At 59.7% G+C, this 108,947-nt stretch carries 74 protein-coding genes and 3 pseudogenes (1 of these 77 only partly in view); 24 read left to right on the top strand and 53 right to left on the bottom strand.

The features are described from left to right. The 35 genes from ACKVY0_RS00520 to ACKVY0_RS00690 all read right to left on the bottom strand — a co-directional run. On the bottom strand, positions 1 to 829 hold the 5' portion of the coding sequence (locus ACKVY0_RS00520) for a hypothetical protein (protein WP_409212821.1). 653 nt of this gene lie to the left of the window's left edge; the window shows 829 of its 1,482 coding nt (coding positions 1-829); its start codon is at positions 827 to 829; the stop codon falls past the left edge of the window. Beyond that, on the bottom strand, positions 823 to 3,384 hold the full coding sequence (locus ACKVY0_RS00525) for a c-type cytochrome (RefSeq protein WP_409212822.1): 2,562 nt from the start codon (positions 3,382 to 3,384) through the stop codon (positions 823 to 825). Before ACKVY0_RS00525 ends, ACKVY0_RS00520 begins: the two co-directional genes overlap by 7 nt. A gap of 119 nt (positions 3,385 to 3,503) precedes the next feature. Further along, entirely contained in the window at positions 3,504 to 5,630 is a 2,127-nt protein-coding gene (locus tag ACKVY0_RS00530) for a prolyl oligopeptidase family serine peptidase (RefSeq protein WP_409212823.1), read from the bottom strand. Positions 5,631 to 5,638: 8 nt separating this feature from the next. Next, complete coding sequence (locus tag ACKVY0_RS00535) at positions 5,639 to 7,279, bottom strand: sialate O-acetylesterase (RefSeq protein ID WP_409212824.1); 1,641 nt, start codon at positions 7,277 to 7,279, stop codon at positions 5,639 to 5,641. A 30-nt stretch (positions 7,280 to 7,309) separates the two neighbouring features. Then, positions 7,310 to 9,346: a DUF4832 domain-containing protein gene (locus ACKVY0_RS00540; protein WP_409212825.1), complete on the bottom strand. Its 2,037-nt coding sequence runs from the start codon at positions 9,344 to 9,346 to the stop codon at positions 7,310 to 7,312. 23 nt (positions 9,347 to 9,369) lie between these two features. After that, positions 9,370 to 11,538, bottom strand: coding sequence for a carbohydrate-binding family 6 protein (locus ACKVY0_RS00545; protein ID WP_409212826.1), 2,169 nt, complete (start codon positions 11,536 to 11,538; stop codon positions 9,370 to 9,372). A 32-nt stretch (positions 11,539 to 11,570) separates the two neighbouring features. Continuing rightward, on the bottom strand, positions 11,571 to 13,067 hold the full coding sequence (locus ACKVY0_RS00550) for an ankyrin repeat domain-containing protein (RefSeq protein ID WP_409212827.1): 1,497 nt from the start codon (positions 13,065 to 13,067) through the stop codon (positions 11,571 to 11,573). A gap of 144 nt (positions 13,068 to 13,211) precedes the next feature. Beyond that, entirely contained in the window at positions 13,212 to 14,576 is a 1,365-nt protein-coding gene (locus ACKVY0_RS00555) for a sulfatase (protein ID WP_409212828.1), read from the bottom strand. Positions 14,577 to 14,754: 178 nt separating this feature from the next. Further along, positions 14,755 to 16,017, bottom strand: coding sequence for a cellulase family glycosylhydrolase (locus tag ACKVY0_RS00560; RefSeq protein ID WP_409212829.1), 1,263 nt, complete (start codon positions 16,015 to 16,017; stop codon positions 14,755 to 14,757). A gap of 181 nt (positions 16,018 to 16,198) precedes the next feature. Further along, the gene (locus ACKVY0_RS00565; protein ID WP_409212830.1) at positions 16,199 to 17,725 is read right to left on the bottom strand and encodes a sulfatase; all 1,527 of its coding nucleotides are present in this window, start codon (positions 17,723 to 17,725) and stop codon (positions 16,199 to 16,201) included. Between the two features lie 96 nt (positions 17,726 to 17,821). Then, the gene (locus ACKVY0_RS00570; RefSeq protein ID WP_409212831.1) at positions 17,822 to 18,391 is read right to left on the bottom strand and encodes a hypothetical protein; all 570 of its coding nucleotides are present in this window, start codon (positions 18,389 to 18,391) and stop codon (positions 17,822 to 17,824) included. A 40-nt stretch (positions 18,392 to 18,431) separates the two neighbouring features. Next, positions 18,432 to 20,927: a DUF5060 domain-containing protein gene (locus ACKVY0_RS00575; RefSeq protein WP_409212832.1), complete on the bottom strand. Its 2,496-nt coding sequence runs from the start codon at positions 20,925 to 20,927 to the stop codon at positions 18,432 to 18,434. Continuing rightward, entirely contained in the window at positions 20,924 to 21,946 is a 1,023-nt protein-coding gene (locus ACKVY0_RS00580) for a Gfo/Idh/MocA family protein (RefSeq protein ID WP_409212833.1), read from the bottom strand. Before ACKVY0_RS00580 ends, ACKVY0_RS00575 begins: the two co-directional genes overlap by 4 nt. Next, positions 21,943 to 24,411, bottom strand: coding sequence for a DUF1592 domain-containing protein (locus tag ACKVY0_RS00585; protein WP_409212834.1), 2,469 nt, complete (start codon positions 24,409 to 24,411; stop codon positions 21,943 to 21,945). The genes ACKVY0_RS00580 and ACKVY0_RS00585 overlap by 4 nt, the downstream gene beginning before the upstream one ends. Before the next feature lie 66 nt (positions 24,412 to 24,477). Beyond that, positions 24,478 to 25,788, bottom strand: a complete 1,311-nt coding sequence (locus tag ACKVY0_RS00590) for a DUF1552 domain-containing protein (RefSeq protein ID WP_409212835.1) — start codon at positions 25,786 to 25,788, stop codon at positions 24,478 to 24,480. Between the two features lie 7 nt (positions 25,789 to 25,795). Beyond that, a complete protein-coding gene (locus ACKVY0_RS00595) occupies positions 25,796 to 26,746 on the bottom strand; it encodes a hypothetical protein (protein WP_409212836.1) in 951 nt (316 codons plus the stop codon). 8 nt (positions 26,747 to 26,754) lie between these two features. Then, positions 26,755 to 27,405 (bottom strand): sigma-70 family RNA polymerase sigma factor, encoded by a 651-nt coding sequence (locus tag ACKVY0_RS00600; protein WP_409212837.1) that lies wholly within the window; start codon positions 27,403 to 27,405, stop codon positions 26,755 to 26,757. Beyond that, the gene (locus ACKVY0_RS00605) at positions 27,381 to 29,321 is read right to left on the bottom strand and encodes a DUF5060 domain-containing protein (RefSeq protein ID WP_409212894.1); all 1,941 of its coding nucleotides are present in this window, start codon (positions 29,319 to 29,321) and stop codon (positions 27,381 to 27,383) included. The genes ACKVY0_RS00600 and ACKVY0_RS00605 overlap by 25 nt, the downstream gene beginning before the upstream one ends. 61 nt (positions 29,322 to 29,382) lie before the next feature. After that, positions 29,383 to 31,824 carry a DUF6288 domain-containing protein gene (locus ACKVY0_RS00610; RefSeq protein WP_409212838.1) on the bottom strand — a complete coding sequence of 814 codons (2,442 nt, stop codon included), beginning with the start codon at positions 31,822 to 31,824 and terminating at the stop codon, positions 29,383 to 29,385. Between the two features lie 40 nt (positions 31,825 to 31,864). After that, entirely contained in the window at positions 31,865 to 33,754 is a 1,890-nt protein-coding gene (locus ACKVY0_RS00615) for a hypothetical protein (protein ID WP_409212839.1), read from the bottom strand. A 7-nt stretch (positions 33,755 to 33,761) separates the two neighbouring features. Next, a complete protein-coding gene (locus ACKVY0_RS00620; RefSeq protein ID WP_409212840.1) occupies positions 33,762 to 36,161 on the bottom strand; it encodes a DUF6288 domain-containing protein in 2,400 nt (799 codons plus the stop codon). After that, positions 36,161 to 37,555: a GDSL-type esterase/lipase family protein gene (locus tag ACKVY0_RS00625; protein WP_409212841.1), complete on the bottom strand. Its 1,395-nt coding sequence runs from the start codon at positions 37,553 to 37,555 to the stop codon at positions 36,161 to 36,163. Before ACKVY0_RS00625 ends, ACKVY0_RS00620 begins: the two co-directional genes overlap by 1 nt. A gap of 38 nt (positions 37,556 to 37,593) precedes the next feature. Continuing rightward, positions 37,594 to 38,763, bottom strand: coding sequence for a sialate O-acetylesterase (locus tag ACKVY0_RS00630; RefSeq protein WP_409212842.1), 1,170 nt, complete (start codon positions 38,761 to 38,763; stop codon positions 37,594 to 37,596). A 35-nt stretch (positions 38,764 to 38,798) separates the two neighbouring features. After that, a complete protein-coding gene (locus tag ACKVY0_RS00635; RefSeq protein ID WP_409212843.1) occupies positions 38,799 to 39,821 on the bottom strand; it encodes a ThuA domain-containing protein in 1,023 nt (340 codons plus the stop codon). Positions 39,822 to 39,825: 4 nt separating this feature from the next. Then, on the bottom strand, positions 39,826 to 41,316 hold the full coding sequence (locus ACKVY0_RS00640; RefSeq protein ID WP_409212844.1) for a hypothetical protein: 1,491 nt from the start codon (positions 41,314 to 41,316) through the stop codon (positions 39,826 to 39,828). Next, complete coding sequence (locus ACKVY0_RS00645) at positions 41,310 to 43,955, bottom strand: hypothetical protein (protein WP_409212845.1); 2,646 nt, start codon at positions 43,953 to 43,955, stop codon at positions 41,310 to 41,312. The genes ACKVY0_RS00640 and ACKVY0_RS00645 overlap by 7 nt, the downstream gene beginning before the upstream one ends. 14 nt (positions 43,956 to 43,969) lie before the next feature. Continuing rightward, on the bottom strand, positions 43,970 to 45,214 hold the full coding sequence (locus ACKVY0_RS00650) for a sialate O-acetylesterase (RefSeq protein WP_409212846.1): 1,245 nt from the start codon (positions 45,212 to 45,214) through the stop codon (positions 43,970 to 43,972). A 17-nt stretch (positions 45,215 to 45,231) separates the two neighbouring features. Beyond that, a complete protein-coding gene (locus ACKVY0_RS00655) occupies positions 45,232 to 48,264 on the bottom strand; it encodes a DUF2341 domain-containing protein (protein WP_409212847.1) in 3,033 nt (1,010 codons plus the stop codon). A 43-nt stretch (positions 48,265 to 48,307) separates the two neighbouring features. Next, positions 48,308 to 50,467: a c-type cytochrome gene (locus ACKVY0_RS00660; protein WP_409212848.1), complete on the bottom strand. Its 2,160-nt coding sequence runs from the start codon at positions 50,465 to 50,467 to the stop codon at positions 48,308 to 48,310. A gap of 15 nt (positions 50,468 to 50,482) precedes the next feature. Beyond that, positions 50,483 to 51,712 carry a C39 family peptidase gene (locus tag ACKVY0_RS00665; protein WP_409212849.1) on the bottom strand — a complete coding sequence of 410 codons (1,230 nt, stop codon included), beginning with the start codon at positions 51,710 to 51,712 and terminating at the stop codon, positions 50,483 to 50,485. A gap of 122 nt (positions 51,713 to 51,834) precedes the next feature. Continuing rightward, entirely contained in the window at positions 51,835 to 53,091 is a 1,257-nt protein-coding gene (locus tag ACKVY0_RS00670) for a sialate O-acetylesterase (RefSeq protein ID WP_409212850.1), read from the bottom strand. Positions 53,092 to 53,099: 8 nt separating this feature from the next. After that, positions 53,100 to 54,020 carry an amidohydrolase family protein gene (locus tag ACKVY0_RS00675; RefSeq protein ID WP_409212851.1) on the bottom strand — a complete coding sequence of 307 codons (921 nt, stop codon included), beginning with the start codon at positions 54,018 to 54,020 and terminating at the stop codon, positions 53,100 to 53,102. Beyond that, positions 54,017 to 55,414 (bottom strand): DUF1552 domain-containing protein, encoded by a 1,398-nt coding sequence (locus ACKVY0_RS00680; protein ID WP_409212852.1) that lies wholly within the window; start codon positions 55,412 to 55,414, stop codon positions 54,017 to 54,019. The genes ACKVY0_RS00675 and ACKVY0_RS00680 overlap by 4 nt, the downstream gene beginning before the upstream one ends. Positions 55,415 to 55,428: 14 nt before the next feature. Then, a complete protein-coding gene (locus ACKVY0_RS00685) occupies positions 55,429 to 57,939 on the bottom strand; it encodes a DUF1588 domain-containing protein (RefSeq protein WP_409212853.1) in 2,511 nt (836 codons plus the stop codon). A 119-nt stretch (positions 57,940 to 58,058) separates the two neighbouring features. Continuing rightward, the gene (locus ACKVY0_RS00690) at positions 58,059 to 59,153 is read right to left on the bottom strand and encodes a sialate O-acetylesterase (RefSeq protein ID WP_409212854.1); all 1,095 of its coding nucleotides are present in this window, start codon (positions 59,151 to 59,153) and stop codon (positions 58,059 to 58,061) included. A gap of 117 nt (positions 59,154 to 59,270) precedes the next feature. Between ACKVY0_RS00690 and ACKVY0_RS00695 the strand changes: the two genes are divergently transcribed. From ACKVY0_RS00695 to ACKVY0_RS00705, 3 genes and pseudogenes are all read left to right on the top strand, one after another. Further along, positions 59,271 to 60,332, top strand: a complete 1,062-nt coding sequence (locus tag ACKVY0_RS00695) for a substrate-binding domain-containing protein (RefSeq protein ID WP_409212855.1) — start codon at positions 59,271 to 59,273, stop codon at positions 60,330 to 60,332. A gap of 90 nt (positions 60,333 to 60,422) precedes the next feature. After that, a pseudogene (locus ACKVY0_RS00700) lies at positions 60,423 to 60,605 on the top strand (glycosyl hydrolase); the annotation flags it as partial. 83 nt (positions 60,606 to 60,688) lie between these two features. Next, the gene (locus tag ACKVY0_RS00705; protein WP_409212856.1) at positions 60,689 to 61,933 is read left to right on the top strand and encodes a glycoside hydrolase family 2 TIM barrel-domain containing protein; all 1,245 of its coding nucleotides are present in this window, start codon (positions 60,689 to 60,691) and stop codon (positions 61,931 to 61,933) included. 9 nt (positions 61,934 to 61,942) lie between these two features. Here the strand turns inward: ACKVY0_RS00705 and ACKVY0_RS00710 are convergent, their stop codons facing one another. Together ACKVY0_RS00710 and ACKVY0_RS00715 are read right to left on the bottom strand one after the other, a co-directional pair. Further along, complete coding sequence (locus ACKVY0_RS00710; RefSeq protein WP_409212857.1) at positions 61,943 to 63,697, bottom strand: hypothetical protein; 1,755 nt, start codon at positions 63,695 to 63,697, stop codon at positions 61,943 to 61,945. Continuing rightward, positions 63,694 to 64,935, bottom strand: coding sequence for an NAD(P)/FAD-dependent oxidoreductase (locus tag ACKVY0_RS00715; RefSeq protein WP_409212858.1), 1,242 nt, complete (start codon positions 64,933 to 64,935; stop codon positions 63,694 to 63,696). The genes ACKVY0_RS00710 and ACKVY0_RS00715 overlap by 4 nt, the downstream gene beginning before the upstream one ends. Before the next feature lie 120 nt (positions 64,936 to 65,055). Between ACKVY0_RS00715 and ACKVY0_RS00720 the strand changes: the two genes are divergently transcribed. Beyond that, on the top strand, positions 65,056 to 65,847 hold the full coding sequence (locus tag ACKVY0_RS00720; RefSeq protein WP_409212859.1) for an SDR family oxidoreductase: 792 nt from the start codon (positions 65,056 to 65,058) through the stop codon (positions 65,845 to 65,847). A 55-nt stretch (positions 65,848 to 65,902) separates the two neighbouring features. On the opposite strand, the gene ACKVY0_RS00725 is transcribed toward ACKVY0_RS00720, so the two are convergent. The 3 genes from ACKVY0_RS00725 to ACKVY0_RS00735 form a co-directional block, all read right to left on the bottom strand. Then, on the bottom strand, positions 65,903 to 67,522 hold the full coding sequence (locus ACKVY0_RS00725) for a CTP synthase (protein ID WP_409212860.1): 1,620 nt from the start codon (positions 67,520 to 67,522) through the stop codon (positions 65,903 to 65,905). 34 nt (positions 67,523 to 67,556) lie between these two features. After that, positions 67,557 to 68,312 carry a 3-deoxy-manno-octulosonate cytidylyltransferase gene (kdsB, locus tag ACKVY0_RS00730; protein WP_409212861.1) on the bottom strand — a complete coding sequence of 252 codons (756 nt, stop codon included), beginning with the start codon at positions 68,310 to 68,312 and terminating at the stop codon, positions 67,557 to 67,559. A gap of 198 nt (positions 68,313 to 68,510) precedes the next feature. Next, complete coding sequence (locus ACKVY0_RS00735) at positions 68,511 to 68,792, bottom strand: SWIB/MDM2 domain-containing protein (protein WP_409212862.1); 282 nt, start codon at positions 68,790 to 68,792, stop codon at positions 68,511 to 68,513. Between the two features lie 190 nt (positions 68,793 to 68,982). Between ACKVY0_RS00735 and ACKVY0_RS00740 the strand changes: the two genes are divergently transcribed. Together ACKVY0_RS00740 and ACKVY0_RS00745 are read left to right on the top strand one after the other, a co-directional pair. Beyond that, a complete protein-coding gene (locus ACKVY0_RS00740) occupies positions 68,983 to 69,240 on the top strand; it encodes a hypothetical protein (protein WP_409212863.1) in 258 nt (85 codons plus the stop codon). 3 nt (positions 69,241 to 69,243) lie between these two features. Next, a pseudogene (locus ACKVY0_RS00745) lies at positions 69,244 to 69,399 on the top strand (HNH endonuclease); the annotation flags it as partial. Positions 69,400 to 69,444: 45 nt separating this feature from the next. On the opposite strand, the gene ACKVY0_RS00750 reads toward ACKVY0_RS00745, so the two are convergent. Next, positions 69,445 to 70,581, bottom strand: a complete 1,137-nt coding sequence (locus tag ACKVY0_RS00750; RefSeq protein WP_409212864.1) for a two-component system sensor histidine kinase NtrB — start codon at positions 70,579 to 70,581, stop codon at positions 69,445 to 69,447. 12 nt (positions 70,582 to 70,593) lie between these two features. Between ACKVY0_RS00750 and cutA the strand changes: the two genes are divergently transcribed. The 3 genes from cutA (at position 70,594) to ACKVY0_RS00765 (ending at position 72,921) form a co-directional block, all read left to right on the top strand. After that, complete coding sequence (gene cutA, locus ACKVY0_RS00755; RefSeq protein WP_409212865.1) at positions 70,594 to 70,926, top strand: divalent-cation tolerance protein CutA; 333 nt, start codon at positions 70,594 to 70,596, stop codon at positions 70,924 to 70,926. 253 nt (positions 70,927 to 71,179) lie between these two features. Next, positions 71,180 to 71,797 (top strand): M15 family metallopeptidase, encoded by a 618-nt coding sequence (locus ACKVY0_RS00760; RefSeq protein WP_409212866.1) that lies wholly within the window; start codon positions 71,180 to 71,182, stop codon positions 71,795 to 71,797. 32 nt (positions 71,798 to 71,829) lie between these two features. Then, complete coding sequence (locus tag ACKVY0_RS00765; protein ID WP_409212867.1) at positions 71,830 to 72,921, top strand: endonuclease/exonuclease/phosphatase family protein; 1,092 nt, start codon at positions 71,830 to 71,832, stop codon at positions 72,919 to 72,921. On the opposite strand, the gene ACKVY0_RS00770 is transcribed toward ACKVY0_RS00765, so the two are convergent. Then, complete coding sequence (locus ACKVY0_RS00770; protein WP_409212868.1) at positions 72,911 to 75,145, bottom strand: redoxin domain-containing protein; 2,235 nt, start codon at positions 75,143 to 75,145, stop codon at positions 72,911 to 72,913. The genes ACKVY0_RS00765 and ACKVY0_RS00770 overlap by 11 nt on opposite strands. A 160-nt stretch (positions 75,146 to 75,305) precedes the next feature. Further along, on the bottom strand, positions 75,306 to 76,169 hold the full coding sequence (locus tag ACKVY0_RS00775; protein ID WP_409212869.1) for a ThuA domain-containing protein: 864 nt from the start codon (positions 76,167 to 76,169) through the stop codon (positions 75,306 to 75,308). Positions 76,170 to 76,316: 147 nt separating this feature from the next. Here ACKVY0_RS00775 and aroE point away from each other — a divergent pair, with 147 nt between their 5' ends. From aroE to infC, 3 genes are all read left to right on the top strand, one after another. Then, positions 76,317 to 77,201, top strand: a complete 885-nt coding sequence (gene aroE, locus ACKVY0_RS00780; RefSeq protein WP_409212870.1) for a shikimate dehydrogenase — start codon at positions 76,317 to 76,319, stop codon at positions 77,199 to 77,201. A 13-nt stretch (positions 77,202 to 77,214) separates the two neighbouring features. After that, on the top strand, positions 77,215 to 77,493 hold the full coding sequence (locus ACKVY0_RS00785) for a hypothetical protein (RefSeq protein ID WP_409212871.1): 279 nt from the start codon (positions 77,215 to 77,217) through the stop codon (positions 77,491 to 77,493). Between the two features lie 332 nt (positions 77,494 to 77,825). After that, the gene (infC, locus tag ACKVY0_RS00790; protein WP_409212872.1) at positions 77,826 to 78,773 is read left to right on the top strand and encodes a translation initiation factor IF-3; all 948 of its coding nucleotides are present in this window, start codon (positions 77,826 to 77,828) and stop codon (positions 78,771 to 78,773) included. Positions 78,774 to 78,889: 116 nt separating this feature from the next. Here infC and rpe read toward each other — a convergent pair whose 3' ends face one another. Next, positions 78,890 to 79,567, bottom strand: coding sequence for a ribulose-phosphate 3-epimerase (rpe, locus tag ACKVY0_RS00795; protein ID WP_409212873.1), 678 nt, complete (start codon positions 79,565 to 79,567; stop codon positions 78,890 to 78,892). 69 nt (positions 79,568 to 79,636) lie between these two features. Here rpe and tadA point away from each other — a divergent pair, with 69 nt between their 5' ends. Next, entirely contained in the window at positions 79,637 to 80,188 is a 552-nt protein-coding gene (gene tadA / locus ACKVY0_RS00800) for a tRNA adenosine(34) deaminase TadA (RefSeq protein WP_409212874.1), read from the top strand. Positions 80,189 to 80,191: 3 nt separating this feature from the next. On the opposite strand, the gene ACKVY0_RS00805 is transcribed toward tadA, so the two are convergent. Next, on the bottom strand, positions 80,192 to 80,803 hold the full coding sequence (locus ACKVY0_RS00805) for a hypothetical protein (protein WP_409212875.1): 612 nt from the start codon (positions 80,801 to 80,803) through the stop codon (positions 80,192 to 80,194). A 371-nt stretch (positions 80,804 to 81,174) separates the two neighbouring features. Here ACKVY0_RS00805 and ruvA point away from each other — a divergent pair, with 371 nt between their 5' ends. Continuing rightward, positions 81,175 to 81,780 (top strand): Holliday junction branch migration protein RuvA, encoded by a 606-nt coding sequence (gene ruvA, locus ACKVY0_RS00810; RefSeq protein WP_409212876.1) that lies wholly within the window; start codon positions 81,175 to 81,177, stop codon positions 81,778 to 81,780. A 110-nt stretch (positions 81,781 to 81,890) separates the two neighbouring features. Here ruvA and ACKVY0_RS00815 read toward each other — a convergent pair whose 3' ends face one another. Further along, entirely contained in the window at positions 81,891 to 84,617 is a 2,727-nt protein-coding gene (locus ACKVY0_RS00815) for a DUF6797 domain-containing protein (protein ID WP_409212877.1), read from the bottom strand. A gap of 134 nt (positions 84,618 to 84,751) precedes the next feature. Continuing rightward, entirely contained in the window at positions 84,752 to 86,362 is a 1,611-nt protein-coding gene (serA, locus tag ACKVY0_RS00820; RefSeq protein ID WP_409212878.1) for a phosphoglycerate dehydrogenase, read from the bottom strand. Between the two features lie 143 nt (positions 86,363 to 86,505). Here serA and ACKVY0_RS00825 point away from each other — a divergent pair, with 143 nt between their 5' ends. The 3 genes from ACKVY0_RS00825 to ACKVY0_RS00835 all read left to right on the top strand — a co-directional run bounded on the left by ACKVY0_RS00825 (position 86,506) and on the right by ACKVY0_RS00835 (position 90,212). Next, complete coding sequence (locus ACKVY0_RS00825) at positions 86,506 to 87,711, top strand: hypothetical protein (RefSeq protein WP_409212879.1); 1,206 nt, start codon at positions 86,506 to 86,508, stop codon at positions 87,709 to 87,711. A gap of 348 nt (positions 87,712 to 88,059) precedes the next feature. After that, positions 88,060 to 89,358, top strand: coding sequence for a PQQ-binding-like beta-propeller repeat protein (locus ACKVY0_RS00830; RefSeq protein WP_409212880.1), 1,299 nt, complete (start codon positions 88,060 to 88,062; stop codon positions 89,356 to 89,358). A gap of 50 nt (positions 89,359 to 89,408) precedes the next feature. Further along, a complete protein-coding gene (locus ACKVY0_RS00835) occupies positions 89,409 to 90,212 on the top strand; it encodes a DUF4058 family protein (RefSeq protein ID WP_409212881.1) in 804 nt (267 codons plus the stop codon). 5 nt (positions 90,213 to 90,217) lie between these two features. Here the strand turns inward: ACKVY0_RS00835 and ACKVY0_RS00840 are convergent, their stop codons facing one another. After that, the gene (locus ACKVY0_RS00840; RefSeq protein WP_409212882.1) at positions 90,218 to 90,547 is read right to left on the bottom strand and encodes a DUF4339 domain-containing protein; all 330 of its coding nucleotides are present in this window, start codon (positions 90,545 to 90,547) and stop codon (positions 90,218 to 90,220) included. 173 nt (positions 90,548 to 90,720) lie between these two features. Between ACKVY0_RS00840 and gnd the strand changes: the two genes are divergently transcribed. Continuing rightward, positions 90,721 to 92,163, top strand: coding sequence for a decarboxylating NADP(+)-dependent phosphogluconate dehydrogenase (gene gnd / locus ACKVY0_RS00845; RefSeq protein WP_409212883.1), 1,443 nt, complete (start codon positions 90,721 to 90,723; stop codon positions 92,161 to 92,163). A gap of 123 nt (positions 92,164 to 92,286) precedes the next feature. After that, positions 92,287 to 93,117 (top strand): LamG-like jellyroll fold domain-containing protein, encoded by an 831-nt coding sequence (locus ACKVY0_RS00850; protein ID WP_409212884.1) that lies wholly within the window; start codon positions 92,287 to 92,289, stop codon positions 93,115 to 93,117. A gap of 11 nt (positions 93,118 to 93,128) precedes the next feature. On the opposite strand, the gene ACKVY0_RS00855 is transcribed toward ACKVY0_RS00850, so the two are convergent. Beyond that, positions 93,129 to 94,358, bottom strand: a complete 1,230-nt coding sequence (locus ACKVY0_RS00855) for a serine hydrolase domain-containing protein (protein WP_409212885.1) — start codon at positions 94,356 to 94,358, stop codon at positions 93,129 to 93,131. Positions 94,359 to 94,547: 189 nt separating this feature from the next. On the opposite strand from ACKVY0_RS00855, the gene ACKVY0_RS00860 reads away from it, so the two are divergent. The 3 genes and pseudogenes from ACKVY0_RS00860 to ACKVY0_RS00870 form a co-directional block, all read left to right on the top strand. Then, a complete protein-coding gene (locus ACKVY0_RS00860) occupies positions 94,548 to 95,510 on the top strand; it encodes a phosphoglycerate dehydrogenase (RefSeq protein WP_409212886.1) in 963 nt (320 codons plus the stop codon). A gap of 42 nt (positions 95,511 to 95,552) precedes the next feature. Next, on the top strand, positions 95,553 to 96,647 hold the full coding sequence (locus ACKVY0_RS00865; RefSeq protein ID WP_409212887.1) for a PfkB family carbohydrate kinase: 1,095 nt from the start codon (positions 95,553 to 95,555) through the stop codon (positions 96,645 to 96,647). Between the two features lie 1,701 nt (positions 96,648 to 98,348). Continuing rightward, positions 98,349 to 98,696: pseudogene (locus ACKVY0_RS00870) on the top strand (carboxynorspermidine decarboxylase); the annotation flags it as partial. A 6-nt stretch (positions 98,697 to 98,702) separates the two neighbouring features. On the opposite strand, the gene ACKVY0_RS00875 reads toward ACKVY0_RS00870, so the two are convergent. Further along, positions 98,703 to 99,302, bottom strand: a complete 600-nt coding sequence (locus tag ACKVY0_RS00875; RefSeq protein ID WP_409212888.1) for a TIGR00730 family Rossman fold protein — start codon at positions 99,300 to 99,302, stop codon at positions 98,703 to 98,705. A 113-nt stretch (positions 99,303 to 99,415) separates the two neighbouring features. On the opposite strand from ACKVY0_RS00875, the gene ACKVY0_RS00880 reads away from it, so the two are divergent. Next, positions 99,416 to 100,354, top strand: coding sequence for an amidohydrolase family protein (locus ACKVY0_RS00880; protein ID WP_409212889.1), 939 nt, complete (start codon positions 99,416 to 99,418; stop codon positions 100,352 to 100,354). 58 nt (positions 100,355 to 100,412) lie between these two features. Here ACKVY0_RS00880 and ACKVY0_RS00885 read toward each other — a convergent pair whose 3' ends face one another. Then, a complete protein-coding gene (locus ACKVY0_RS00885; RefSeq protein WP_409212890.1) occupies positions 100,413 to 100,982 on the bottom strand; it encodes a response regulator in 570 nt (189 codons plus the stop codon). Positions 100,983 to 101,407: 425 nt separating this feature from the next. Here ACKVY0_RS00885 and purB point away from each other — a divergent pair, with 425 nt between their 5' ends. Next, positions 101,408 to 102,835 carry an adenylosuccinate lyase gene (gene purB / locus ACKVY0_RS00890; RefSeq protein ID WP_409212891.1) on the top strand — a complete coding sequence of 476 codons (1,428 nt, stop codon included), beginning with the start codon at positions 101,408 to 101,410 and terminating at the stop codon, positions 102,833 to 102,835. A 2-nt stretch (positions 102,836 to 102,837) separates the two neighbouring features. Here purB and ACKVY0_RS00895 read toward each other — a convergent pair whose 3' ends face one another. Then, on the bottom strand, positions 102,838 to 104,868 hold the full coding sequence (locus ACKVY0_RS00895) for a DNA gyrase/topoisomerase IV subunit A (protein ID WP_409212892.1): 2,031 nt from the start codon (positions 104,866 to 104,868) through the stop codon (positions 102,838 to 102,840). 103 nt (positions 104,869 to 104,971) lie between these two features. Continuing rightward, on the bottom strand, positions 104,972 to 108,820 hold the full coding sequence (locus ACKVY0_RS00900; protein WP_409212893.1) for a beta strand repeat-containing protein: 3,849 nt from the start codon (positions 108,818 to 108,820) through the stop codon (positions 104,972 to 104,974). Between the last annotated feature and the right edge of the window lie 127 nt (positions 108,821 to 108,947).

Raw genomic sequence — 108,947 nt, forward strand, 5'->3', positions numbered from 1 at the left:
TATACGGAAAGCGCACCGCAGGCGGCACCAGCTCCTTCACACGCTTCCTTTCGATGTGGATGCGCGACTGACTGTTCGGCTTCACCGGCTCCTTCATGCCGGGCACAAAGGCATACCAATTGTAACTCGCCGGATGACCCATGAAGCCGCCTGGCTTCAAATGCTTGAGCGAGCAGCAGCCATTCCACGGCCCCTGGCTCTCGATGGCAAACATCGCGCCCTGTGCGTTCGCGGCGACACCGCCTGGACTGCGCAATCCACTGCACACCGGGATCATTTCACCTTTCGGCGTGACCTTCACCGCCCAACCGCGAAACAGGTTGTGCGATTCATAGGAACCACTCAGCCCCAGCGCCACCCAGATGTTGCCCTCGGGATCATGCTTCGAGGCAAAAGCGAACTCGTGACCTTCCGCGTAGCCCCAGTTGTTCGTCAGCGCGTCGTAGCGATCCGCCACGCCATCACCATCGACATCCAAGATGCGCGTGACTTCTCCAAACGACGTGGTGGTCATCGCTCCATCCTTCCAGGCCAGAGAAAAAATCTCATCCTGACCACTGGCGAACAAATGATACTCCGGCTGCGGCGGCGAATCGAAGGCCCCCTTGATGAAGTAGATGTCGCCACGCCGCGTGCCCACCGCCAGCCGTCCATCCGGCAGAATCTCCAAGCCACCGGGCCGCATCGGCACCGACGGCGGGATCGGCACATTCACGATGGGGTAATACTTCGCCTCCTCCGCAGCCGTGCCCCACATCTCGCCAAGCTCTTCGGCATGAAGAACGGACGTTAAAACCGCGAGGGCGATGATGGTTCGGTAAGCTACCATTGGTATTCGAGAGTGAGAGTGGAGCGGCCTTTCGGCAGCGTGAGGGGAATCAAGACTTCGCCATCACGGGTGATGCCTTGGTGCTTGCTGGTGAGGCGGAGTTGTAGTTCGTCGATCTTGAAATCGCGCTCCGTGGTCGTGCTTATCTTCTCTCCACAGGCAGCGCGGAAATAGAATGGCTGCGGTGCGGCTGGTGCATCAAACTGGAAGCTCCGTTTGAAATACGCTTTGCCGTCTTTGTCGCGGGCGTCTTCGAAGAACTCCTCCACGGCGATCACGCCATATTGATAGCGAAACGTTGGCCTCCGCAGGACATCAAGGTGGTAGCCGCGGAACTGGTAGCCGTGATCATGCGGGAAAGTGTAGTTGGCTTTGCCTTTCGACGGCCATTCGTCATCCAATGACTTCAAACGATGAAACGGAATGCCAGCCGGGAAGGCGATGCGGTCCGTGCCTATCGCGCGGAAGGAGCCGAGATCGACATTGGCGAAGTCGCCCTTCCAAAGCATACGCAGAGCCATCTCTTCAGAATCAAACGCGAGATTGATCCGCGCAGGATAGCCGACACCGATGCCGCGATACCCCGCCGTGCCGCGACCGCGACACATCTCCGCCACATCAGCCACGCGCAGCTCGTTCGACGTGCGTGCCAAGCCCAGCGGCTTCTTCGCCTGCGGCCCGCCTTCGAGATAGGTCCAAAGTGCCTCGATCTGCTGCGCGGTGTCACCGCCGAGGATGTTGGGACGCATGGACTGCCCACCCGGCCAATAAGTCGGCATGATCACCGTTGGATGAAAACGCTGCGGCTGCCGAAGGTAGAGGTGGAACCAACTCTTTTGCAGTCGCTCGGTCGTATGCACGATGTCGAGAGCACCTGCGGCTGACTTTTGCCCATTGAAGTCATGACAGGCGATGCAACTGAAGCCCGTGACGCCGATCATCTCGTAACCCGCGTTCTTCGACTCTTGGATGTTCGCGATCTTGGGGAACGTGACATCTTCGAGGTGATCGACTTTGCCAAACAAGTCCACCAAGTGTCCCACATTCGTCTCACCGAACTGCGGCATCGCCGCATCGAGGTAGTGGCGCTGCCGTTGTCCATTCAAGAGCACGGCAGCGATCCAAGATGGCGTGAGTTTGGCCCCCACATCCGTCAACGGCGGCGGCAGACGGCCTTGATCGCCCAGCGCCGGTGCGGTGCCGGTGAAGATACCATTTCGATCAGCAGCGATGCCACCGAGGCCGCTGCGCTCATGGCAAGCGATGCAGTTGAAGGTGGCGAGCGTCTTGTGCAGCCTCTCCTTGTCCGTGAGTTGCCGCGTTTCCATCTGCGGCAATGCCTTCGCGATCAAAGCACGTTGTCCGGCGCTCAGATCAAAACGTGGCCAAGTTCCGGCTGCATCACTTAGGCATCCGCGAGTGGCATCGAGCTTCCCAAAAGCGATGGAAGGAGCGGACTGCACGCCAACATCGTCATGGCACTTCGCGCAGCCGAGTTTGGCGAAGTGCTCGCGACCACGTGCAGCGAGCTCGGCGTTCACTTTGAGCGGTTCAAACGTTGGAATGGGCTCATTGGAGACAGAAAGCATCGACGACGGAATCGCCCCTCTCGCGAACTGCGGACCCTCCATCTCGAAAGTGAGCAATGGCTCACGCCCCGTGTGAAAATAGACCAACTCGATCTTCCGCCATCCAGCCGCGAGTTCCGCAGTGCCTTGCAGCTTCTTTATGCCGCGCCGGTCCTTTGGCTCTTCGTTGACGACCTCCCTGCCATCCAGATGCAGTGAGCCGCCGTTCATCTGAAGATGAAACGTGTAGCGCCCTGCATTGGCGATGTTGAGCCAGCCTTCGTATCGGATCGCTGCGTGGTGATGCAATTTACCGAAGTTCGACAAAGACAAATCCTTCACATGCCCAGCTCGCTCCGGCTCCACTTCCGCGCTGTCGAGTCCTTGCCAGACTTGGCCGCGATACATCGTGTAGCTGAGATTGCCGGGCACTCGCGTGTCACGCAGCAGGTAGTGCGCGATGCAGTCTAGCTCACGCCCTTGCAATCGCATGTCCGGCATCCGTCCCGAGGGCCGACTTGCATGAGGTTGTCGCAAAAAGCCCACCAAACTCTTGAAGCTGTATTTTTTCTCCAGCACACCGAGCGGCACCGAAGTTGGCTTCATCGTCTCAGTGCCCTTTGCATCGCGCGGTGAGTGACAAGCCGCACAGCCTCGCGAATGGAACAGTTTTGCCCCCAAACTCGCCGCCACCGCATCCGGCGGCTGCAAGGCAAAGTCGTTCTTCTTCAACGAGAGCAAGAAGTGCGTGATCTCCGTCGCAATTCGCCCTTTGTTCGCTGTTGGCATCACATCCGGCATCGTCGTGCCCGGCTTCGTGCCATGCGGATCACGAATGAACGCCTCGAGATAAGCAGGATTCACCCGAGAACCCACCTCAGCTAGTCGCGGTGCCTTCTTCGACTGTGCTGCAAACGCTGCCGCGCTCGCATGACATGCCACGCAGTTCATTTCCTCGATCAAGACCTGACCTTTGGTTTCATCCATGAGTTGGCTTGCTGAGTTGCCCGGAATGATCACCTCGGCTGATGCCATAACACTGGCGAACAGCAATGCCGCCAGTACTCGGCAGAGAAAGTCGTGGGAATGAGTTGGTGAATGGCTTGTCATTTCGAAAGGGGGCGGGGCTTCGTCATCCCGAGTTGATCAAAGAGAAAGGCCAAAACATCGGCTTTCTGCGCGATTTTTTCAGACAGCGCGGTGCCCATGCCGTGGCCGGAGGCGGAGCTGAGACGGACGAGGATCGGGTGGGCGGAGCTGGTGGCGGCTTGCAGGCGGGCGGTCATGCGGCGGGAGTGGGCGGGGTTCACGCGGCCATCGGTTTCGCCGGCGAGGAAGAACACAGCAGGATACGTTGTGCCATCGGTGACATTGTGGAAGGGCGAGTAGGCGTGCAGGGCGCGGAACTGCGCGGAGTCCTTCACCGTGCCGAATTCGGTGACGTTGAAGGTTCCGTTGGGGTCCAGCTCGACGCGCAGCATGTCATAGAGACCGACGTGGGCTACGACGGCGCGGGCAAGCCCCGGATGCTGAGTGAGGAAGGCTCCCATGAGCAGTCCGCCATTGCTACCGCCTTCGACGGCGAGTTTGTCGGACCGCGTGTGGCCTTGTTTGATGAGGTGCTCGGCGCAGGCGGCGAAATCATCGAAGACGTTTTGTTTCTTCGTCAGATTGCCCGCGAGATGCCATTCTTCGCCGTATTCGCCGCCGCCGCGAATGTTGGCGACGACGTAGATGCCATCGCGATCAAACCACAGGCGTTGCTCGAAATTGAACGCCGGCCTCATGCTGTGACCATAGCCGCCGTAGGCGTAGAGCAGCGCGGGATTGCTGCCGTCGAGCCGCGTGCCTTTGCGCCGCAGGATGTTGATGGGAACCTTGGTGCCGTCCTTGCTGATCGCGAACTCACGCACGGCCTCGATGTCGTTAAAATCGACGGGCGAGGTATTAAAGAGCGCGGTCTTCTTCACGGTCGTGTCGGCAGGATCGTAGAGCATGTAGGCGGCAGGCTCGACGTAGCTGGTCTGGCGAAACAGGATGCGATCTCCCACTTCAATGAGTCCGCCAACGCCCGTTGCAGCGGGCAATGGCACTTCGCGTGCGTTTTTCCCATCAAGATCAAATTGCCGAATGCGCGAGGGGCCACCGAGCAGATCCGAGACAAACAAAAACTTCGCGGTGGGAGTGATGCCCTCGATGACCGCTTCACTTTCCGGCACGATCACCTCGGCATCCGCCAAAGTGCCGTCGATGGCTAAACGCAGCGCCTTGCCACGCGGCGCGTCTTTGACCGAGCGCAGAAATAGGCTCGCCCCATCATGACTGAACGTGACCTCTTTGATGCCGTCCTCATGGCGCGTGATCTGTCGCCAAGCCGCGCCGTCCTTGATCGCGCGGAGGTGATGGGAAAACTCTCCGCCATCGCCATTGGCCACGCTTGCGAGCAGCCAACGTCCGTCATGCGAGGCGTGGAGTTCGATCTCGGCGATGCGTGGGAAATCACGGCCAGCCGAGTATTCATCGCTGCTCGTGGGCGTGCCGAGTTGGTGGAAATAGATCTGCTGGAAAAAGTTCAAGTCCGCCTCGGGCTTCTCGCCTTGGTGCGGATAGCGCGTGTAAAACACCGCGCTGCTATCAGGCGTCCACGCCACGCTGCCGCCGCCGGTCGGGTATTGCACGCGGGTGACTCGATCAGGCAGATGCTCGCCGCTCTCGGTGCGGTAAAAATGCAGCGTGCCATCCTCGCTGCCGTTCTCGGAGAGGCACACCGCGATCAGTTTTCCATCCGGTGACGGCACAAACCAATCCATCGCGACCTGGCCCTTTGGTTCGATCTCATTCGGATCGAGCACGACCTTCTCCGACGCCAAATCATCCGCCGAAGCGAGCGTGACGAGCAGCCGCTGCTGCTTCGGTGGTTGGAACTTCAGCGCAAACAGTCGCTCCGGCCTGGAAACGATGCCGCTGTGCGATGGCGTGTCTTTGGCATACAGCGCCGTGAGTTTCGCCTCCACCTCAGCCCGATCCGGTCGCGCATCCAGCCAAGCCCGCGAGTATTGATTCTGCACCTCCGTCCAAGCCTTCACTGCAGGCGAACCGGCCTCCTCCAGCCAGCGATAATCGTCCACGACCTTCACGCCGTGATATTCATCCGTGACGGGTTTCTTGTCAGTCGGTGGCGCAGCAGCAGCGATGGACATGGCGAGAGTGAGTGAGGAGATGAGAAGCTTCATGGCGCGGATCATGGGTGTTCGAGGTAACTTCGTGCGAGCAACTCGCCCAGCTTCAAAATGCCTGCGGTATCGAGCACGAGTTTTTCACGCTGCGGCGGCAGATCGAAGGCTCTGACGTGAATGAAGGCTGGATCAGCCATGGCGATGGCGGCGAGATCGGCGGTGCTGTCGATGTTGTGGAGTCCCTTCTCATCAGGCGGTGATTGCTGGCTGACATACCATTTCATCGATGGCATCGCCAAGTCCACGCGGCTCTGTGCAACCGTCGCTTGCAGCCATTTCGCGGCCTGTCTGCGATAAGGACCAAAAGCCATATCGTTCTCGCCGGCATGATAAAAGATACCCGCCAGTTCCACCGGATGACCTTTGTCCTTCAGTTCCTGGATCGCGCTTCGGACGAACGCGATGAAAGCAGGATAAACATGCATGTCCTTCGCGACGGTTCCCTCGGGCGTCCAATCGTTCATCTGCGTGCCGCTGTGCGTGAACTTGGCGATGGCGATGTTGCCCTTGCCTTGCAGCGCCCTGCCAAAGCTCAACTCCGGCCCAAAGGTGTCGTAAGGACCAGCGGGTCCGAGAGGCTCCCAGCCCTTCGAGACCTTGAAGCCCCCTCCGACGCTGTATTTGAAGGCGATCTGCGCATCATCACTCGCCGCCGCGCCGAGTTCTTGTTGGAAGGATCGTTCGCCCTCCATGTTGCGATGTCCGGCGAGGATGAAGAGCTTCACGGAACTGCCCTTGGCATAAGGCCAGACTTTGAGCGGACTGTCGGAGCCCGTTTTGATGCCAGTCGTGCGCAGATAGGCATTGGCGTAGTTCACGCCATGCTCGAGTTGGCCCAGCGTGCCGTAATGATAATGCAAACCCGCGTCACCACCGATCTCCACCGCGTCATGTGACGTGGGAATGTATTCCGTGAGCGGATCAGCGGCGGTGACGGCTTTCTGCGCTGTGCGGATCGCGAGCATGTTGTCGCGATTGTCCATGCCCCAGATGGTCTTGGTGCAAAGCTCGCCGATGTAGAACTTGAGCTTCGGAGCCTTCAGATCGCGACGCCAGCAGGCGATGAAGTTCTTCAAGTTCTGGGCGTAAATCGGCTTGAAGGCTTTGTCGAACATGTCGTTCTCGCCCTGATGCCACATGAAGCCTTCGACACGGTAGGCGATCTTCTTTCGATCCAACTCAGCGAGCGAGGCACGCACGTGATCGAGTGCGAGTGGGTAAAGTTTGAAGCCATCCGGCATGTCCGGGTTCCAGTCCTTGCCCAAGGTCGTGCCCCCCGAGGCCACCTTGATGATCGCAATCGGCGCTTCGATGTTTTGCGACACTCGCCGCGCAAAGCTCAGCTCCGGCCCAAAGTAATCGCCCGTCGGCTGCATGGCGATCCAGCCATCGGAGGTCTGCATTTGTTCACGACCGAGCTTGTAGGAAAACAGCACGTCCTTCTGCGGCTTGTCGAGATCAGCAAACGGCGGGAAGCGCTGGATGTCCGCCACCTTCGAATGCGTGCCGACCATGTTGGACTGGCCCGCGAAGATGAAGACGCGAAGGGTTTTGCTGTCGGCAGCGCGATCGGCAGCGTTCGTGGTTTCAGCGAGAAGTGCGGACAGCGAAGCCAGCAGCAGAACGGGGATGAAGGCGTATCTCATGATTTATGTTTGGTAGAGTGTCTGTGAACGTCATTCCACCCTTTTGAGCCGGGCATCCGTGAGGTCGAAGGTGCCTTTGGCATTTTTGGGGAGCTTGAAACGCAGGGTGGGCTCGTTTTTGAACATCGACTTCACTTCGAACTCGATGACGTGCTCCCGCCACTCGGTCGTGAGCGGAATCTGGGTCTCTTGGGTCATACCGTGCCAGCCGTCGCCCATTTCAAATTCGGCGGTTAGGCCGGGTGTGCCTCGGACGCGGCAGGTGAATCGGTAGCGGCCTTTGTTGAGTTTGTAGTCCTTGCCGAAGGTGTAGTCGAGGCGGGTGCGGTCGCCGAAGTCGCCGGTGATGCGGATCACTTGGCCACCTGTGGGGTCTTTTACGGGGCCGTCCATGCGGGTTTGTTTCTCCACGGTCTTGGTGGCCGCGTCGAGAGTCCAGTAGCGCCAGGGATTGATGAGTTCCTGTTTTGGATCTGGAGTCCACTGGGCCACGGCTTTCACCGCAGGGATGGAAGGCATTTTCACGGCCAGGAGTTTTTCAGGAACCTTGTAGCTCAGGCTGTCGTCGAAGGCGGGGCTATCGAAGGTGATGTTCGTCAAAGCGGCATCGTCAGGAGCTTGGCCGATGCCGATGAATCCAAAGGGATGCCAGCCACCGCGGAAGTAGTTCTCGGTCGCAAAGCGTGCGCTGGGCATCATACCGCCTTGGCGATCGAGAATGGCGAGCGCGAGGATGTAGCGGCCCGCTTTCAAGCCGCTGGGCAGTGTGGCTGTGCCGCTGCTGATATTTTGTTTTGCTGCGCTGCGGTAAGCGAATGCGGCGCTGTCCCAGTCCTCGCCCGGCAGCCATTTCCGAAGGTCCACACCGCTGAGCGGGGCAGACCACACGGGCTTTTTCGTCTCGGGATCGAGCAGCGCGACCGCCACGGGCCAGTCGAGGTAAAAAGGAGCGCTGCCAGTGTTTCGCACGGCCAGCTTCACCGTCAGTTTGCCATCAGGTTTGGCGGTCGGCGGGTAGCTGACGGAGTCGAGCACGAAGCGATAGCCAAAGGCTTTTTGCAGCTCTGCGGCACCTGCCAGCACGTCGCGGTTGGAGTCGTCGTAGTTATTGATCCAGCCGAGATAGCTCGCGTGGTAACGGCGGATCTTGTCGATCATGTAGCGCCGGTAGGCAGGCTCCTTCATCGTCTCGTCTGGCGTGCGGCCAAAGGTCTGCTTGGGTTTCGCGCTGTCCTTCTTCTGCTGCCAGTTGTATTCCACCTCACCTTCGATGGGACCACGTTTCCAGAGGTCGGGATACACATGCGTGGCCTGCCAGGGAAATTGATCCTGCGACCCAGCTTCTGGTTCGCGGTCGATGAAGGCAAAGGTGTCGTAGTAGATGCCGAATCCGGCCTGCATGAACTCCGGGTCCGTATGCCGGACCAGCACGGGCTTGTGCTTGAACGCCGCTTGAAAGGCTTCCGCGAGCCGTTGGCGCTGGTCTGCTGTGGGGGCAGGATTGTGATGCTCGCCAAAGTGGCCGATGAGGCCCATCTGCACCGCAAAGATGCGCGGATCATTGTCCCAGGCCTGTCCCAGCTTTGCCACGAGCGCCGCAAGCCTCGCCTGAAAAGCCGGGCTGTCGTAGTCGAAGGTTTGCATGTCAGCGGGCCAATGCTGCTGCGGGTCTTTCGCCGACCCCGCCTCACCATTCCAGTCGAGATACACACGCGGCACGAGCTTGACGTTTAGCTCCTCGAAGCGCTTGCCCTTGGTGGAGGTGATCTTGTTCGTGTGGGCAATGATGCGCTCCACGCTGTCATCCGCGCTGACCTCGATGTCGCTCCACTTGATGTATTGCCGCTCCACCAGCCCGTAACCATTCTTCTTGTAGTCACGGAAGCCTTTGAGCGGATTGTTGATCGCGCCTTGGAACTCGGGCGGGGTGACAGTTACCCAGCCGTCTTGGACAATAGGTTTGTCCTCGGCGAGCACGCTCTCCAGCGGAGAAAGCGAGGTAATCAATAGCAACGCAGCCAGCGGAGCGCGGCGCAGTGTGGTGAGTAGTTTGAAAATGAGCTTCATGGATCGATTCATCACTTTGCCCCCTACTTCCGCTTCTGCTGAGGCTCTGTGCCGGGCTTCCAGGTGCGGATGATTTCGATGTCTTCTGCGGCTTTAGTCGTCAGGGCGGGGATGTCTGCGGTGCCGACGCGATTGAGCAGTTGGGGGGTGTATTGGCGGTCGTAGATGGCGGCGTATTGCTTCCAGTGGGCGAGGGCGTTTTTGGCGTGTTTGAGGGCGGATGTTTGGGTGGCGGCATCGGCGCTGGCGTTGAACTCAGCGAGGTCGATGGCGCTGCGGATCTTGGCGGCGTAGTAGCGGCCTAGCAGCGCCTGCGCTTCGTAGTCGCCGAGCGTGAGCGCTAGTTCTTTGTCAGTGACGGCGGCTTGTGGGCGGAGTTCGGTGAGGAGTTTTAAGGTGGTGTCGGCATCGCGTTCGAGGGCGGTGGCGACTTCGGGTGGTGTTTGGGCGGTGATGGCTTTTTTGGCGCTGAGAGCTTTCCGCCACTCGGAGATGCTGAACACGTCCTCGCCGGGCATGGTCTTGCCTGCCATGAAATGGCGCACGGTGTAGTAGCCCTTGTATTGCTTGGGATGACTGAGGTTGGCCTCGGGATACCAATGCAGGTCGATTCCCCCCCAATTGAAACGGGTCACCTGTGGAATGATGCGCGAGGAGGACTGTGACGCGGCGAAGAGTTTCTCGGCTGAGACGGAAGGATGCCGTGTGCCGAGCAGTCGCTGAAAATGGCTGTCTGGCAGCGAGGGATCATAGCTGAGGCGGCCCCAGAGATTGAAGCTGAACCACTGGCGATCCCAGACCAACTGACGGCGTCCGTCGGCGGCCACGGCGTCGCGGCTGAGGAAGTCGCGGCCCCAGATGTAGCCGTCTGGGCCCATGTAAAAGCCAGCGAGCTTTTCGGGCCCGGGCATGTTCGTGATGAAGGCACGGGCGAAGTCTGGATCACCCCAGCGGAAGCTGTAGAGGTCGTCGTTGCGCACGGTGAGCCAGGTGCGGTGTTCGGGCGTGATCTCGGGCAGCAGGTCTTTGATGAACGATGGTGAGCGGGAGGCATACATGTGCGCCACGGCGTATTTGTAGCTGAACTCGAAGGGGCCTGGATAGTCCTTCCATTGCTTCAAAATGGGGCTCAGTCCGGTTTCATGCAGACGGTGAATGAGGCGGAACTTGCGTTCGGGTTGGATTTTCAACGCATCGTTGATGCCCTCGCCATAGGTCGCCCAAAGCCACTCTTCCTTGCCCTTGGAGCCGTCTTTGTGTTCCATGTTTTCGCCTGACGTGATACCGATGCCAGCGAGACGCGGATAGGTGAGCACGGTCTCGCGCACGCTCTTGCGGAAGTAGTCGCGGGTGGTGGCGTTGTCGAGGTCGTCGGTGATGCCGTATTGGTCGCCAGTGCCGTTGGTGAAGACGTTCCAAGTGAACCAATAGACCTCGATGCCGCGATCATGCGCATGGTCCATGACCGCACGCCAAAACGCGATCTTTTCATCAATGGTGATGCGTTTTTCGACTTCGTGACTCTCCAGCATCCACGGCTTCACCATGCCGGTGCCGCGAGGGGAGAAGGATTCGAAGGGCTTCACCAAATCCGCCGTGGTGCGCCACACATCGTCCAGCGCGATCTTGGGATACTCCGGCACTTTCACGATGGATGGGAATGGATGCAGATTCCAAAGGGTGAGCACGTTGTAGCGATCCTGCGCCATCCGGTCGATGAACTCATGCCAGAACTCCAGGCTCCACATCTCGGTGATGTTTGCCTGCGCTGAGGTGCTGTTGTCGGAATAGCTCGGCGTGCGCAGATCGAGCGGGATATTGAACTTGATGCCGCGCCGCTCGATGTGCGGTTTGTGGTCGGAGTCCTTCACTGAGTCGAGCGTGCCCATGCGGATCGCCTCAGCGATGTCTAGGCCGCCATACATCGCGCCCGACTCATCCGCGCCGATGACGCGAATATTGGCACCAACTCGGACGATGCGGTAGCTCTGCGCTGCGGCTTTGGCTTCCTTTTCGACGGTGAGGGTGATTTGTGCGGCGGTGGGTTTGGTGGCGGCTTCACGACGGATCTCTGCTTCAGCAAACTTACCGGGTCCGCCAGTGGAGTGGTCATTGGTTAGACTGAAACTCGCTGCTCCTGTTGGAGAAGTCAGAGCGACGAGCACGGTGAGTAGTGTGAGGACGTGTTTCATGGTTGGCGAAAGGTGGATGTTTACGAATCAGATTACTGGCGGCGTGTCCGCCACTCTCGAAGCATTCGTCGCACTGGCGTCGGGACGCGACTCCAGTCTTCAGGTAAGCCGCCGCATTGGTCAGAAATGCCGGGCCCTGCGCCGCGCTCCAACAAGTAATGAGCGAGACGCTCCGAGCGCAGATGGAACAAGCACGTCCAGCCGTCGCAATCGGTGGCATTCACGTCAGCACCGGCATCCAGCAGCAGGCGGACGCATTCCAAGTTGTCGCTGGAGACCGCCGCAAAGAGTGCGGTCTCTCCTGTCGAGGTGAGGTTGGGGTTTGCGCCGACTTGGAGCAGAAAGGCGACGGCGGCAGCATCGCCCGACTGGCAGGCGTCTTTCAAAGGCCAGTCTCCGCCACCGGAAACGTCGTTCACTTCCGCGCCCGCGTTGAGCAGCAGCTTGAGCATCGCCATGTCGTTCTTGAAGGACACCGTGTGGATAAGCGCAAATCCGTTTCCATCCGGCTCATGCACACTCGCCCCTTTTTGCAGGAGCAGCGCCGCAGCATCCACGCAATCGCGGCTGACTGCGGCATGGAGAGCTGAGTTGCCGAAATCGTTTCGCGCGTCGAAAGGCAGGTCGTTGTCCAGCAGCCAATCGAGCATACGGCAGTAATTGTATTCCGCAGCCAGATGGAGCGCCGTGGCACCGCAGTGGCCCTTCGCGCGAATGTCGATCCCGCGCTCGAACAAGGCTCGTGCCACTTCCAAATTACCCGCCGCGACAGCGAGCAAGAAGGGCGTGCGGCTCCAAGCGTCCCGGTGATGCAATTCCTCCACCGCCAGACCAGCCACGGCTCGCACCTCGGCGATGCCCAAAGCCATGTTCAGCATGAAGGGCGTCCAGCCCGTCACATCGGTCGGGATGCCCAGTGCGAGCAATGCGGGAACGTCTGGCCATGATTCGGGCTGCCCGGTTGCCCATACCAGCTTCCTCCGGCTATCGGCGCAGAGCGGGTCGATTCGCAGACCCTGCTGTGTCAGCCACTCACGCACTTGCGCCAGCTCCGGCGTGTCCGCTCTGGGTGCCTGCCCGGCCCTGCTCGGCAGAGTCTCGCTCAACGCGTTGGTGCCAGTCGGACTCGCCCAAAAAACGTCCGCGCCAGCCGCAGCGAGCTTCTGAATCAAATCAAGACGCCCCGCCCGAGCCGCAGTGACCAGCGGCGTGTGCTGATAGTCCGGACCAATGCGGTCATAGACACTGTGTGCCGGGACACCGGATTGGAGCAGCAAGCCGAGAAGCTCATCCGCCGCCTCCCCGGAGTGGATGGCAGTGTCCATGAGTTCCGCCAGCTCATGACTTATGAACTTCGCGAGCCACTGTCCCTTTTCCCGCAGTAACTCGCGGCAGGAGGCCACGTCTTTGAGTTCCATCGCGGTCTTTAGCTCCATCTCCAGCTCCGAGCACTCCCGCGGGCGGCGCAACATCTCGTTGAAGGAGGTCGCTCCCGTCTGCATGAGTTTTTCGATTTCTTCCGGGTTCATTGTGATGCGGGAATTAGGCTGGGTTCACTTGTTGAAAGCAGCCGGGGCTTTCATGACTTGGTTCATATCGACCGATTTATGGCGACGCCGACTTCCGTGTCGTCCTGGAAAATGAGGCGGCCGTTGAGGATTGGCGCTGGAGAGTCATCGCAGTTGCGGCGAGCCTGGGACGACGCCGGCTTTGTGCGCGGTCACTGCCTCGGTGATGCGGGCGAGCACGTCGGGGTGCTGCGCGGCGACGTTGCGTTTCTCTGCGGCATCGCGGCCAAGGTGGAAGAGCAGCGGCGGGTCGTGCGGCTCGGCTTTCGGCTGACTCCAGCCGCTCTGCGTCTGGAAGTGGGCTTTCCATTCGCCGACGCGGCAGGCGAAAAGCTGGTCGCTGCGATAATAGAAAAACGGGCGTGCGGGCAGCGGCTTCGACTCGAAGAGCAGCGGCGCGAGATCCGTGCCGTCGAGCGTGACGTCTTTGGGCAGCGGCGTTCCGGCGAGTGCGAGTGCAGTCGGGAACAGGTCCATCATGTGCGCGAGTTCGCTGGTGACGCCCGGCTTGATGCGGCCAGGCATCCACGCGATGCCCGGCACACGCATCCCGCCTTCCCATGTGCTGCCTTTGCCTTCGCGCAGCAGCCCGGCGCTGCCACCCTGGTCGCCCATGATGAGCCACGGGCCGTTGTCGCTGGTGAAAAAGACGAGCGTGTTCTCCGCGATGCCGTTTTTCTTCAGCGCCGCGAGCACTTCGCCCACGCTCCAGTCGAGTTCCTCCACCGCGTCGCCGTAAATGCCCGCGCGGCTTTTGCCCTTGAACGCAGGCGACGCAAACATCGGCACATGCGGGAAAGTATGCGCGAGGTAGATGAAAAACGGCCCGCCCTTTTTCTCGCCGATGAACTTCACCACCTCCTCGGTGTAACGCTGCGTCAGCGTCGTCTGGTCGGCAGGCTGCTCGACGACTTTGCCATCGCGGTGCAGCGCCACGTTCCAGCCATCGTGCGGCGGTGTCGGCGAATCGACGCTGCCCTTCGGCAAATCCGCGCGGGCGTCCATGTCGTTCGAGTAAGGCAGGCCGAAGCTGTGCTCAAAGCCCTGGTCGAGCGGGCGCGAGCCTTCGTGGATGCCGAGGTGCCATTTGCCCACATGCGCCGTCGCGTAACCCGCGCCTTTCAACGCCTCGGCAATGGTGACCTCGGACGCCGGCAGTCCGCCTTTCGAGTTGGGAAAAAGCACGCGCCGATTGCCACACATGCCGCTGCGAATCGGATAGCGCCCCGTGAGCAACGCCGCGCGGCTCGGCGTGCAGACTTCCGCCGCAGAGTAAAAGTCCGTGAACCGCAGCCCCTCCGCCGCCATGCGGTCTAGGTTTGGCGTGCGGATGACCGGCGATCCGTAGCAGCCGAGGTCGCCATAGCCCAGGTCATCGCAGAAAATGACAACGACGTTGGGTTTCGGCGCGGCGAACGCAGACGATAGGGCCAGGGCGAGGCTGGCGAGAAAGCTGAGGGTGGGATTCATGGGCTGAGTTATTCGATTTGCGTGCCGCATTCATGGCTTAGAAACGGCCTGGGGCAAAGATCCCATCATTAGTCCGACTCCCGGAGATGAGGCTCCATCTCTTGACGGACATTCTATTGCCGACTGAAACGCTGAAGAATGATGGTGAAGTGAACATGGCCGTGAGTGGCTGAAGGGGTTAGTGACTGAAATGAAACGCCTTCAGCACCTCGCCATACTGAGGGAAGAGGGTGAGAGCGGGGTAGTCGTTCTGGGCGGCGCTGTCGGGACTGCCGTAATGCCAGTGCAGGAGACCGGCGAAGGGCTGCGGGGCGAGGGCTTGATGAAACTCTCTCAGCAGCGCCACGCTGGCATCGTGGCGGATGGTCTGCCAGTCTGGACCACGACGGGTGACGTGCGCACCGATGCCGCTCTCTCCGATGAGGATGGGTTTACCGAGCCGCTTGGCAGCTGCGATGAGTGAGGGCAACTCCACGGACGTGAGATCGTGCTGAAGATGCTGGGTGATGTTTCGGCTGTTTGATCTGCCCGCGTAAAGATGCAGGTCCACGAAGTCGAGGCTGCTATCAAGCAACGCCAGCGGCCTGGCGGGGATGCGCATGTCTTTGGTGTCATCCTTTGACCAAGTGCCTGGGCCTTGCCTGCCGACTGCCGCAAAGGTGAAAACACTGGCGCTGACCAAAGCCTCAGCATCGGCGGCATGAATGGCGTCCGCGCAGGCAGTGGCCCAGACGCTCGTGGCGGTGTCCATGAGTGCCTGTGCGCCATCATCACTGCGGAGATCAAACGATCGCCCGCCAAAGGCAAACGCAGCCGAGCGTGAGACAAAGGGTTCTTGATCGAGTTTAAAATGCACCTCGTTTTCCAATTCCCAGGCCAGGACGACTGCTAGCAGCTCTGGGGTGCTTTTTCGCAAGGCTTCGATGAGGGTGCAGATGGCAATCGCTTTAGCCCGGATGGGTTTGGGGTTGAGACGGTATCCGTTCACGGAAAAGTGCGATTTCGTGTCGCTCGAAAAACCGTGCCGAGCTTCGTCAGTGAGCGGTTTCTCGGCCCAGGCACGGGAATCTGGTGACCACGTGTCCCAAGTGAGGATGACGTGAAGGTGGTGCTTTTCCGCTGCTCGCAGAAAGTGGATCAAGTTAGCCAAATAGGCCGGATTGATCTCGCCTGACTGCGGATCGGTGACTATGCCGTTCAGTCCACTGTGATTGCTCAGAAAGGAGCGAACGGTGTTGAAGCCATCGTGTGAGACCTTCTGCATCATCTGAGTGATGAATGCCTCATCATAGCTGCCAGGGCTAAAGGAACAGTGTCCGCGCTTTTTACCATCGATGGGTGCGGTGCGGTAGTAGTTCACGCCAAACGGGCGGAAGGGCTTGCCGCTGTTCTTTTCAACGAAACGTCCGTCTTGGATGCCGATGCGTGTGGTGGATGCCAAGACGGCGCCGGCAAAAAGATGGGCGGCAAAAAATGAGATGAGGATTTTGGCTGGTAAAAGATGGTGGGTAAAAGATGAAATCCAGCTCTGATCTTTTACCGCTAATCTTTTACCGGCTTCTGAGTCGGTGGAGGGCGTTGCAGGGGGACGTTGCGTGAACATTGGTGATTGTGTCTCAGGACTATTTGAGTTCAGCCAAGTTTCGCCGGGGCTTGATGGTCGGATCGGGTGCCGCTTTCTTGGGCGTTCCCTCTGCTGGTTCGGGGGCCTCTTCGCTGCCATTCTTCGGCTTCTTCTCTTTGGATTCGGGGAGGCTATCCACCTCATTCACCGGCATAAAGGTGCGCAGGTAAGCTTTCATTTCATCGAACTCTGGGGACTTCTCGCTGGCGAGGTTCTTCCACTCCATGGGGTCTTTCTCCAAGTCATACAACTCTTCGACTCCGTCCGCATAGGTGATGTAGTGCCACTTCTCGGACATCACGGAATGATTGCCCTTGCCTGCGGTGGTTACGGTTGGTGCCCATGGCATCTCGGGCTTGTCGAACAAGGGTTTGAAGGACGCGCCATCCAGCTTCTTCTCGGGAAGTCCGCACAGTTCAATCAAGGTCGGATAAAGATCGAGCAGGTTCACATTGCGGTAGCATTCCTTCTTCTCGGTCATGCCGGGAAGGTGGACGATGAGGGGCATTTGAGTGGATTCCTTCCACAGCGTGGCTTTGCGAAACCTTAGCTTCTCGCCGAGGTGCCAGCCGTGATCACCCCAAAGGACCACGATGGTATTGTCGGCGTATGGGCTGTTTTTGAGGGCATCGAGCATCACGCCAATGCAGTCATCGGCATAGCTACAGGCGGCCAGATAGGCCTGCACGGCCCGCGCATGCAGATCATACTCCCGCACCCACAGGAAGTCGGGCTCAGGCTCGAGCGGGCGCTTTCTCTTTCCTCCACCAATGTCATCCAGATCATCCATTCGATACTCAGGGACTTTGATGCTTTCGAGAGGGTGCATGTCATAATACTCCTGCGGAACAAACCACGACAGATGCGGCTTGGAGATGCCCGCGAGCATGAAGAATGGCTTGCTGTGTTGCTCCTGCAGTTGCTTCTCGAACCACTTGGCGGTGCGATAGTCCTGGGTGAAATCTTTGCCCTTCTCCGTCACGCCCCAGGAGAACTCGGAGCCTCCGCCGACCTTGTGCTTGGGGTTGTCGATTTGCTTGCCTGCGATGATGCCTTTGTTGCGGGAATAGACGCTCTCAGGCTTTTGACCTCCGCGATTCAGCTCGTCACCCCAGACATCATAGGCCCAGTGGCCGGAGTCAAAACCGTTCGCGGTTTCATGTTTGTGGAAGATCTTGCCGCTGGAGATGGTCGTGTAGCCGTGCTTGGAAAAATACTCCGGCAGCGTGGCATGAGTCTGCACGATCGTTGAATCCAGCATGTTGGTGTCGTTGCCATAGGCTCCGGTGGTGCTGGGCCTGAAGCCTGACAACAAAGCCGATCTGGACGGACCACAAACCGGCCCAGCGCAGCTTGCATTGCGAAACACCATCGACCGCTGAGCAAGGCGATCCATATGCGGCGTCTTCGCCTGAGGATTTCCGCCAAAGGCACCGACCCAGTCGTTCAAGTCATCCACAGCAATCATGAGGATGTTATATGGCACGCGTGATCCCTCGGCGGCGTGCAGCGTGACGGATGCCATGAAAAGCGACGCGAAAATGATCGCTCTTCGGGCGAGGAGTAATGGGGTAGGTGACATTGGGTTCTTGGTTGAAGTAATGACTTCGATGAGCCGTCTTCAGTTCGTCTCTGGCAGCTTGATGCTGATGTCGTCGTTCAGTCGGCCTGTGAGCTTCCAGACGCCTTCGATCTTGATGAGATCATCCACGTCGATGGTCAGCATCGTGCCGTCAGCGGTGCGGAGAAGGAGATCGATGTCGTCGTAGGCGGGTTGCTCGGCGGGTGCATCCTTGTCCACATCGAGATCCACGGATTGCAGGGTGAGTCCGGAGACTTCACCGAAGTGTTTGCCGAGAAATGCACGCAACCGAGCCGCTCGTTCGGTAGTGTCTTTGTTTTCATTCGTGCGATCCTTGATCTCGTCTTCGCCTTCTTCGGCGAGGTCTTCCGGCGACAGGGTTTTGCCTTCCGCAGCGGCCTCGGTGGCTTCTTCAGCTTGTTTCACCTTGGCGAGAGCCTCTGGCGTGTGCCAGCAGGCAAGGAGCGCGGCATCGTCGGCACTCTTGAGAGCAGCGACGAGGTTCTCAGCCAGTTTCTGAACCTCTGGTGGCACAGGTGTGTCCTTATCGGCGTGAGCTAAGGAGCCTGAGAGAATGAGGAGCGTGGTAAGGATGGATTTGGTGTTCATGTTTGTTGGATTGGAGGGGTGATGGCTTGAAGTGGAGGAACTATTGCTTGCGGATGACGGCTAGCCAATCGTTAGCGTCGGGAGCGGTGAGCGTGGTGTTTTTACCGCCTTGGAGCTTTGTCTCTGTGTCCTTCAAAGCGCCACCTTCGCGTGGATTAAACCAATGAAGCGTGAACGTGTCTTTAGCGGCGGAGAGGTCGAGGCCTGTGGTGCCGCCATTCGGCAGGTAAACGAGGTAAAGCTCACCAGCCTTGGCGAAGCAGTATTTGTCGTTGTTGTCCTTCGTATTGCCGATGAGTGCATTCGCGCTGCTCATTTCGGCGAAAGGAATTTTTGCATCGCGAAAGAAGTCGAAGGCGATACGGCAGTAATCCCATGATTGATCGCGGCTGCGGAAGTCTTGGCAGATGAGGTCGTTCTCGGGCAGCTTGTAACCGAAATAGTATTCCACACCTGCACCACCGGCCATGAGACTGCCCCAGAGCGTGAGTTTGCGCACGTCATGCATGGTGTAGGCTTTGGAGGAAACGTAACCTTCGCCTTTGGGGCCTTTGGCGTCTTTTTCTTCGGCGATGCCGCTATGGCCCTTGTAGCCAGGATCAGGCGGCACGCCGAGACTGGCGGAGTTTTGCTCGTCGTTCGCGACGACCCACGGACGCCCCGCCGCAGCGGACTCATGCCGCCACTGCAGCGTGCGCTGATGGGCTGCTTTCCAGGAGTTTTGCAGGGAAAGACCCGTGAGTAGGGATTTGTCGCCCAGCAGCGGGCGATAGACCTTTTCCTGCTCCGGCGGGAAGGTGTGGAGGACGATGTGATGCTGATAAGGATCAGTGTCGTGGAGGTATTTCACCATGTCGCGGACCTCCTCCGTGCTCTGCGTGTTCTCTTCACCGATGTTCCAGTTCAATGCGAGCGCATGGCCGAATCGAGCGATGAGTTCACGACAATAAAGTTTGCGCTCAGGACCGAGTTTGCCTCCGTCGAGGGCCTCGGGCAACTTTCCATCCTTGCGGCCCATGCCGAGGCGTTCGTCGTCGGATTCGTTCTCCTGAAGTTTGAAGTGCAGATAAAGGCCGAGCTTCGTCGCATGATCGAAAACGATGCCCCATTGATCGAGTTTGGAGCAGTCGTAGTTCAGCTTGGCGTTTCGCTCGATGAAGGGCCAGACGTTGTCGCCATCGCCTGCGACGTTGTAGGTGAGGAAGGAGAAGGCGTTCACGCCTTTGCCCGCGAGATAATTCAGAGCGCCGATGAGGTTTTTGCCCTTGCCTTTCTTCCATGTGGGATCGCCCGACTTCCAGTCACCTGAATGAGGTGCCCATGTCTTGAGCGGCACTTTGTCGGCCTTGTTCGCGCTGGTGTTGTCGAAGTCGGTGAAGGCCAGCAGGGTTTCCGGCGAGTCCGGGCCGGCTTTCAGGAAATACTGCTTCGAGCCGGCAAACTGGAGGTGATGCTTGCCGACGTATTGCAGGCGACCTTGAGACCGAAAGTCGCGTCCGGTTTTGTCGGTGGCGCTGATTTGAAACCAGCCTTTGATGCCATCAAAGGGCTTCAAAGCCTCACCGCCGCCCTCAATCGCGGTGTTTTGGCCCTTCGTGAAGGAGATGCTGTAGTTCCATGTGCCTGCTTTATCCGGTGAGAGATGCGCCCGCCATTTCGTGCCGGATTCGGCGGACGTTTCGCCCGCATTGCCATCTGCGGCGAAGTAGCCGGGGACGGTGTATTTGGGTGAACCGCTCTCGTGCGTAAAGGTGACGTTGAATGCGAGGTCGGTGAAGGCGTTGAGCTTGTCATCAGTCTCCGCAGCAAAAGGGCCATCAAGCGTCAGCGTGACCTTATGCCACTGCTTGAGTTCGCCAGTGACGGCGATAGTGGCGTTGCCGTCGGGTTGACGAGGGACAGCTTTGAACTGAGTCTGGGCGACGGGGGCGCTGTTGTTTTCTGCGGGCAGGCTCTTTCTGAGGCTGATCTGGTCCACCTCTGCTCCGTCTTCACGCATGGACATCATCAGCGTGTGTTTGCCGGGTTTGGCGATGTCGAGCCATAGCTGCATGGGCACTCCGGTGTGAACTTCGGCGGTGCGTTGTTTGCAGTCCCAGTGCCAGCCGCTTTTCTTTGTGGTCTGCCAACGCTTGCCGCTGTCCGGCCACTGGCCATCGAGACCGAAGTGCAGGCCGTTGTCCTCCGAATCACTGGACCACACACGTGCCCAAACGAAGTAGCGACCCGATTCCTTTACCTCGATGTCATACTCGACCACAGCCATAGCTCCGGCTTCGTCGGTGAAGTTCTCGCCTTTGATGAGTTTGTCATCGTGCGTGACCCGCGTGTCGGGCAAGGCTTCAATGTAGCTGCCTCCGCTTGCATCAGATCGCTCCCTTTTGATCTCCCATTTGCGTTTTTCGTCATGGGTTTGTTTCACAAAGCTTTCGGCTTCGATGGTGATGTCGGACGGGGCTGCGGCGACAGGGATGTCGTCTTTCCCGAGCGCGGCGGTGGCGAGGAGGGCGAAGAGGAGGGTAAGGTTAGTTTTCATGCTGATGAGAGGGCTGGTTGCGTGAAGGAGTAGGCGTTCTCGACGAGCCGGACGGTGCGGAGATAGGCTCGCCCCTCGCTCTCCGCTTCCTGGCGGTTGCGCAGGCAATCGATGAGATGCTTCTGGGTGGCGAAAACACTGTCCCCTTTGTATCCGGTCGTGGATGGTGTGAAATCGAGGTGCCTGCCATTGATGGACACGCTGCCATCTGGCGTGATGCGCAGGGTGCCTTGCTCGCCTTCGATCTCCATGCTGCCCATCGCCACCGGAGAAGGCACGGGGCCGGTTTGACGGTCACCATGAATGAAGCCGGTGCTGCCGCTGGCAAAGCGCACCTTGATCTCCGCCCAATCCTCACCAGCGATCAGTGGATTCACGCGACGTGTCATGCAGCCCGTGATCTCCAGCTCTCCCGCGAGAAAGCGTAAGGTATCGAGGATATGCACGAGGCTCTCAAAAATGATGAAGCGTGGCATATCACGAAAGTAAGGCTGCTCGGCGTAGGGTTCCGGGCCGTTGCCATCGCCCGTGCGCCAGTCGAATGAGAGATGGTGAATGGCCCCGATGGTGCCGTCTTCGATGAGTCGTTTCGCTTCCCGATACCATGGCTGCCAGCGCCAGTTCTCGTGAATGAGGAGGCGCACATCCGCCGCCTCGCAAACCTCGCACATGGTGATGCATTCGTGCAGCGTTGGAGCCATCGGCTTCTGGCAAATGACATTCAGCCCCATGGCTGCGGCGAGCCGGGTGAGTGGCAGGTGCGTGTCCGGCCTTGTCGTAATGTCCACAAACGCGGCCGGCTCGCGCTGAAGCATGTCCTCCGTGCATTCGTAACTGCGTGGGATGCCATGCCTAGCAGCAAAAGCAGCCGCCTTACCCGGTGTTGGATCTGCGACGGCAAGAATGCCAACGCCGTCGATTCTCTTCCAGGCTTCTGCATGATGCTCGGCAAAGAATCCAGCTCCGATCAACAGGCCGGAAAGGGCAAAACCGGAGTTCCTTTGCGTCTGCGTGATCATCGGCTCAAAAATGGCTCACTGGTCACCACCGCTTCGATCAACGAGCGCAGGCCGTATTGTTTCATCGGCAAACCCGCGACGATTCGTTCAATGGTGGCTTCGTCGAGGGCCTCCATGCGGCGGCCGCAGGCGTAGGTGAGGAGGCGGTCAGTCAGCATGCGGGCGAAGAGGTCTTTGCGCTGCACGAGGATCTTTTTCAAACCGGACACGTCCTCGAATTTCTCGCCGCTGGGCAGTTCGCCGCTGGAGTCGATCTTGGTTTTGTCGATGCGTGGCCGCCAGTCGCCGATGGCGTCGAAGTTTTCGAGCGCAAAGCCAAGCGGGTCGATCTTCTGATGGCAACCGTAGCAGTTTGGCGATTCGCGATGCTTGCTGAGCAGCTCGCGGATGGATTTGGCACCGCGCACATCGGGATCAATGGCGGGCACGTCATCGGGTGGTGGTGGCGGCGGCGTGCCGAGGATGTTTTCCAGCAAAAAGACGCCGCGTGTGACCGGCGAGGTGTCGATGCCATTGGCGGTGATGGTGAGCACGGAGCCCATGCCGAGCAGACCGCCGCGTTTGTCGGTCTTGAAGCTCACTTTGCGAAACTCGTGCGCCTTGGCGGGATCGCCGAGCTCACCAAGCTCGTAGTGCGTGGCGAGCGGCTGGTTGAGGAAGCTGTAGTCGCTGTCGAGGAAGTTCACGATGCTGGCATCACGGTCGATGAGGTCACGCATGAACATCCGCGTCTCGGTCTTGAAGGCCTCCTGGAAGCCCTTCGAGTAGTATTCCTCAAACTCGCCGCGATCCGGTGGCATGCCGCCCAGGTTGCGAAGGTTCAGCCAGCTATCGAGGAATCCGGCCACGAAGGCATTGGAGCGTTTGTCTTGAAGCATGCGGCGTGTCTGTGCCAGCAGCACCTCAGGCTTGGTGAGGTCATGGTTCATGAGCTCCGCATCCGGCATGGTGGACCAGAGGAAGTAGGACAGTCGTGAAGCGAGCGCGTTGCTGGAGAGCTTGTTCGAGCCGTCTTGAGACTCTTGGGAGAGATAAACGAAGCCCGGCGAGCAAAGCGCGGTCTTCAGCGCCGCTTTGAAGCCGTCCAGCGGTGAATGGCCCTGCTGCATGCGTTTGTCCGCCACGGCCATGAGACGCTTCATTTCATCTTCCGTGGCTTTTCGACGGTAAGCTTGGTCAGCGAAGGCTTGGAGCCGCTCGTGCATCTTTTCCGGCTGGAAGGCTTCTTTGCCCAAAACGGCCTGTTGAGATGCTGGAGGCCACGTTTCGGCGATGGGGCCGCGGATTTTCAATTCGTGGATGCGGATATGCGGGTGCTTGTGAACGTGCAGCGTGATCTGGCGTGCCGCGACGATGCCGAGCTTGCCTTTTTGCTTGTCGTCCTCGTCCATGAACTGATCCCAGAGGTCTTTGTGCTGGTCCGCGATTCTGAACCAGGTGCCGCGGGCATCATCGGGGCCGTTCGGGAACACGAAGCGGGGCGTGTGCCCGGCATCAAGCCAGATCTTCATCGTGATCCATTTTGCATCACCGTCGTCGAGTGCGACCTCCGCAAGCATCGGCTGCTGAGGCTGCGGCAGATCAAGCGGGCCCGCTTTGGAATCGCCCGGCACAATGCCGAGGCGGAAGGGTTCGCGCGGATCGGTGCCGAACCATTTGGGATCATACGGATGCTCCCGGTTCATGGCTTTGACGAGGACCTTCACCTCGTAAAAGCCATCCGCAGGCACGCCATCGACGAAGTCTTCGATCACGCCAAATCCGGCGGTGTGCTTGTCGGAGTCCATGCACTCTTCCACGAGCAGATGCGCGTTGTTGTAGTCCTTCTCCTTCCGCTTGAGATTGGACCTGAAGTTCTTGGTGAAGTGCCAGGCCTGCTCTTTTACTGGCTTCTGCTGAGCAAAGGCCTTCTCCACCACCGCATCCGCGGCATCGAGATACTGATCGAGGAGGTAGCCGGAGGTTTGCAGGACGTCGCCGAGGTTCTCCATGTACTCGGCGGATTGATCCCGTGGGAACTTCGTCGTCGGGTCAAAAGCCGCCATGTTCAGCGAGAAAAGGTCGCCAATGGTGTTGAGGTATTCGTGACGATTCAGTCGGCGCAAGACAGTGCTGCCACCCGTGCTGGCGAGTTTTTCACGGCCTTGGGTGAGAGCCTGATTCGCCTGTTCAATGAAGGCTTTGAGTTCGTCGGATGAAGGTTGCTTGGACTTCTTCGGCGGCATTTCGGCGAGGTTGATTTGATCGAGGATGTCTTTGATCTCGATCAAGGTGTCCACCTTGCTCACGGGAAGTGCGAGTTGGTCAAAGCGGCGGTCACCTTTTTGCTTTTCAGCTCCGTGGCAGTCGTTGCAGTAGGTGGTGAGGAAGTGATGAACCTCGGGAGGGCCGGCAAAAACATGGGCGGTAAGAGATAAGAAGAACAGAAGTCCCCATTGTTTAGCGGAGGGTCGTGAAGGCAGCATGGCTGTGCGTGATTTTGGGATTCGTGTGATCCAGCGGTCCTATGGGTCGAATAAGTCCTATATGCCTTATGCGAGTCCCGTGAGCGTGCCCGTGCTGGTGCCGAACTTCTCCACTTCGGCCCCGAAGCGATGCAGCATGGAGAGATACAGATTGCACAGCAACTGGCGGCCCGGGCCTTTGGCGGGATGCGCCTTGTGTTCACCATGTTTCAATCCACCACCGGCGAGGATGATGGGAAGGTTGTTGTTCTGGTGGGAGTTCGCATTGCCCATGCCACTGCCAAAGAGCACCATGGAGTGATCCAGCAGCGTGCCTGCGCCGTCCTCGATGGATTTGAGCTTGGCGAGGAACTTGGCGAACTGCTCCACCTGATAGCGCTCCATTTTGATGAGGCCCTTGATGGCATCAGGCCGCTGGCCGTGGTGCGAGAGACCGTGATAGCCGCCATTCAAACCAAAGGCTGAAGCCTCGAAGTCACCACCGATCTCCAGCGTGGCGATGCGGGTGGAATCGGTCTGCAAAGCGAGCGCGATGAGGTCATACATCACGGGCAGGTCAGAAACGAAGTCAGTGTTCTTCGGCTCCTTCATCTGTGGATCAGGCTTCGGCACGCTGGCCCACTTGCGATGCAACTCGATCTGCTTCTCCACATCGCGGACAGAAGTAAAATACTCGTCGAGCTTTTCCTTGTCGCGCTGTCCGAGATGGCGCTGGAGCGATTTTGCATCGCCCTGCACTGAGTCGAGGATGGAGCCTTTCATATCGAGCCGATCCATGGATGCCGCGAGGCTGGCGGCATCGTCGGAGACGAATAGTTTCCGAAACAGTTCACGCGGTGTGCGAATGGGCGGCACACGCGTGCCGCTGCGTGTCCACGACATGAGACAGCCGCCGTGAATGCCATCCTCTGAGCCCAATGTGAGTGAGGGAAACCTCGTGGCTCCGCCCATCGTCTCCGCTGCTCGCTGATCCACGGTGAGGTTGCCCTCGGGCATGCCTTTCGCATCCGACGTGCGCACGCCACTGAGGAACGAACTCATGGCAAAGTGCCCGCCTTTGACCCCATGATCGAGCCCCGAGTAGAGCGTGAAATCTTTCTGGTGCGGCTTGAGCGCTTCGATGGACTCCGGCAGCTCGTAATCCGCGCCTGTTTTCGTGGGAAAGAAGGCGGGCGGATAAAAGCCGAGCAAGTTGCCAATGCACACCATTCGCATCGGCCGTTCCGCATTCACCGCTTTGCCCGCGAGAGAGCCTACGGCAGAGTTTTGCGCGAAAAGGCGACCGCCGAGGGATTCGAGCAGCGGCAGGGCGAGACTGATACCGGTGCTACGCAGAAAGATACGACGGTTGGGTGATGAAGGTGCGTGGGTGTTCATGATATATTCAAGGCAACGTGGTTTCAGCGGTGAGCAGCGTGACGCTCACCTCATCGAGGTAATGCACGGAAGCTTCCATCGCCGCATCCTCCGGCGGCACGGCTCCGAGGATGAAAATCAATGTCTGCGATCCATGTGGCAGGGGCATTTTCAGCGAGAAGCTGTGCCAGCCACGATCTCCCGGCGATGTGTCAAACCTCTGTGCCATGGACACCACGCCATCGTCCTCTGTTTTCGACCAGAAGTCTTTCGTGGCCTGCTCCGGTTTTTCATTGAGGGCAAAGGCACGAATCAGGTAGCGCGAGCTGATCTCGCTTTTCGTCGCGAAGAATGAAGCTGTCACCTGCACCTCCGCACTGCCATTGTTCGCATCCGTCGGGAGTGCGCGAAGGTCGAGCACCTGATATACGCGGGACGCTAGGTTCTTCACGTTCTTCTCTCTCGGGATCGGCTCCAACCGCAACATGCGCTGCCCTTCCTTTGGCTGCACGCCGTTCTCCGCCGTGACCAGCCGCGCCGAATCGACCCCCCATTGGCCAGGCTGATGGGGCAACCCTTTGTCGAACACGGCTTCCACGCTCTCCAGGCCTTGATCAAAAACCACCAGCGGCACCTTCTTCACTGTAGCCCGCTGCGACACATAACCAAACACCATAGAGGTACAAAACATGCCGAAGACAATCCCCGCCGCCGCCGCAGTGAGCGGACGCCAGGTGAACCAACGTGGAGTTCTGGCTACTTTCACCAGACTCATCGGCGCAGGGTCCAACAACGACACGATGCTGTCGTCTCGCAGTCGGCTGATCAGCACTTGCTCATCCACGAGCAACCGTGCCATCGCGGCGCGGGCTGCGGGATCGGTGCGCAGCAGGTCATTGAGCGTGGCACGCGCCGAGCCGTCGTGAGTCTCGCGCACGGCTTGTAGCAGCGAGAGAAGCCGGTGTTCAAGAGTGGTCATATCGTTGTTCATGAAGAGTGCTGGAGTTGAAGATTGATACAGGCGCTGAGTTGTTCCCGGAGTCGCAGCAAAATCATTTTCACCGCGCTCTCGCTGCGACCTGTGGCCGTGGATAGCTCGCGGATGCTACGTCCGGCGATGTAGTGCTCCTGGAGCAGGTCACGCTGCTCGGGCTTCAGTTTCTGGAGGCAAGCGCCCAGCGCCTCGCGACGGTCCTCAAACTGGGCTGCCGCTCTCTCGGTCTCGTCAGCCATCGCCAGCATCACTTCTTCGTCAAAGACGAGCCGGTCACGCATCCGGTCACGGATATGCGAGAGCACCGTGAACCGCGCCACCGCAAAGGCCCATGGCAAAAACTCCGTCTCAGGGTTCCATTCAGCGGATTTCTCCCACAGCTTCACACACGTCGACTGCAAGGCCTCCTGTGCATCCTGCCGGTTCGCCAACTGCGCATGACAAAACGCCTCCAACGCCGGCTGATGCCGGGTCAGCGCGGCGATGAATCGAGAAAGGTCTGGTGCAGAGGAGGCCATTACAGCAGGTAAATTCCAAATGCGGCGGCTTTGGTCACAAATTTTTGCTGATTCTCTGCCGCCAGCGATTGGAAGGCCGCAGGGAATCTTCTCCGCGACAATTACCGGCGGATGATAGCCAACCAATCTTCGCCTTCATCGGCGGGAGGATTGCCGAGGGTCACGGTCCCGCCGCCTTGGACGGAGTTAACAGAGCCATTCACTTGCTCGCCGCCGCTGCGAGGGTTGAACCATTTCACGGTGTAGGTGCCCTTGGCGGCAGAGAGGTCGAGGTCAGTCGAGCCACCGTTGGGGAGATAGACGAGGTAAAGCTCGCCTGCTTTGGCGAAACAGAACTTGGAGTTGTCATCCTTCGTGTTGCCGATGAGGGCATTGGCGTTCGCCATTTCCGCAAAGGGGATATTCTCGTTGCGGAAGAAGTCCAAGGCGATGCGGCAGTAATCCCATGATTTGTCACGACTGCGGAAGTCTTGGCAGATTAAATCGTTCTCGGGCAGCGCATAACCGAAGTAATACTCCACGCCTGCGCCGCCTGCCATGAGGCTGCCCCAGAGCGTGAGCTTGCGAATGTCGTGCATCGTGTAGGCGTTGGATTTCACGTCTCCGGTGCTGGCATTTTCCTCTTTTTTGCCTTTCTCGATGGCGATGCCGTCGTGGCCTTTGTAGCCGGCATCGGGTGGCACTCCGAGGCCAGCGGGATTTTGCTCATCATTCGCGACGACCCACGGACGACCCGCAGCGGAGGATGCACGCAGCCATTGCAGGGTGCGCTGGTGGGTCGCTTTCCATGAGTTTTGCAATGACACGCCTGTGAGTAGTGATTTGTCTCCAAGCAGTGGCGCATAGACCTTTTCCTGCTCGGGCGGGAAAGTGTGGAGGACGATGTGATGCTGATACGGATCGGTGTCGTGGAGGAACTTCACCATGTCGCGGACCTCGTCGCTGCTCTGGGTATTCTCCTCGCCGATGTTCCAATTCAGCGCCAGCGCATGGCCAAAGCGGGCGATGAGTTCGCGGCAATACAGTTTGCGCTCGATGCCGAGTTTTCCGCCGTCGAGGGATTCGGGCTGGGTGCCATCCTTGCGGCCCGCACCGAGACGGTTGTCGTCCATTTCATTCTCCTGAAGTTTGAAATGCAGATACAGACCGAGCGCGGTGGCATGGTCGAATGCAACGCCCCATTGGTCGAGCTTGGAGCAGTCGTAGTGCAGCTTGTCCTCGCGTTGAATGAAGGGCCAAACGTTGTCGCCATCTCCAGCAGCGTTGTAGGTGAGCAAGGAGAACGCATTGACGCCTTTGCCCGCTAGGTAGTTCAACGCACCGATCAGACCTTTGCCTTTGCCATCGCGCCAAGTCGGATCACCCGGCTTCCAATCACCCACATGCGGTTCCCAAGTCTTGAGCGGCACTTTGGCAGGCTTGCCCGCGAGGGTGTTGTCGAAGTCGGCATAACCCAGCAGCGTCTCGGGCGCATCGGGTCCGGCTTTGAGGAAATATTGCTTCGACCCAGCAAATTGCAGGAAGTGCTTGCCGACGTATTGCAGACGACCTTGGGCGCGGAAATCGCGGGCGTTCTTGTCTGTCTCCGTGATCGTGAAGCTACCGGTGGCACCATTAAAAGGGGGCAATGGTTGCCCGCCGCCTTCGATCGCCGCGTGTTTGCCTTTGTTGAACGACACGGAATACTTCCACGTGCCTGCTTTGTCTGGCGAGAGATGCGCACGCCATTTCGTGCCCGATTCGGCGGAGCTGTTGCCCGCGCTGCCGTCTGCCGCGAAGTAGCCCGGCACTTTGTAACTGGGTGCGCCCGACTCGTGGGTGAACTGGACACTCAACGCGAGGTCGGTGAACGCATTTGGCTGTGTGTCGCGCTCGTGCGCGAACGGCCCATCCAGCGTGAGCGTGACCTTGTGCCACTGCTTGAGTTCGCCGCTGATGGCGATCTCACCTTTGCCATCAGGCTGTCGCGGCTGCACCAGATGCAGTCCTATGGGCATTGTGGCGGAGGCGGTAAGTCCCGTTGCCAGCGCGGCAATGGTCATCAAGGTTCGAGCAAGCGGTATCATGGAGCTTGGTTTTGAAATGATTCGGCTAAAGACGAAACTATTTACTTTCGAGGCGCACCAAAGTCGGCGTGTCAGTGCTCGACTCGATGGCGCGGATGGTCTCGCGCACAGAGTTGGCTTTCATGAGCATCAGCTCCTTGGGGAAGTCTTTCTCTTCCTTCTCGAAGTAGTCGGCGAGGCGTATTAGCTCTGGAATGACCGCCTTGGCGTGAGTGCCGTAGGTGAGGAGAATCGTCATGAGTTCAGGCGTGCGCTTTTGGCTGGCCCAGGGATTTTGATCGCGTGTGTAGTTCACACAGGCGATGATGCCTTCCTGAATGTGGTGTTTGGCCAGGAGGCGCAGACCTTCGACGCGGATGGTGTCGGCAAACATCTCGCCGCTGGGGGCGGGTTCGAGGATGGCTTGATGGATGGCGGGTAAGAGCGGGCGGATTTCTTCGGCGGAGAGATTGCGATACACCGAGCCGATGCTACCGCGTGCGCGGCCGTCCTGGTTCTGAAGTCCAGCCTGCACGGCTTTGTAGAGCGCTTTGCGGTCCACGCCATCGAGTGACCGGTTGAGCATGCCGTCGCGATTTTCAAATAGAGCGAAGGTCAGGTAACGCTGCTGCATCCCACGTGGATCGTTCGCAGTGTCCGCCTGAGCGAGCAGTTCGAGGAGTTGCGGCACCGCTGGCATGGCTGGTTTGCCGATGCTAGCGAGTGCATCAGCTGCTTTGATGCGCAACCACAGGTCTTTTGCGGCCAATGATTTCTGGAGCAAATCAACAGCGGGTGCGCCGCGTCCACGAAGGGCGACGAGGGCCTGGCAGGCTCCGTAGCGGGCTTCAAGAGTTGGTGAATCGAGTAGCGTGAGCAAAGGCTGAACGGGCACATCCTTGCGGCGGGCCAGCGCCATCGCAGTACGCTCGCGGACGATGGGCGACCAGCTTCCTAGACGCTGGATGAGCTGGTCAGCGCTGAATTGGTCATAGGCGCTGTTGCGGTCTTTGTTACTCCATCCGCGTCCGTCGAGGATGAGTGCCTGTGCGGCTTCCGCGTCGATTTGTGGGGCGATCAAAGGGCGTTTGCCGGTCAGCATGATCTTTTTGAGCGGCATCGCATAGGCGAGCAGGTAGCTGCCGGTGCAGTCCCAGCCTGCGTAGCTGTCTTTGTTGTTCTCGGGTGGGCCTTGATGAAGAAAGGTGCCATCCCAGCGCCGTGCGAGGTCGAAATACCACGCTCCAAACTCCTTCATCCATGCCCCCGTGGCTTGCGGGCCAGATTGAGCCACGCCCGGCATCGACCACAGGATGTTGAAGAAATTGCCCGAGTGTCCAGTATCGCGTTCGGGTCCGTGAGAGGCGATGCTCATGCGGGAGAAGAACTCCGCGCCTTTTGGCTCATTGAGCAGATGAAACAACACCGCAGCCATGCCGCACTTCCCGTTGTCGTCGTGGTTTTCGATCCATGGATGATGATCGCCATAGGGAATGGCACCCTTACCGATGTAGAAGCGCAGCAGCCGCGCACTGCGCTCGATGGCCAGCTCCAACGCTGCGTCTTTCACGCCTGCCTCACGAGCCATCACCAGCGAGATCGTCAAAGGCAAGCCGGGTGAGTTCATCATGCCGTAACCGCGAAGACGACCATCGGCCTTGGCAAATCCATGCCCCCAAGAACCCACCGCGCTCTGTCCCTTCGCGGCTTCCAGGGCGAGACGCTTCAGCCCTGGCATGACGGAAGCATCACCAGTCGCCATCACATACTCAGAGAGCAACATGATGACATAACCGTAGCGCCACGTTTGCATGCTATCGGCTGAGTAGTCCGCAGCCCACAGGGCTTCCTTTTTGACCAACGGAAGGTAGGAATGATCACCGCTGGCCAGGAGAGCGAGCGCATTGAGCGATCGTGTGATGGGTTCACCACTCGGTCCTTTTGTGTATGCCGGATCAGCCATGCGAGCCGCGAGTGCTGCACATCCCTGCTCCAGAATGCGCTTCGACTTGGGACAATGAAAAGGTGCCGTAGCGCTGTAGCTGCCGAGCACGGGGAGTTTAACGATGACCTCTTCCGTCTTACCACCGCGCCAGCGCGTGAGAGCGAGATTCCCTTCGCCAGTCTCGGATTCGGCAACGGTCAGCGCGATGCCCAACTCCGTGCGCGGGTCGTATGAAAACGGCTTGCCGCCGACACCGAGCAAAACATCACCCACCGCGAGTACAGCGTCCGCAGGAGAGCCTTTTTCGACTTGGGTGATGGCTATCTGCCGTGCGTCACTCGTCACCAACTTGTCACAAAACATCCAACCGCGTGCGCCGATAGCACCGAGGTTCCAATCGTGCTTCGCTTTTTCAGGAATGGCATCGCCCTTGGTGAAATCGGGCATCTTGGCCGTCTGGTCATTGCCTGCGGCAAAAGTTGGAAACGGCACAGCGAAGATGGCGGAAAAGGCGAGCGAGAGGAGCAAGCAATCGGGTTTTGGGGTTGGTTTCATAGAGGATTGGAAGGGGTCGGGTGATTTTCTGATTTCATGATTACTCAGCTTTGATGTTATTAGCCTTGAGCAGTGCTTTTGCGGCTTCGATCTGGCGTTTGCGATCCTCAACCTTCAAGGCTGCGGTCAACTCCCTCTGCTCTGCTGCATCAAGGACATTGGCGGTCTTGGACTTTTTGTCGGTGTAGATTTCAAACATGTCGGCGAGCGACCAGGTGTCATTGCGCTGCGTGTCGAATGGCAAGCCCGTGAGGTCGGCGGACTTGAGGCTCTCCATCGGGTTCCTGGCCCAGGCATAGCGGAAATAGAGCGGGTCCGGCACAAAGGGACTGCTGAGCACAACGACGCTGCGCTCCCAATTCGGACCGCCGGCTTTGCCAGCGTTCTTGTCGAGCCATTCTGCCTTGGCTGGTTGGAAGCGCCCATCCTTGCCAGCAATGGCGAAGCCTTGGATCGGTCCGTCGTGGAAAGAAATGACCCAGGAATCGAGCTGCAAGAAGAGTTTTCCATCGGCGACTTTCACTTCTTTGAGCTGTGGTGGCAGCCAGCGGATTGACTTTCCATATTGCGTCGCCAAGGCCCAACTGGCGATGCGTTCGCCTACCTGGATCTTGAGTTGCGGATGATACCAGGCGCGGTGCTGATCGAAACTACTCGCGTAGCCGATCGTTTGATCACCCGCTTTGCGGAGATTGAGAAAGGTCTGATAGTGCGCCTCGCGGACGTAATTTCCTTCGTCCACCATGTTCGGCAGGAAGTTATCAAGGGTCTGCGGCTCACCTTGGGTCTCTTGGGTGATGATCCCGAATGGCATGTTCGGATCATTGAAGGCGGTGCGCCAAGCCTTGATCATCTCGGGGAAGACACGAGCATATGCTTTGTGGCCATTCGGTATGCCGGATTCGTTGTAGCCCTGATGCCAGATGGCTCCTTTGACAGCAATGCCAGCGATGGGCGAGAGCATGCTGGCGTAGAGGTTGCCAGGGCGGTTCATGTCCAGGGCCGGTCCAGGCAGCAAATCGATCGGAACTTTGCGGTCAGCCGGGATTGGCTTGCCATCGGTCTTCATGCGGGCTGCCCAGTCATGGTATTGTTTGACCCGGTTCTCGAGATCTGTTTGCGGATTGAAGTCAGCGACCTTTAGGTCCCATTCGGCCAGAGTGTCTTTGACTTCCGGCGTGTCGATGGACTTCAAGACCTCCGTGGGCGTCCAACTCACGAGACTGGAGCCGCCACGCGACACGTCCATGATGCCGATAGGAATCTGCGTCGCCATGTGGAGCCTTCTCGCAAAGATATATCCAATCCCCGACATCTCGCCCACTGTCTCGGGCGTGCAAACATCCCAGTAGCCTTGCCGGAGATGTTGCCCAAAAAAGGCGATCCATTGGTATTGGCGAGGGAAGGATTTCTTGATGTCCGGGCCGTTTTGTTGCGGGACTGAAAACAGGCGGATGTTGTTAAAGTTGGCCGAGATCATCTCGAGTGGACCGCCTTCCGTTTTATGAATCTCAAACTCCATATTGCTCTGGCCGCCGAGCAGCCAGAGGTCACCGATGAGAATGTTTGTCAGCTCGAGCTTTTCGCTCTTACCCTGAACCACGATGGTTTGCGGCTCTGCACTGGCGGGCAGGGCTGGCAACTCCACTTTCCACGACCTATCGGCAGCAGCGATGTTGGATTGCGTTCTCCCGCCAAAGGACACGGTGACATTCTCCTTCGGTTCCGCCCAGCCCCACAAGTGAATCGGCTTGTCGCGTTGCAGCACCATGTTGGACTGGAACAGATTGTGAACACACAAGCCGCTGCCGATGGCGGGAGTGTCGATACGGTCCTTTCCTCGCTCCAGTTGCTCCGCAGCGCTTACCTGCGTGGTAAGGATTGATGCGGTCAAACTGACCAGCAGGATGGTTAGATAATGGTTCTTCATATCACTGTTATTTCATGTCCATGAGTTCCGGGGAGTCGGTCGAGGCATTGATCGCAGCGATCGTGTCGCGGACGGAGTTTGCTTTCTTGATCATCAGATTAGGAGGGAAGTCTTTCTCGTCCTTCTCAAAGTAATGGGCGACTTTCTCGAGCTCGGGGACGACCGCTTTCGCGTGCGTGCCGTAGGTTAGGATGATCTCCATGATTTCAGGTGTTCGGTTCTCGCTGCTCCATGGATTTTGACTCATGGCGTATTTGACACAGGCGTCGATGCCCTCCTTGACCCGATGTTTGGCCAAAACGCGCAGCCCCTCGATGCGGACATCCTCCGCGAACATCTCGCCACTTGGAGCCGGGGTGATGATCGCCTGATAGATGGCGGGGAACAGTGGCTTGATCTGCTCCAATGAGAGGGTTTTATAGACCGAGGAAATGATGCTTCGGGCATGGCCATCTTGATTCTGGAGACCGGCTTGCACGGCCTTGCTGAGAGCGGCTTGGTCCGCCATTGCGAGAAGCTTTAACATCTGTCCTCCGCGATCAAAAATAGCCGCTGAGAAACAGCGTTGCTGCATGCCGCGCGGGTCGTTCATGGTGTCAATCTCTGGCAGCATGCGAAGAAGAACGGGCAGCGCTTTTGCGGCTGGTTCACCGATTTTGCAGAGTGCCTCGGTCGCTTTGATGCGGAGCCAGATGTCCTTTTCGCTCAGTTGCGTGATGAGAGCGTCCACGGCGGGTGCGGAGTGCCCGCCTAGCCGCTGGAGTGCTTCACAGGCTCCGTATCGCGTGTTGAGGTCGGGTGATTCGAGCAGCTTGATCAGCGCATCCATCGGGAAGGGGGGCTTGCGGCGGGCCAGGGCCATCGCGGCACGCTCGCGGACGACCGGCGACCAACTCGCGAGACACTCCAGCAGGGCCTTCGGGCTGAGTTTGTCATACGCACTGAAGCGATCCTTGTTGTCCCAGCCGCGTCCGTCTTGAATGATGGCTTGCGCGGCGGTGGCATCGACTTGTGGCGCGGTGCTGGCTTGTTTGCCGGTGAGCATGATCTTCTTGAGCGGCATCGCATAGGCCAGCAAGTATCCGCCGGTGGCATCCCAGTCGTGGTAGCTGTCGAGACCCGGCTCCGGCGGTCCTAGATGTCGGAATTCACCGTCCCATGCGCGGGCGAGATCGAAATACCATGCGCCGAACTCCTTCATCCATGCGCCGGTGGCTTGTGGGCCTGCTAGGGCCACGCCAGGCATCGACCACAGGATGTTGAAATAGTTGCCCGTGTGTCCGCCGTCGCGCTCGGCCCCATGTGCGGCCAAGCTCATGCGTGAAAAGAAATACGCGCCGTTTTTCTCGCCGAGCAGGTTGAACATCACACCTGCCATGCCGCATTTGCCGTTGTCCTCGTGGTTCTCCAGCCATGGCATGTGGTCGCCATAGGGCACCGCGCCCTTGCCGATGTAGAAGCGCAGGAGCCTGGAACTGCGCTCGATGGCGAGGTCAACGGCAGGCTCCTTGAGACCTGTCTGCCGCGCCATGATTAGCGAAATTGTCAACGGCAAGCCAGGTGCGTTCATCATGCCATAGCCGGAGAGCCTTCCGTCCGGTTTGGCGAATCGGTGGCCCCAGGAGCCGACCTTGCTCTGGCCTTCCGCCGCCTCTAACGCAAGCCGCTTGAGCCCCGGCATGACCGCATCGTCTCCGGTGGCCGTGTGGTATTCAGAGAGCAGCATGATGACATAGGCGTAATACCAAGTCTGGTAACTATCCGTCGTGAAATCAGCCGCCCATCGTGCTTCCCTGCGGATCAGTGGCATGTATTCTTCTTCGCCACTGGCGAGCAAAGCCAATGCATTGAGCGAACGTGGAATGGGATCTTGCTTCGTGTAGTCGGCCTGCTCCATGCGTTTGGCCAACGCCTTGCAACCGGCTTCAAGGATGCGTTTCGATTTTGGGCAATCATAGGGCGCGGTGACGCTGTAGCTGCCGAGCGGCGGTAGTTTCACCACCACTTCGGTGGTGGCTCCGGCACGCCAGCGGGTGAGTTTGAAATTGCCATCTCCCGCTTCCGCAGCCGTGAGCGCCTTGCCTAACTCAGTGCGCGGATCGTATGCGAACGCTTTTCCACCCACTCCCAGGATCACGTCGCCGACGTTGATCACCCCATCCGATGGCGATCGTTTCTCAACCTTCGTGACGGCGACTTGGCGGGCTTCATAGGTCACGAACTCGTTGGTGTAGATCCAGCCGCGCAGCCCCGTGGCACCGAGGTTCCAGTCGTGCTTCGCCTTGGCAGGGATGGTGTCGCCTTTGGTGAAATCAGGATTCGGAACCTTGCCGTCGCCGCCAGCCGCGTGGACGTGGAGGGCGAGAACGGACAGAATGGCAGCAGCAGTATTGATGGTGGCTTTCATTATTTGGATGGGAGATCTTGGAGAGTGGCTAGCAGCGGGTGCAGTGCTTTCGTTAGCATCGCAGCGGTTTTTGCGGCGTCGCCGACACGCTGATTTGTTTCAGCCGCGACCACGGGTTGCAGAACCGAGGCTGACGAGCTGGCGAGTTGGGATATTCTTTGATTGAGCAGAACGGAGGTCTCTTCCTTGCCTTCGACTGGTGGGACTTTCGCGATCACGATCTTCACTCGTTGGTTTTTGGAACCAAGCGCTTGGATCACGCGGTCGATGTTTTGGACGATGCCGTCGGGGGTTTGGTTTGCATCGATGTCTTCGACTCCAAGATGGATCACGGCCACATCGGGCACATTGCGTTCCAATAGGCGAGGCATGTTTTCCGCGATCCAGGTGGAGTCTTTGCCCCAGTGGCCTTCGTGATCAGGGTCAAATTCATAGCTGCCCGGCTCGGTGCTGTCATTGTTGTGTTTGTTGCGGCTTCCTACGAAGTCGATCAAGTGCCCGCTCCTCCTCAGCATGCCGTCAAGATAGCGCCTGTAGGAGGAGTTTGAGTCGAGTCCTTCCGTGGCAGAGCCGCCAATCAGCATGATCTTCACCGGCGTGAGTGGAGGGGCTTTCATGAACTTCTCGATGAGTGGAGCAATGCCCTTCGCCCATGCCTGATAACCTTCTTTGCTGAGATGGATGCCATCGGTAAACAGCGCCCGGTTGATGGTGCCGTCGGGAAGGAGGAAGCGGTCCTGCAAGTCGAGATAGGCTACTTGGTTGGGATCACGAGCGAGACTGGCATTGATCGCGTTGACGCGTTGGCATTTCTCCCATTTGGCCTTATCGGCGACGGGCAGCAAGGCCATCATGATCACGCGGGTCTGCGGCAGTCTGCGACGGAATACCTGAGCGATTGCCCGTTGTCCTTCAGCGATGTCCTCTGGCGGACAGTTGATGCCCAAGGCCCACGTCTCCTTACCGCCGTCGCTTTTGGAGACGATGAAGTTATTGATGCCGCATAACACCACCGCGACTTTGGGCTGCCGCCCCGCTGGGAAATCTAGGTTGCCGCGCGTGACGCGGTGAAGCATCACCGGGGTGATGTCGCCGGAGTTTCCCATGTTGATGGGGTTGTAAGCAGCGAATTGGTCCGCCCATACATCTCGCCCGGTGGCAGGCCCAAGCGACCATGACCAAGTGATCGAATCGCCAAAGAATATCAGTCGGGTTTCTTGTGCAGCAGCTACCTCGCGATTCACTCTGAGAAACTGGCTGTTCCAGTAATCATCCTGGACTTTGGATGGTCGCGTGGTGCTGGCGGAGAGCGGTATCTCATCCCAGAAGTGCTCTGCGGCTTGGACTGCGGAGATCAGGAAGACGCCTGACAAATAGATCCATCGTGAAGTCATCGGCTGAGAATCATATTGAACGATGAGAGGCCACGCTATCACCTGAACTGCTTGAGTTTCGCCATCGCCTCGGCCAAGCCTTTGCCGATGCCGCCGAGAATCTTGGCGGAGCCGAGGTAGTGGAACTCGAGGTTGGAGATGCCTTTTTCCAAGATCAAGCGCTCGCGCTCGGTGAGGCCTGAGGTTCGGAGTTTCTCCAGCGCGACCTTGTCCTCGATGCCCTGCTTTTTGGCCTGTTGCTTGATGTCGTTGTCCTTTGCCTTGGCGGCAGTCAATTCAAGGTCCCAATACTTCTCGGTGCGGATGGCCACCACGTTGTGTTGGAACTCGGGCAACTGCGCTGGTGCGGCCATCGCGGCGCGGAAGTTGTCGTGCGTGCTTTTGTAGCGCTGCTGGTCGGGGCCATACTTATCGGTCGGACCACCGACTCCGAGCACGCCGATGACGAAGGGCAGCTTTGGCGTGTTCAAATCCTTGCGCACGTCGTGGATGAAGTGCGCCATCGCGGTGCTGTAGGCATCGTAGCCGCCGGGCTTGTCGCGGTTGGGATAGGTGCCGGAGTCCACGAGGTCGTTCCAACCTTGGAACCATGCGAAACCGGCGAGTTCGTAGCCCTGAGCCGCATCGTAGCTCGGCACCACGCGTTTGAGGTCGCCGAGCACTTTCTTCACATGCTCGATCATGAGCCGATAGTAAGCGCCGGTCTCTTTTTCCTTTGTCGTCTTGATCGCGGCGACGTCTTTGCCCTGCTTTTGAAACTGCGCGAGCTGCGTCTCATTGAAGACATACGGCCCGGCGCTTGGCGGACGAAAATCGGTATTCAAGCTCTTGCCGCCCCACGCGGTTTTGATGAGCAAGATGGGCGCATCCGTGAACTTCTGCATGTAGAGGCCAAAGGTGAACTCGGGGCCAATTTTCTCCGTTGTGGCACCAAAGCCCGCCGTCAACTTGCCCGTCTGCTCTGTCGTGTCATCTTTGGCGCAGCCGATCGATGAAAGCCACACGCGCTCGCAGACCTTTGGCGTGCCATCGGCGTTCTGCATCTCATCCAGCATCGGCTTCGTCGCCGCGTCCATGCCGATGTGTTCGAAGGTGCTGATCTTGGCGTGGCCTTGCATGTTCGACTGGCCCGCGAGGATGAAGACTTGCAGGGGCTTGGCAGCAGCTGGCAGTGCGATAGCGAGTAGCGAGAGGAGGATGAGTTTCATGATGGGGAATGAGTGCGAATCGTTTTGCAGGGGGATCATTTATAAGCGGAGACAGGTTTGGGCTTCACGCCGAGTTTGGCGTAGTTGAAGCCGCTCTCCAGCGGTTCGTAGCTGCCGACGATGTCCACGCTGCGTGTGGGATTGATGGCGGCCTCCATGCTCATGCCCCAATAGACCGCGTTGATGATGAGACGTCGCAGGCCCGCGCTTTGGAGATCGTGGCCGCTGCCCATGGTGGAGTGAAAAACGCGGGCGCTTTGGCCGCTGCTGGTCTGCCATGTTTTGATCCACGCGACGGGCAGAGGCTCCAATTTGGTGTTCGGCGGATCATCGTGCTTGCGGCCCATGAGCGGCTGGCCCCAGACGAGCGCGGTGCAGTCGGCGGGCAGGCTGGTGCCCTCCTTGTAGGTGCGATAGACATCCGAGTTTCCCCAGATGTCGCTCACGCCGCTGAGGATGGGATGCTGCTTTTGTTCCTCGACGATCATGCCGCGTGTGGAGTCGGCGTGCCAGCGACCATGATGGCCCATGAAGGCACCACCGAGCACTTCGGTGCCCCAGTTGACTTGCTTGCCGTTGATCTTGTAGGGCAGCGGCGCGTGGAAGCCGTGGTTGGCCGTGCGCAGGGCGATGAAGGGCTTGCCCGAGTCGATATACTTCACGATGAGTTCGCGCTCGTTCATCGGCAAGGTCAGCAGTCGGGTGAAGTAGATAACGAGGTCTGCGGAGGCGAGGTGTTCGAGTCCGGGAATGTGATGCTGCTTGAACTCACTCTCTTTTCCTTTCTCGGGATAAACCGGCATCGTTGGGTCCACCTCGCCTTTCTCATTCACGCCAAAGAGCACGGTGCAATCGAAGCCATGATGTGTGCTCAGGATCTTCGCCATCATCGGCATGGATTGCTCGCTGCGGTATTCCTGATCGGCGGCGATGAGCATGATGTGCCGGCCTTTGCCGGGGCCGTCGCCATCGGGATAGGTGAGCCATTGCGTGCTTTCCGGCACGGGATGCGCGAGCGCATGAGTGTAAAGGACGAGTGCGAAGAAGAATCGGAGCATGAGATTAGTCGTGTGGGATTTCATTCACCGTGTAGTAGGCCTTCCGGTGCAGCAGCAGCTCGTTTTGCTGCGAGGTGATTTTGCTGAAGTCGAAGTCGTGGATGTGGTCTTCGGTGATTTTTTCGAGTCGCAGCCGCACGCTGAGCCCATCGGCGGCAGGCGTGGCGCTGAGGATACGCGGCTCGGTGTGATCCACTTCGGGGCTGCCATAGGCACCGTGGTAAATGTGCGTGTAGGTGGTGAGCGCGTAGTTTTCGATCTTGGACGCGATGGCGGCATTCACTGGCTTCGTGAAGGTGACGATGAAGCCGTCTTTGCGAATGTTGATCTCCTTCACCTCGAACGACACGAGGCCGGTCCAATCGAGTCGCTGCAGTGCAAAAGGCTCGGTGCCGCGCACGGGCCACTGGCGGTTGGTGGTGAAGCCAGCGGCGATGAGCTGGCCGCGCGGTGAGAACTCCACATTCATGATGCCGGTGGCGAGTCCTTCGCGGAAGGGATAACACGCGCCCTGCCACACGCCATTCACCTGCTCGGTGGTGGCACGCATGATGATGCTGAGGCTGTAGTCGCCGAGAAAAAGCTGGCCGTCGAAGGGTCCAAATTTTCCGCCCGTCTGTGCAAGGCGGAAGCCGGAGATGCTGCGGCCCATTTTGATATACGGAAAGAGCACGGCAGGCGGCACGAGTTCCGGCACGCGGCGCTTTTCCACGGCCATGCGCGAGTCGCTGTTCGGCTTCTGCGCGGGCGCTTTGACGTTCGGCGCGAAGGGATACCAGTTGTAGCTCGCGGGATGGCCGAGGAACGCACCTTCTTTGAGATGCTTGAGCGAACAGCAGCCGTTCCACGGACCCTGGCTCTCGATGGCAAACATCGCGCCTTGTGCGTTCGCGCCCGTGCCGCCGGGGCTGCGCAGGCCGCTGCAAACGGGAATCATCTTGCCCGCAGGCGTGACCTTCACCGCCCAGCCACGAAAGAGATTGTGCGATTCATAAGAGCCGCTGAGTCCGAGCGTGACCCAGAGATTGCCATCGGCGTCGGGCTTCGAGGCAAAGGCGAACTCATGGCCCTCGGCGTAGCCCCAGTTGCTGGTGAGCGTGTCGTAGCGGTCGGCCACTTCATCGCCATCGGTGTCGGAGATGCGTGTGACCTCGCCAAAAGTCGTCGCCAGCATCGCGCCGTCACGCCAAGCGAGTGAAAATATCTCATCCTGACCCGTGGCGAACAAATGAAACTGCGGCTGCGGCGGCGAATCGAGCGCGCCCTTCACGAAATAGATGTCACCGCGCCGTGTGCCGACCGCGAGGCGACCATCCGGCAGGAACTCCAAGCGGCCGGGACGCATCGGCACGGTGGGCGGGATGGGGATGTTCGTGATGGGATAATACTTCGCCTCCTCGGCGGCGGTGCCCCACATTTCGCCGAGGTCTTCCGCCCCACGCAGCAGCGGAGCGAGTGCCAGGGCGGCGATAGCGATGTGGCGTGTGATTACCATTGGTAGTCGAGGACGAGTGTGGTGGTGCCTTGTGACAAAGTGAGCGGGATGAGCACTTCAGCAGGCGAACCGTCGCGAATCATGGCGCTGAGGCCATCCCCGAGCCGCAGCGTGAGTTTTTCGATGTGAAATTCACGCTCAGACACCTTCGTCACGCTGCCTCCCGCTGCGGCGCGGAAATGGAAGGGCTGTTGTGGAGCGGGTGCGGTCAGGCGAAGCGTGCGATTGAAGAAGCTGCGGCCATTCGGGCCTCGCATGTCTTCGAAAAACTCCTCCACGACAATCTCGCCGAACAGGTAGCGGAAAGTCGGGCAGTGCTTCGCATCGAGCACGTAGCCGCGCCACTCGTAGCCGTGATCCTGCGGAAAGGCGTGGTTCGTTTTGCCCTTGGAGGGCCAGTTCTCCTCCAGCGACTTCAACCGATGAAACGGAATGCCGGGCGGAAATGAAATCGCATCGTCACCGCGCCGATTGAAGGAGCCGTTGTCCACATTAGCAAACTCGCCGCGCCACAACATGCGCAGCGACATTTCACCGGAGTCGAAGGCGAGATTCACTTGCTCGGGATAGCCGACGCCGATGCCACGATAACCTGCAGGGCCCCGCCCACGGCAAATCTCCGCCACATCGCCGACGCGCAGCTCGGAGGACTGGCGCGAGAGTCCGGCGGGCTTCTTCGCGCGTTCGCCATCAGCGAGGTAATTCCAAATCGCCTCGATCTGCTGTGCGGAATCGCCCGCGAGGATGCTGGGGCGCAGGGATTTCCCATCGGGCCAGAAGCCCGGCATGATGACGGTGGGATGAAAGCGCGAGGGCTGACGCATGAAGAGCGTGAACCAGTTTTTTTGCAGACGCTCCGTCGTGCGGGCGAGGTCGAGCGCGCTGATCTCGCCTGCTTTCTGACCGTTGAACTCATGACAAATGATGCAGCCGAGTCCGGTGGCGCCGACCATCTCGTAGCCTGCCGCTTTGGATTCCTGAAGCTGCGTCACCTTTGGCAACACGGCGTCTTCAAGCTTGTCCACACGGCCAAACAGTTCCGCCAAGTGCCCCACCTGCGCCTCGCCGAACTGCGGCATCGACGCGTCCATGTAATCGCGCTGCCGCTGCCCGTGCAGCATCACGGCGGCGAGCCATTCCGGTGTGAGTTTCGCCCCGACATGTGAAAGCGGCGGCGGGATGCGCCCCTGATCGCCGAGAGAGGGCTGCGTGCCGGTGAACAGCGCTCGCCGCTCCGTCGCAGGACCGCCGAGGCCACCGCGCTCGTGGCAGGCGATGCAGTTGAGCGACGCGAGCGTTTTGTGAATCTGCTGCGTGTCATCGAGCTGCGGATTCAGCACGGTGGGCAGTGACTGGGTGATGAGTTCGCGCTGCGCCGCACTCAAGCCGAAACGCGGGCCTGTGGAATCGGCCAGACAACCGCGAGTGGCATCGAGCGTGGCAAAAGCGGGTGCGGAAAGGCGGGGCAGTTTCAAATCATCATGGCAGTTCGCGCATCCGAGTTTGCCAAACTGCTCACGACCTCTCACAGCGAGTGCCGCATTCACTTTCGTTGATGCAAACGCAGCGAGCTGCTCTTTGGAAACCGAGAGCATCGCAGTGGGAATCTGCCCGCGCGGGAACTGCGGCGCTTCCATTTCAAAGGTGAGTTCAGGCTTCCGCCCGGTGTGAAAATAGATGAGTTCGATGGCGTGCGGCCCCGCTTCAAGTTCCAGCGTCGCCGTGAAGTCCTTCACGTCTCGACGGTCGCTGGGAGCCTCTTGCACGAGCATCTTGCCATCCACCATGAGCGAGCCGCCATTCATCTTGAGGAAAAACTTGTGAGTTCCCTTTGCTTTCACATTCAGCCAGCCTTCATAACGAATCGCTGTGTGCTGCTCCACCTTGCCGAGACTGCTCAAAGCAAAGTCCGCTACCTGTCCGCCACGTTCAGCGGTGACGTTTTCACCCTCCAAACCTTCCCAAACCTGCCCGCGATACAGCGTGAAGCGCAAGCCACCCGGCACGCGTGTCTTTTGCATCAAAAAGTGGCCGATGCGCTCCGCGTCACGGCCCTGGAGCTGCATGTTGGGCATCCGACCGCTGGGACGCACGGCATGCGGATCGCGCAAAAACTTCACGAGGCTTGCGTGGCTGTATTTGGCCTCCAGCGGGCCGAGCGGCACGGAATTCGCCATCGCCAGTTCATTCGCGGATTCATCACGCGGCGCATGGCAGGCCGCGCAGCCGCGAGAATGGAACAGATTGTGCCCGGCAGCCGCCGCGACGTGATCGGGAGCCTGCGGAGCAAAATCCGGCTTTTGCAGCGAGAGCAGGAAATGAGTCAATTCAGCCGCCGTGGAGGCTTTTTCGGCCTCGGGGAGCTTTGCGAGCACATCGGGCATCGTGGTGCCTTTTTTCGTGCCGTGTGGATCGCGGATGAAAGTTTCGATGAAGGCCGGATTCAGCCGTGAGCCGACCTCCGCGAGCCGTGGGGCCCTTTTGGAGCTTTGTTTGAGAGATTCCGCCTCATGACAGGCCACGCAGTTCAGTTCTTCGATCAGAATCTGGCCTGCCAATCCGCCAGTCAATACCGGCTCAGCGAGCAACGGCGCGGCCAGACTCAGAAAGGAGGCAATGAAGTGCGGGTAAATGTGCATGTTCGGACAAAGGATCAGTTTGCGTCGCGATGCTTCAACAAGACATCGGCAAACGCCTTCCCCATTAGCGCGAAAGTCTTCGCGCAGCCGAGGTAGTGGTAGCCGGCGTTGGAGGCTCCGCGTTTCCACAGGGCCTCCTCGGCAGGTGAGATGAGCTTCGCCTCGAACTGCTTCACATGCTCGCGCTTCTGCTCTTCGGTCATTTTGCCATCGGCATTCGCGTGGTCTTTGTGCTTGGAGTTGAGGAAATGGCCCATCTGGCGGACTTGGGCACGTTTGTCGTCGATGGCAGCCAGCTCCTCCGACCAGAACGGCGCGGTGGGAACGGCGAAGACGTTGCCTTTGAACTCCGGCAGCAGTGCTGGCGCGGTCATCGCCTCGCGGAAAGCGACAGTGTCAGGATTTGCCTTCAAACCGCCGACTCCCATCACGCCGATGACAAACGGCATCTTGGGTGCGCCGAAATCCTTGCGCACATCGCGAATGAAGTGTGCAAGCAGATCGCTGTAGGCAGCAAAGCGATTCGGCTTGCCGCGATCAGGATAGGTGTGGCCGTCCACCATGTCGTTGAAGCCCTGGAGCCACACGAAGCCCGCGATCTCATAGCCATCCTTCGCGTCATATCCCGGGCAGACGCGCCTTGGATCAGCGAGCACGCGTTTCACATGCTCGACCATGAAGCGGTAGAAGCGTCCCGTTTCTTGCTTCTTCTCCGCGAGCCACTGGTTCATGTCCTTGGGCACGCCATGACCGGGCGGGCCGTAGTAGAGCTTGCGCTGGTAGTCATTGAGTTCATACGGCCCCGCGCTTGGCGGACGAAACTCCGTGTGCAGGCTTCTGCCGCCCCATGCGGTCTTGATGATGAGCACCGGCTCCTTCAGCGCAGCGCCCATCGTGAGGCCGAAGGTGAACTCCGGGCCAATCTTGCCATTCGACTTCGTCGCATCGTCTCGTGCACCAAAACCAGCCGTGAGCTTCCCGCTGCCTTCGCCATTCGCGCTGCCGTCGTATTTGCCGGTGAAGTAGGAGATCCAGGTGTGATCGCAAACGCGCGGCTGGCCATCGTCGCCGTGCATCATTTTCAAAAGCGGCGCGGTGGCAGGATCATCACCGATGTAATCAAAGGTCTCGATCTTCGCATGACCTTCCATGTTCGACTGACCGGCGAGGATGAAGACTTGGACGGGCGGTGCCGCGTGTAGGTCGGAGGCGATACTCCAGGAGATGAGCGCGATGAGGGTGATGTTATTGGTTTGCATGATGAGACGAGTGTTACCTAATTGAGCGGTGGCGTTGTTGAGCCTTGGTGCGCTGGTTTTTGGGACAAAAGTGGGACTTCGCAGAAGGTGAGCGCGGCGAGGCCGTTCGTGCCTTCGAGCAGGGTGTCCTGACTCCAGTCGGTTTCTTTGAGATAGGTGATCGTTTGCGCTGTGGACGCGGACCTTAGTTTCAGCGTGAGCACATTTCCAGCGACGCGGCCCGAGGCGACTTTGTCCTTTTCCCCATCGAGATAAAACTGATCCGCGAGTGCATCGCCCCAGAGCACGGGCTGATCAAACTCCAGAGTGATCATGTCATTCGTGCCGCCGGCATAAAACGCACGCCGGAGATTGGGCGGGGTGATGGAAGCGGCGGGCACTTTGCCATAGTTGTCACGCTCGATCAGCGGCTGAATCAGACGCGCAAACTCCGCCCAGCCAACTAGCGGGAAATGACAGCCGCCGGGCGGCCGCACGCCGAGCGTGGACATAATACTCATGTGGGAAAAGAGCTGCGGCAGCGTGCGCTGCTTCTCGCGCAGCTTGTCGCCGGAACCTAGATTGCCGCCCATGCTGCACGAGTTCGGCCAGATCTGGAAAGTGTAATAGTGCTGCACGTTCGGGAAATCCTGTTTCCAGGCGGCGGACATTTCCACGAACAATTGCTGATAGGTCTCCCACCCGTAGCCACCAGTCGGCCCGTCCGAGCCTTGGTCGCTCTCGCCTTGATGCCAGAGGATGGCGCGAATGCCGTGAGTCAGCTTTGCTTGTTGCACACGCCAGAGCATGCGTCCGTAAATGGTGGTGAGGTCGATTGGGTCGGCAGCGCTGCGCTGGTGCTGGTCAATGCGCGTTCCACCGACGGCGGCGTTGATGATGAAAATGGGAACCTGCTGGCTTTCGAGCAACCGCTTCGCCAATTCCATGCCCCACCAACCCAGCTCCGCCTTTTCGCCATTTCGCGCCTTCCAGACCGGGTTGCACCATAGGTTTCCAGGCGCGTCATTGAGGTTGGCTGGCGAGCTTCCATAGCTGCGAATCCACTCATTAGTTTCCGGCGGGGATTGCTCACGCGTGTCCGTCGCCAGCGCGTTGGACTGGCCTTCGATCAAGTAGGCGTCACCGCAAACGATGTTGTTCACCGTTTGCAGCACCGTCTCCTTACCACCGGCCTTCTTGCCGAACTCCACTTTGTATTTGATGAGTCCCGGTTTGAGCTTCACCGCGAGGGCATACGACTTGTCCGCACCTGGTTTGGCGGTCTCCAGTCTGTAAGGCTTCTCATCGGCAAAGACTTTGAGAAACACCGAATCGGCGGCTTCGGTCAGCGTGCCGTTGTAATAGAGCGTGCCCTCGCCCTTGTCGTCGCGTGCGTAAAACTGACCGTCCTCCGGCTGCTCGTCCTTCGCCGGAAGGCGCACGACCCATGCGTCACTCTTCGGTTCCGTCACGGCGATGTCCACACTCTGCGTGACGGGCAGGCCGCCGTTGCTGATCGTCGCCGTCACCGTCAGCTTCCCGCTGTTTTGCGCACGCTTGAGGGTGAGTTTGCCTGGCGCGATTTCCCTGATCACTGCCAGCGGTCCCGCGCTCCACTCCGCCTTCAAATTCCCCGCACTACCGGCCCGCATGGCTTCGAGGTTTGTCACCAGCGGCACGATGTTGATCGTCGCACGCCCGTCCCATGCCGCAGGAGCTGTGAGTGCAAAAACAGGATCGGGAATCGTCTCCTTGATCGAAATCCTAATGTCTTTCGTTTGCACCCCGGTGGGATAGACCGCCTTGCATTGCAGCATCAGCGCCTTGTCCCCCGTCACGCGGCCCGCATCGAAGGTGAACGTAAACCGATCCACCGCGACCAGCGTTTCCTGCTCGGCGCTTTTCAGAGTCCAATAGATCTTCTGAGCGCCGCCCGCCTGCGCGGTGAAAGTCGCGCTTTTGCCCTCCGGCACCATCGCCTGTGCGGGCGTCACCGCGAACGATGCACCCGCCTGCATCAATGGCCCCACGAGCGTTTGCAGCGGTTTCTGATTTTCAAATTCCAGCCGCACCCACTCCGCCGAGCGCGCCACTTTCGAGATGCGCACCTCATCGAGGTCGCCGACGAAATCGTAGTTGTTATACCAGCCGCCGAGCCACAAGCGTGCAGGGCTTTTGATGTCGAGCATCGTCGTCGCTTCGCCATCCACCTTGCCGTTGATATAGATGCGTCGTGGCCCGTCGCCGAATGTATGCGCGACGTGAATCCACTCGCCCACCGGCAGCGGACTCTTACCCGCCACATTGGAAAAATCGCTGTCCACATTGATATGCGGCGGGCTGCGAAACTGCATCCTCACCTTGCTCCCGCGTCCACCGCCCTCATTGCCCCAGCCGATGAACGTCCCATTCGGCTGCTCCGCACGTAACCACGTCTCTGTCGTGTGCGCCGCGTCCGCCACCGGATAGCCCGTGATTTTGTCACCGCCAAAAATGCCCTGCTTCCCCGCGAAATGCCGCGCCTTCCCCACGACACCAGCCGTCGCTGTCGTGCCCGTGTCCACCGACTCCAGCGTGCCCGTTTCATCCTGCACCACATCGCCCAAATGCCACACGCTCAGGTAGCCGTTTGATTCATTGAACACGCCCTTCGCATCCGACTCGTTCACTGCATCCGCCTTGCCCCAAAACATGCGAATAGTCTGCCGCGCATTCCCTTCGATGCGCGGGATGCGCACCCAGATGCTCGCCGTGCCGTTCATGGCATTCCATTCCTCGATTTCATACGCCAGAGGTTCGCCCACGCTCGTAGAGAAACGCACATCCTCGCCACGCGGCTTCGCCTTTGAAAAATCGAACCAGTCCTTGTGCAGCCGCACCAGCAACGGGAACTGCTCGACCGAAGCCGTCGCTGGTAGATTCGCGCCGTCCGGGGTTGTGAGAATTGTGAGCGGAGCCGAGCGCAACCAGCTTTGATAGCGGCCAGCGGACGCGGATCTTTGCTGTGCATTGGCGAAGCTGGGGATCAATACGGCGGCCAAAAGCAGCAGTGCGGAGGTGGTGTGTTTCATGCGATTGGGCCGTCGGAGCGAGCGATGAGTGTGAGAATGCGGTTCATGGTTTGCCAAACGCTTTTAACTCTGCGTGCGTCCACGGCGTTCTGCGGTCGGCGGTCTCTTTGCGCACGCGGGCGATGGCTTCTGAGGGGACGGATTGTTTCCATTTGTGCCAGCGTTCGCCGATGTAGTTGAGCACGCTAGCGATTTGGTCGTTGTTATAGACTTGGGCGAGCGGGAGCATCAGTCCTTCGCCATAGGTGATGCCTTCGATGGGGCCGGTCTGGCCGTGCAGGAGGATGCGGGCGAGGGTGGGGATATCGCCGTTATTTTTGAACCAGGCTGATCGGGCGATGGCGGGGGCGAGGAGTTTGTCGGCCAGCTTCATGCCCTGGCCATCGGGGCCGTGGCAGGCGGTGCAGAGGGTTTGGTAGATTTGCTGGCCTTGTTTGGCGGAGGTGCCGAGTTCGGCGCGTGAGGCGATGGCTTTGTCTTTATCAATGAGGGCGGCAATGAGTGGCTGCGTGGGGGCTTGGGCGGTGATGGCAGCGGGTATCGATGCTTTGATGCTGCGATGAGCGAGATAGACCTGCGCGAGCACTTGCGAATCGGCGTCGGTGGTCAGCGTGGCGAGTGCGGCTGCGATGTCAGCATCGTGTGTGGCGAGCAGACTCTCGCTGATCTGCACGGCGGCGCGGCGGATGCGTGGGTGGCGGTGCTTGAGATTCGCGAGCAGCACATCTTTGGGCAGCGACTTGAGGCCATCGAGTGTCCAGAGGGCGTGAATGCGGGCGTTCGTGTCGCTGTGATCGCTAGCTATCGCGATGAGGTCGGGGGCGATGCTGGCATCGCGCTTGGTCACGAGCAGCATCTGCGCGGTGTCGCGCCACCAGCCATTCGAATGCGCGAGGTGGGCGGCGAGTTGCGCGGGCGTTTCATCGAGCATGCGCGGCTGCGGACCGGGCTTTTTGCCATCGGGCACAAGGCGGTAGATGCGGCCATGACGCACGATTTTGGTCATGCCCCATTTTTTGACGCGATGATAACGGGCGACCCATTCCTTGTTGTCACCTTCGGTCGGGAACCATTCCTTCTCCTGAATGATGCCGCGATACATGTCGGCGATGTAGAGGCAGCCATCAGGGCCGGTTTCGCTCCACACGGGGCGAAAATAGGCGTGGGTGCTGCGGATGAACTCGCTCTGCGGATAGACGTTGTGTGCGGTGCCGAGGCCGTCTTTCCAATCGAAGCGCGTCATGCGGATGAGGCGGCCCACCGGCTCGCAGGTGATCATGTTGCCGTAGAACTCTGGCATCAGATGACTGCGCAGGATGGTCTGGCCGCAGCAGGAGGAAAAGTTGTTGAGGATGTGCTGCTCAGCGAAGTTGTAGCCGCCGGAGGAGTCGTCCCACACTTTGCAGATGGCGTAGGGCCTGCCGTAGTCCGGCCCGTGTTCATTCAGCCGCAGGATGGGATACCCGGCGGGCAGTTGAAACGAGTGCGCGGGATTCGCGCCGCCCGCAAGGGTGCAGAACAAGCGGCCATCGTCATCGCGTGCGAGTCCCCACTGGCTGACGCGGCCTTCGGGGTAGGGCACGACTTCCAAAGTACCATCTTCGCGGTAACGAAAGCGGCAATCGTTGGTGGCGACGATGTTGTCGAGATTCCACAGGATGCCGGTACGCTGATGCTCGATGTTGCCGTTGTCGGGGCCGCTTTTGAAAATGAGTTCCTTGCGGTCGGAGACGCCGTCTTTGTCATCGTCAAAGTAGGACCAGTAAGAGCCGTCGCCGGTGAAGCTGACGATCACGCGATCTCCCAGCGGCAACACCGTGCGGGGCAACAGCGCGTCGTCGATAAAGACGGTGCGCTTGTCCATGATGCCGTCGCCATCGGTGTCCACCAGCTTCACCACACGGCTGACGGGCTTCATTTGATCCGTGGCAAACTCGTCCTGCATGTAAGTGCGCCACTCGCAGACATAGAGCGCGCCATTCGGATCAAACGCGAAGGACACCGGCTCCTCGACCATCGGCTCGCTGGCCACACATTGGAGATGATAGCCCTTCGGCACCTCGATGGTCTTGATGGCATCGGCAGGCGAGAGAGCCGGAAAGGTTGTGTCCGGGTTCCAGCCTTGCTGGAGCGCGTCGGCGGCGGTGAGCTGGGCGGAGATGCCACCGAGAAGGGCAATGAGTGCGGGGATGATGATTTTCATGGCGAGGAATCGTCTTCAACGGTTGTCGATGACAAAAGCTGGCCGGGAGAGCACACCTTTCGACAGCGCGCCGTAGTGATCGGAGCGCCAGAAGTTCTTCAAATCATCCGCTGTGATGAGTTGCAGGCCGGGAGTGGCCACGGCGGGGTTGCAGAGGATGTAGAGGTTCTTTTTGGCGATGTAGCCGCAGACGTTCAACGTGTGACCGGCGCTGCCGTTGGGGAACTGCGGGCCGATGTATTTGAAATCCACGATCACGGGCCGTCCGGCATCGAGTTCGCTCCTCAGCATGTCGGTGGCTTTGACGAAACCTTCGTCGTCGGGCGTGTAGGTGACGAGTTTCCACTTCTGGCCGATCTTCTTTGAGGCATCGAGCAGATGGCCCCAATCGGTGCCGGTACCGAGCGGAGATGGACATAGTTTCTTGAAATCCCAGCCGCCGATTTTGCTACCGTGAAAGCGAGCGAAGATGGCGCAGGCGGTGGAGCCGCAGTTGTTGTAGCCCTGCTGAATGTGCGGCATTTGCACGAAGGCGAAGTTGCCTGGCTCGCTCTTGCGCTTGCGGTAATCGATGAGCTTCAAAAGGTCGGCGGCTTCTTGAGCGGAAGCATTGCCAGAAGGCTGCGCTGGATGCCCTGTGGCAGTGGTGGGAGAGAGTTTGGAGGCTTTGGTCCAGTTGGCCTTCGCGGCATCGAGTTTTCCGGCTTGAAAGTGCATCTCACCGAGCAACACGAGACCCGAGGGATCGTTCAACTCAGCCGCACGTTCAGCAAGTTGGCGAGCTAGAGCTGCATCAGGCTCGACGCCTTCTCCGGAGCGATAAGCCATCGCCGCATTCGCTGCGGCTCGACCGTTGCCCATCTTCGCGGCCTTCTTCCACCATTCGAGCGCCTTCGGGCAATCCTGCGCTGTTCCTTGTGCACCGAAGTAACATTGGCCGAGGTTAAAAGCCGCCTGCGCCGATTCATCCGCCGCTTCTTTAAAATAGGCGATGGCGATCTCTGGATTGCGCTTCACCACGGCACCACGGAGATAAGCAAAGCCAACGAAGTCCTGCGCCTCGGCGTTTCCCGCATCGGCGGCCTTGTGCGCCCATTGCATGGCTTCCGCGTCGTTTTTGGTGATGCCCTTGCCATCGCGCAGACGAATCGCGAGCGCGATTTGTGATTTGGCATCGCCACTGGCTGCTTGGCTTTGAAGATCCGTCAACTCATCGGCTGGCAGCGTGGTGGCGGTCATGATCATGGTGGCAAGGAATGTGAGTGTCGATGTTTGCATCCGTGAATGAGCCTAGTTTGGAGAGGGAGTTGCTGTCTTGAGAATTCATGCGTGTGGGAATGAGGCGCGATGGTATTCGCTCCGACAAGTCACGGACGTTTCTGCGGCTTCGATATGTCGAGTGTGGCTTCTGCAAACGCCTTGCCCATGAGCGCGAAAGTCTTCGCGCAACCAAGATAGTGATAGCCGGCGTTCGACGCGCCGCGTTTCCACAAGGCGACCTCGGCGGGACTGATGAGGTCGGCCTCGTATTTCTTCAAATACTCGCGCTGCTCTGCTTCGGTCATCGTGCCGTCTTTGTTGGCGTGGTCTTTGTGTTTGCTGCGGAGAAAATGGTCCATCTGGCGGACCTTCCCGCGCTTGTCATCAATCGCGCCGAGTTCATCCGACCAAAACGGTGCGGTCTGCACGGCGACGACGTTTCCTTTGAACTCCGGCAGTGCCGCCGGTGCCGCCATCGCCTGCCGGAAGGCCACCATCGACGGCGATTGATCCTTGAGCCCGCCTACGCCCATCACGCCGATCACGAACGGCATCTTTGGCGCGGACAAATCCTTGCGCATATCGCGGATGAAGTGGGCGAGCCATTCCGAGTATTGGTCGAAGCGGTCGGGCTTGTTGTGGCCGGGATAGACGTGGCTATCCACCATGTCGTTGAAGCCCTGAAGCCAGGCGAAGCCGGCAATTTCATAGCCCTGTGCGGGATCGTAGCCGGGAACGACCTTCTTGGGGTCGGCCAGCACCTTTTTTACATGCTCCATCATCAGGTGGTAATAGACCCCGGTGGCAGCGATCTTTTCGGCATTCCATTTCGGCCGATCCTCGGCCTTCGGAATTCCATGAGCTCCCTGGGGGTGCTTTTCCCAAAGTGCCTGGGTTTCCTTTGGCATCACGTAGGGTCCCGCGCTTGGAGAACGGAAATCCGTGTGCAGACTCTTGCCGCCCCACGCGGTTTTGATGATCAGGATCGGCTCATGGAGTGCTGCACTCATCGTGAGGCCAAAGGTGAACTCCGGGCCGATTTTGTCGCCGGACTTGGTGGAATCCTGACCCCACATCGAACCGTAGCCTGCGGTCAGTTTGCCGGAAAGAACGAAGTTCTTGTCGTTGGCTCCGGTCAGATATGAAATCCACGCGTCATCGCAAACGGTTGGTTTGCCATCGCTTCCTTTCATCATCTTGAGCAACGGCGCAGTCGCCGGGTCGTCGCCGATGTAGTCAAAGGTCGCGACATTGGCAGGGCCCTCCATGTTCGACTGGCCCGCGAGGATGAAGACTTTGAGCGGCTTCGCGTCCGCGATGGTGGCGGCGAAGAATGCGGTGATGAGGATGAGTGGAAGTTTCATGTTGGAGGTCATTTCGGGGCTGGGGGGCGGTAAAATGCCGCCGCGTTTTGGTGGAAGAGCTTTTCGGAAACGGCGCGGCCTTTGCGGTCGAAATACGCGCGGGTGAGGCGGAGGACGGCGGCGTAGTCGGCGGTTTGTTCGCTCACGGGCCAGTCGCTGCCGTAGATGAGGCGGTTTTCGCCGAAGCACTCGAATGCGAGGTCGAGCACCTCGGTGTAGGCGGCGAGGTCCTGCCGGGCGGGTTGCTTCTCCCAGCGGCCAAAGAGTGCGGAGACTTTGCAGCGGACGTTGGGATGTTTCGCGACGGCTCGGAAGGAGTCGATCCATGCGGCATCGAGCGGCTTGCCGTCGAGCTTTACGCCGCCGAGGTGGTCGAGAATGATGCGCAATTCCGGCACATGGTGTGCGATTTCGGCGACTTGTTCGAGGCGGTAGTTGCCGAGGAGAAAATCCACCGTGCGGCCTTTTTGCGCGGTTAGCCGCAGGTCGTCGAAGAATGCATCGCTGAGTTTTTGCTGGAAGCGACCGGAGAGCCGGTAGCCGACGTAGCGCGGGTTTTCGCAGAGCTTTTCGAAGAGCGGCTGGAATGCGGGCGTGCCGATGGTTTCGGAGAAATTTCCAACGACGCCGCGGTAGAGCCGCGGGTTATGCGCGGTGATGTCGAGGTTCCACTGGTTGTCGGGCAGGCTCTGACCGGCCTGGACGACGATGATGCCGCTGACGCCGTTGGCGCGGGCGAGGGCTTCGTGGTCTGCCGGGAGAAAGGAGCGGTTGAGCGTTTTGTCGTCCTTTTTGATCCAGCCAAGACCGGCGGGGCGCGCGATGTCCCATAGGTGAACGTGGCAATCCATGATGGCTGTCGGCCCATCCGCACGGGCCAGCGCAACGAGGCTGAGCCAGCAGAGGATGTGTGCACGAACGCTGCTCATGCCATGAACTCCTTGATGGGGCCGGTCTGCTCCAGCTTTAGCGAGAGGTCGGGGTCGCCGTAGTGTTTGATGGGGTTGCCATAGGCGTTGAGGATGCTGGTGTAGAAATTGCCGAGCGTCTTGTGGCCGGGATTGCCCCAGTAGGGCAGGCGGATGTAGCGGCTGCCGAGCTTGAGTTTGCTGTTCGAGCCGGAGAGCACGACGAACGGGAACTCCGTGCCTTGGGCGTGGTGCGTTTCACCGCTGTTCGGGAAATAGAAAATCATCGTGTTGTCGAACATCGTGCCTTTGCCCTCGGGCACGCTTTTGAGCCGAGCGACGATTTTTTCCATGACCTTCATGTGGTGCAGCTCGGTGCGGTGGCGGATTTCCTCCGCAGCGAGGCCGCTGATGACTTTGCCGTGCCCCACGTCGTGCATGTTGACGTTCTCGCCTTCGATGCCGGGGATGCCGGTGTAGTGGTGGCCGAGTTCATCCACGGTGAAGGAGACGACGTTGGTGAGGCCGGAGATGAGCGAGGCGAGGAGCACCTCGGCGTGGCCCATCTGGCGGTCGAGAGTGGTCATTTTTTCCGCGAGATACTTGCTGTCGAGCTTCGGCACATGGCGGCGCACGGTGTCGGCCATGAGGTCGATTTTGCGGTTGCGCTCGCGGATGTCATCGATGGAGCCGGCGTAGTTGCCGACCTTGCGCTGCTCGATGCCCGCGAGCTGCCGGGCGAGTTCCGTCTCGTGGACGGCGACGAACTCCAGCACGCGACGCTGGAGTTCATATTGCACCTGGCCGGTTTTGTCCGCGGCGACGGATTTGAAAATCTCCTCCACCGCGATTTTCGGCGAGCCGAAGGCGTAGTTCGGCTGTTGCGGGCCGCGTGCGGAAAATCCCTTCGCGATGCCGTCGAGACTGCCGCGCGCATTGCCGCCGTCGGTGGGGAAGCAGGCCAGCTCGATGTGCTCCATCGGCGAGGGAAAAAGGCGGGCGAGTTCGAAATCCACGGTGGCCCATTTGATGGAGCTGGGGCGCTCGTTGGCCTTATAAACGCCGAGCGAGGAGCACCACGAGTGATGGCCCACGGTGCACATCTTGCCGGAGAGGCCCTGAATGATGGTCAGGTTGTTTTTGTGCGCCTCCAGCGGCCCCATCCACTCGGGGAGCTGATGCTTGTCGAGGTCCACCTCGAAGGCGTCGTTGCGTTTTTCCTTCTCCTGCTCCGCAAGGCCGAGCGTCGGCGGCACGCAGACTTTCGGGAAGAGACCGTTGCCGCGATGCATGAAAATGAAACGCATCGGCGCGGCGCCTGTCTGCGCGGCGGAAAGGCGCGGCAGGAAGCCGGGCAGCGAAAGTCCGCCGAGAGAGAGGAAGGCGTTTTGGAGGAAGTCTCTGCGGTGTTGCATGGTCGTGGTGAGCTTTATTTGCGGTAGAGAAACGAGTCGGAAGTGAGCAGCGAGACGACGACGGCTCTGAAGCTGCCGCCGCTCTGCACGTAGGCTTTGTCGGCTTCGATGAGCGTGCGCGAGTCGGAGAGCATTTCATTTCGCCCCATGAAAAAGCGGAACGCGTGGCGGATGAAGGACTGGCGCACGCGCGGGGATTTGGCGAGGCGGTCAATCATGTCGAAGGCGTCCTTCACCTCGCCGTCGAGGGCGGCGGCTCCGGTGCTGTCGAGCGCACCGCGCGTGTTCACGGGCAGCGTTTTGTAAATGGGGGAATCGGCTTTCGCGCCGGGTGCATGTCCGACGATGTTTTCGGCATGCTCCAGCGCCTCCTGCGAGCGGAAGCGGCCAAAGTCGTCGAACTGCTCGAAGGGAAGGCCCAGCGGGTTCATGTATTGGTGGCATTTGATGCACTGCTGCGCGGAGGTGACTTTGTCGAGGCGCTCGCGCAGGGTTTTGTGGTGGTCCTCGGGAACCTTCGCGTCCACGGTGATGGGCACGTCGGGGACGCGTCCGGCGAGGAGTTTTTCGCGAATCCAACGGCCGCGGCGGACGGGGTCGGTTTCCGTGTTCAGCGAATGGGCGATGAGCCACGCGGGATGCGTGAGGATGCCTTTGCGGTTTTCGATTTTGAAGGGCTGCTCCAGCGGGTAATCCCAGAATGTCGCGTCGTCCAAGCCCTTGAACCTCGGGTTCTCGACCGGCTCGTAGCGCCCGCGCAGTGGCGTCGGCGGGAGGCTGTAGAACGGGGAGTGGTTGATGTAGTAGCCGTGCGCAGTCGGGATGGTGGTAAACGGCGTGACTCCTTTCTCGAAGTAATCGCTGAAGAAATACATGTGGCGCATGAACTCGCGCTTTTGGTGCGGGCCGTTCTTGGGGAACTGGAGAGTCTTGCTCGCCGTCAGCAGCGGGAGGTTCTCCGCCATGACCTTGTCGGGCTCGGTCTTCCACTTCGTGTCCTTGAGCGAGGCCCAGACCTTTTTCCACTCGGCGATAATTGCGCGGCCCACTGCGGGCTCCCGGTTGTAATAGACGATGAACTCGTCGGTGCCGAGCAGCGTGGCGAAAACGTCGCGGTCCTTTTGCAGGATGTGATCCACCACGCGGTCGGCTTCGTTCACGAGAAAGCCGGGAGTCCCCGCCGTGCCGCGGTCGGGATTCTGGTAGATGCCGGCCCCGCGCTCCGGGTCTTTGAAAACTTTCGTCGCCATCGGATACCCGAAGAAGTCGCGGAAGAAACGGACGAGGCGCGGGTGCGAAGTCACATGGGCGCGCATGTTTTTCCCGCTCAAGGCCGGGTCAATTTCGCCCGCGTAATAAGTCTTGTCGTCGAGCAGGCGCAGGACTTCGCGCTTGTAGTCCTCGCGCGTGGCGAACCGTCCCTGCTCGGCGGCTTGCAGCAGCTTTGCATCCGGGCCGCGATCGCCGAGCGCGTAGGCAATCGCGTAAGCTCCCTCGCGGGGCGCGAGCATCCTCCGGCCATGCGCGTCCGCCGCGCCCGCGCCGAATTCCATGCGGTAGAGAAACTCCGACTCCAGCAGCACGGCCAGCAGCATCTGCCGCAGTCCTTCCGAGTTGCCGCCAATCGCGACGGCGTCGCGCGTCAGCTTCGCATACTTCGCCAGTTCCGCCTCACCGGGCGCGCGCTGGAGCACACTGGCAAACTGCGCGCGCACCGCTTCGGTGATTTCCGCATCCGTCGGCGGTTCCTTTTTGATGACGATTGCATCGAACGCCGCCGGATAGTTTTTTGGCACCCAGCGGTCCTGCGGATTCGGCAACGCATCCGCTTTCATTTCGCCGCCTTTCACGCGTGGTCCGAGCAACTGCTTCTGCGACATCCAGTCCGCATTCGTGAGCATCACCAGCAGCGCGCCGCCATCGAGCGACTCGTTGTCATAATACCGCACACCGGAAGCATCCGGCAGCACGAAGGGATTCGTCACTCCGTAGAGAGTCGCCGGACGACCGAATCCCATTGGGCCAAACACATCGCTCGCCCGTTGCGAAAAAATCTGCGGACTCACCAGCCATCGTCGCGCCGGTGTGAAGGGCGCATCGGTGATCTCGCCGCTGAACAGCTTGTCGTGATCCACATAGTTCCCGTAGGCCGGCAGGCGCAGCTTGTCCTCCAGCGTCGAGGCATTGTGGACGTGCAACTCGCCGCCGATCCAATCCAGCAACGCCTTCCGCTCCGCCGCTGTGGGCTGCGACTTGCGGCTCTTCGGCGGCATGAAGCCGAGGTAAGCCTGCTCCTGCATCCGGTTCATCAAAGCAAGCCGCTCCGCGAGCGGCAGCGCGCCCAGCTTGTCAAAGCGCACGTCGCCTTTCTGGCTGTCCTCGCCGTGGCAGGACGAGCAATGGCTCTCGAGGAGCTGCTCCGCCGGTGCGATGCGCAAAGCGGCCTGCGGTTGCGCCGCTTGCGCATACGCCCGCCCGCCAATGACTGCGGCGAGTGACATCAAAACTGAGGCGAGTTTCTTCATCCGCACGGCTTGAGGGTAACGGCGTCGCTCATGCTTTGCTCGTTTGCTGAACGCGAAAGCCGCCGCCTGTCTTCCACAGTCGGAAGCGCAAACTTCCCCTGGTGCGGAAATCATGGCGCTCATTTGCCGCCTTTCAAAAGGTCCATCATGGCCTTGCCCATGGCTTCGCCGACATCCATGTAAACTTCGGCCTTGCCGCCGTAGTGGCCGTTGCCGCTGCCGCCTTGCGCCATGGGGTTCGTGTAGATGGTCGCGACGTTGCCTTTGAACTCGGGATACTTGCCACTGCTGCCGTCCACGGCGAGCTGCGCGTTGAGCACCTCGCCGCCAGGTCCGCTGCCGCCTTTGACGGACTCGCCCATGGTGGCGAGCACGAACTTCGCGTTCGGCGCGCTGAACTCCTGGCGCACCTGCTTGATGAAATGCACGAGGTTCTTCTCATAGACGGCGGCGTGCCCGGGATTGCCCGCGTCCTTCTCACCCTGCCAGTAAAAGAATCCTGCGACTTCATACTTAGTCGCGCCGGGATAGTGTTTATCGAGCTCGGAGAGCACGGTTTTGGCGTAGCTGATGTCATCATCCCACTGCTTGCCAGCATACCAGTCGATCGGCTTGCCGTTCTTGTCCACCCATGGCCCGGGCTCGGTCTTCAGTCCCTTCGCCGGGTCCATTTCCCATGACTCGGGTTTGTCCTTATAGCCGGCATAGACCAACTTTTTTTCCACGCCCGCTTTGTCCTTGATGACAAACTCGTAGCGCTCACTGCTGGGAGGAAGGAGATCCCAGCCGAGGCTGCGGTTGCCGATGCAACTCTTCAAGATGAGCACCGGGGCCTCCACGGCATTGCCGAGAGGTTCCGCGATGCCAAACTCCGGCCCGATCGTCTTGCACGTTTTGACCGTCATCCACTCATTGTTGAACCGCTGCATGCCGCCACCGCGACCGGACATGACGCGGGCGTAGCGCACGTCCTTGCGCTCGGCCCAGTTGCCGGATTCATCCATCAGAAAAGGATATTTCTTCTTTTCCTTCACCGCGAATTCAAGCGAGCCATCCGGCCCGGTGACTTTGCCGAGACCGACCATGTTTGACTGGCCCATCAAAATGAAGACCTGGACGGGCTTCGTCATGTCCGCCGGTTTTCCATCGGGCTTCTCCGCTGCGGACAATTGGGAGACGACGGACAGCATCGCCAAAGCGGCGAGCGTTGACACAATTCTGGCATGGTTGGCTGTGTTCATGATTCGGCGTCGATTCTAACTGACAGATCCCAGCGAACACAAACCTTCGCGTCCTCGACAACCTACCCCCTTTGGGAGTAAGTAACATCCATGCCACGACTACGCCCGCTTTCCGCCTCCGCACAAGCAGCCGCACATCTGCGAGCGGAGGTGGAACGCGGCCATTGGAGTGGAATGATGCCTGGTGTGAACCAACTGGCGCCGGAACTGGGAGTCACTCGCAAAACCGTCGAGGCAGCGCTGCGGCAACTCGAGCATGAGGGCCTGCTAGTCAGCCAGGGTCCAGGTCGCAAACGCCTCATCGTTCTTCCCAGTGGTGCGTCCATGCGGCCAATGCGAGTGGCCATCCTGCTCTATGAACCCACCGACCGTCACTTGGAATACATCGTCGAACTCCAGCATGCACTGGCGGAAGCGGGCCATACAGTCATCACCGCTGCCAATTCGCTGACGGAACTCAGCATGGACGTCACGCGTGTCAGTCGTCTCGTCAAACAAACTGCCGCAGATGCCTGGATCGTCGTCGCCGGCTCAAGTGAGGTGCTGAAGTGGTTTTGCGCCCAACCGGTCCCCGTTTTTGCCCTCTTTGGTCGCCGCGAGGGATTACCCATCGCAGCCGTGGGACCTGACAAAACGCCCGCTTTAGCTGCTGCCACCCGTCATCTGGTCAATCTCGGCCATCGTCGTATCGTGATGCTGTGCCGTCAATTGCGCCGGCTGCCGAAGCCCGGTGGGAGTGAGCAAGCTTTCCTCGACGAACTCAAAGCCCACGACCTCCCGGTTTCGGACTTCAACCTGCCCGACTGGGAGGAGAGCAAAGAAGGCTTTCAGAAGCTCCTTCGATCGCTCTTCCGTGTCACACCGCCGACCGCGCTCATCGTTGATGAAGCTTCATTCTTTGTCACGACGCAGCAGTTTCTCGCGGGTCGAGGCATCCGGGTGCCGGAGCAAGTTTCGCTCGTCTGCACCGATGCCGATCCCATCTTTGCCTGGTGCACGCCTTCCATATCCCACATCAGCTGGGATACGCGCACCGTCGTCCGCCGCATCGTGCGCTGGGCCGCCACAGTGAGCCGAGGCGGCAGAGATGTGAAACAAACAAGCGTTCCCGCACAGTTCGTCATCGGTGGCACGATAGGGCGCTTGGAATGACTTTGGGGAACTCATTCGCGCTCTTAATCGTAGCCATGCCAAGGTAAGGCTTGCTGATTTCGAAAATAAAAAACCGGCAAGAACCAACACACTCAGAAGGACGTCTTGAAATTCATCAAGGACGCCCTGCCGCGCTTGGAGCGGGCCAGTTTCGTGCATCGCTATGCGTGGTTCTGCACCACGCCAAAGAACGCCGCGCTCGGCTGCTCCGCACTCCTCGACAACGAAAGAAAAATCACCCCACTCGGCGAGGCCTATGCCAAAGAGGGATGAGATGCCAAGTCATCACTCACCGAGATCAGTACCTCTGTGAAGGATCTTTGACACTTCTAATCCCTACGGTCATTGATTCCCACATGCTCCGCTCGATCGCATCCTCACTTCTTTTCCTCTTCATCACAGCCGCTCACGCCGCAGCAGAGGCTGTACCCGTGAAGATCGTGCCCGGCATTGGGATCACTCGCGGAGGCGATCCTTACTTCGTCAAAGGTGCAGCGGGTGACAAGCATCTCGATGAATTGGTGGCAACCGGCGGTAATAGCATCCGCACCTGGAGCACCAATGGCCTGCGCGAGATCCTCGATAATGCCGAGAAGCGCGGCCTCACCGTATGCGCGGGCATTTGGCTGGAGCCTGAGTGCAACTGGTTCTCCTATGCGAACGCCGAGCACTGCGCACGTCAGACGGAGCGCGTGAAGAAGGAGGTGACGGAGTTTCGCGATCATCCGGCCCTGCTCTTCTGGGGCATCGGCAATGAAGCGGAAGGCGATGGCAACAACATGGCCTATTGGATTCAATTGGAGGTGTTGGCAAAGGCCGTGAAGGAGTTGGACCCTGCTCACCCCACCTTCACCGCCTTGGCTGGCCTCCAACCGCTGAAAATCGCGGGGCTCAATGCTCTCACGCCGAGTCTCGATTTTGTCGGCATCAACACCTACGGCGCACTCACCGGACTGCGCGGATATCTGGCGGAGCGTCAATGGAAACGCCCGTGGGTCGTTACCGAATACGGCCCACGCGGCTTCTGGGAGAGCCCACGTGCGCCATGGGCAGCCCCCATCGAGGCGACCAGCACCGAGAAAGCCAAATTCATCCGCAAAGCCTACGAGGCCGCCATTCTGCCCGCTGGCGACTGCTGGGGTGGCTACATCTTCCTCTGGGGCCAAAAGCAAGAGGCTACCTCCACTTGGTTCGGCATCTTCACCGAGTCCGGCGAATCCACCGCCACCAAAGACGTCATGCACGAATTCTGGAAGAAAGAGCCGCCGCCCGATCACGCTCCCGAACTCAAGAGTTTAACCAGTTCCGTTGCCAAAACAGAGATCGCAGCAGACAGCGAGTTCACCGCCCAGGCCGAAGCCACCGATCCTGATGGAGACTCACTCACCTATCACTGGACAGTCACCCAGGAATCCGCCGGCCGTGACGCCAACAATCGAGAGCGCAAAACCCAACCACTCCCGGTGTGTCTCATCAAAGTCGAAGACTCCTCCGCCACCTTTCACGCCCCCACCAAGCCCGGAGATTACCGCGTGCATGTCATCGTGACCGACAATCGCAAACGCGCCGCAACAGGGAACTTCCCGATCAAGGTGAAGTAGCTTGCATCTTCACGGGGGCGAATTCACACCCCAAAGTTTCTCCAGCAGCATGAACATCTCGGGGTCATGCTGCTTCAGTTCGTGGCGAGTGAAGGGGAAGAAGTCATTGCGGCTGAAGTAGGCCTCCGTGCATTCGGCGAAGTATTCCTGCGGCGTGGTCATGGCATACGCGCGGTCCATGCGGCTGCGGCCTGCGCTGTCCTTGCGCTCGACGCGGTCATACTTGCCGCTCGCCTTCGCCTTCTCGTAGGCGTTCTTGATCTCCAGATTGCCAAAGCTCATGCGCACCGTGCGATTGTGATACGCATGCGCCAGCTCATGCAGCGCGAAGTTCGGCATGCGCCGCGTTTCTTCTTCAAAGATGCGCACGTTGGTGAACTCCACGGCCTTCGCCATCACCGGATCGCGGCCATTCTCGCGCAGCCAGCCGGCATCAGGATGAAACTCGGCGCGTGGCTGCACCTTCGGATACTCGGGATTGACCCATAGCGGCACCTTGCGCAATTCGGCTACCGCTTGCGCTGGAACGACGCGCACGATCTCATCGAGCTGCGCCCGCAGCAGTTGCATCGCCTTTTCGACAGCCACGGCGTCCTGCTCGATCAACTTCGTGCTCACCTGCACCTTCCAGCCTGCGATCAGACGTTCGTCATGCGACTTCGCGCCTGTCGTTTCCTGAAAGCGCTTCACTTGCTGCCCCTTGATCAGGCCGCGTGCCTTCATAAGCCGCTCCGGCCACACGAACTTTGGCGCTTGCAACGGATCGTAGCCCGCGAGGTGCCCCGTGAGCCGTGTTTGCGGTTTCGTGTATTTCAAGACGGTGTCACCGAACACCTCGCGACACAGCGCGGCGAGCTTCGGGTCATACGCGATCAATTCGTCGCGGGTATCGACGTGATTGTGCTGCGCATCGTTCTGCCGGTTGTTGTCGAACCAGCTCTGCACACCCTCCGCCCAGTATTCGTGGTGATTCGACGAGGCGTAGGCTCCCTTCCACAGCCCGGCCTTCATCGCCGCATCAAAAGCGGCCTTCAATCGCGTGTCGAAGGTCGGATCGACATTCGTCATGCCGCGCAGGTGGATGTTGTGCGCGAATTCGTGGATGAGGATGTTCTCTGTGTCATACGGATCGCCGTCGTAGGCCAGCAGGTTCTCCTCTGCGCAGGAGCAGAACGGGTCCGTCTCGCTGCCACCAAGACCGCGTGCCCGTGCATCCCAAAACTCCTTCGCCGTCAATGCCTCGTAATCTTTGACCGGGCTGAGATGCGCGAACTCCGGCTGATCCATGGTGAATTCATTGTGCGCCAGAATGCACAGCCGCGCTCCGCTGGCGATCATTGCCTCACGCACATCGGGACGCTTCGCGAGCATCAGATTGACCAAATACTCCGCCTCCTTCAAGGCGTACGGGCTCACCTTCGCCGAGGCGACAATGGAAAAGCCATTCGCGCTCACTCGCTGCGTGTAATAGGCCGGCACGCCGTCCTTCGCCGTCGGATCGTGGCGGAATCCCTGCACGCGCACCTTGCTCACCACATCGGTCTCATGTTTTCCGTCCACGATCACAAACCGGTGCCCGATCGTCGTGCCGATGATCTTATCTTTGCCGGGTTCGATCGTGCCATTTGAGACGCGATGGCCGTCGTTCATCTCCCAAAACACCTCCACCGCATTCGGCGCGGCATTGATGATTTGCAGCTTCGGGCGGTCCAATGCCGGTGCCGCTGTTGAAGCGAGCAACAAGAGGGTGGTGGTAAGCTTCATAAATACCGGTCAGGTGACATCAAATCGAGCGCCACAGGTGATTTCTCGCCGCAAAGCACCTCCGCGACGATTTTCCCCGTCGCGGGAGCGAGGCTGAGGCCCATCATCGCATGGCCTGTCGCCACGGTGAGGTTCTTCCAGCGCTGCGTGCGTCCAATGTACGGCATGCCGTCGGGTGAAACGGGCCGCAGGCCGCTCCAGGGCTGCACCTCCGCGAAGTCGCGTTCGTCGAAGATGGGGAAGTAATTTGGGAATGCACGCGTGATGCCGCGCACGCGACGCTGCGTGATGGATTCATCGATCCCGGCCATTTCCATCGTGCCACCGACACGCAGCGCACCATCCATTGGCGTCACGGCGAGTCGTGCCTCGGTGCAGATGCTGCACCGCTCGGGAAGCTGCTTGGGATTCGCCAGCGTGAGGCTGTAGCCTTTGCCAGCCTGCATCGGCAGCCTCAAATCGAGTTCCTTCGCCAGCTCCGCCGACCATACGCCGCCACACAGCACCACCTCTTGACCCGCCACCGGACCTCTTGACGTCTTGACCGCTCGCAGTGCTCCACCTTCCGCTTCAAAGCCACGCACCTCCGTTTCCCACAGCATCTCGACATTGAGACGGCTCAACTCCGCCTCCAGTGCGGCGATGAAGCGTCCGGGCGCGAGGTGGCAGTCCTTCGGGAAGAACACGCTGCCGCAAACATCCATCGTCACGGCGGGATCGAGCGCGGCGGTGGCCTTCGCATCGAGCACTTCGGCGGGGATGCCGAGCTGGTTCGCCGTCGCGGCCATGTGGGCTTCTTCATCGAGCGTCTGCTGCTGTTTGCAGAGCATGAGCAGTCCCTTTTTCACCAGACCGAAGTCGAGACCGATCTCGTCGAAGCATTGGCGACTTAGCAGGCTCAAATCACGCAGCACCGGCGCAGCGGCATCAACGCGCGGCGTTGTTGCGGCTTTCCAGAATTGGAGGCCCCAGGTGAGCAGATCGAGATTGAGCCGTGGCTTGATGTAGAACGGCGATTCGGGATTCCACATCCATTTCAGGCCGAGTTTGACCATGCCTGGGGCTGCCAGCGGAATGAAATGACTCGGCACGATCATGCCTGCATTGCCAAACGAGCAGCCATCGCGCTGGCGCGGCTTCTGGTCGATGATCGTCACCTGCATGCCGCGTCGCGCGCAGTAAAGCGCCGTGCTGAGGCCGATGACGCCCGCACCGAGGATGGTGACCTGTTTGCTCATGTTGAGGTGACAGGTAATCGGCCTATCGCACAGCCGTCTTGGCCGCTTTGGCAGCCAACACCGCGATTTTTGCCAAGGTCACAGGCTGGACGTGCGGCGTGCGCTCGTTAGCATCGGCGGATGGATCAAAATTGGACTGACAAGATCGTGATCGTCACTGGCGGCGGCGGTGGCATGGGGCAGGCGGCGGCGAAGCGTTTTGCTGACGCCGGTGCGAAGACCTTTGTGTTTGGACGCACACTGGAGTCGCTCCAGGAAAGTGCGGCGCTCTCCTCAAACATCATCCCCATCGTCTGTGATGTGGCGGATAGCGCCAGCATCGCCACAGCGATGGCGGAAGTGTTGAAACACGGCACGCTGCACGCGCTCATCCACACGGCGGGCATCAACACGCCAGATCGCTTCATGGCGCATGCTGACCCGTCACGAATCGCCAGCGAGGAGAGCTGGCGGAAGGTGATGGAGATCAACGTCATCGGTGTGGCGAACATGATCCAGGCCGTCGCGAAACCGATGGCGGCGAACGGCGGCGGCAAAATCGTCGTCGTGTCATCCACGGCCGGGCATGGCTATGACTCCTTCGCCGGCGTGCCTTACACCGCGAGCAAGTGGGCCGTTCACGGCATGCTTTTGACCGCGCGCATGCAACTCAACGCACACGGTATCGTCGTTTCCGAATACGCCCCCGGCGAGGCGGACACTCCGCTCGTCAAAAAGCGCCCCGTGCAGCCATCGGCCAAGCACAAGGAAGCCATGATCACCTGTGCCGACTGCGCTGACGCGATGTTCTTCATCGCTAGCCAGCCGCACAGCATGAGCATCGTCCAGCTTCCCGCCTATCAGCCCTTCGGCGGTATGCCGCCGCAGATCACGCTGCCGTGGCTCGATGCGTTTGAGATCAAACCGAAGTGACGCGGTGGTTCACGGCTGAGTTTTCTTTAGCCGCAGATGCGCGCTGAGAAAGGAGTCAGCACACCGGCTCCGCCACACCGTGGTGCTGCATGGCGGCTTTGACGAAGCCGTGGAAGAGCGGGTGCGGGTTGTTCGGCTTGCTGAGGAACTCGGGATGGAACTGGCAGGCGACGAAGTAAGGGTGCGCGGGCAGTTCGATGATCTCGGCGAGATCGCCCTTCGGGCTGGTGCCGGAGATGAGCAGGCCTTTGCCTTCCATGAGTTCCTTGTAGTCGGAATTGAACTCAAAGCGGTGGCGGTGGCGCTCGGTGATGGTGGCGCTGTGGTAGAGTTCGAAGGCCTTGCTGCCGGGGACGAGATCGGTGACCCAGGAGCCGAGGCGCATGGTGCCGCCGAGCTGCTTCACCTTCTTCTGCTCCTCCATGAGGCTGATGACGGGATGCGGCGTGGTCTTGTCGAACTCGGTGCTCGTAGCGCCTTTGAGGCCGCAAACATTGCGCGCGAACTCGATGACGGCGATCTGCATGCCGAGGCAGACGCCGAAATAAGGAATGCCTTTTTCGCGGGCATAGCGTGCAGCGGTGATTTTTCCCTCGGTGCCACGGTCGCCGAAGCCGCCGGGGATGAGGATGCCCTGAAGGCCGGTGAGGTAGAGTTCGGGGCCAGCCTTTTCGATGCTCTCGGCATCGACGCGGACGATGTCCACCTTGCAATCATTGGCGGCTCCAGCGTGCGTGAGGGATTCGTAGATGCTCTTGTAGGCGTCTTGCAGCTCGATGTATTTGCCGACGACACCGATGCGGACGTGGTGCGTGGGATGGATGACACGCTGCACAAAGCTGCGCCAGCGGGTGAGATCGGGCTGCGGCGTGGTGAGGTTCAGCAAGCGGCAAACGTTGTCGTCGAGGCGCTCCTCGTGCAGCTTTAACGGCACTTCGTAGATGGTGTGTTTGACGTCGCGCACTTCGACGACGGCTTCGATGGGCACGTTGCCGAAGAGAGAGATTTTTTCGCGCACATCGAGGTCGAGCGGGTGCTCGGTGCGGCAGAGGATGATGTGCGGGGCGATACCGATCTCGCGCAGCTTGGCGATGCTCTGCTGAGTAGGTTTGGTCTTCAGCTCCTGCGCGGCCTTGATGTATGGCACGAGCGTGGCGTGGATGAACAGAACGTTGCCAGCGCCGACCTCGTGGCCGAACTGACGAATGGCTTCGAGGAAAGGCAGGCCTTCAATGTCACCGACGGTGCCGCCGATTTCAGTGATGATGACGTCGCCACCCATTTTCTCGGCGACTTCGTGCATGCGGGCCTTGATCTCGTTGGTGACGTGCGGGATGACCTGCACGGTGCGGCCCTGGTATTTGCCGGCGCGTTCCTTGTCGAGCACGCTCTGGTACACTTGACCTGAGGTGAGGTTGTTGAGCTTGGAGAGGTTGGTGTGCGTGAAACGCTCGTAGTGGCCGAGGTCGAGGTCGGTTTCGGCACCGTCATCGAGCACATACACCTCGCCGTGCTCGTACGGGTTCATCGTGCCGGGGTCGATGTTCAGGTACGGGTCAAACTTCTGCATGATGACCCGCAGGCCACGCAGTTCGAGCAGCGTGCCGAGAGAGGAAGCGGCCAGACCTTTGCCAAGTGAGCTGACGACGCCGCCGGTGACGAAAATGTATTTCATGATGGTTCTCGGTTCGCGGTTCTCGGTTCGCAGTTCAAGAGGAATGTTTTTGCAGATGCTGTTCGATGGCACGGGCCTGCTCGGGCGTGTCCACACCGGGCGAAAGCTCGTCGGTCAGCACGACGCGGATGCGGGCGCCGTTTTCGAGGGCGCGGAGCTGCTCCAGGGACTCGGTTTGCTCCAATCGTGACGGTGGCCAAGCTACGAACTGGAAGAGGAAGCTGCGCTGAAATCCGTAGATGCCCAGGTGGCGGTAGCTGCGCGGCCAGGCTTCGGGATTGCGCACAAAGGGCAGGGGCGAACGCGAAAAATAGAGTGCGTCGCCATGCGTATCGAAGATGACCTTCACCACATTCGCGTCGCTGATCTGCGCCGGGTCGTGAATCGGTGCGGCGGCGGTGATCATTTTGATGCTGGCATCGTCGCGCATGGTGCAGGCCAGTTCGTCGATGAGGGCAGGGGAGATCAGCGGTTCATCGCCCTGCACATTGATGAGGATGCGATGGTCCGGGAATGAATTCGCGGCCTCAGCGATGCGATCCGTGCCACTGGGATGATCGGCTGAAGTCAGCACGAACTTGGCACCGAAACTGGCAGCCGCTTCAGCGATGCGGGCGTCATCCGTGGCGATGATGATGTCGTCGATCTGCTTGCAGTCCTGGCAGCGCTCCCAAACGTGCTGCACGAGCGGTTTTCCGGCGATGAGGTGGAGCGGCTTGCCTGGGAAGCGGGTGGAACCCCAGCGGGCAGGTATGGCGACGAGGGTGCGGGAAGTGTCGGAGGTTGCCAAGGTGTGGTAGAGACGAGCAGGTTCACCTGAGATGACGCGGATGAGCGGGTGATGCAAGAACGAATTGGCCGCGACCAAGCGGCCAGTTCTTCCTCCCAACACTGTGATCGGCGTACCGAATCACTTCGGGACGCCGACCACGATGGCCATTTTCAGGCGGGCAATCTTCAGGAAGTCAGGTGAACCTGCGGCTGCCGCTCACTTGACGTGGGCGGAGACGAGCTTGGTCATCTCAAACATGGTCACCTGGCTCTTGCCACCAAAGACGGCCTTCAGCGCTTCGTCGGCGTTGATGTTGGTCTTCTTGGCCTGGTCCTGGAGGCCGTTCTTCTTGATGTATTCCCACAGTTTCTTGGTCATTTCTCCGCGTGAGAGCGGCGTGGAACCGATCACCTTCGCGAGGATCTCATCCGGCTGGACGGGCTTCGAGAGGGCGGGGTTCAGTTTGCGTACTGGTTTTGGATTGGGTTGGTCGGACATAGGGAGGTGACGCTGGCGGCTGAAGGGCCGTGGGTCAATAGCGGGGATGAGGCTGTTTTGTCCGCGTATTTCGAGCAGCACCCGTCTTTTGCGAATTTGATGATTGCGACAGATGTGCGGCAAACAGCCTGTCTCGGCTGCAAGCCGCAGGTTGCGGGAAAGCGCAGTGTGTGGCAGGGCCATGGACGTTATGAACGCTTTTGTTGAACTCGATCAATTGCTCAATCCGGCACACCCGTGTTTCACGGTGGAGACGGCGGCGAATCTGCTCAAAATTGAGCCTGACGCCGCCAAGATGGCGCGAGTGGAAGAACTCTCCGCCAAGGCCAACGAAGGAAAACTCACGCGTTCAGAGGAGAGCGAGTATTGGAGTCACATTTACGTCGGCAAGCTCATGTCCGTGCTCAAACTCCAGGCCAGGTTGTTTCTGAAACGCGCTGCATCGTAGATCATGGATCGCGAGCTGCGTGAGCGTGTGAAGCAACGTGCCGGCGGGCGCTACGAGTACTGCCGTCTCAGGCAGGAACATGAGGCCGGGACGCCGTTCCACGTCGAGCATGTCATCGCGCAACAGCATGGCGGCACTGATGCTTTTGACAATCTGGCCCTGGCCTGCTGCTGGTTCAGGCCATCAACGATCAACTCAAGACCATCAACTGTTCTCCAGCAGCCGCACCTTCTTCTCCACCAAAGGCAGCCACAGGCTCACCCGCGTGCCCAAGCCTTCGCGGCTCTCGATGTCGATCTCGCCGCCGTGCTCGCGGATGATGCGGCGCACAATGAGCAGGCCCAAACCGGAGCCGGTGCTGCGTGTCGTGGCGAAGGGCTGGAACAGCTTGCCCATCTGCTCGGGGCTGATGCCTTTGCCCGTGTCTTCAAAGCTCAGGCGCACCTCGTAGTCGGTGAAAGTGCCGTTGATCGTCAGCGTGCCGCCGTTCGGCATCGCCTGGCAGGCGTTGCGGATGAGATTGTACACCGCTTGCTTGATCTGACCGGGATCGAGCGGCATGGCGGGCAGATCGGCCCGCAGGTCGAGCTTGAGCTTCACCTTGGCCTGCTCGATCTCCGGCTGGAGGAAGCGCACGCATTCATCCAGCAGCTCGCGCAACTGCACGCGCTGAAGCTGCGGCTGCGTCGGACGGATCGCCGCGAGGAACTGCCCAATGATGAAATCCAGCCGCCGGATCTCGCCGGTGGCTACGTCCAGGTGCTCGCGCAGGCTCTCGCCCTTCGCGCCCATCTTCTTGAGGCGGCGTTCGAGGAGCTGGAGGTGGATCGTCAATGAATTGAGCGGATTGCCCAGTTCATGCGCCACCCCGGCCGCGAGGAGCGTGAAGGCGTTCAGACGCTCGCTTTCGAGCTGCTCCTCGGTGCGCTTGCGCGTCTCCGTGACATCGCGGATCAGCATCACGAAGCCCAGCGGCGAATCATCGTCGATGCTGGTGATGTAGAAGTTGAGGTAGCGGTTTTCGGGATAAAACACCTCCAGATCACGGCTCACCACCGTGCCGGGCTTGAGCAGTTCGTTCCAGTCGAGACCCCGCACGCCTTGGGCGAGCCGTTGACCCAGCACCTGATCCTGCTGCATGCCGAAAAACGTGCATGCGGCCCGGTTCACGTAGCTCACCTTGCCCTCGGTATCGAGCAGGATGACGCCCTCCTGCAACGCCTCGAACACTTTCTCCTGAAATTTCTTCTCCCGCAGCAGCTCCAGCACGATGCCCTGGACTTCGCCCGGTTCCAGGCGGTCCATGCGTTTGATAAGCTTGTCGATGAAGGCAGATCTCATACACTGGCGGTCATGAACGACATCCTGATCGTCCTTTGCACCTTCCCGGACCTCGGCAAGGCCCGCGAGACTGGCACGGCGCTGGTGGAATCGCAACTCGCCGCCTGCGTGAATCTCATCCCCGCCGTCGAATCCATCTACCGCTGCGAAGGCCAGGTCGAAACCGCCGCCGAGGTGCTGGCCATCTTCAAAACCACGTCCGCCGCCTGGCCGCGCTTCGAATCACGCCTCCGCGAACTGCATCCCTACGACGTGCCGGAAATCGTCGCCCTCAAACCAGAGCAGGTGGCGGAGAGCTATGCGCGGTGGGTGGGGGAGTGTGTTATTGAACTGGGCAGACGCTAAATGTCATAGACCTTGGAGGCGCGGGGATGTCTTGGCTGAATGACAAAGCGGCGGAGGTGGAAGGCGCGGACCGGTATCATTACCAGACGTTGATGGATGACATCCATCTCAACCCGGTGCGGGCGCGGATCACGTCGCCGAAAGAGCACACGATGGCATCGATATTCTTGTTCAGATTGACACATTCGACGTAGAGGCGACGCTGAAATACGAGACCTGGATCATTCGCTGAAATAATTTTACTCAGAATCCCATGAGCATCACCGACATCATCAAAGAAGTTCAAACCGCCCTCAAAATCGAAGCTGACGGTGCCGCTGGCCCGCAGACTTGGGGAGCCATCCACCAGCGCATCGTGGGCGGGAAAACCAACGCCAGCGCGGCGAAGGCACCGGTTCCCACCATGGGCACGGTGGATTCCAGGAGCGAGACCAGCATCGCCACGCTGCAGCTGGACGTACATCCCCATGCCCGTGCCCTGGTGCAGCGCGCGGCGGCGGCGGGCATCACCATCAAGATCATCAGCGGCACGCGCACCTTTGCCGAACAGGATGCGCTTTATGCCAAGGGACGCACCGCACCGGGAAACAAAGTGACCAATGCCAAAGGCGGCTTCTCCAATCACAACTTCGGCATCGCCTTCGACATCGGTGTCTTTGAAGGGACCACCTACAAAGGTGAATCGCCCAAGTACAAGGCTGTGGGCGCCATTGGCGTCGATCTGGGCCTGGAGTGGGGTGGCAACTGGAAGACCATCGTGGATGAGCCGCACTTCCAGCTCCGCCCCGCATGGGCTGCGGGCCTGGCCGAACGGGACATGCTCGCGGAGCTGCGGCGGCGGAAAGAAGTCGGCAAGCCGGTGTTTGCCTGACGCCATAGACCTTCAACCAATCCTTCCTCCCCATGCGCATCGCGGCCTACAACGTTGAAAACCTCTTCAGCCGCACGCGGGCGATGAACGGGGATGATCCCGCCAAGACCACGGATGTGCTGGCGGATGTCGCCATCCTGCAAGGACTGATCGAGAAGCCGGTCTATTCCGACGCTGACAAGGTGGCGATGCTAAAGCTGCTCAAGAAACACAAGGCGCTCGGCGAGTCGGGGCCGTTCTTCCTCCAGGAAACGCGGCGGCGGTTGGTTTCCAACGGGAAGATCATCGCGGATGGCCGCGGCGGCTGGATTGGGTGGATCGAGTGGCGGCGGGATTTGTTCCAGGCACCGATGATCCAGAACACGGGGCGTGTCATCACGGCGGCCCATGCGGATGTGCTCTGTCTCGTCGAGGTGGAAAACCGGCCGGTGTTGCGGCGCTTCAACGAGACGATCCTTGGTGTCGCGCAGTATCCGCACGCGATGGTGATCGACGGCAACGATGAACGCGGGATTGACGTGGGGGTGATGAGCCGGTTTCCCATCGTCGATATGCGCAGCCACGTCGATGATCCCGATGCCGTCACGAAACGACCGGTGTTCAGCCGCGACTGCGCGGAGTTCGAGATCGACGTGCCGGGCAGCCGCAAGCTGTGGATCCTGTGCAATCACTTCAAGAGCCGGGGCTACGGCTCGAAGGCGGACAACGATGCGAAGCGCAAACGCCAGGCCGCGCGCGTGGTCGAGATCTTGAAACGCTTCGATCTCGCCAAGCAATGGGTCGTGGTCGCCGGTGATCTCAATGAGCTGCCCGGCTCCGATTCGCTCGCGCCGTTGCTGGGTCATGCGGGCTTGCGCAATGTCTTCGACATGCTGCCGGCCGGCGAGGATCGCTGGACGCACCGCGACGACGCGGTGCCGAGCAAAAACGACCAGATCGACTACCTGCTCGTCTCCGCCGCGCTCGCGTCCCGCCTTCAGAAGACCGGGATCGACCGCACGGGCATCTGGGCCTCGGCCAAGAAGACACGCGACAAGCATCCGCCCATTCCTACCGTGACTGGCGACACAAATGCCGCGAGCGATCACGCGCTGGTGTGGGCTGACTTTGATCTCAAAACCTGAGAAGCCGCTTGGACTCCTCCAAAGCAAACTTGGCGTCGGTGAAGGGCTGCCAACTGATGTCGAGCCAGCGGAGTTTGTTGGATGGGTCGATTAGCAGGGTGGCGTGGAGAGATTCTTTTTCGAAGTCGTCGTAGGCGCGGACTTTTTTGAAGGCTGCGAGGCTGCTGTCGCTCAGGATGGGGAAGGGGAGTGGCTGGTCTTTTTTGAGGGAGAGCTTCTCGCGAATTTTTCCGGCGACCTGAGTGGGTTCCAACGTCACGGCGACGAGCTGGATGCCTGCTTGGTCGAAATCGGCGGCGGCTTTGGCGAAGGCCTGGATTTGTTCGACGCAGTGGCCGCAGTCGTGGCCGAGGTAGAACATGAATAGTGTCGGCTTATTGGCTGTGAAGTCGGTGCTCTTGACGATCTTGTTGTCGAGCGTGAGGGCTTCGAAAGTGGGAGCATCGGGGGCGTGCCAATGGACGGGGCCGAGTGATTCGATCGGAGGGCGGATGCCGCTGTCGGTGCGTTTCGGTGCGGGCGCAGGCCAGTCGCCGGTGATGGCGAAGGTTTTGGCGAGTGTGTCGAGGCGTTTGGCGAGGGGGAGGTCGCGGTCGAGGGCGAAGGCTTGCTTGCGCAGTTCCTCGAAGGCTTTTTTGGCGTCGTCGGTTTTGCCGCAGGCGTGCAGGACTTCGGCTTTGGCGGCGAGGCCGGCGAGGTCTTGGGGGAAGTTCTTGGCGAGGTCGGCGGCTTTAGTTTTGTCGTCAAGTTTGAGCCAGTAACGGGCGAGGCGGTCTTTGGGGACGTCGGTGTCTTTGAGGGCGTCGAGGAGCTTGGTTTGGGCTGCTTTGGGCTGCTTTTCGTCCAGAAGAGCCGTGAGAACCTTCAATTCGGCGAGGGCATTGTTCTTGGCTTTGACCTCGGGTTTTTCGGCGGGCTTGTCGGTTTTCTTCTTTGGGTCGGATTTTTCTGACTTGTCGGGCGAGTCGGCTTTTTTGGGTTTGAGCTTGCTGGTGTCGATGTTGACGAGCTTCTGCTCGGTTTTGGCGGCTTCGAGAGCTTTGAGTGACTCGGCGAGCAGTTTGGTGTCACTTTGATGATACGCGGCGAGGCCTTGGGCGCGGAGGCGGGTGATGTCGTGGGCGGGGTGGCCGGCGGGCGTGGCGGTGAAGGTCTTTAAATCGGCCCAGAGTTCCCATTTGATGAGGGTTTCGATCAAGCGGGTGCGGCCGTAGCTGGCGGAGGTGGTTTGTTTGTCGAGGGTGTTGTAGCTGGGATGGCGTGGATTGCCGATGAGGCTGTGCGCGAGGCCGATGGCGGCTTTGGCGCGGCCGAGGTCGTTGTAGGTGCGGATGAGCCACTCTTCGTTGTGGGCGTAGTTGTGGATTTGATCGGGCAGGACGAACTGGCGGATCATGTAGGCGTGATCGACGCGGGTGCTGGCCTCTTGCTGCCAGGCGGCATCATCAGGGCGTTTCAATTTGGAAAAGGTATGGCCAGGCATGTGCCACATGTGGGCGATGCCAGGGGCGGCCTGACCGCATTGCGCACCGGATTTGAGAGCGAGGATGGGCTTGCTCTGATCCCACAGGTGGATGCGGTAGTGATGCGCGGGGTGATTGGGAACAGCGGCGAAGATTTGATCGAGCAGGGCATCGACGGCCTGATTGCTGGAGATGGGGGCCTCGGTGCGGGAGAACCAGATGCGCCAGACGAGGAAGGCTTTGGCTTCGATGTCTTTCGGATCGTCCTGCACGAGGGTTTCGAGGTCTTTGATGCAGTCGAGGCTGCGCTGTTTTTTGTCGCGCTTGTCGTCACCTTCGCGGTAGAGGGTTTCGAGGACGGCTATCCACTTTTGCTCGCGTGGCGTGGCCTTGGCTTTGAGTGGTGCGGCTTTTTTGATGAAGGCACGGGCGCGTTTTTCGTTGTTCACGTTGGCCATGGCCATGCCCCAGTAGGCCATGGCGCAGTCGGGGTCGATGGCGGCGACCTGACGGAAGGAGCGCTCGGCTTCATAATACCAGAAGCCGTGAAGCTGGCCGACGCCCTGCGTGAAGAAAGTCTGCGCGTCGGTTTTTTTGGAACTGATGGGGAATTTGACGGCGTCGCCACAGCCGGGAATGAGCACGGCGGCCTGCCGTGGGCCTTCGTTGAAGGCTTCACCATGCGCGGAGTGGCCGGGGAGTTCGTCGGCGGCGAGGCGGAGCGTGAGAGCGAGGAAGAGGGCCAGAGGGGGGCGGGGCATGAGTGCTCAGTGCTTAGTGCTCAATTTTTGAGCGGTTTGGATGGAGGAATGGAAAATGGAGAACTGAAAATGGCAAAATGCTCAGAGGGATGACCACTGAGCACTTTGAACTGAGCACTAAGCACTTTGGCGATGACGCCGAAGCGAATGCTGGTGTGAATTATTTGCCGTAACCGGGAGCAGCAGCGCCGTTTTCGTTGATGTGGCCGGTGGTCCAGAGGATGCCGCGGGTGATGAGATCGAGGTAGCGGGCGTCGCTGACGGTGGCGGTGTTGTGACCGATGGTGGTGGAGAAGATCTTGGTCTTGTTCGGGCCGTATTCGTTGGTCCAGGCGACGACGGCAGTGGTTTCGGTGGCTTTGGCGTCGGGAGGAAGGGGTTCGCCTTTTTTGGCCTTGGGCGGGACGATTTGAGTGCCGGAGGCGATGGCTTTGCCGGTGAGAACCTGGATGTTGTTGTAGAGTTCCTCGTTGATGGTGGTCCAGTTTTCGAGGCCCTGGGTGATGGGGCTGGTTTTGTCAGTGAAGGTGATGGCGATGGGCTGCTGCGGGCCGTGGCCGGTGGACTGGAGGCCGAGCATTTCATACCAGCCGGCGTTGTCGGCACCGGGTTTCACGGCTTCGCGGAAATTGCCCCAGCGGTAGCTGTGCATGGCGCAGTGGAGGTTCACGGCGGGTTTGCCGGCTTTGTGCGCGCCGAGGATGGCCCCGACGTAGGCAGGGTCGGTGACATCGGCACTGCATTCGTCGTGGATGATCACGTCGAAGTCCTTGTCCCAGTCTTTCGCCTTATAGATTTCAAAGGTGGCCTTGGTGCTCTTGTCGGGGTTGTAGGCGATGTCCACGACCGCGTTGAGTCGTGCTTCGATGCCTTCTTTGAGGGCCATGGGCTGCTTGTCATACTCATGGCAGCAACCACCGGCGACGATGAGGACGCGGAGTGGTTTTACGGGAGTGTCGGCGGCGTTGGCGAAGAAAAGGGCGGCGGTGAGGGCGAGGGTCGCGATAGGAAAGAGAAGACGCATGGGTGGTGGATGGTTGGGGGCTGCGATGTTGATTGCAGCGTGGATCAAACGTGGTGTCGAGGGGAAAATTGCGGCGTGTGCTTTGACAGGATGCACATCTTTGGCGAAAGCTGATGCGTGGGAGATTTTCTATTGTTTGATGATTTGATGCACTGGAGCGCCGTCTCCGGGCGCTTCACACCATCTGCGCGGCTGGCGGTGATGGGTGATCCAATCGCGCATTCACGCAGTCCGCAGATGCACAATCCGGCGCTGCAGGCGTGTGGCATCGAGGCGCAATACATTCGCGTGCAGGTGCCGGTAGGGCAGGTGGCGGCGGCGTTTCGTCAATTTGCGGCCTGCGGCTTTCTCGGAGTGAACATCACCATCCCGCACAAGTTTGAGGCGCTGGATGCCGTGGACGTGCTCGATCCGCTGGCGCGGCAGCTCGGCGCGGTGAACACGCTGGCGATTCGGGATGGCAAACTGCATGGCTACAACAGCGACGGGCCGGGCTTTCTGCGCTCGGTGCGTGAAGTGTTCGGTGTCGAGGTGCAAGACCTGCGCGTGCTGATTCTCGGTGCCGGTGGCGGTGCTGGGCGGGCGGTGGCGGTGCAGTGTGCGCTGGAGCACTGCCCCAAACTCCTGCTGGCGAACCGTACGGTGTCAAAAGCAGATAAGCTGGCGGATGAAGTGACAAAATTTTCACCGAGGAGTGAAGTGCGCGTGATTCCGTGGACCGATGAGGCGGTGGCGGCGGAGATGAACGGGATCGATTTGATCGTGAATGCGACCTCGCTCGGCATGAAGCCAGACGATGTGAAACTCCTGCCAGGGGAGGCGCTGACGGCACGACACCTCGTGTTCGACATGGTTTATCGTGCCGCTGGCGAGACGCCGCTGCTCGCGGATGCAAAGCTGGCTGGCGCAAGGACGGCGGACGGTCTCACGCTGCTGCTGCACCAGGGTGCGATCTCATTCGAGCACTGGTTTGACCAGCCTGCGCCGCTGGAAGTGATGCGTGAGAGCTTGCGTAATGCCGTGATGGCGTAAAGATTGCCACCACATGACTTCGACTCGGCATTTTGCACTCAGCTTTTTCGGGCCGATCCTGATGGGGGCGATCTATTGCGGACTGGTTTATCAGATCTGGGACTGGCTGGACCACCAGCGGATCCCGCCGCTGGTGGCGATGCTGGTGGGTAGTGTCGTGGTGGCCATGGCCACACGCTGGTTCGTGAGGAATTTCATCCCGGTGCGCTGCATCTTCTGCGGCGGTAAGAGCTATGAGATTCCCGATCGGGGTAACCGTTTCATGTGCCGTGTCTGCGCCAAAGACCACTGACGGCCTGTTTTGTGGCAATAAATCGCCTTGCTCAATGTCGTGAAAGTCGTTACCTGTCCGCAGCGTTTGACTCTCCAGCTTCGCTAGGCGGCCATTCGGTTTTCTGAGCGCGCCTTTTCCCAATAGACTTTCCCCGCATGATTTTTTCTTTGTCGCGTCCACCCACCCCGCATGATCGGGAGACAGCAGACGCGTGCATGTCGGAATCGAGTCCGTGCTGATATGATGTTTGCAGTACGTTTTTCTCGAATGATTTTCCAGGTGGTTGCCACACGGCGGCCTGGAGTTTTGAACACACCCGGAGGTATCCCATAAGCAATCCATTCCAGCAGTTGAGCGGCGGCAATTTCGCCCCGCGTCCCCAGCAAAACCAAGGTGCGGGCGGCCCGCCGCCGCCACGGCCCGCCGGTCCCCCCGTCCCGCCCACGGGTGCCCCGCGTCCCGCAGGTCCACCATCCGGCGCACCACGTCCCTCCGGCCCGCCGCGTCCAGGTGGTTACTCCAGTGGTGGTCCGTTTCGTCCGGGTGGCGGGAATCGTCCCGGTGGTCGTGATCGGCCCAACGGCCGCTTTGTCGATCAGACCCGTATCAATGAGCGCATCCGTGCGCCCAAGGTGCGTGTCGTCGAGGAAGATGGACATCATCAGCTCGGCATCATTCCCACGTCGCAAGCCATTCGTATCGCCAAAGAGCGTGGTCTTGATCTGGTCGAAGTAGCGCCGAATGTCGATCCGCCCGTGTGCAAAATCGTCAACTACGGCAAATACAAGTATATCCAGGAGAAGCACAAGAAGGAGGCCCACAAGCATCAGAAGGGCGGCAAGGTGAAGGAGATGAAGTTCCGCATCGGCATTGATCCGCATGACTACTTGATCAAGATCACGCATGCTGAAGACTTTCTGGCGGAAGGCCACAAAGTCCGCATCCAGCTCCAGTTCCGCGGCCGCCAGATGGCGCATCAGGAACTCGGGCATCTGCTTGCCAAAAAGATCAAAGCGGACCTCCTCACGATGGGTCATCTGGATCAGGAACCCAAGATGGCGGGCCGTAACATCAATATGCAGCTCAGTCCGCTGCCGGAGCGCCAGCGCCACCGCAAGTTCAAGACGCACCTCAAAGGCGTCACCGACCACAGCGACATCCTGCACGCGGAAGGCCACGATCCGCGTGAAGATAAACACGACGCCGAGGAACATCACGACGACCATCATGATGACAACCACAAGGCACCACCTGCGGCAGCGGCAGATCCCGCAGTTGAGCCGGAGAAGGTGCCGTGAACTGAAGGGGCAGGGTAAGAAGTGCTCAGTGCTCAGTGCTCAGTGCTCAGTTTTGGCACTGGGGCAGACTGAGCACTTGGCACTGAGCACTTTCCTTCAACTGCCCCCAGACTCCCTCAACCTGCCACCGCAGCCGCCAGCTCGCGCATCGACTGCTGCATGTCCGGCGGGCCGAAGGACGACGTGCCGCAGACGAACAGGTTCGCGCCGTTCTGCTTCGCGATGGGGGCGGTGTGCGTGTAGATGCCGCCATCGACTTCGAGATGGAATTTTAAACCGTGCGCATCGCGGTAATCGCGTGCAGCGGCCAGTTTGGGCATCGTTTCTTGCTCCATGAACGGCTGCCCGCCGAAGCCTGGCACCACGGTCATCACCAGCAGCAGGTCGATGTCCTGAACAAACGGCAGCGCTGCCTCAAACGGCGTGCTTGGATGCAGCGCGATGCCGCATTGCAGCCCGGCGGCACGGATGCGTTTCAGCGTCTCCGTCACCGAAGTGTCGTAGTTTGCTTCGACGTGGATCGTGATGTTTTGCGCACCCGCCTTGATGAACCGGTCAGTATAATGATCCGGACGATGGATCATGAGATGCACATCGAGGAACATGTCCGTGCACTTGCGCACCGTCTCCACCATCTGCGGGCCGAAGGAGATGTTATCGACGAATGCACCGTCCATCACATCCAGATGCAGCCACTTCGCGCCAGCATCCGACGCACGCTTCACTTCAGCGTCGATTTTTGACCAGTCGGCGGCCAGCAGGGAAGGGAGAATGAGGTTCGTCGTGTGATTCATGCCCTGAGATAAGGTTCAAGGTTCAAAGTTCAAGGTTTGAGTTGGTCGCGGAGCCGTTTATAAACCCGCGTGTCCGACACCCTCATCATCAACCCCTTCGACGACGAGCATTTCATGCGCGAGGCGCTGCGGCAGGCCCGCAAGGCCGCCAAACAGGACGAAGTGCCCATCGGGGCCGTGATCGTGCATCAGGGCAATGTCATCGGCCGCGCCTGGAACCAGGTGGAAACACTCAAGGACGCCACCGCCCATGCCGAAATGCTCGCGCTCACTCAGGCTGAGAGCGCTCTCGGCGACTGGCGGCTCAACGAGTGCGATCTCTACGTCACCAAGGAACCCTGTCCCATGTGCGCCGGTGCCATCATGCACTGCCGCGTCCGCCGCGTCATCTTTGGCTGTCCCGATGTCAAAGGCGGTGCCGCCGGCGGCTTCTGGAACCTCCTTCAAGCTCCGAACCTCAACCACCGCACCGAGATCACCTCCGGCGTGCTCAATGACGACTGCGTCCGCATCCTCAAAGAATTCTTCGCCGAAGCCCGTCGCCGCCGTGCGGAAGGATTGGAGCACAAAAAGGGCGCCGCCAAAGGCGGCGATGATGTTGTGGTGTTCGATGGGCCGTGAGCCTCACTCTTCACCCGCAAACGTCGCCACCACCTTCGGCTCGCTGCCGACCTTGATCGCAAACACCTCGCAGCTCGCGGCATAGGCATCGGTGGTGTAGCGCTCGGCGAGGTCTGCGGCGAATTCGTGGAAGGCTTCTTCCCTGGCCGGAAAAACATACAGCGCATGGCGGTCGGGCATGGCGACCCAGATTTCTTTGCCAAACAGCTCCTCGAAAATCTTGGGAAGCGATGGCGCGACGAGCAACGTGGCGAACAACGGCGATTCGCCGCGATAGACCGCGTAGGCGATCCTGCCATCGTCGCCTTTGATGAGTTCGGGCTTGAGCTGGATCAGGCGCTTGTCGGCGGCGGTTTTGGCGCGTGCGGCGAAGGTTTCGATGCTCATGCCGAGTTTGGAGAAGGCTTCCTGCGAGTAAGGCTCGATGCCGCTCGGTGACACGGCGGATTCGCGATACGGCGTGAGCACCGTGGTCTTCGCTCCGGCGGGCGTGATCGAGTACGCCGAGCGCATCGCCTTCGGCTCCGGCATCAGCAGCAGGGTTTCGAGCTTGCGCTCCGTCTGAGCGTGCAAGGCGTTTGCGGCGAGGAGCAGGAGGCAGAAAAGCGGGCGCATGCGATGGATTGTGGCCGGAACTGGCCGTGAAGCAAACCGCCGAAGCATGAAAGTGGTCAGCCCAAATGCTGATGCTGTCTCGGAGCGCCAACGGCGCGTTTCTCCTCAGCCCGGAGTGAAAACTCCGGGATCGCATGCCCCCACACATGATTTCCCCGAAGGTGGAGCGCTTTCAGCGCTGACGTTCTTATTGTTGGCATGTCATGGCGATTTCCCAGGGTTTCACCCTGGGCTGAGGAGAGGCTCGCCCTTGGCGTTCGAGAGGCGCGGAATTTCATACCCGGTCGCGATTGCCTGGGCACTCGCACGAGGACTGGGTACGAAGCAAACCTCCGCTTGCACCTTCGCGCAGCACCGGCTTCATGGGGCGCATGATCGCCTTTCTCCGTGGCCTACTGGCCGAAGCACTGCCGCACCGTGTCACCCTTGATGTCCACGGTGTCGGCTACGTTGCGCTCATTCCGCTGACGACGTTCGACAAGTTGCCGCAGGTCGGTGCCGAGGTGCAGTTGCTCACGCATTACCATGTCACGGACCGCGATCACACGTTGTTCGGCTTCATGACCTCCGACGAGCGCGATCTGTTCCGCCTGCTGATGGACCGCGTGTCCGGCATCGGCCCCAAGATGGCGCTCAGTGTGCTCAGCGGCATGCCCGTGGCCGCATTCAAGGACGCCGTGATCGCCGGGGATGTGAAGGCGCTCTCGCGCATCAAAGGCGTCGGCGGCAAGACTGCCGAGCGCATCGTGCTGGAGTTGAAGGACAAGGTCGGCGTCGTGACGGCCTGGCAGGCCGCACAAACCGCCAAGGGCACGCACGATCCGAAGCAGGAGGCGCAAAGCGATGCCGTGCTCGGTTTGATCGCCCTCGGTTACAAACAGAGCGAGGCGATCAAAGTCGTGAACGAACTCGCCAAGCAGCCTGGGATCGACACAGCGGACAAACTCATTCGCGAAGCGCTGCGCAGCATGAATTGAGGTCGCAGCATGGAGCGCGAGTATGGCGAAGCCTACTCGCCTGTTTAAGGGGGATTCGTGAGCGCTGGCGCTAAAAAGTGGCGAGTAGGCTCCGCCATACTCGCGCTCCGTCACTTCAAACTCTTGATGTATAGAATCAGGCTCTCGATCTGCGAGTCATTCAAGATGCCCGCGTAGATCGGCATGCCGGTGTCGAATTTCTCGAAGCCTTTCACGACCTTGGCGCTCGGATTGGTGATGGACTCGCGCAGGTAGGCTTCGTCGGCCTTGAATTTGCCTTTCTCGCCTTTGGCGATGTCACGTTCGCTGCCGAACAGACCCTTCCAGCTCGGTCCCACCTTGCCGACCAGCGTGCCGTCGGTGCTATGGCAGGCCATGCAGCCGAACATCTGATACATGCGCTCGCCTTCCTCGGCGGTCGGCTTCACGGCGGCCACCACAGCGGCTTTGCGCGGCGTGAGATCGACCTGGATGTCATCGAAGCCTTCTTTCTTCGCATCAAACGTTAGCAGTTCCCATGGCGAGAAGTACGCCGTGTTCTCAGCCTTCAAGCCATCCGCGCTCTTGAGGCCCCAGCCGATGCGCATCTGATGCACGCCTGCTTTCATGTCGGGCAGGCCGACCAACACGCTCATGCCGTCCTTGCTCAGGTAGGCGCTGCTGGCGTTCAGCCATTCCTGGCCGGTGCTGCCATCGAGCTTTAAATGCGGCGAGCCATACTCAGACGTACGCTTGTAGTTCCAGCGTTCGGCGCTGTAGCTGGTGGGATCAGTCGCCAGCTTGGTATCCAGCTTCGCGTTGAAGCGCAGGATGAGGCCCTTGTCCGTCGGCGTGACCTCTTTGAGCAGCACCCGCGGCTGGCGCGTGTAACGCACGCGGGCGAGGCCGCTGATCTTCTTCACCACGGTGCCCCAGACTTGGAAACCGAAGACGTAGAGTTGACCATCCGCCGGATTCACCAGCGCGTTGAGCGTGGGGAAGTCAAATTCTCGCGAAAAGCTGACCACCGCCGCCTGCGGCTTCGCAAAGCGTGCGTTCATGAGCACGCGGAAGAGTTCCGGCCGGTTGTAGCCGATGTGGATGAGTTCATCATTCACCGGCCCCATCTTCGCCCCGACGAGCCAGGTCTGCGTCACGCCACTGGGATTCACCGGATGCGGCAGCCACGTCAGCGGCTCGGTGATCGTCTCGGGATACTGCTCCTTCGGCGCAATCGTCGGCAGATGGCCGTAGAAGTGATGGTCGCGGATGATGTGCAGCGGCGTGGACGGCACATAATTGCCCTGCTGATCACTCGCCGTGACTGCCCCCGTCTGCGGATGCACGCCGATGAACGGCTGCCGTAACCCATAACCAATCACTTCCATCTTCTTCCCATCCGGTGCCACCTTGATCACGGTGCCGTTGTGCTTGCCGAAGGTCGTGCCCCCCTGGCCGCCCTTGGAAATATAGAGTTCGCCATCCGGCCCCAGCTTCATCGAATTCGGAAACTCGCGCGTCTCCGCTGTCTGCGCGAAGAGATTGCAGAACATCTCATAGCGGTCGCACTCACGGTCGTTGTTCGTGTCCACCAGTTTCCAGATGCCGTTGCGGTCGAAGACGAACAAATCAACATTGAACAGTGAACTCTGAACATTGAACTTTGAATTTCCTTCCCGTGTCTTCGACGATTCAATGTTCAATGTTCGTTGTTCAGCGTTCAATGTTCGATGTTCTCGCGGTCTTGCGACGATGCTCATCGGCTCATGCAGCCCGCTCGCAAAGCGCTTCCACGTCACCTTCTCCAAATCGCCCTTCAGGCCCGAGATCAGCCACACATCGCCATCGAAGGTCACACCCGCCGCATCGCCCTGGTCATTGAGAAACGCGATGTCCGCCAGCCGCACGTTGCGTTTCCACGGATTCTCGAAGGGCAGAGGGATGTCATCGATGACGTAGGCGTCGGGTTTCTGAGAGAGCGTGGCTTTGGTGGTGATGATTTGAGGCCATTTTGCGTCCTTTTCTCCTGAGTGTGGGTGAGAAGTGGTTTCTCCATCTTCGATGTGTTTTCCGATGCTGATGCCAAATTCAAACTCAGAGTTCGACGGGGGTAACTTAACGTACTGCAATCCATTCATACTCTGCATCTTTAAACCGGTGGAACTCGCGCAGAGCACTTCCAAAGAGTGGCCACTACTGCCGGCAAGCACAGTCAAAGCTTCTTTATGAGGCAGCACATGGAACCATCGAGTCATATGTTTCCCATCAGAACCACCTCTCGCCACCCACTCAGTGATCTTCACATCGCCAATCGAATACTCCAAGTCGATGCCGACAGGTCTTTGAGATGAAATGGCATGAAACTGTCCCGAAGGCCCTCTTCCCACCTCCTCCTTGCTCGGCGCAGGTTCTCTTGGATCGGTGAAGCTCGGTTTGTCACCAACCTGCCATCCCGGATAGATGCAATTCGACAGCCAAACCTTCCCAATCGGCTTCGGCAGGAAGTCTTGACCGTCCTTGGTCTTCTGTCCGGCGATGTGATAGGAGCCCGGTGCGAGCGCTTCGGGTGTGACCGGCGGTTTGCCCTCTTCGCCCTCCCAGATGCAGGCGATGCGGAGGAGGTCGGTGTCGAAGCAGGCCCAGAGATTGTGGCCGAGGTTCAGGATGAGGCCGCGGGGCGTGAGATTGTCCTTCGGAAAGCCTTCACCGACATCGCGGGCATCCAGCACGCTGCTGAAGAACGGGAAGTCCTTTTCCACGAAATCGCCCCACGGCGAGGGCGTGGCGGGTGTGTTGGCCTTTTGAGCGACGAGCGAGGTGGTGAGGGCGAGGAGCGCGAGAAGCGCACGGAATTTCATGACGGGACAGAACAGGCGAGGCGGGTGCGATCTGTCAAGACATGGAGTGGGGAGTGAAGGGTTATGGGTTAAGTGTTATGAGTTAGGGGCGCTCAAGCTCCCAACTCATAACCTCTAACTCATAACACTCATCTTTACACCGCCACGCAATGCACCTTGCTGATGCCCTGGATCTTCTCGAGTTCAGCGAGGACTTCAGCGCTCGGCGCGGAGTCGAGGGTGAGTAGCGTGAAGGCTTTGCCGCTCTCTTTGTCGCGGCTGAGGCTCATGTCGGCGATGTTGACCTGATTTTTGCCGAGCGTGGTGCTGTAGGCGGCGATCATGCCGGGGCGGTCGATGTTTTCGATGAAGAGCAGCGTGCCTTCCGGGCGGGCCTCGATGCGGTGGCTATTGACCTTGACGATGCGCGGCTCGTTGCCAAAGAAGGTGCCGGAGATGCTGGCGGAGTCGTTGCTGTCGTTGCGGGCGATGACTTCGATGAGGTCAGTGAACTCGCTGGCTTCAGTGAGGCGGCTTTCGGTGAAGCGGAGGCCGAGGTTTTCAGCGACACCGTTGGCGTTGATGTAATTGACCTGTTCAGCGCCGACAGCGCGTTCGAGGAAGCCTTTCAAAACGGCACGCGAGATGAGCGTGGTGTCGCCGCTGCCGACTTTGCCGCTGTAGTTGATGCGGACGACGTTGGAGCGTGCCGGAGCAAATTGGGAGACGAGGCGGCCAAGAAGTTCGCCGAATTTAAGGAAGGGGCCGATCTCGGCGAGCACCTTGGGATCGACGTTGGGCATGTTGACCGCGTTGACGACGGTGCCTTGCAGCAGATGCGCCTTGATGACCTCGGCGATCTCGATGCCGACGTTTTCCTGCGCTTCTTCGGTGGAAGCACCAAGATGCGGAGTGAAGACGGTGTTCGGGGCCTTGAGCAGCGGGTAATCGGCGGGCGGTGGCTCGACTTCGAAGACGTCGAGGGCGGCTCCGGCGATGGTGCCGGCGGTAAGCGCCTCGGCGAGTGCGGCGTCGTCGATGAGGCCACCGCGAGCGCAGTTGATGATGCGGACGGTTTTCTTGAGCGAAGCGAGGCGCTTGGCATTGATCATGTGCTTCGTCTCGGGCGTGAGCGGCATGTGCATCGTGATGTAATCGGCCTGCACGATGGCGGCGTCGAGGTCTTCGCACAGCGTCACACCGAGGCTTTCGGCGCGATTCTTGGACAAATACGGATCGTAGGCGACGACGCTCATGCCGAAGGCCTTGGCGCGCTTGGCGAACTCCGCACCGATGCGGCCCATGCCGAGGACGACGAGGGTTTTGCCATAGACTTCGGTGCCCTGGAAGCTTTTGCGGTCCCACTTGCCGCTGACGATGGTGGCGTGGGCCTGCGGGGTCTTGCGGGAGAGGGCCATCATCAAGGTGAAGGCCTGCTCGGCGGTGGAGATGGTGTTGCCGCCGGGAGTGTTCATGACGACGACACCACGCTTGCTGGCGACGGGCACGTCGATGTTATCGACGCCGACACCGGCACGGCCGATGACTTTGAGGTTTGGGGCGGCTTCGAGCACCTTGGCGGTCACTTTGGCACCGCTGCGGACGATGATGGCGTGGGCGGTGCGGGAGGCCTCGATCATCTTGTCCTCGGCCTTGAGGTCCATGTCCACCGTGACGGAGAAAGACGGCTCCGCTTTGAGCAGGTCGATGCCTTTGCTCGAAATGGGGTCGTTGTTGCCGGCGATGAGGATGTTGAACAGGGACATGGGGAGGTTGGGGGGAAGGGGCGCGCAGACTAGCCGCCTTTCTTCCTCGCTCAAGAAGCAATGCGTGCTGGACAGAACACCGGCGTGAGCGGATGTATAAGCCCATGTTTGCAGGAATTTTGTCAGCAACAGCAACGCTCGCCATGACCGGCCCTATTGTGCTTGATCAACAGGTCGCCGGTATCGCCGCGACCATCCTCTTGCTGCCGCCACTGGTCACTTGGCTGGTGATGCGCAGCAAATCCAAGCGCCATCAGGCCGAAGCCGCTGCCGCTTTGGCACAACAACGTGCCGAAGCCGAGGCGACGCTGCAAGCTGAGCAGGCCAAGGCCACGGCACAGAATGCGGCGGACAAAAAAGCCAGTGCCGAAGCCGGCACACGCTACGCCGATCTCGAACAGCGCTTTGCCACGCATCGTGAAGTGGCCGACCGCCGTGGGAATGATGCTTCGCAGCAGATCACGCGACTGGAGAGCGAACTCGCCGCGACACGCGAACTCGCCGCGCAACTCCTGCCCACGCAGTCTCGCATCAAGGATCTCGAAACCGCGCTGGCCGCCGAGCAGGGCCGCGTGAAGGCGCAGGATCAGGCCATCGAGGCCACGAACGCCCGTGCCGCCGACATGGAGAAGCGCCTCGCCGATGCGCAGGATCTGCTGCTCAAGCACAAATCGGAGATGATCGAGTGCGAAGTCGAATTGAAGAAGGTGCATGCCGAACATGCCGCTTATGCCGCCGCCGGCGGCATCGAAGGTGAACTGGTGAAGGCCCGCGAAGCCAATCACCAGGCCGAAGCGAAGATTGTCCAGCTTCAGCGCGGATTGAAGGCCGCCGAGGCTCGCGTCGAGATGGTGCAGAAGGAATTCATGAACGCCGTTGGCCTGGCATCGGCTCCCACGCCGGGTGCTGCGGCCAGTACAGCCTCCACCGACAAAAAGGTGCGCGATCTCGAAGAAAAACTGGCCCAGTTGGAAACCGAGTCGCGCAAGCGCACGCGCGAAGACGGCTACAAGATTGCGGAACTTGAATACCGCCTGAGCGAGGCGCTGGAGGCTGCGAACAAGCAAGCAGTGGTAGTCAAAGAAGAACCGAAGGTCGAAGCACCGCCGCCTGCACCCGTGGTGACTGAAGCACCTGTGACAGCGGTTGAGGTCGAACCAGCTCTTGTCACTGAAATGCCAGAGCCAGTGATTGAAGTTGCTCCAATTGTTGTGGCTGAAGAAGCGCCAGCCGTGGAGGCAGGGCCATCGACTGTGGTTGAAACGCTTGCGCCTGAGATTGTGTCTGCTCCTGAAGTGGCGGTTTCTCCACCTGCGACCGCCAAGACTGTTGACGATACCGTTGTCTGAGGAAACACGGATTTACACCGCCGAGATTTGGTGAACGCGGAGAAAAATCTTTCCGAATCAATCCTCTGCGTGGGTGTGTCGCTGGAATGATGTCGTAGGTCGGGTGCGGCGACAGCCCGCCCGACTCTTGAGCGCTCGCCCGGCCAGCGGCCGCCCAAAAGACGAGCGGGCTAACGCCACACTCATCCTGCATTCTTCCTGCGACGCCCCCTTCTGCGTTCTCCGAATCTCGGCGGTGCATCATTTATCAGCGTCTCCCAAGGGGCGGGGACTGCTCAGTTGACGCAACTTTCGGAGCCGTGCGATTTCGCGATTGCTTCGCGCCGGATGCATCGTTCTACTGGCCGCATGAAGTCCAACCTCGCCCTCCTTCTTTTCCTCGGCATCAGCAGTACCGCCTTCACCGCTCCTGATTGGAGCCGTTTCCGTGGTCCGAATGGTTCCGGCCTCGCTGAAACCACCGGTTTGCCATCCGTGGTCGATGACAGTACGACGCTGTGGAAGGTGCCGGTGGGCAAAGGCTGGTCTTCGCCGGTGCTGTGGGGCGACATGGTCGTCGTAACGGCCGAAACCGCCGCGAACAAGCGTGCGGTGATCGCCTTCTCCGGCAAAGACGGCAAGGAACTCTGGCGGCATGAGGAGGAGTTCGTGCCGCATCAGATTCACAAGACCTACAACACCTTCGCCAGCAGTTCCGCCTTCATCGACGCCGAACGCATCTACATCAACTGGAGCACCGGCACGAACATCCAGGCTCTCGCATTGGATCACGCCGGCAAGCTGGTGTGGAAAAACGATCATGTGGCCGATTACATCCACGAGCACGGCACCGGCATCTCGCCCATCGTCGCCGATGGCATCATGATCGTGCGCAGTGAGTTCGACTGGCAGCGCGACGGCAAAATTTACACCGAAGATCCCGCGCAGCAGAAGTGGAAGGCCTGCATCGTCGGTCTCGACGCCAAGACGGGGAAACAGGTGTGGAAACTCGAAATCCCCAACTGCCTCAACACCTTCTCCACGCCGGTCGTGCATGCTTTAAAGAACGGTAAGAAAGAAGTGATCTGTGCGGACACCGGCAGCGGCGTCATGGGCATCGACCTCAAGACGGGCAAGATCAACTGGCAGCACAACCCCGGCTACAGCCAGCGCAGCCTCGGCTCCGGCGTGCTCAGCGATGACTTCTACTTCTGCACGTTCGGCACCGGCGGCGGTGTGAAGGAAATCGCCGCGCTCGACCTCAAGAGTGGCAAACCAGCGTCCGTGGCCTTCGATATTCCCAAAGGTCTGCCCTATGTGCCTTCACCGCTCGTTATCGGCGACAACATGTATCTCCTCGGCGACGGCGGCATCCTGCGCTGCGTTGAGTTCAAGACCGGCAAGGTCATCTATGAAGAGCGTGTCGAAGGCACCGCCGGCAGCGCCAAGTTCTTCAGCAGCCCCGTTGCTGGCGACGGCAAAATCTTCTGCGCCAGCCAGCAGGGTGATCTCATCGTTATCAAGGCCGGTACGAAGTTCGAAAAACTCGCCGCCAGCAAGCTCGACGGCCCCGTGAACTCCGTTCCCGCCATCGGCGACAAGCGTCTCTTCGTCCGCACGGCCAATTCGCTCTATTGCATCGGTGCCAAGGGGCAGCCGGTGCCGTGAGGTGGGCCTACAGCGTTGCGCATCTGTGATCTTGGGTCAAAGTCTGCCTAATGAACAAGCAAAACCCATTTCCAGGCATGAATCCGTTCATGGAACGGACTTGGCCGGATGTGCATCTCACGCTGATCGCCTACATTCGAGAACTGTTGGGAAGCGAACTGCCGGACGACCTGCAGGCCAAAGGCGAACTGCGCATTGATGTGAGCGGCAGTGAGTCCCGCCACTTCATACCTGATGTAGCGATTTTGAGTGATGAACGCTGGAAGCATGGCCTGCCGCCTGTGTGGTCACCTGATCCAGGCGCCCAGGTGCTCACCGTCACCGAGCCGGAACTGCTGGAAGCTGACGAAGAAAAAAATCGCTGGGTCAGCATCTACAGTGACCACGGAGAGCTGATCACCGTGATCGAAGTGCTCAGCCCGACGAACAAAACCACTCAGCGTGATGATTACACCTTCAAGCGTGGCGATTACCTCGCTGCAGGCGTTAACGTGGTGGAGATTGATCTGCTGCGGCAGGGGGCGCTCACGGTCAATCTGCGCGGCACCGAGTATGAGGAGCGTGAGGAGCGCCGTCGCAAGGAAGAGCACTATTCCATCTGCACCACTCGTCCTGCCTATCCGCGCCGTCGCGAATACTATGACTGCCCGCTGCGGCAGAAACTGCCCGTCATCCGCATTCCGCTGCGCCACACTGATCCTGATGTGCCGCTCGACATTCAGGCGCTGATTAACCGCTGCTATGAAAGCGGCCGCTACTGGAAGCTTGACTATCGCGCTCCGCTCTCACCGCCGCTGTCTGCGGAGGATGCGGCATGGGCGAATGATTGCCTCAAGACCGCAGGGCTGGGCTGACAAGCTCAATGCCTGAAAACGCCACGAACGACTTCGACAGAGTCATCAAGGTGAGCCATGCCACAGACGAGGCTGCCGATGGCCAGACCAGAGGTGCCTGGTGCTTCAGCCGCAGATGGATGCAGCGGCAGTGCGGCAGGCGCGAACACCGGCGTGGAAGCCGTGAGCGGCGGTGCCTGCGGCGGGACCAGTTTTGACAGCGGCTCCCATTCGGCCAAGCCCTCATGCCAGCCGAGGTCGGTGGGCTTGAGTTCGCCTACGACGAGGCGGCGATAGACTTCATCCCGGTCAAACGGGCCGGTTTTCTCGCCATTTTGGGCGACGTGGAATTGCATGGGGCATTGAGGGGGCGCTGAGGTTGGATTGCGATCGCAGCAGGCATAGCCGAATTCACTGCGGTGGCACAATCACGAAATGCAGCCCGTTCCATCAATCCCGCTCATGCCAGCCATGAGCAAAATCTCCTTTGCCAAGGCGGAGGGGGCGGTTATGTCTGCCGCCCCAAATTATGAGCAAAAAAAGTGACTTCGGATTGATCGGCCTCGCGGTGATGGGCCAAAACCTCGTTCTCAACGTCGAAAGCCGCGGCTTCCAGGTGAGCGTCTATAACCGCACCACCAGCGTGACGGATGAATTCCTCGCCAAGCATCCCGGCAAAGCCCTCGTCGGCGCCAAGACCCTCGAAGAGTTCGTCGATAGCCTCGCTTTGCCCCGCAAGATCCACATCATGGTGAAATCCACTGCCGTGAAGGACAGCGACCGTGACGCCGTGGACGCTGTGATTGAGCAGCTCATCCCGCTCCTCGCCAAGGACGACATCATCATCGACGGCGGCAACAGCTTCTACCAGACTACTGAGCGTCGCGACGCTTACCTTGCCGATAAAGGCCTGCGCTTCATCGGTGCTGGCGTCTCCGGCGGTGAAGAGGGTGCCCGCAAAGGCCCAAGCATCATGCCTGGCGGCCCTGCATCGACGTGGGAAGTGATGAAGCCCATCTTTGAAAGCATCGCCGCGAAGGTCGATGGCGAGCCCTGTGTCATCCACATCGGTCCCGGCGGTGCCGGTCACTACGTGAAGATGATCCACAACGGCATCGAATACGGCGACATGCAGCTCATCTGCGAAGCCTACAACATCTTTAAGCACGCCGGCTTCACCACCGACGAGATGGCCGCCATCTTCAACGAATGGAACGAGGGCGACATGCAGAGCTACCTCATCCAGATCTCCGGCAAAGCCCTCGAACAGAAGGATCCCGAGACCGGCAAATCCGTCGTCGAACTCATCGTCGATAAGGCCGGCCAGAAGGGCACTGGTCAATGGACGCTCATGAACGCCGCCGAAAACGCCGTCGTCATCAGCACCATCAACGCCGCTGTCGAAGCGCGTATTTTGTCCTCGCAGAAGAAGCAACGCGTAGCCGCCAGCACGCAACTCACCGGCCCGAAGGTGAACATCACCACCGCCAAGGCCGACCTTGTGAAGAAAGTTCACGACGCCCTCTACGCCTCCAAGATCATCAGCTACGCGCAGGGCCTCGACCTCGTCAAAACCATGGGCGAGAAGAAGAACTGGGGCCTCGACCTCGGTCGCATCGCCAGCATCTGGCGCGGCGGTTGCATCATCCGTGCCCGCTTCCTCAACCGCATCACCGACGCCTACCGCACCAACGCCAGCCTCGCCAACCTCATGCTCGATCCGTTCTTCAAGGACGTGCTCAGCCAGACCCAGCAGAACTGGCGCGAAGTGGTGTCCATCGCCACGCTCAACGGCATCCCATGCCCCGCGTTCAGCGCCTCCCTCGGCTACTACGACAGCTACCGCGCCGAACGCCTCCCCGCGAACCTCCTCCAGGCTCAGCGCGACTTCTTCGGTGCCCACACCTATGAGCGCACGGACAAGCCTGAGGGACAGATGTTCCACACGGAGTGGCCGGAGGTGATTGGCTAACGATCGTCGTTCAGGGATCGCTTCGCGGCTTTGCAGCAGCCCGTTCTTCATCTCAAAAAGCGGCTGGCGCTACCAGCCGCTTTTTTATGCAAACATGCCCTCAGAGTGCGTTTTTCTCCCGCTATGAAATTCATCGCACTCTTCCTCAGCCTCGCTTCCCCGCTCCTTGCGCAGGACGCTCTCAAATCCGCCCTCGTCTTCCACGCATCCTTCGACGCTTCGCTGAACGCCGACCTGAGCACGGGCAGCAAGGACTGCGTGATCAAGAACGGCAAAGATCTCGTGCCCTGCGTGCCGAACGACGAGGTGAAACTCGTCACCACCGGCGGGAAGTTTGGCGGCTGCATTCACTTTCCGAAAAAGGGCACCACACGACCGCAGTTCAGCGGCGTGAACGTGCTGGGCTACAATGACAAGTCATGGAGCACGACGGTATCAGTGTGGCTGCGGCTGACGCCGGATGAAGATCTTGAGCCAGGCTACTGCGATCCGGTGCAGATCACGGGTGACGATGTAAAGAAGGGCTACATCTTCCTGGAATTCTCAAAAGACGAGACGCCGCGCTTCTTCCGCTATGCGGTGCGCCCGCTGTTTCCCATCTGGAACCCGACGAACGTGCCGTGGGCGGACATTCCCTTCGAGAAACGTCCGATGGTGCAGGTGGCGAAGCCGCCCTTCACACGGGATGCCTGGACGCATGTGGTCTTCACGCTCTCGAACGTGAACAACAAGGCTGGGAAGCCGAGTGGCAGTCTCTTTCTCAATGGCAAGCTGCAAGGCCGCATCGAGAACTGGGATCTGACCTTCGGCTGGGATCCAGCGAGCGTGGCACTGGTGCTCGGAGCCTCCTATGTCGGCCATCAGGACGATCTGGCGGTGTTTGATCGTGCGCTGAGCGATGCGGAGGTGGAACGGCTGTTCAAACTCGAAGGCGGTGTGGCGAGTTTGCGCTGATGTGAGTGGATTTACTCCATCCGCACAGCGGCACACACCATCTCCAGCACACGTCCGAGCGAAGCGGCGCCGCTGCCTTCCATGAAGGCGTTGCCGGGGATGGGCTGCCAGTTGTCGCGGTCATGTTTTTGCTCGGGCTGGGGAATGCGGGTGAGCGTGGGATCATACTGGCCGTCTTTGCCGCCGAGTTTGTAGATCACTAAATCAAGCGAAGGCACGACGTAGAGGCAGAAGCCGCCCGCACCGGATTTCCAGAATGCATCCTTCGGTGCTCCAGCGACATGGCCGTCGGCGTTGTGCTCGAACTGGAGACTGAACGGAGTGTGCGGATTGTAGGGGCTCCACGTCTGGCACTTCTTGATGTAGTCGGGCGGAACAAGCTGCTGGCCCTTCCACTTGCCCTGCTGGGCGAGGCAGTAGCCGAAACGCAGCGCATCGGTGGCATGCAGCGCGGTGCTGCCGGCGCCGTTGGCATGGGGCATGACGAAATCACCGCGATGCAGGCAGTAATCCCACGCGCCCCAGCCCTGCGGCTTGGCAAGACGTTCGTTGATGAAATCCTTCAACTCCATGCCGCTCACATTGCGCAGCACGATGCTGGCGATGTGCGGGGAAGGGGAGGAATACGAGTAGCCAGCACCGGGATCACACCACAGCGGCACATCGAGCGAGGACTTGTCGAGATCCTTGATGTTCTGGCCGGGCACTGCCTTGAGCTGCTGCGGTTTCGGATCGCCTTTGACGTAGCCGGTCGGCGTTTGCCCTTCACCCCAGTAACCGCCAGTCATAGATAGAAGCTGGCCGAGCGTGATGTTCGCTTTGCGCGGATCATTCAGCGGAAAGGCCTGCGGCAGATATTTTTCCGTGAAAACCTTCGTGTCGAGGCCCTCGGGAATCTTGTCTTTGAACTCATTCAGCATGATGCCGCAGGCGATGCTGCAAAAGCCCTTGCCGGTGGAGGCCATGTCGGGATTTGCGTTGCGACTGGCGCGACCGAAGTAGCGCTCGAAGACAAGATAGCCTTGGTGGACGACGAGGAGGCCGCCATTGCCGGTGGAGCGCTCCGTGATCGTGTAAGCAGGCTCCAACTTTACCAAATCCATGCCAGCCTGCTCGCGCATGGCTTTTTCTGTCTTCGCCTCACGCCAGCCACCTTCGCTGTCAGGTGGCGGGAAGTAAGTGTCGGAGGCGTGGAGTGCTGCGGTGGTGAAAATGAGCGTGGCGAGCAGTTTGGCATTCATGCGATCAGCATGAACGGGATCAGTTTGTGTTGCCAGCAAAAGCCGCTGGCCCGGTGCGTTCGTCGCGTCTGTTCATGGCGTGGGATGCTGGCGGGGAATACAATGTGTGGCATGTGGGTTGCAGCGGACCTGTTCCCCGCTATGAAATCGCCTCCAACCCAACCCCAGAATCCGTCCCAGCCTCTCCTCATGAGCACCGCCCGCGTCCTCCTTACCACCACGTCATTCCAGGACACTCCCGGCATCCATCACGGCATGTTGGACAAGACCGGATTCGAGATCGTCCGCGAGCGTGGCCCGCTTCCTGAGAGCCGCATGTTGGAGCTTGCTGGCAATTTTGATGCCTATCTTTGCGGAGACGATGCATTCACCCGTGCCGTCATTCAAAAGTCCCTGCCACGTCTCAAGGTCATCTCGAAATACGGCATCGGCCTCGACAAGATCGACTTGAAGGCCGCCACCGACCTCAAGGTGCCCGTGCTCTTCACGCCCGGTGTAAACCACACCACCGTCGCCGAGCACACCTTTGCCCTCCTGCTCGCCGTCGTCCGCAACCTCGTGGTTGAAGCCAATCACGTCGCTGCCGGTAACTGGACGCGCATCACCGGCAACGAACTCTGCGGCAAGACGCTCCTGCTCGTCGGCCTTGGCCGCATCTCCAAGGAGGTCGCGATCCGCGCCCGCGCTTTCGGCCTGCGTGTTCTCGTTTACGCCAACTACTGGGAGGAAGATTTCGCCCGCTGGTATGACCTGGAGCGCGTCGAAGACCTCGACGAGGGCCTCAAACAGGCTGACTTCATCTCGCTCCACACCAAGCTCACCGAAAAGACCAAGGGCCTCATCGACGCCCGTCGCATCGGCCTGCTCAAATCCGGTGCCGTCATCGTCAACACTGGTCGCGGCGAACTCATCTCGCTCGCCCCGCTCGTCGAGGCCATCAAGGCTGGCAAAATTCGTTACGGTGCCGACGTGCTCGACCAGGAGCCGCCGCCCGCCGATCATCCGCTCCTCGGCCTCCCCGGCACCGTGCTCACGCCGCACATCGGCAGCCGAACGCACGAAAGCGTGCAGCGCCAAGCCAGTTGCGCCGTGGAAAACCTCACGCGATTCCTCGCCGGCAAAGAGCCCATCGCCCGCGCCAACCCGTTCTGATTTGCAGTTTCCTTCATCCAACCATCATCCCTTTCCCAAACCATGAGCCTCACCATTAAACCTCGCGAAACCTGCGCCTTCGATCAAATCTCGCTCGGCGAAGTCATGCTCCGTCTCGATCCCGGCGAGGGCCGGATCCGCACCGCCCGTGAATTCAAAGCGTGGGAAGGCGGCGGCGAGTACAACACCTCGCGTGGTTTGAGGAAGTGCTTCGGCTACAAGACAGCCGTCGTCACCGCCTTCGTGGACAACGAGATCGGCCATCTCATCGAGGACTTCATCATGCAGGGCGGAGTCGCCACCGACTTCATCAAGTGGCGCGAGGATGACGGCATTGGCCGCACCGTCCGCAACGGCCTGAATTTCACCGAGCGCGGCTTCGGCATTCGCGGTGCTGTTGGCAATCCCGACCGTGGCAACACCGCTGCCTCGCAGCTCAAGCCCGGCGACATCGACTGGGATCATATCTTCGGCAAACTCGGCGTCCGCTGGTTTCACACCGGCGGCATCTTCGCCGCGCTCTCCGCCACGACCGCTGAACTGACCGTCGAAGCCGTGAAGGCTGCCAACAAGCACGGCACGATCGTTAGCTACGATTTGAATTATCGCCCATCGCTCTGGAAGACCATCGGCGGCCTCAAGAAGGCGCAGGAGGTCAATCGCGAGATCGCGAAGTATGTCGATGTCATGATCGGCAACGAGGAGGACTTCACCGCGTCGCTCGGCTTCGCCGTCAAAGGTCAGGAAACGCTTGGCCACATCGAGACTGATGCTTTCAAGGCGATGATCGAGACCGCCGTGAAGGAGTTCAGCAACTTCAAGGTCGCGGCGACCACGCTGCGTCACGTCATCACCGCCACCAAGAACGACTGGAGCGCCATTCTCTGGCACGACGGGAAGTTTCACGAGAGCCGCCAGTATCCCGGCCTCGAGATCCTCGACCGCGTCGGCGGCGGCGACAGCTTCGCCTCCGGCGTGCAGTTCGGTTTCATGGAGTTCAACGACGCCCAGAAGGCGGTCGAATACGGAGCTGCCCACGGCGCCCTCGCCTCCACGACCCCCGGTGACACCTCAATGGCGACCCGCAAGGAAGTCGAAAAGACGATCGTTGGTGCAGGCGCACGTGTCGTGCGGTAACACCGGCGTCTCCGCCTGTGCGTCGTTCCAGTTCTAGCATGTGTCTGTGTGCGTTTTGTCACGCTGAAGCGTGAACAACGCACGAGAGACTCTTGCGAGGCCGGTATGAGCCGCTACTCTCCGCGCCCCATGGCATCCACGGACTTCACGCCTCCCCACGTTTACGAGCAGCCGTATCCGGCCTTCGACATCAACGCCATCGAAACGCCCGCCTATGTGGTGGATCTGGCGCTGCTGCGCAAAAACATGGAGAAACTCAGCCACGTGCAGACTGAGTCGGGTGCCAAGGTGTTGCTGGCTTTGAAGGGGTTTTCGATGTTCAGCGTGTTCCCACTGATGCGCGAGTATTTGAGCGGCTGTTGTGCCAGCGGACTAAACGAAGCGCTGTTGGCGCAAGAGTTTGGCAAAGAAGTGCATGTTTATGCGCCTGCGTTCAAGGAAGCGGAAATGCGTCAGATCATACCGATCTCGCACCACCTCAGCTTCAACTCGCTGGCGCAGTTTCGGCAGTTCAAACCGATGCTGGAGGCGGCGAAAGCCGCCGGTCATGCGCCCAGCCCGGGTATTCGCGTGAATCCTGAGCATTCTGAGGTTGAGGTGTCGCTCTACGACCCCTGTTCGCCGGGATGCAGGCTCGGCATCCGTGCCGATGCACTCGAAGGCGAGGATTTGAGCAGCATCGAGGGCCTGCATTTTCATGCGCTGTGCGAGCAGGACTCCGATGTCCTCGAACGCACCGTGGCCGCCGTTGAAGCGCGGTTTCCGCGACTGCTGGAACAGGTGCAGTGGGTGAACATGGGCGGCGGACATCACATCACGCGCAATGATTACGATGTGGAGCGTCTGGTGCGCGTGCTGCGCACCTTTCGCGAGAAGTGGGGCAAGGAAGTTTACATCGAGCCGGGTGAAGCGGCGGGTTTGAACACGGGTTATCTCATCGCGGAGGTGCAGGACATCGTGGGGGTCAGGAAATCCATGGTTGTCACTCAAAAAACTGGCGATAGTCTCTCCCATGACAAAGAAACTGCCCGTCCTTTCGCCTATCGAACTCCGGAAGATGCTCGAAGCGCAGCGCGCGCACTCTGCGGCAGCCTCCATGCTGCCCTTGGCAGACTTGATCATCCAGATGCGGCGCAACGGCTCCGCACCGAGACCGAATCCATACTTCAATGGGCAAAAGAGTATGGCTGGCTTGTCGCCGAAGATTCGGTCGTAACGCTGATCGAAAACCTCGAATCCTTTGAGGGCGGCTTTGAGCATGATGTCTTTGCCCATGAATCCGCTGGTCGGGCGCTGAAACTCACCCAGCCGCCCAACTTTGGAGGCCGCGGTGATGCGGCCGCCTACCTGGAGAACATGCTGGCCGGCGGCAGCATGTTCGGCCTGGATTGGAGGTTCGAAGGAGTCATCGAAACAATGAAGGGTGTCCGCCTGCTCAGTAGCCAGCCCTTCATTGTCGGCAGAAACGCCTCGGAGGAAGAAATCGCTGATTATTTCAAGCCGTTCGGCTTCAGCCGAAGCGGAACGAACAGATTTGCCAGCGCGGCAGGTCTCACCATCGCGGACGCACGTCCGGCCAACGTTTTTATTGACTCTTGCGGTCGTATTTTCCCGATCGACGTTCACATCCTCGGCATCACACTCGACGACATCCCCGAAGCGGTGGCGGCAGACACTCCAGGCTGTGACAGCGTCCTTCCGACCGCCATCCTCGACATCTCGGCCACAGCGCACATGCCGGACACGCTGGAGATGCCATATCGTCCGCACATTTTCGGCGCGGGCTTGCCGGGCGAATATCCACACGAATACAAGATGGGAGGCATGTCCTGTCTCGCGGGTGATGTGCTGCAGGGCTACTCGTTCCCGGAGCCGTTGCGCATCGGTCAGCGGCTAGTGTTCGCTGACATGGCGCATTATACGATGGTGAAGACGACGACGTTCAACGGCGTGCCGCATCCTGACATCGCGATCTATGATCCGGCGACAAAGGAATATCGCGTGGTGCGGCGGTTTGGTTACGAGGATTTCAAGAACAGGCTTTCTTGAGCGGGGTCAACGCGCATCCTGGACCATCTGTTCCATCCATTTGCCGAGCTGCGGCGGCTGGAAAGCGCGCATGCGTTCGAGGAGACGTGCGTGAGAGGATTCGACGAGCACACACTGCTCGTGCTCGGGTTTGAGGAAGCCGGTTTGGCACATGTGGTGGATGAAATCGACCAGGCCGTCGAAGAAGCCGCCGACGTTGAGCAGGCCAACGGGTTTGTCATGAAAACCGAGCTGCAGCCAGGTCAGCGTCTCGAACAATTCATCCAGCGTGCCGAAGCCTCCAGGCAGGGCGATGAAGCCGTCGCTGAGATCGACCATGAGCTGTTTGCGCTCGTGCATGGTGCCGACGACATGCAACTGGGTGACGCCGCCATGGCCGAGTTCCTTTGCCATGAGCGAGGCTGGAATGACGCCGATGACTTCGCCGCCTGCGGCAAGTGCGGCATCTGCCAGAGCGCCCATGAGGCCAACATTGCCGCCACCATAAACAATGCCGACGCCTTGACGTGCGAGATCATCGCCCAAAGCCAGCGTGGCCACCTTGTGGGCGGAATTAAGGCCGGGATTCGAGCCGCAATAGACGGCGATGCGCTTTAGTGTGTTCATGCAGGGAAGTGAGGGGAGCGAAAGCGCAGTCTGGCGGCTTTGAAAACCACAAACCTGCAAAAACATGTCATCGTGCTTGCGTTGAAGCTCCGATTTTCATTACCATCATCGCCATGACATCCACGCCTGCCACTTTGAGCCGCCGTTCATTTCTAGCCACCGCCGCCACGCTGACTGGTTGTTCGCTGCCGGGATTGAGCCGCGGCAATTGGATCGACGCGCATGTGCATGTGTGGACGCCCGACGTGCAGAAATACCCGCTGGCGCGTGGTTATGCCGTCAGCGACATGCGGCCGCCGAGCTTTACGCCGGAACAACTTTTTGCCCACTGCAAACCTGAAGGCGTGAACCGCATCGTGCTTATCCAGATGAGCTACTACCAGCAGGACAACCGCTACATGCTAGATGTGATGCGAACGCATCCAGGTGTTTTTAGCGGCGTGGCGATCGTGGACCAGCATGCGGAAGGACTCGCTGACACAATGCGCAATCTGGTGAAACAAGGTGTGCGGGGTTTCCGCATCAATGCCGGCAAAGAGAAGAACCTCTCTGAGTGGATCGGATCAGCGGGCATGGCGACGTTGTGGAGGACCGCTGCTGACCTCAAAGTGAGTGTCTGTCCGCTGATCAATCCCGACACGCTCCCGTTGATCGACAAAATGTGCGAATGGTATCCCGACACCAGCGTAGTGATCGACCATTTCGCGCGTCTTGGCATGGCGGGAGCGCCGAAAGCCGACGAGGTGAAAAATCTCCTGCGCCTCGCACGTCACGCAAAGACGCATGTCAAAGCATCCGCGTTCTATGCCTTGGGAGCCAAGAAAGCGCCGTATCTCGACATGGGGCCGCTGATTCGGCAGGTGAGAGACGTTTTTGGTCCACAACGCGTGATGTGGGCCAGCGACTGCCCGTTCCAAGTTGATCCAGGTCACAATTACCACAACTCCATCGCGCTGATCCGCGACCGTCTCGATTTCCTCAGCGAGCAGGACAAGGCGTGGATGCTACGCGGCACGGCGGACAAGGTGTTCTTCTCCTCGGCATCCGTTTGAAACCACAAAAAACCCCGTCAGGAACACTGACGGGGTCTTTGGAAGGGAGGTCGTGTGATTATGCTGCAGCTTCTGCCGCGCCTTTGTGACCGAGCTGTTTCACGGCGAGATTGAGCTGATCGTATTCAATCGGCTTTTTGATCACTGTGACCGGGCCGTGGGAGAGGATGCGGCTGAGGATTTCACTGTCGGGGTATCCTGTAATGACCACGATAGGCAGATCTGGATAAAGCCCCTTGAGCTGCGAATAAACTTCGTCACCTGGAATGTCCGGCAGTTTGAGGTCGAGGAAGACGAAATCGAATTTTTGCTTCTTCGCCATAGTGATGGCTTCCGCACCGGAACCGACCACAAGGCGGCCAAAACCGGCTTTTTTGAGGAACTGCTTGAACAGAGCCTGGAGGGCAGGGTCGTCATCGACCACCATGACGGTGGGCTGGCCAGCTTCCTCCTCTTTGCGCAGCACATCCCGGTCGAGCAGGCTGCGCTTGATGCGCCAGCGGCCACCGATTTGCACGGCAGGCAACTGCCCGCGCTGCACGAGATAGTAAACAGTGGGCAAGGGAATGCGGAGATACTCCGCAGTCTCTTTCACTGTCATGAGTTCGGGTGCTGCTGGATCGGCCATAAGGTTAGTGGAGTGAGTCTTGAAATCGGGCTTCAAAAATTGAAATTGAGTCGCGTTTGTTGGTTGCGAGTGATGCTAGTTTATAATTTCTATTATTACAAGGTGTTTTTCCGTGTTCAGGGAAATGAGAGGTTGGGGATAATTGATAGATTTGCGAATTATAGTCACAAATGCAAACCAAAAGTGAGTGGTGTTTGAAAAACTTCGGAAATCCTGAAGAGATTCATACAAATAGCCTCAAGCCAGAACATAGAGAATCAAACGTGCAGGATAGAGCCAGTGCACGCTATAATTCGCCTTCGTCATGGCAACTACGATGACTCTCTGCAATGCGAATGATGCTTTTGGAGTGCATAGGCTATGGAAGAGATGTGAGAGGCATCCGATTTGCCAAGACGCATCCCTTCATTTAGATGAAAAGTCCCATGTCTGATTCGATTCCCAACGTCCTCGCTGAACGCTACGCCACTGCCTCCATGCGCGCCCTCTGGTCGCCTGAGGGAAAAGTCAGACTGGAGCGGGATTACTGGATCGCCGTGCTCAAGGGACAGCGTGATCTGGGCATCGGCGTGCCGAATGGCGTGATCGAAGCATATGAGAAGGTCAAAGATCAGGTCAATGTGGCCTCCATCATGCAACGTGAGCGAGTCACCCGGCACGATGTGAAGGCTCGCATCGACGAATTCTGCGAACTCGCCGGTCACGAGCACCTGCACAAAGGCATGACCAGCCGCGACCTCACCGAGAACGTGGAGCAGCTCCAGGTATTCCGTTCTCTATTAGAGGTACGGGCCAAAAGCGTCGCTGCACTCGCCGGACTGGCCCGCCGTGCCGCCGAAACCCGCGACATCCCGCTCACTGCCCGCACGCACAACGTCGCCGCGCAAGTCACCACCCTCGGCAAGCGCATCGCCATGTTCGGCGAGGAATTGCTCATCGCATTCGGTGATTTGCAGGCACTGATCGCCAGTTACCCGGCTCGTGGCCTCAAAGGGGCCGTTGGCACTCGGCTGGATCAGATCACCCTCTTCAATGGCGACGCCACCAAGGCCAGCGAACTCGAAAATCGCATCCTGCATCACCTCGGCATGCCAGCTTCGCTCAACGCCGTCGGTCAGGTGTATCCGCGCAGCTTGGACTTGCAGGTCATCGCCTCCTTGGTGCAGGTCGCCAGCGGCCCGTCCAGCTTCTCCCGTACCTTGCGCCTCATGGCCGGACATGAGCTTGCCTCCGAAGGCTTTGCCAAAGGCCAGGTCGGCTCCTCCGCGATGCCGCACAAGATGAACAGCCGCTCCTGCGAGCGCATCAATGGTCTCCACGTCATCCTCAAGGGCTACCTCGCCATGGCCGCAGGTCTCGCTGGCGATCAGTGGAACGAAGGTGACGTTTCCTGCTCCGTCGTGCGCCGTGTCATGCTGCCGGACGCCTTCTTGGCCATGGACGGCCTGCTGGAGACGCTGCTCACCGTCCTCAACCAGATGGAAGTTTTTGAAGCCGTGGTTGAGCAGGAACTCATGCGCTATCTGCCCTTCCTGCTCACCACCACCGTCATGATGGAGGCGGTCAAAAAAGGCGCTGGCCGCGAAACTGCCCACGAAGCCATCAAGCATCACGCCGTCGCCGTCGCCCGTGATCTACGCACTGGCAAGGTTCGCGAAAACGACCTCCTTACCCGCCTTACGCAAGACCCCGGCCTCCACCTCACCGCCGACGACATGCAGCGTCTCGTCGCCGCAGGTAAAGCAAATGCGGGCGATGCCCCTCAGCAAGTCGATGCCTTCTGTGCTCGCGTGAACACCATCGCCGTCGAGTTCCCTCAAGCGGCGGCCTATCAGCCAGGCGTGATCTTGTAAGCCTACGAAGCTGCTTCGCCGGTTTTCGGCTCACGCACCACGCGATCCACGCTGTGTTTCGTGATGATGTTGCCCTGCGACTCGCGGCCTTTGATGGCGATGGAGTTGAGCGGGAACTTCAGCGTGAGATTACGCAGGTAGAGGGCCGGTTTGAGGTGGATGACGAGGTTCTGTGCGTTGGACTCATCTTCGGTCTCGTGGCGGATGAAGTAGAGCACGGCGGAGCCGGGTGAGCCTTTGGTGAGGGCGTATTCTTTGTCGCGGGTGACACCGCCGACGCGAAAACGCTTCGCCATGAGGCTGCCCTGGCGGCCATCGCGATAGATCATGGTGTAAACAGCCTCATCGTCCTTCTTGAATAGGCTGATGTAGTGCGGGTTCTTGCCGACGAAGAACTTCGCCGCCGCTTTCGTGACGCTCATGGTGCCGTCCTTGGTGAAGAAGATCACGTCGTCGAGCGGCGAGCATTTGCAGACGGGATCGCCTTCGCGCTTGAGGCTGGTGCCGGCGAAACCGTCCTTGGCGTTAAGGTAAAGCGTCTCGCCCTGGATGATGACCTCGGCGGCGGCGACACGGTCGAAACCGCTGATGACGGTGCGGCGCTCGCGGCCTGCGCCGTAGGTTTTCTTCAGCTCTTCAAAGTGCCGGATGGTGTACTTGGTGAGACCCTTGAGGAACTTCTCCGCCTGTTCGATCTCTTCCTCCAGTTCACGGATGTGTTCGTTCGCTTCGAAGCTGTTGAACTTCGAGATGCGCTTGATTTTGATCTCGGTCAAACGCGCTACGTCGTCGTTGGTGACCTCGCGTTTGAGCACGCTGAGGTGGGGTTTCAGGCCTTTCCAGATGGCTTCCATGACGGCCTCCCAGGTTTCGGCTTCTTCGATGCGGCGGTAGATGCGGTTCTCGATGAAAATCTTCTCCAGCGAGCTGAAATGCCATTTCTCATTCAGTTCGCCGAGCAGGATTCCAAGTTCCTCGCCGAGGATTTTTTTGGTGTTCTCCGCGCTGGCCTTCAACAGGTCGTTCACGTTCATGAAACGCGGTTTGTCGTCTTGAATGACGACCGCGTTTGGTGAGAGAGAAATTTCGCAGTCGGTGAAGGCATACAATGCCTGGATGGTCTGTTCGGTGTCGGTGCCGGCGGGCAGTTGCACGGCGATCTCGACCTTGTCGGAGGTGTTGTCGTCCACATGCGCGATCTTAATTTTGCCCTTCTCGTTGGCGGCGACGATGCTGTCCATCACGCTGCCCGTGGTGGTGCCGTAGGGGATCTCGGTGATGACGAGCAGGTTTTTCTTCGCGCCTTCCTCGATCTTGGCCCGCACGCGGATGCGACCGCCGCGCATGCCACCGTTGTAGTCGGTGGCGTCCATGATGCCGCCGCTGATGAAGTCAGGTAGCAGATTGAATTCCTCGCCACGCAACGCGGCGATGCTCGCATCGCACAGTTCGATGAAATTATGCGGCAGAATGCGGCAGGAGAGGCCGACGGCGATACCTTCGACGCCCTGTGCGAGCAGCAGCGGGAATTTCACCGGCAGCGTGACCGGCTCCTTGTTGCGGCCGTCATACGAGGCGGCCCATTCGGTGACTTTCGGGCTGAACACGACATCCAGCGCGAATTTGGACAGCCGCGCTTCGATGTAGCGCGGTGCGGCGGCGTTGTCGCCCGTGAGCGTGTTGCCCCAGTTGCCCTGGGTGTCGATCAGCAGGTCTTTTTGACCGAGTTGCACCATTGCGTCGCCAATGGAGGCATCACCATGCGGATGATACTTCATCGTGTTACCGACGACGTTGGCGACCTTGTTGTAACGGCCATCTTCCAGCTCATCCATGCTGTGCAAGATGCGACGATGCACCGGCTTCAGGCCGTCGTTGATGTGCGGCACGGCACGCTCGAGGATGACGTAACTGGCGTAGTCGAGGAACCAGTCGCTGTAGAGCGTGTCCACCGGCTTGTGCTCCACCGGGGCGGCGGAGGGCAGAATGGGAGAGAAGGCTTCTTCGGATTTTTTGGAGGACTTTTTGGCCACGGCGGGAGAAAAACGGAATGAGGTCGAACAGGGAACGAATCGAAACGTTCTATTAGGAACTCAATCGGGTCTGCGCAAACCGAAAATCCGGCCTCAGCATGGATCATGTCCCGCCGGAGACGACGATGCGGAAGAAGTGCCTGGTTTGTCCGGTGGGCATCGGCACGCTGACGACCTGATGGATGCCGTCATCGGCCAAAACGTCGGGTGTAGTGCTTGCGGGCGTCCAAGTCGTCAAATCGGGGCTGAATTCGACAGTGTAGGTCAATCCTGCGGTGAGGTAGTCTTTGCGTCGGACAAAGATCGCGTTGGTCACGGATGCCACTGGCTCGCCGGTCGTGATGACATTGACGGAGTAGGTCAACGAGCCGCGTCTGGCACTGGCGGGCTGCATGCCGAAAGCGAATTCGAGGAGGTTCGGGATGCCGTCGAGGTCGGGATCGCCAATAGGGGTCACATCGGTCAGGCCAAAGCTTTGCGCCCAGGCTACGAGTGGTGTCGGGCCGTTGGCGACGGTGGTGAGGCCGGTGCCGGAGAAATAGGCGTCCGAGGTGTTGGCGGCGGCTGAGACGGTGCTGCCGTGGGTGCCAGCAGGCTGCTGAATGCCGCCTAGAAGCAGCATGGAGCAGTTGATGTTCGTGGTGAGAGTGGCACGGAAGCCGGCGGCAAGCTCGACGCGGCCAAAGCTGGCACCGCCGTTGCCTGTCCAGGCACCGCCGCTGCCGCTGAAGCGCAACGTGCCGCCGCTGGTGTAACTGCCACCCGCGTTGACGCTGATGCCACGGGTAATAACGAGTCCTGCGGACTGCGAGTTGATGAGGTCCCCGTTGATGACCGGTGTGGAGTTGATCTGAAGCGTTTTGCCGTTCGTGTTGAGTGTGGCACCGCTGTTGAGGGTGAGGGCGTTGAAGGTGACGGGCTGCGTGCTGGCGGCGCTGAGAGTGAGGGAGCCAGAGACAGTGACCGCGCTGCCCAAGCTGACGCCAGCATCATCACGCAAGGTCGTGGTGCCGGTGAAATTGGCGCTGCCGGTGCCGGTGTAGCTGGAACCGGCGTTGAAGGTCACATTGCCGCCGAAGTTCATGGTGGCGGCGGAGTTCGTGACAAGGGCACCGGCATTCACGGTGAAGGTGCCAGATGTGGTGAATGTGGCACCGCCCGTGTTGCTGAGGCTGCCGGTGATGCTGGCGGCTCCCGTGACGGTGGCGACATGGGCGCTGGAGTTCGTGACATTGCCCGCTGTGATGGTTAGCGAGCTAAAAAGCGTCGTAGCACTGCCTGCGAGAGTGAGTGTGCCGCTCATGCTCTTGGTGACCGCTCCGAGGTTGGTGCCGACGTTGTCGGTGAGGCTTCCCGTGCCGGTGAAGAGGAGCGATCCGGCTCCCGCATTGTAGGTACCGCTCTGCGTCATGCCGGAAGTGATGCTGATCTGCTTCGCCGCCGCGTTGCTGAGCGTGGCGCTGCCATTGATTGTGAGCGAGCCGAGCGCGAGGTCGCTGGCGCTGCCTGTGAATGAGACAGACGTGGCTGTGATCCCCGTGCCGATGACCAGTGCTCCAGCGATGATGTTGCCAGGATTGGCGAGTGTGATGACCTTGGCCCCTGCGGTGTTGAACCGCACGGCGTTGGAACCGGTTTGATTCATCTGAATGACACCCGCGCCCGTCGCGGTGAGGTTCCCGCCGATGTCGAGCCTGCCAGATCCGCCTGTGATGGCAGCCGTCGCCGCGCTGCTCCAGGTGACATTACCTGTGACGTTCAACGTCCGTCCAGCGAGCACCACCGCGCTCGCCGTGCCGCCTTGCACATTCAGCGCCGAACAACGCACATCGCCTGCGAGCGTGACATTGGCACCTGCGGTGAGATTCACCGTGCCGAAGTCCTCAAAGCCGGTGCTGTCGGACCAAGTGCCTGTTGTGTTGAAATTCAGCGTGCCGCCGCCGGGCTGGTAGTCGCCTCCATCTCCGACGATGCCACCGCAGTTCAATACGGAGCCGGGGGCGTTGTAAAGGCTGCCGCCGCTGATCACCGGCGCACCTGCCACGTTGAGCGTCTTGCCGTTCATATCCAGCATGCCCGCGAGGATGCTCAGCCCGCCGAGGTTCAGCGCCGCGCCGCTGCCCGCCAGCACCAGCGGGGCCGCGCCCTGTTTTACGAGGGTGCCGGCCACCGCGTTGCCCGCGTTCACGAGCGTGAGCGTGCGGCTGACTCCTGTGCTGTAGGTCACGGTGCCCGCGCCAGTGATGTTCACCACGCCGCCGCCGGACGTCGTCAGATTGCCCAGCAGCACGAGATTGCCGCCTCCGAGCGCGATGGATGCCGTCGCGCTCGACCAGACGACATCGCCGGTAATTGTCAGCGTCTTGCCATTCAGATCGAGCACCGCCGCGCCAGTCGCGGAAAGCTCCAGCGACGACGCGGTGGTCGAGGCCGCCTGCATCACCACACTGCCATCGTAGTCGCCGGTGAGGCGGATTGCCTCCAGCGAGCTTGTTTGCGTGCCCGCCGACGGCCCGCCCGTACCGCTGGCATCGAAGACAATGCTGTTACCGCTCACAGGCTGGCCTGGACTCCAGCGGGCATTGTCATCCCACGCGCTGCCGCCGCCTAGCCAGGTGCGCACGGTGTTCACCGTCATCGTGAGTGTTGTCGTGTCGCTGTCGCTCTTTGCCCCGCCCGAGCCGGTGTTGCCGTTGTCACTGATGGCCGACGTGAGCGTGACGTTGCCAGTGGCGTTGAGCGCGGTGATGAAAGTCACGCGGCTCGCGGCGATGAAGGCGTTGAGGCTCGTGATGGTGCCAGCAAGCGTCAGCGAGCCCGTGCCCGAGCCGCTCACGGTGACGCCGCTGCCGGAGGTCGCGCTTAACGTGCCCGAGCCGACGGTGAAGACCGCGCCCACCGTGCCACTGCCAGCATCCACATCGCCAAACGAAATGCCCGTGAGCGCGCCTGCCGCATCTACAGTCATGGCGATGCTCGCGGGCACCGTGGCCACCGGCGAGTCATTCGCGGCGGTCACACTTAGGCTCCTCGTGCCCGCACCAGGGCTCAGGCTGCTGTCTCTCACCACGAAGCGGACCGTGCGCGTCGAGGTGCCGGGGGTGTCGGAGCTGTTCATGTAGGTGACTGCACGCAACGCCTGCTGCCATTGCGCGATGGTGGCGTGGGGGAAGGGTGAAGTCAGCTCGAGCACACCCATGACCGGGTCGTAGCTGCCGGTGATGTCACCCATGGTCGAGCCGTCATTGGTGAACGCGAGCACGTCCTGCCCGGACTGGAAGTTCGCCGCGATGGAAACCGTGGCGCTCGCGAACCTAGTGCTGTCCTGGTCCGTGACCGTGATGGTGCCAGCCACAACCACAGGAGTGGACGCCGCATCCGCGCCCTCCGTGAAAGCGGTCGTGCCGCCCAAAACCGTGACCACGGGACTGCCCCCGTTGTCGGTGAAGGTGATGGTGAAGGCCTGCGCCGCTGTGGTGAGCGCGGCGGTGCCGTTGATCGTGTTGTCATCCGTGAGCGTGACGAAGACCGTCACGATGCCCAAGTTGCCGTTAGGCGTGAAGGTGAGCGTGCCGGTGCTGGACACGGCGGGCGGTGTGGTGAAGAGGGCATTGTTGTCGTTGGTCACGTTGAACGTGAGCGACTGCGTCACCGGGCTGTCGCCATCATCAATGCCCGTCGCCCAGTTGCTTTGACTCACCACCTCGTTCACGGGGTATTCCAGGCCGAGGTAGATGTATCTGTCCACGCCCTTCGTGAAGCTGGGCATATGGTTCACCAGATTGACCGTCACCGTGAAAGTGGAAGTCGCCGCATTTCCCGCCGCATCCGTCGCCGTGATCGTCACCGTCGTCACACCGGCGGCAAATAGCGTGCCGCTGGCCTGTGAGTAGCTGATCGTCGGCACCAGGCCGGAATCATCCGTCGCACTCGCCGCATCATAAGTCAGCACCGGGTGCGTCGCCGGAATGATGTAGATTAAAGCGAAGAAGCAGACGGCTGGGAGTGCTGTTGCCAGAAGTGGTTCCAGCGTGAGGGCGTCAGGTAAAGCGCACGCAAAGAGATCAGCGCATCGCTCG

This window comes from Prosthecobacter sp., from assembly GCF_046154365.1.
GTDB lineage: Bacteria > Verrucomicrobiota > Verrucomicrobiia > Verrucomicrobiales > Verrucomicrobiaceae > Prosthecobacter.

What these genes read in the sequence shown, in the direction of transcription:
- gnd (WP_409212883.1), top strand. Translation starts at nt 90,721, where the DNA reads ATGAGCAAAAAAAGTGACTTCGGATTGATCGGCCTCGCGGTGATGGGC.
- ACKVY0_RS00620 (WP_409212840.1), bottom strand. Translation starts at nt 36,161, where the DNA reads ATGAAAGCCACCATCAATACTGCTGCTGCCATTCTGTCCGTTCTCGCC.
- ACKVY0_RS00550 (WP_409212827.1), bottom strand. Translation starts at nt 13,067, where the DNA reads ATGAACCCGGAAGAAATCGAAAAACTCATGCAGACGGGAGCGACCTCC.
- ACKVY0_RS00580 (WP_409212833.1), bottom strand. Translation starts at nt 21,946, where the DNA reads ATGATCACGCAGACGCAAAGGAACTCCGGTTTTGCCCTTTCCGGCCTG.
- ACKVY0_RS00885 (WP_409212890.1), bottom strand. Translation starts at nt 100,982, where the DNA reads ATGGCCGATCCAGCAGCACCCGAACTCATGACAGTGAAAGAGACTGCG.
- ACKVY0_RS00640 (WP_409212844.1), bottom strand. Translation starts at nt 41,316, where the DNA reads ATGGTAATCACACGCCACATCGCTATCGCCGCCCTGGCACTCGCTCCG.
- ACKVY0_RS00750 (WP_409212864.1), bottom strand. Translation starts at nt 70,581, where the DNA reads ATGAGATCTGCCTTCATCGACAAGCTTATCAAACGCATGGACCGCCTG.
- ACKVY0_RS00655 (WP_409212847.1), bottom strand. Translation starts at nt 48,264, where the DNA reads ATGAAACACACCACCTCCGCACTGCTGCTTTTGGCCGCCGTATTGATC.
- ACKVY0_RS00650 (WP_409212846.1), bottom strand. Translation starts at nt 45,214, where the DNA reads ATGCAAACCAATAACATCACCCTCATCGCGCTCATCTCCTGGAGTATC.
- ACKVY0_RS00575 (WP_409212832.1), bottom strand. Translation starts at nt 20,927, where the DNA reads ATGAAAACTAACCTTACCCTCCTCTTCGCCCTCCTCGCCACCGCCGCG.
- ACKVY0_RS00530 (WP_409212823.1), bottom strand. Translation starts at nt 5,630, where the DNA reads ATGAAGCTTCTCATCTCCTCACTCACTCTCGCCATGTCCATCGCTGCT.
- ACKVY0_RS00570 (WP_409212831.1), bottom strand. Translation starts at nt 18,391, where the DNA reads ATGAACACCAAATCCATCCTTACCACGCTCCTCATTCTCTCAGGCTCC.
- aroE (WP_409212870.1), top strand. Translation starts at nt 76,317, where the DNA reads ATGCACTGGAGCGCCGTCTCCGGGCGCTTCACACCATCTGCGCGGCTG.
- ACKVY0_RS00850 (WP_409212884.1), top strand. Translation starts at nt 92,287, where the DNA reads ATGAAATTCATCGCACTCTTCCTCAGCCTCGCTTCCCCGCTCCTTGCG.
- ACKVY0_RS00760 (WP_409212866.1), top strand. Translation starts at nt 71,180, where the DNA reads ATGAGCATCACCGACATCATCAAAGAAGTTCAAACCGCCCTCAAAATC.
- cutA (WP_409212865.1), top strand. Translation starts at nt 70,594, where the DNA reads ATGAACGACATCCTGATCGTCCTTTGCACCTTCCCGGACCTCGGCAAG.
- ACKVY0_RS00740 (WP_409212863.1), top strand. Translation starts at nt 68,983, where the DNA reads ATGAACGCTTTTGTTGAACTCGATCAATTGCTCAATCCGGCACACCCG.
- ACKVY0_RS00590 (WP_409212835.1), bottom strand. Translation starts at nt 25,788, where the DNA reads ATGAACACCCACGCACCTTCATCACCCAACCGTCGTATCTTTCTGCGT.
- ACKVY0_RS00540 (WP_409212825.1), bottom strand. Translation starts at nt 9,346, where the DNA reads ATGAAGCTCATTTTCAAACTACTCACCACACTGCGCCGCGCTCCGCTG.
- ACKVY0_RS00875 (WP_409212888.1), bottom strand. Translation starts at nt 99,302, where the DNA reads ATGAACACACTAAAGCGCATCGCCGTCTATTGCGGCTCGAATCCCGGC.
- ACKVY0_RS00815 (WP_409212877.1), bottom strand. Translation starts at nt 84,617, where the DNA reads ATGAAATTCCGTGCGCTTCTCGCGCTCCTCGCCCTCACCACCTCGCTC.
- ACKVY0_RS00635 (WP_409212843.1), bottom strand. Translation starts at nt 39,821, where the DNA reads ATGCTCCGATTCTTCTTCGCACTCGTCCTTTACACTCATGCGCTCGCG.
- ACKVY0_RS00720 (WP_409212859.1), top strand. Translation starts at nt 65,056, where the DNA reads ATGGATCAAAATTGGACTGACAAGATCGTGATCGTCACTGGCGGCGGC.
- ACKVY0_RS00660 (WP_409212848.1), bottom strand. Translation starts at nt 50,467, where the DNA reads ATGAAAATCATCATCCCCGCACTCATTGCCCTTCTCGGTGGCATCTCC.
- ACKVY0_RS00715 (WP_409212858.1), bottom strand. Translation starts at nt 64,935, where the DNA reads ATGAGCAAACAGGTCACCATCCTCGGTGCGGGCGTCATCGGCCTCAGC.
- ACKVY0_RS00830 (WP_409212880.1), top strand. Translation starts at nt 88,060, where the DNA reads ATGAAGTCCAACCTCGCCCTCCTTCTTTTCCTCGGCATCAGCAGTACC.
- ACKVY0_RS00680 (WP_409212852.1), bottom strand. Translation starts at nt 55,414, where the DNA reads ATGCAACACCGCAGAGACTTCCTCCAAAACGCCTTCCTCTCTCTCGGC.
- ACKVY0_RS00710 (WP_409212857.1), bottom strand. Translation starts at nt 63,697, where the DNA reads ATGAAGCTTACCACCACCCTCTTGTTGCTCGCTTCAACAGCGGCACCG.
- ACKVY0_RS00695 (WP_409212855.1), top strand. Translation starts at nt 59,271, where the DNA reads ATGCCACGACTACGCCCGCTTTCCGCCTCCGCACAAGCAGCCGCACAT.
- ACKVY0_RS00605 (WP_409212894.1), bottom strand. Translation starts at nt 29,321, where the DNA reads ATGACCATTGCCGCGCTGGCAACGGGACTTACCGCCTCCGCCACAATG.
- ACKVY0_RS00785 (WP_409212871.1), top strand. Translation starts at nt 77,215, where the DNA reads ATGACTTCGACTCGGCATTTTGCACTCAGCTTTTTCGGGCCGATCCTG.
- ACKVY0_RS00670 (WP_409212850.1), bottom strand. Translation starts at nt 53,091, where the DNA reads ATGAAACTTCCACTCATCCTCATCACCGCATTCTTCGCCGCCACCATC.
- ACKVY0_RS00610 (WP_409212838.1), bottom strand. Translation starts at nt 31,824, where the DNA reads ATGAAACCAACCCCAAAACCCGATTGCTTGCTCCTCTCGCTCGCCTTT.
- ACKVY0_RS00555 (WP_409212828.1), bottom strand. Translation starts at nt 14,576, where the DNA reads ATGAATCCCACCCTCAGCTTTCTCGCCAGCCTCGCCCTGGCCCTATCG.
- ACKVY0_RS00765 (WP_409212867.1), top strand. Translation starts at nt 71,830, where the DNA reads ATGCGCATCGCGGCCTACAACGTTGAAAACCTCTTCAGCCGCACGCGG.
- ACKVY0_RS00585 (WP_409212834.1), bottom strand. Translation starts at nt 24,411, where the DNA reads ATGCTGCCTTCACGACCCTCCGCTAAACAATGGGGACTTCTGTTCTTC.
- ACKVY0_RS00735 (WP_409212862.1), bottom strand. Translation starts at nt 68,792, where the DNA reads ATGTCCGACCAACCCAATCCAAAACCAGTACGCAAACTGAACCCCGCC.
- ACKVY0_RS00630 (WP_409212842.1), bottom strand. Translation starts at nt 38,763, where the DNA reads ATGAAACTCATCCTCCTCTCGCTACTCGCTATCGCACTGCCAGCTGCT.
- ACKVY0_RS00805 (WP_409212875.1), bottom strand. Translation starts at nt 80,803, where the DNA reads ATGCGCCCGCTTTTCTGCCTCCTGCTCCTCGCCGCAAACGCCTTGCAC.
- ACKVY0_RS00645 (WP_409212845.1), bottom strand. Translation starts at nt 43,955, where the DNA reads ATGCACATTTACCCGCACTTCATTGCCTCCTTTCTGAGTCTGGCCGCG.
- ACKVY0_RS00880 (WP_409212889.1), top strand. Translation starts at nt 99,416, where the DNA reads ATGACATCCACGCCTGCCACTTTGAGCCGCCGTTCATTTCTAGCCACC.
- ACKVY0_RS00565 (WP_409212830.1), bottom strand. Translation starts at nt 17,725, where the DNA reads ATGGCATCCGTCACGCTGCACGCCGCCGAGGGATCACGCGTGCCATAT.
- ACKVY0_RS00825 (WP_409212879.1), top strand. Translation starts at nt 86,506, where the DNA reads ATGACCGGCCCTATTGTGCTTGATCAACAGGTCGCCGGTATCGCCGCG.
- ACKVY0_RS00595 (WP_409212836.1), bottom strand. Translation starts at nt 26,746, where the DNA reads ATGACCACTCTTGAACACCGGCTTCTCTCGCTGCTACAAGCCGTGCGC.
- ACKVY0_RS00675 (WP_409212851.1), bottom strand. Translation starts at nt 54,020, where the DNA reads ATGAGCAGCGTTCGTGCACACATCCTCTGCTGGCTCAGCCTCGTTGCG.
- ACKVY0_RS00865 (WP_409212887.1), top strand. Translation starts at nt 95,553, where the DNA reads ATGAGCCTCACCATTAAACCTCGCGAAACCTGCGCCTTCGATCAAATC.
- ACKVY0_RS00625 (WP_409212841.1), bottom strand. Translation starts at nt 37,555, where the DNA reads ATGACTTCACGATGGATCTATTTGTCAGGCGTCTTCCTGATCTCCGCA.
- ACKVY0_RS00545 (WP_409212826.1), bottom strand. Translation starts at nt 11,538, where the DNA reads ATGAAACACGTCCTCACACTACTCACCGTGCTCGTCGCTCTGACTTCT.
- ACKVY0_RS00705 (WP_409212856.1), top strand. Translation starts at nt 60,689, where the DNA reads ATGCTCCGCTCGATCGCATCCTCACTTCTTTTCCTCTTCATCACAGCC.
- ACKVY0_RS00775 (WP_409212869.1), bottom strand. Translation starts at nt 76,169, where the DNA reads ATGCGTCTTCTCTTTCCTATCGCGACCCTCGCCCTCACCGCCGCCCTT.
- ACKVY0_RS00615 (WP_409212839.1), bottom strand. Translation starts at nt 33,754, where the DNA reads ATGAAGAACCATTATCTAACCATCCTGCTGGTCAGTTTGACCGCATCA.
- ACKVY0_RS00525 (WP_409212822.1), bottom strand. Translation starts at nt 3,384, where the DNA reads ATGGATGAAACCAAAGGTCAGGTCTTGATCGAGGAAATGAACTGCGTG.
- ACKVY0_RS00725 (WP_409212860.1), bottom strand. Translation starts at nt 67,522, where the DNA reads ATGAAATACATTTTCGTCACCGGCGGCGTCGTCAGCTCACTTGGCAAA.
- ACKVY0_RS00840 (WP_409212882.1), bottom strand. Translation starts at nt 90,547, where the DNA reads ATGCAATTCCACGTCGCCCAAAATGGCGAGAAAACCGGCCCGTTTGAC.
- serA (WP_409212878.1), bottom strand. Translation starts at nt 86,362, where the DNA reads ATGTCCCTGTTCAACATCCTCATCGCCGGCAACAACGACCCCATTTCG.
- ACKVY0_RS00835 (WP_409212881.1), top strand. Translation starts at nt 89,409, where the DNA reads ATGAACAAGCAAAACCCATTTCCAGGCATGAATCCGTTCATGGAACGG.
- ruvA (WP_409212876.1), top strand. Translation starts at nt 81,175, where the DNA reads ATGATCGCCTTTCTCCGTGGCCTACTGGCCGAAGCACTGCCGCACCGT.
- ACKVY0_RS00855 (WP_409212885.1), bottom strand. Translation starts at nt 94,358, where the DNA reads ATGAATGCCAAACTGCTCGCCACGCTCATTTTCACCACCGCAGCACTC.
- ACKVY0_RS00665 (WP_409212849.1), bottom strand. Translation starts at nt 51,712, where the DNA reads ATGATCATGACCGCCACCACGCTGCCAGCCGATGAGTTGACGGATCTT.
- ACKVY0_RS00860 (WP_409212886.1), top strand. Translation starts at nt 94,548, where the DNA reads ATGAGCACCGCCCGCGTCCTCCTTACCACCACGTCATTCCAGGACACT.
- purB (WP_409212891.1), top strand. Translation starts at nt 101,408, where the DNA reads ATGTCTGATTCGATTCCCAACGTCCTCGCTGAACGCTACGCCACTGCC.
- ACKVY0_RS00685 (WP_409212853.1), bottom strand. Translation starts at nt 57,939, where the DNA reads ATGAAGAAACTCGCCTCAGTTTTGATGTCACTCGCCGCAGTCATTGGC.
- ACKVY0_RS00535 (WP_409212824.1), bottom strand. Translation starts at nt 7,279, where the DNA reads ATGAGATACGCCTTCATCCCCGTTCTGCTGCTGGCTTCGCTGTCCGCA.
- rpe (WP_409212873.1), bottom strand. Translation starts at nt 79,567, where the DNA reads ATGAATCACACGACGAACCTCATTCTCCCTTCCCTGCTGGCCGCCGAC.
- ACKVY0_RS00770 (WP_409212868.1), bottom strand. Translation starts at nt 75,145, where the DNA reads ATGCCCCGCCCCCCTCTGGCCCTCTTCCTCGCTCTCACGCTCCGCCTC.